92 protein-coding genes and 2 tRNA genes (2 of these 94 cut by a window edge) are annotated in these 115,343 nt (G+C 45.3%); 54 read left to right on the top strand and 40 right to left on the bottom strand.

Annotated features, from left to right (window positions below):
- The 7 genes from AB4133_RS05770 to luxS all read left to right on the top strand — a co-directional run.
- Positions 1-215, top strand: the final stretch of a protein-coding gene (locus AB4133_RS05770) for a sodium ion-translocating decarboxylase subunit beta (protein ID WP_019825842.1). The gene continues 916 nt to the left of window position 1, outside the view; the window shows 215 of its 1,131 coding nt (coding positions 917-1,131); its start codon lies off the left edge, out of view; its stop codon occupies positions 213-215.
- A 172-nt stretch (positions 216-387) separates the two neighbouring features.
- Positions 388-1,341 carry an NADP-dependent oxidoreductase gene (locus tag AB4133_RS05765; RefSeq protein ID WP_102319878.1) on the top strand — a complete coding sequence of 318 codons (954 nt, stop codon included), beginning with the start codon at positions 388-390 and terminating at the stop codon, positions 1,339-1,341.
- A 6-nt stretch (positions 1,342-1,347) separates the two neighbouring features.
- Positions 1,348-1,809: a YqaA family protein gene (locus AB4133_RS05760; RefSeq protein ID WP_017059555.1), complete on the top strand. Its 462-nt coding sequence runs from the start codon at positions 1,348-1,350 to the stop codon at positions 1,807-1,809.
- Positions 1,810-1,818: 9 nt separating this feature from the next.
- Positions 1,819-4,677 (top strand): pitrilysin family protein, encoded by a 2,859-nt coding sequence (locus tag AB4133_RS05755; protein WP_017063228.1) that lies wholly within the window; start codon positions 1,819-1,821, stop codon positions 4,675-4,677.
- Between the two features lie 99 nt (positions 4,678-4,776).
- Positions 4,777-6,345, top strand: a complete 1,569-nt coding sequence (gene gshA / locus AB4133_RS05750) for a glutamate--cysteine ligase (protein WP_372224066.1) — start codon at positions 4,777-4,779, stop codon at positions 6,343-6,345.
- Positions 6,346-6,355: 10 nt separating this feature from the next.
- On the top strand, positions 6,356-7,006 hold the full coding sequence (locus tag AB4133_RS05745) for a hypothetical protein (protein ID WP_017629422.1): 651 nt from the start codon (positions 6,356-6,358) through the stop codon (positions 7,004-7,006).
- A gap of 24 nt (positions 7,007-7,030) precedes the next feature.
- On the top strand, positions 7,031-7,549 hold the full coding sequence (gene luxS / locus AB4133_RS05740) for an S-ribosylhomocysteine lyase (protein WP_017056597.1): 519 nt from the start codon (positions 7,031-7,033) through the stop codon (positions 7,547-7,549).
- A 115-nt stretch (positions 7,550-7,664) separates the two neighbouring features.
- Here the strand turns inward: luxS and AB4133_RS05735 are convergent, their stop codons facing one another.
- Both AB4133_RS05735 and AB4133_RS05730 read right to left on the bottom strand, forming a co-directional pair.
- Entirely contained in the window at positions 7,665-8,936 is a 1,272-nt protein-coding gene (locus tag AB4133_RS05735) for an HlyC/CorC family transporter (RefSeq protein ID WP_017068872.1), read from the bottom strand.
- Positions 8,937-9,063: 127 nt separating this feature from the next.
- A complete protein-coding gene (locus AB4133_RS05730) occupies positions 9,064-9,858 on the bottom strand; it encodes an inner membrane protein YpjD (protein ID WP_019825854.1) in 795 nt (264 codons plus the stop codon).
- A 200-nt stretch (positions 9,859-10,058) separates the two neighbouring features.
- On the opposite strand from AB4133_RS05730, the gene ffh reads away from it, so the two are divergent.
- From ffh to rplS, 5 genes are all read left to right on the top strand, one after another.
- Positions 10,059-11,453: a signal recognition particle protein gene (gene ffh / locus AB4133_RS05725; protein ID WP_010435884.1), complete on the top strand. Its 1,395-nt coding sequence runs from the start codon at positions 10,059-10,061 to the stop codon at positions 11,451-11,453.
- 212 nt (positions 11,454-11,665) lie between these two features.
- Entirely contained in the window at positions 11,666-11,914 is a 249-nt protein-coding gene (rpsP, locus tag AB4133_RS05720) for a 30S ribosomal protein S16 (protein WP_004410028.1), read from the top strand.
- Positions 11,915-11,938: 24 nt separating this feature from the next.
- Positions 11,939-12,493: a ribosome maturation factor RimM gene (gene rimM / locus AB4133_RS05715; protein ID WP_017063236.1), complete on the top strand. Its 555-nt coding sequence runs from the start codon at positions 11,939-11,941 to the stop codon at positions 12,491-12,493.
- A gap of 26 nt (positions 12,494-12,519) precedes the next feature.
- Complete coding sequence (trmD, locus tag AB4133_RS05710) at positions 12,520-13,260, top strand: tRNA (guanosine(37)-N1)-methyltransferase TrmD (protein ID WP_017061056.1); 741 nt, start codon at positions 12,520-12,522, stop codon at positions 13,258-13,260.
- 59 nt (positions 13,261-13,319) lie between these two features.
- Positions 13,320-13,673, top strand: coding sequence for a 50S ribosomal protein L19 (rplS, locus tag AB4133_RS05705; RefSeq protein ID WP_004735514.1), 354 nt, complete (start codon positions 13,320-13,322; stop codon positions 13,671-13,673).
- A gap of 298 nt (positions 13,674-13,971) precedes the next feature.
- Here rplS and yacG read toward each other — a convergent pair whose 3' ends face one another.
- The 8 genes from yacG to nadC form a co-directional block, all read right to left on the bottom strand.
- Complete coding sequence (gene yacG, locus AB4133_RS05700; protein ID WP_010435916.1) at positions 13,972-14,169, bottom strand: DNA gyrase inhibitor YacG; 198 nt, start codon at positions 14,167-14,169, stop codon at positions 13,972-13,974.
- Positions 14,170-14,251: 82 nt separating this feature from the next.
- The gene (gene zapD / locus AB4133_RS05695; protein WP_017063237.1) at positions 14,252-14,992 is read right to left on the bottom strand and encodes a cell division protein ZapD; all 741 of its coding nucleotides are present in this window, start codon (positions 14,990-14,992) and stop codon (positions 14,252-14,254) included.
- 26 nt (positions 14,993-15,018) lie between these two features.
- A complete protein-coding gene (coaE, locus tag AB4133_RS05690; protein WP_372224065.1) occupies positions 15,019-15,633 on the bottom strand; it encodes a dephospho-CoA kinase in 615 nt (204 codons plus the stop codon).
- A gap of 2 nt (positions 15,634-15,635) precedes the next feature.
- Positions 15,636-16,505 (bottom strand): A24 family peptidase, encoded by an 870-nt coding sequence (locus AB4133_RS05685; protein ID WP_372224064.1) that lies wholly within the window; start codon positions 16,503-16,505, stop codon positions 15,636-15,638.
- Positions 16,506-16,572: 67 nt separating this feature from the next.
- Entirely contained in the window at positions 16,573-17,802 is a 1,230-nt protein-coding gene (locus AB4133_RS05680; protein ID WP_017065898.1) for a type II secretion system F family protein, read from the bottom strand.
- Positions 17,803-17,817: 15 nt separating this feature from the next.
- Positions 17,818-19,503 carry a type IV-A pilus assembly ATPase PilB gene (pilB, locus tag AB4133_RS05675; RefSeq protein WP_372224063.1) on the bottom strand — a complete coding sequence of 562 codons (1,686 nt, stop codon included), beginning with the start codon at positions 19,501-19,503 and terminating at the stop codon, positions 17,818-17,820.
- Positions 19,504-19,509: 6 nt separating this feature from the next.
- Positions 19,510-19,965, bottom strand: a complete 456-nt coding sequence (locus tag AB4133_RS05670) for a pilin (RefSeq protein ID WP_017071017.1) — start codon at positions 19,963-19,965, stop codon at positions 19,510-19,512.
- Positions 19,966-20,220: 255 nt separating this feature from the next.
- Complete coding sequence (gene nadC, locus AB4133_RS05665; protein WP_372224062.1) at positions 20,221-21,111, bottom strand: carboxylating nicotinate-nucleotide diphosphorylase; 891 nt, start codon at positions 21,109-21,111, stop codon at positions 20,221-20,223.
- An 83-nt stretch (positions 21,112-21,194) separates the two neighbouring features.
- Here nadC and ampD point away from each other — a divergent pair, with 83 nt between their 5' ends.
- The 5 genes from ampD to lpdA all read left to right on the top strand — a co-directional run bounded on the left by ampD (position 21,195) and on the right by lpdA (position 29,372).
- Entirely contained in the window at positions 21,195-21,794 is a 600-nt protein-coding gene (ampD, locus tag AB4133_RS05660; protein ID WP_372224061.1) for a 1,6-anhydro-N-acetylmuramyl-L-alanine amidase AmpD, read from the top strand.
- Between the two features lie 483 nt (positions 21,795-22,277).
- Positions 22,278-23,039, top strand: a complete 762-nt coding sequence (gene pdhR / locus AB4133_RS05655) for a pyruvate dehydrogenase complex transcriptional repressor PdhR (RefSeq protein WP_136973772.1) — start codon at positions 22,278-22,280, stop codon at positions 23,037-23,039.
- Between the two features lie 62 nt (positions 23,040-23,101).
- Entirely contained in the window at positions 23,102-25,765 is a 2,664-nt protein-coding gene (aceE, locus tag AB4133_RS05650) for a pyruvate dehydrogenase (acetyl-transferring), homodimeric type (RefSeq protein WP_372224060.1), read from the top strand.
- A 26-nt stretch (positions 25,766-25,791) separates the two neighbouring features.
- The gene (gene aceF / locus AB4133_RS05645) at positions 25,792-27,699 is read left to right on the top strand and encodes a pyruvate dehydrogenase complex dihydrolipoyllysine-residue acetyltransferase (RefSeq protein ID WP_372224059.1); all 1,908 of its coding nucleotides are present in this window, start codon (positions 25,792-25,794) and stop codon (positions 27,697-27,699) included.
- Positions 27,700-27,941: 242 nt separating this feature from the next.
- Entirely contained in the window at positions 27,942-29,372 is a 1,431-nt protein-coding gene (gene lpdA / locus AB4133_RS05640; RefSeq protein ID WP_017059440.1) for a dihydrolipoyl dehydrogenase, read from the top strand.
- A gap of 191 nt (positions 29,373-29,563) precedes the next feature.
- Here lpdA and AB4133_RS05635 read toward each other — a convergent pair whose 3' ends face one another.
- Positions 29,564-30,169, bottom strand: a complete 606-nt coding sequence (locus AB4133_RS05635) for a LuxR/HapR/OpaR family quorum-sensing transcriptional regulator (protein ID WP_019824386.1) — start codon at positions 30,167-30,169, stop codon at positions 29,564-29,566.
- 337 nt (positions 30,170-30,506) lie between these two features.
- On the opposite strand from AB4133_RS05635, the gene hpt reads away from it, so the two are divergent.
- On the top strand, positions 30,507-31,037 hold the full coding sequence (hpt, locus tag AB4133_RS05630) for a hypoxanthine phosphoribosyltransferase (RefSeq protein ID WP_017059438.1): 531 nt from the start codon (positions 30,507-30,509) through the stop codon (positions 31,035-31,037).
- Between the two features lie 74 nt (positions 31,038-31,111).
- On the opposite strand, the gene can is transcribed toward hpt, so the two are convergent.
- Positions 31,112-31,780 carry a carbonate dehydratase gene (gene can / locus AB4133_RS05625; protein ID WP_017063246.1) on the bottom strand — a complete coding sequence of 223 codons (669 nt, stop codon included), beginning with the start codon at positions 31,778-31,780 and terminating at the stop codon, positions 31,112-31,114.
- 286 nt (positions 31,781-32,066) lie between these two features.
- Between can and AB4133_RS05620 the strand changes: the two genes are divergently transcribed.
- The 3 genes from AB4133_RS05620 (at position 32,067) to AB4133_RS05610 (ending at position 35,711) form a co-directional block, all read left to right on the top strand.
- Positions 32,067-33,698 carry a SulP family inorganic anion transporter gene (locus AB4133_RS05620; RefSeq protein WP_372224075.1) on the top strand — a complete coding sequence of 544 codons (1,632 nt, stop codon included), beginning with the start codon at positions 32,067-32,069 and terminating at the stop codon, positions 33,696-33,698.
- Positions 33,699-34,021: 323 nt separating this feature from the next.
- Positions 34,022-34,939: an ABC transporter ATP-binding protein gene (locus tag AB4133_RS05615; protein WP_372224058.1), complete on the top strand. Its 918-nt coding sequence runs from the start codon at positions 34,022-34,024 to the stop codon at positions 34,937-34,939.
- 1 nt (position 34,940) lies between these two features.
- Positions 34,941-35,711, top strand: a complete 771-nt coding sequence (locus AB4133_RS05610; RefSeq protein WP_010435987.1) for an ABC transporter permease — start codon at positions 34,941-34,943, stop codon at positions 35,709-35,711.
- 85 nt (positions 35,712-35,796) lie between these two features.
- Here the strand turns inward: AB4133_RS05610 and panC are convergent, their stop codons facing one another.
- The 7 genes from panC to sfsA all read right to left on the bottom strand — a co-directional run bounded on the left by panC (position 35,797) and on the right by sfsA (position 41,935).
- Positions 35,797-36,687: a pantoate--beta-alanine ligase gene (panC, locus tag AB4133_RS05605; protein ID WP_017059434.1), complete on the bottom strand. Its 891-nt coding sequence runs from the start codon at positions 36,685-36,687 to the stop codon at positions 35,797-35,799.
- Positions 36,688-36,695: 8 nt separating this feature from the next.
- Positions 36,696-37,490 carry a 3-methyl-2-oxobutanoate hydroxymethyltransferase gene (gene panB, locus AB4133_RS05600; RefSeq protein WP_017059433.1) on the bottom strand — a complete coding sequence of 265 codons (795 nt, stop codon included), beginning with the start codon at positions 37,488-37,490 and terminating at the stop codon, positions 36,696-36,698.
- A 22-nt stretch (positions 37,491-37,512) separates the two neighbouring features.
- Positions 37,513-37,998 (bottom strand): 2-amino-4-hydroxy-6-hydroxymethyldihydropteridine diphosphokinase, encoded by a 486-nt coding sequence (folK, locus tag AB4133_RS05595; protein ID WP_004735459.1) that lies wholly within the window; start codon positions 37,996-37,998, stop codon positions 37,513-37,515.
- Positions 37,995-39,350 (bottom strand): polynucleotide adenylyltransferase PcnB, encoded by a 1,356-nt coding sequence (gene pcnB, locus AB4133_RS05590; RefSeq protein WP_372224057.1) that lies wholly within the window; start codon positions 39,348-39,350, stop codon positions 37,995-37,997. The genes folK and pcnB overlap by 4 nt, the downstream gene beginning before the upstream one ends.
- Before the next feature lie 183 nt (positions 39,351-39,533).
- Positions 39,534-40,409, bottom strand: coding sequence for a tRNA glutamyl-Q(34) synthetase GluQRS (gene gluQRS / locus AB4133_RS05585; RefSeq protein WP_048612329.1), 876 nt, complete (start codon positions 40,407-40,409; stop codon positions 39,534-39,536).
- Positions 40,410-40,627: 218 nt separating this feature from the next.
- Positions 40,628-41,074: an RNA polymerase-binding protein DksA gene (gene dksA / locus AB4133_RS05580; RefSeq protein WP_017059430.1), complete on the bottom strand. Its 447-nt coding sequence runs from the start codon at positions 41,072-41,074 to the stop codon at positions 40,628-40,630.
- A 135-nt stretch (positions 41,075-41,209) separates the two neighbouring features.
- On the bottom strand, positions 41,210-41,935 hold the full coding sequence (gene sfsA / locus AB4133_RS05575; protein WP_017066814.1) for a DNA/RNA nuclease SfsA: 726 nt from the start codon (positions 41,933-41,935) through the stop codon (positions 41,210-41,212).
- Positions 41,936-41,969: 34 nt separating this feature from the next.
- On the opposite strand from sfsA, the gene hrpB reads away from it, so the two are divergent.
- The 4 genes from hrpB to acnB all read left to right on the top strand — a co-directional run bounded on the left by hrpB (position 41,970) and on the right by acnB (position 52,097).
- Complete coding sequence (gene hrpB, locus AB4133_RS05570; protein WP_102319891.1) at positions 41,970-44,468, top strand: ATP-dependent helicase HrpB; 2,499 nt, start codon at positions 41,970-41,972, stop codon at positions 44,466-44,468.
- Positions 44,465-46,864, top strand: coding sequence for a penicillin-binding protein 1B (gene mrcB / locus AB4133_RS05565; RefSeq protein ID WP_372224056.1), 2,400 nt, complete (start codon positions 44,465-44,467; stop codon positions 46,862-46,864). Before hrpB ends, mrcB begins: the two co-directional genes overlap by 4 nt.
- Positions 46,865-46,902: 38 nt before the next feature.
- Positions 46,903-49,236 (top strand): patatin-like phospholipase family protein, encoded by a 2,334-nt coding sequence (locus tag AB4133_RS05560; RefSeq protein ID WP_372224055.1) that lies wholly within the window; start codon positions 46,903-46,905, stop codon positions 49,234-49,236.
- A gap of 272 nt (positions 49,237-49,508) precedes the next feature.
- Positions 49,509-52,097, top strand: coding sequence for a bifunctional aconitate hydratase 2/2-methylisocitrate dehydratase (gene acnB, locus AB4133_RS05555; RefSeq protein ID WP_017072021.1), 2,589 nt, complete (start codon positions 49,509-49,511; stop codon positions 52,095-52,097).
- Between the two features lie 101 nt (positions 52,098-52,198).
- Here the strand turns inward: acnB and AB4133_RS05550 are convergent, their stop codons facing one another.
- From AB4133_RS05550 to AB4133_RS05540, 3 genes are all read right to left on the bottom strand, one after another.
- Entirely contained in the window at positions 52,199-53,332 is a 1,134-nt protein-coding gene (locus tag AB4133_RS05550; protein WP_102394604.1) for a glycerate kinase, read from the bottom strand.
- A 16-nt stretch (positions 53,333-53,348) separates the two neighbouring features.
- Entirely contained in the window at positions 53,349-54,614 is a 1,266-nt protein-coding gene (locus AB4133_RS05545) for a GntP family permease (RefSeq protein WP_017059423.1), read from the bottom strand.
- 127 nt (positions 54,615-54,741) lie between these two features.
- Complete coding sequence (locus AB4133_RS05540; RefSeq protein WP_017066809.1) at positions 54,742-55,896, bottom strand: sugar diacid recognition domain-containing protein; 1,155 nt, start codon at positions 55,894-55,896, stop codon at positions 54,742-54,744.
- 131 nt (positions 55,897-56,027) lie between these two features.
- Between AB4133_RS05540 and AB4133_RS05535 the strand changes: the two genes are divergently transcribed.
- From AB4133_RS05535 to AB4133_RS05510, 6 genes are all read left to right on the top strand, one after another.
- A complete protein-coding gene (locus AB4133_RS05535) occupies positions 56,028-56,396 on the top strand; it encodes a YacL family protein (RefSeq protein WP_019824378.1) in 369 nt (122 codons plus the stop codon).
- Positions 56,397-56,634: 238 nt separating this feature from the next.
- Positions 56,635-56,973 carry a P-II family nitrogen regulator gene (glnK, locus tag AB4133_RS05530; protein ID WP_004738200.1) on the top strand — a complete coding sequence of 113 codons (339 nt, stop codon included), beginning with the start codon at positions 56,635-56,637 and terminating at the stop codon, positions 56,971-56,973.
- Positions 56,974-57,000: 27 nt separating this feature from the next.
- A complete protein-coding gene (locus tag AB4133_RS05525) occupies positions 57,001-58,230 on the top strand; it encodes an ammonium transporter (RefSeq protein ID WP_017059420.1) in 1,230 nt (409 codons plus the stop codon).
- A 295-nt stretch (positions 58,231-58,525) separates the two neighbouring features.
- The gene (locus AB4133_RS05520) at positions 58,526-59,539 is read left to right on the top strand and encodes a Fe(3+) ABC transporter substrate-binding protein (RefSeq protein WP_372224054.1); all 1,014 of its coding nucleotides are present in this window, start codon (positions 58,526-58,528) and stop codon (positions 59,537-59,539) included.
- A gap of 244 nt (positions 59,540-59,783) precedes the next feature.
- Positions 59,784-61,409: an ABC transporter permease gene (locus tag AB4133_RS05515; protein WP_372224053.1), complete on the top strand. Its 1,626-nt coding sequence runs from the start codon at positions 59,784-59,786 to the stop codon at positions 61,407-61,409.
- Positions 61,409-62,437 carry an ABC transporter ATP-binding protein gene (locus AB4133_RS05510; RefSeq protein WP_017059417.1) on the top strand — a complete coding sequence of 343 codons (1,029 nt, stop codon included), beginning with the start codon at positions 61,409-61,411 and terminating at the stop codon, positions 62,435-62,437. The genes AB4133_RS05515 and AB4133_RS05510 overlap by 1 nt, the downstream gene beginning before the upstream one ends.
- A gap of 150 nt (positions 62,438-62,587) precedes the next feature.
- Here the strand turns inward: AB4133_RS05510 and AB4133_RS05505 are convergent, their stop codons facing one another.
- From AB4133_RS05505 to AB4133_RS05445, 13 genes are all read right to left on the bottom strand, one after another.
- Positions 62,588-64,000, bottom strand: coding sequence for a phosphoglucomutase/phosphomannomutase family protein (locus tag AB4133_RS05505; RefSeq protein WP_102319894.1), 1,413 nt, complete (start codon positions 63,998-64,000; stop codon positions 62,588-62,590).
- Between the two features lie 74 nt (positions 64,001-64,074).
- Positions 64,075-66,480 (bottom strand): GH36-type glycosyl hydrolase domain-containing protein, encoded by a 2,406-nt coding sequence (locus AB4133_RS05500; RefSeq protein WP_017066806.1) that lies wholly within the window; start codon positions 66,478-66,480, stop codon positions 64,075-64,077.
- A 127-nt stretch (positions 66,481-66,607) separates the two neighbouring features.
- Positions 66,608-68,569, bottom strand: coding sequence for a beta-N-acetylhexosaminidase (locus AB4133_RS05495; protein ID WP_372224052.1), 1,962 nt, complete (start codon positions 68,567-68,569; stop codon positions 66,608-66,610).
- A 12-nt stretch (positions 68,570-68,581) separates the two neighbouring features.
- A complete protein-coding gene (locus tag AB4133_RS05490; RefSeq protein WP_102331935.1) occupies positions 68,582-69,466 on the bottom strand; it encodes an N-acetylglucosamine kinase in 885 nt (294 codons plus the stop codon).
- Between the two features lie 2 nt (positions 69,467-69,468).
- Positions 69,469-71,190, bottom strand: coding sequence for a glycoside hydrolase family 9 protein (locus AB4133_RS05485; RefSeq protein ID WP_372224051.1), 1,722 nt, complete (start codon positions 71,188-71,190; stop codon positions 69,469-69,471).
- Between the two features lie 98 nt (positions 71,191-71,288).
- On the bottom strand, positions 71,289-72,284 hold the full coding sequence (locus AB4133_RS05480) for an ABC transporter ATP-binding protein (RefSeq protein WP_017059411.1): 996 nt from the start codon (positions 72,282-72,284) through the stop codon (positions 71,289-71,291).
- Positions 72,285-72,371: 87 nt separating this feature from the next.
- Positions 72,372-73,355: an ABC transporter ATP-binding protein gene (locus AB4133_RS05475; protein ID WP_017063265.1), complete on the bottom strand. Its 984-nt coding sequence runs from the start codon at positions 73,353-73,355 to the stop codon at positions 72,372-72,374.
- Positions 73,356-73,357: 2 nt separating this feature from the next.
- The gene (locus AB4133_RS05470) at positions 73,358-74,383 is read right to left on the bottom strand and encodes an ABC transporter permease (RefSeq protein WP_017056648.1); all 1,026 of its coding nucleotides are present in this window, start codon (positions 74,381-74,383) and stop codon (positions 73,358-73,360) included.
- 2 nt (positions 74,384-74,385) lie between these two features.
- Entirely contained in the window at positions 74,386-75,372 is a 987-nt protein-coding gene (locus AB4133_RS05465; RefSeq protein WP_017059409.1) for an ABC transporter permease, read from the bottom strand.
- 169 nt (positions 75,373-75,541) lie between these two features.
- Positions 75,542-77,224: an ABC transporter substrate-binding protein gene (locus AB4133_RS05460; protein WP_017056650.1), complete on the bottom strand. Its 1,683-nt coding sequence runs from the start codon at positions 77,222-77,224 to the stop codon at positions 75,542-75,544.
- 700 nt (positions 77,225-77,924) lie between these two features.
- Positions 77,925-81,314: a response regulator gene (locus AB4133_RS05455; protein WP_136977818.1), complete on the bottom strand. Its 3,390-nt coding sequence runs from the start codon at positions 81,312-81,314 to the stop codon at positions 77,925-77,927.
- 216 nt (positions 81,315-81,530) lie between these two features.
- Positions 81,531-82,553, bottom strand: coding sequence for a 16S rRNA (guanine(1207)-N(2))-methyltransferase RsmC (gene rsmC, locus AB4133_RS05450; RefSeq protein ID WP_017066801.1), 1,023 nt, complete (start codon positions 82,551-82,553; stop codon positions 81,531-81,533).
- A 110-nt stretch (positions 82,554-82,663) separates the two neighbouring features.
- On the bottom strand, positions 82,664-83,749 hold the full coding sequence (locus AB4133_RS05445; protein WP_017059406.1) for an AI-2E family transporter: 1,086 nt from the start codon (positions 83,747-83,749) through the stop codon (positions 82,664-82,666).
- 76 nt (positions 83,750-83,825) lie between these two features.
- Between AB4133_RS05445 and AB4133_RS05440 the strand changes: the two genes are divergently transcribed.
- Positions 83,826-83,951: a hypothetical protein gene (locus AB4133_RS05440; RefSeq protein ID WP_004734537.1), complete on the top strand. Its 126-nt coding sequence runs from the start codon at positions 83,826-83,828 to the stop codon at positions 83,949-83,951.
- Between the two features lie 140 nt (positions 83,952-84,091).
- Here the strand turns inward: AB4133_RS05440 and hemL are convergent, their stop codons facing one another.
- A complete protein-coding gene (gene hemL / locus AB4133_RS05435; RefSeq protein WP_010436060.1) occupies positions 84,092-85,387 on the bottom strand; it encodes a glutamate-1-semialdehyde 2,1-aminomutase in 1,296 nt (431 codons plus the stop codon).
- Between the two features lie 296 nt (positions 85,388-85,683).
- Between hemL and erpA the strand changes: the two genes are divergently transcribed.
- The 3 genes from erpA to AB4133_RS05420 all read left to right on the top strand — a co-directional run bounded on the left by erpA (position 85,684) and on the right by AB4133_RS05420 (position 90,539).
- Positions 85,684-86,025 (top strand): iron-sulfur cluster insertion protein ErpA, encoded by a 342-nt coding sequence (gene erpA, locus AB4133_RS05430; protein ID WP_004734539.1) that lies wholly within the window; start codon positions 85,684-85,686, stop codon positions 86,023-86,025.
- Between the two features lie 271 nt (positions 86,026-86,296).
- Entirely contained in the window at positions 86,297-87,421 is a 1,125-nt protein-coding gene (locus tag AB4133_RS05425) for an efflux RND transporter periplasmic adaptor subunit (protein ID WP_017059405.1), read from the top strand.
- A gap of 10 nt (positions 87,422-87,431) precedes the next feature.
- Positions 87,432-90,539 (top strand): efflux RND transporter permease subunit, encoded by a 3,108-nt coding sequence (locus AB4133_RS05420; RefSeq protein ID WP_372224050.1) that lies wholly within the window; start codon positions 87,432-87,434, stop codon positions 90,537-90,539.
- Between the two features lie 96 nt (positions 90,540-90,635).
- On the opposite strand, the gene AB4133_RS05415 is transcribed toward AB4133_RS05420, so the two are convergent.
- Positions 90,636-91,925 (bottom strand): peptidoglycan DD-metalloendopeptidase family protein, encoded by a 1,290-nt coding sequence (locus AB4133_RS05415; RefSeq protein WP_017065893.1) that lies wholly within the window; start codon positions 91,923-91,925, stop codon positions 90,636-90,638.
- Positions 91,926-92,054: 129 nt separating this feature from the next.
- On the opposite strand from AB4133_RS05415, the gene tyrS reads away from it, so the two are divergent.
- Together tyrS and AB4133_RS05405 are read left to right on the top strand one after the other, a co-directional pair.
- Positions 92,055-93,242 carry a tyrosine--tRNA ligase gene (tyrS, locus tag AB4133_RS05410; RefSeq protein ID WP_017059402.1) on the top strand — a complete coding sequence of 396 codons (1,188 nt, stop codon included), beginning with the start codon at positions 92,055-92,057 and terminating at the stop codon, positions 93,240-93,242.
- Between the two features lie 407 nt (positions 93,243-93,649).
- Positions 93,650-94,495, top strand: a complete 846-nt coding sequence (locus AB4133_RS05405) for a magnesium transporter (protein WP_017068902.1) — start codon at positions 93,650-93,652, stop codon at positions 94,493-94,495.
- Between the two features lie 125 nt (positions 94,496-94,620).
- Here the strand turns inward: AB4133_RS05405 and dacB are convergent, their stop codons facing one another.
- The gene (gene dacB / locus AB4133_RS05400; RefSeq protein ID WP_372224049.1) at positions 94,621-96,054 is read right to left on the bottom strand and encodes a serine-type D-Ala-D-Ala carboxypeptidase; all 1,434 of its coding nucleotides are present in this window, start codon (positions 96,052-96,054) and stop codon (positions 94,621-94,623) included.
- Between the two features lie 111 nt (positions 96,055-96,165).
- Positions 96,166-97,224 carry a porin gene (locus AB4133_RS05395; protein WP_372224048.1) on the bottom strand — a complete coding sequence of 353 codons (1,059 nt, stop codon included), beginning with the start codon at positions 97,222-97,224 and terminating at the stop codon, positions 96,166-96,168.
- Positions 97,225-97,735: 511 nt separating this feature from the next.
- Between AB4133_RS05395 and greA the strand changes: the two genes are divergently transcribed.
- Positions 97,736-98,209 carry a transcription elongation factor GreA gene (gene greA, locus AB4133_RS05390; RefSeq protein ID WP_017059397.1) on the top strand — a complete coding sequence of 158 codons (474 nt, stop codon included), beginning with the start codon at positions 97,736-97,738 and terminating at the stop codon, positions 98,207-98,209.
- Between the two features lie 125 nt (positions 98,210-98,334).
- Here greA and yhbY read toward each other — a convergent pair whose 3' ends face one another.
- Complete coding sequence (gene yhbY, locus AB4133_RS05385; protein ID WP_004738252.1) at positions 98,335-98,631, bottom strand: ribosome assembly RNA-binding protein YhbY; 297 nt, start codon at positions 98,629-98,631, stop codon at positions 98,335-98,337.
- A 114-nt stretch (positions 98,632-98,745) separates the two neighbouring features.
- Between yhbY and rlmE the strand changes: the two genes are divergently transcribed.
- The 16 genes from rlmE to AB4133_RS05305 all read left to right on the top strand — a co-directional run.
- Positions 98,746-99,375, top strand: a complete 630-nt coding sequence (gene rlmE, locus AB4133_RS05380; RefSeq protein ID WP_017059396.1) for a 23S rRNA (uridine(2552)-2'-O)-methyltransferase RlmE — start codon at positions 98,746-98,748, stop codon at positions 99,373-99,375.
- Between the two features lie 107 nt (positions 99,376-99,482).
- Positions 99,483-101,450: an ATP-dependent zinc metalloprotease FtsH gene (gene ftsH, locus AB4133_RS05375; protein WP_372132660.1), complete on the top strand. Its 1,968-nt coding sequence runs from the start codon at positions 99,483-99,485 to the stop codon at positions 101,448-101,450.
- An 88-nt stretch (positions 101,451-101,538) separates the two neighbouring features.
- Positions 101,539-102,369 (top strand): dihydropteroate synthase, encoded by an 831-nt coding sequence (gene folP, locus AB4133_RS05370; RefSeq protein WP_372224047.1) that lies wholly within the window; start codon positions 101,539-101,541, stop codon positions 102,367-102,369.
- Positions 102,370-102,390: 21 nt separating this feature from the next.
- A complete protein-coding gene (glmM, locus tag AB4133_RS05365) occupies positions 102,391-103,731 on the top strand; it encodes a phosphoglucosamine mutase (RefSeq protein ID WP_017072092.1) in 1,341 nt (446 codons plus the stop codon).
- Positions 103,732-104,025: 294 nt separating this feature from the next.
- Positions 104,026-104,358, top strand: a complete 333-nt coding sequence (secG, locus tag AB4133_RS05360; RefSeq protein WP_017059392.1) for a preprotein translocase subunit SecG — start codon at positions 104,026-104,028, stop codon at positions 104,356-104,358.
- Between the two features lie 16 nt (positions 104,359-104,374).
- Positions 104,375-104,459, top strand: a tRNA-Leu gene (locus AB4133_RS05355).
- Positions 104,460-104,512: 53 nt separating this feature from the next.
- A tRNA-Met gene (locus AB4133_RS05350) sits at positions 104,513-104,589 on the top strand.
- A gap of 234 nt (positions 104,590-104,823) precedes the next feature.
- Positions 104,824-105,279 carry a ribosome maturation factor RimP gene (gene rimP / locus AB4133_RS05345; RefSeq protein WP_004738265.1) on the top strand — a complete coding sequence of 152 codons (456 nt, stop codon included), beginning with the start codon at positions 104,824-104,826 and terminating at the stop codon, positions 105,277-105,279.
- Between the two features lie 35 nt (positions 105,280-105,314).
- A complete protein-coding gene (nusA, locus tag AB4133_RS05340) occupies positions 105,315-106,802 on the top strand; it encodes a transcription termination factor NusA (RefSeq protein WP_017059230.1) in 1,488 nt (495 codons plus the stop codon).
- Between the two features lie 22 nt (positions 106,803-106,824).
- A complete protein-coding gene (gene infB, locus AB4133_RS05335) occupies positions 106,825-109,515 on the top strand; it encodes a translation initiation factor IF-2 (RefSeq protein ID WP_017059231.1) in 2,691 nt (896 codons plus the stop codon).
- 134 nt (positions 109,516-109,649) lie between these two features.
- Positions 109,650-110,063, top strand: a complete 414-nt coding sequence (gene rbfA / locus AB4133_RS05330; RefSeq protein ID WP_017059232.1) for a 30S ribosome-binding factor RbfA — start codon at positions 109,650-109,652, stop codon at positions 110,061-110,063.
- Positions 110,063-111,016 (top strand): tRNA pseudouridine(55) synthase TruB, encoded by a 954-nt coding sequence (gene truB, locus AB4133_RS05325; protein ID WP_017059233.1) that lies wholly within the window; start codon positions 110,063-110,065, stop codon positions 111,014-111,016. The genes rbfA and truB overlap by 1 nt, the downstream gene beginning before the upstream one ends.
- A 213-nt stretch (positions 111,017-111,229) precedes the next feature.
- Entirely contained in the window at positions 111,230-111,499 is a 270-nt protein-coding gene (rpsO, locus tag AB4133_RS05320) for a 30S ribosomal protein S15 (RefSeq protein WP_010436144.1), read from the top strand.
- Between the two features lie 378 nt (positions 111,500-111,877).
- Complete coding sequence (gene pnp, locus AB4133_RS05315; RefSeq protein WP_017059234.1) at positions 111,878-113,998, top strand: polyribonucleotide nucleotidyltransferase; 2,121 nt, start codon at positions 111,878-111,880, stop codon at positions 113,996-113,998.
- Between the two features lie 124 nt (positions 113,999-114,122).
- A complete protein-coding gene (gene nlpI / locus AB4133_RS05310) occupies positions 114,123-115,046 on the top strand; it encodes a lipoprotein NlpI (protein WP_017059235.1) in 924 nt (307 codons plus the stop codon).
- A gap of 153 nt (positions 115,047-115,199) precedes the next feature.
- Positions 115,200-115,343, top strand: the beginning of a protein-coding gene (locus AB4133_RS05305) for a MarR family winged helix-turn-helix transcriptional regulator (RefSeq protein WP_017056675.1). Its footprint extends 264 nt past the window's final position; only the first 144 of its 408 coding nucleotides appear in the window; the start codon lies at positions 115,200-115,202; its stop codon lies beyond the right edge, outside the window.

Here is a 115,343-nt window from a genome sequence, read left to right as displayed (position 1 = left end):
CTAAGGTGTTGAACCGATTCTCGAAAGAGGACATCAACCCACTGATTGGCGCAGCTGGCGTATCAGCGGTTCCAATGGCGGCACGTGTTGTGAACAAGGTTGGTCTTGAGGCAAACCCTCAGAACTTCTTGTTGATGCATGCAATGGGCCCGAACGTAGCCGGTGTACTTGGTAGTGCGGTTGCGGCGGGTATTCTATTAGCTCTCGTGGGCTAGTGGATTTGCTGGGTCATGTATCGTTACGTTAATTGGTCGTCAATTTACGAATGAGCGGTTAACTTAGCCTTATTAAATGGTTTATAGTCAAAGGGATGCTTTCGCATCCCTTTCTTTTTATTAATTAAGGTGCTTGCTCACTAGGGCTTTTATCAATCAAGGAAATGTGGAAATGGAAAATAAACAGATTGCGATTACTCAATTCGGCGGCGTCGAAAACCTAAGTATTCAAACCAGTGCGATCCCTGAGCCTAAGGCTGGAGAAGTGGTGGTTAAAGTTTCCTTTTCAGGCATTAATCCGATTGATGTCAAAACCCGAGCGGGCCTTGGTTGGGCGGCAGCACAAAACAAAGATAACCTACCTTGGGTACCTGGCTACGATATTTCAGGGCAAATTGTCTCGCTAGGCGAACAGGCTGAACGCTTTACTGTTGGTGATAACGTAGCTGGCTTTATTGGTTTTCCACTGCAAGGTGGCGGTTACAGCCAATATGTGTGTGTTCCAGAAGCTGCATTAAGTATGGTTCCTGATTCTGTCACTCTAGAAGCGGCAGCTGCATTACCACTCGCGAGTCAAACAGCGGCACAAGCGCTCAACAAAGCCGAAGTGAAAGAAGGCGACCGCGTGCTTATCTTGGCGGGCGCGGGCGGCGTTGGTCACCTTGCGGTTCAGATTGCAGTGGCAGCAAAAGCAGAGGTTTACACAACCTGCAGCGAAGCCAACCTTGATTACCTTGCGACGCTAGGTGCTCACGCGATTAACTATAAGTTTGCACCAGCATCAGAAAGAGTATCTGATGTCGATGTGTTGATTGACTTGGTCGGCGGCGATACCGCGCTTGATGCATTGAAGTGCCTAAAAGATGACGCGCGAGTCGTGACTGTGCCGACTCTATCTGCAGAACTTATCTGCGAAAAAGCCACACTATTAGGTTTTACTGCATCAGGCATGCTGGTTGAACCAAGCCCTGAGCAAATGGACACTATGCTTTACATGGTCAGTGTCGGATTACTCAAAACAGAAATTCAAGGTATCTACCAATTAGACGAGGCGCAGTCGGCGCACCTGCAGGTTGAAACCGGACACACCAGAGGCAAGGTGCTACTTAAAATGCAAGAAAGTTGATAGGCAGTGTTAGAATTTTTTAACTCCCTTTTTGAAAATATCGCGCTGTGGTTCTCGGACTCGGCGCTGTGGGTACTCTTCATTAGTGGCTTCTTGAGTGCCACGTTACTCCCCGGTGGTTCAGAAGCTAGCCTTGTGGCTGCATTGAGCTTAGATCAGTTTTCAACCTCATCGATCATTCTAGTGGCGACATTAGGCAATACCTTAGGCGGCCTGACTAACTATTGGATTGGTTTGTGGTTGCCTAATCGAACTCAATCTGAAAAGCATGGTCATAAGGCTATGGCTTGGCTGAGTCGCTATGGCTACTGGACACTGTTATTTAGTTGGTTACCGATCATTGGTGACCCTTTGTGTCTCGCTGCGGGTTGGCTAAGAATGAAATTCATCCCTAGCGTTATTTTGATAGCGATTGGCAAAGCCGCTCGCTATAGCTTACTTGCTGCTATCTACTTCGGTTTTTTCTAAGGAGAACCTATGAAAAAGGTTTTACTTGGTACATTTTCTCTTATCGCCATTGCTGGCTGTTCTTACAATGTACCTAGCTCAACGCCCTTCTTTTCCTCGTTACCTGAAGGTGTCACTCTGTTAGAAGAGGTTAAGCCCTCTAAAGATAAAGTAGTGATTCCTTACACCAAGTATCAGCTTGAAAACGGTCTGACAGTTATTCTTTCCCCTGATGATTCCGATCCGTTGGTGCATGTTGATGTAACTTATCACGTCGGTTCAGCACGTGAAGAGATAGGCAAGTCGGGATTTGCTCACTTCTTTGAGCACATGATGTTCCAGGGTTCAGAGAACGTTGGTGACCAACAGCACTTTAAGATCATTACCGAAGCGGGTGGCTCGTTAAACGGCACGACCAACCGTGACCGCACCAACTATTTTGAAACTGTTCCTTCTAACCAACTTGAGAAAATGTTGTGGTTAGAATCAGACCGAATGGGCTTCTTGTTGGATGCTGTTTCTCAGAAGAAATTTGAGGTTCAAAGAGGCACGGTCAAGAACGAGCGAGCGCAGAGCTACGAAAATCGTCCTTACGGCTTGATGTGGGAACGCATGGGCGAAGCGCTTTACCCTGAAGGTCACCCTTACTCTTGGCAACCAATCGGCTATGTTGAAGATCTTGACCGTGTTGACGTGAATGATCTTAAAGCGTTCTTCCTGCGTTGGTACGGCCCAAACAATGCCGTGTTAACGATTGGTGGTGATATCGACGTTGATGACACGCTAGAATGGGTTAACAAGTACTTTGGTTCAATTCCTCAAGGCCCTGAAGTGAAGGCGGCAGAGAAGCAACCTGCTGTTCTAACAGAAGATAAATACATCACCTTAGAAGACAATATTCGTCAGCCGATGGTGCTGGTGGGGTGGCCAACAACGTATCGCGGTGAAGAGACGCAAGCTTCACTGAATGCATTGTCTAACGTGTTAGGTTCAGGTACCAACAGTTACCTATATCAAAACCTCGTAAAAACGCAGAAGGCCGTCAGCGCTGGCTCTTTCCATGATTGTGCTGAGTTGGCGTGTACCATGTACGTGTATGCAATGGGCAACTCAGGTGAAAAAGGCGATTTGACGGTTCTCAATAAAGAGCTGATGGATACCCTGGAGCAATTCTCGAAAGAGGGCGTTGAGCAAGAGCGTTTAGACCAGATCACTGGCATGGCCGAAGCGAATGCTGTTTTTGCATTGCAAAGCGTTAAAGGTAAGGTGTCGCAACTCGCGTCGAACCAAACCTTCTATGGTCAGCCTGATCGCATTGAATCACAACTCGATCAAATCCGAGCGGTGACGCCTGAGAGCGTGAGCAAGGCATACCAAGATTTCATCGAAGGTAAGCACAAGGTTACCTTGAGTGTGGTTCCTAAGAAAAAGCTCGATTTGGCGGTTCGTGAAGCGACCTTTACCACGCCACCACGTACGTTGCCGGAATACAGCAAGGTGACGGAAGATCAACTGGATTTCAGAAAGGCACCGGATACCTTTGATCGCAGTGTGATGCCAGAAGTGAACTTTGGTGTTGAGGCGACCATGCCTGAGTTGTACCGCATGCACTTTGCAAATGGCACTGACTTAATTGGTACCGTGACCAGTGAAACTCCGACAGTACAGCTGCAAATTCAATTGCCTGCAGGCGAACGCTATGTTCGCAAAGGGCAAGAAGGCCTAGCGAACCTAACGGCTTCGATGATGGAAGAAGGCTCAACTAAACGAACCGTTGAAGAGTTACAAGCGACCTTAGATAAACTTGGTAGCAGCGTGAGCATTAGTGCGGGCAGCTACACCACAGATATTTCAGTCTCGACGCTAGAGAAAAACTTGCCTCAAACCTTAGCGATTGTGCAAGAGGTTCTATTCGATCCTAAGTTCGATGAGCAAGATTTTGAGCGCGTTAAGAAACAGATGCTAGAAGGCGTTGTGTATCAGCATCAGCAGCCAAGCTGGATGGCTTCTCAAGCAACCCGTGAAGTGCTGTTTGGTGACACTGTTTTTGCTCGTGCAAGTGATGGTACTAAGGAATCTCTATCGAAATTGACCTTAGACGATGTGAAAAAATTCTATGCGCAACATTACACACCAGAAGGTGCCAATATTGTTGTGGTGGGAGACATCTCGAAGAAAGAGGTAGGGAAACAGCTACAATTCTTTGAAGAGTGGCAAGGCGATGCGGCACCATTAACGCGTCCACAGATCGTTAAAGAGCTTTCTGGTCAGCACCTGTACTTAGTTGATAAACCGGGTGCGCCGCAAAGCATTGTTCGCTTGGTTCGTAAGGGCCTGCCGTTTGATGCGACGGGCGAATTGTATTTGAGCCAGTTAGCTAACTTTAACTTAGCGGGCAACTTCAATAGCCGTATCAACCAGAACCTACGTGAAGACAAAGCCTACACTTACGGTGCAAGCGGTTACTTCGCAAGTACTCGTGAAACTGGCGCAGTGGTATTTAGCGCGCAGGTAAGGGCGAATGCGACGGTTCCATCGATTCAAGAGTTTATTAATGAGCTGAATGAGTTTAGCCAAAGTGGATTAACTGACGAAGAGGTGAAATTTATGCGCCTTGCCGTCGGTCAACAAGATGCACTTAAATACGAAACGCCAAGTCAAAAGGCGGGGTTGTTGAGTAATATTGTTGCATTGAGCCTTGATGAAGATTACCTACAACAGCGTAATCAGATAGTTGAAACGGTTTCAAAAGAGACCTTAAACGAGCTATCTAAGAAATGGTTTGACCCGAATGATTATCAAATAATCGTTGTTGGTGACGCGACTTCGCTTCGCCCGCAATTAGAAAAGTTAGATATTCCAATAGAAGAGCTTGAAATCATTCGTTAGAGTACACATTAAAGGGGGAGGGAAGAGACTCTACTTTTCTCCTCCAACCTAATTTATGATAGTTCTAATCAGAACAATATAAGATAAGTGAACTGAATTTTGACTGATTTTGCTGCGCGACTAAAGCAAGTTGCAACCAACCCTAAGACCTTCTCTCAATTTGGTCGTGGTGTTGAAAGGGAAACATTACGCTACACGGAAGATGGGCACCTTGCTACTGGGCCGCACCCTGAGGCTTTGGGATCTGCGTTGATGAACGAATGGGTAACGACCGATTTCTCTGAGTCGCTACTGGAATTTATCACGCCTGTTTCTAACGACGTTCCGACGCTTTTGAATCAGTTGTCTGATATCCACCACTTCACGCAAACCAAGTTAGACGGCGAAAAACTATGGCCGCTTTCTATGCCTTGTTACGTTGGCAGTGAAGATTACATTCAGCTAGCGCAATACGGCACCTCGAATAACGGTAAGATGAAGACCTTATATCGTGAAGGCCTAAAACGTCGTTACGGTAGCCTGATGCAGATTATCTCTGGTGTTCACTTCAACTTCTCTTTCCCAGAAAGCTTTTGGGATAGCCTGTTTGGAGAGCAAACTGAAGAAGCGCGTTGTGAATCTAAGTCAGATGCTTACTTCGGTTTGATTCGTAACTACTACCGCTTTGGTTGGTTAATCCCATACTTCTTCGGTGCTTCACCTGCGCTATGTTCTTCTTTCATAAAAGGAAGAGAGACAAGCCTGCCTTTTGAAAAGATTGGCGAGACACTGTATCTGCCAAAAGCAACGGCACTGCGCCTGAGCGACCTTGGCTACACCAACAGTGCTCAAAGCGTATTGAAGATTGGTTTCAACAGCCTAGACCAATACCTTGAAGGTTTGAATCAAGCGATTCGTACACCATCTGAAGAATTCGCTGAGATTGGCACTAAGGTTGATGGTGAATACCGTCAATTGAATAGCAACGTACTGCAAATTGAGAATGAGCTTTACGCTCCAATCCGTCCTAAGCGTGTGGCGAAGAGTGGTGAGAAACCATCTGAAGCATTGGCACGCGGTGGTGTTGAGTACATTGAGGTTCGCTCTTTAGATGTAAACCCATTCAGCTCAATTGGTATCAATGAGCAGCAGGTTCGCTTCCTAGACTTATTCCTAACGTGGAGTGTGCTAACGGACTCTGCTGAGATGGATAACTGCGAGCTTGAATGCTGGCGCGATAACTGGAACAAGGTGATCCTACAAGGTCGTCAGGTTGGTCTAGAGCTGCAAATCGGTTGTCATGGTGAGCGATTGTCTCTGCAAGATTGGGCGAAGCGTGTCTTCAAAGATCTGCGCTCTATTGCCGAGATGATGGACGCTGAACAAGGTGGTCGTGCATACCAAGAAACGTGCGATACGCTTGAAGCTTGGATTGATAACCCAGAGCTGACCATTTCTGGCCAGTTACTAGAAGAAACCAAAAAACTGGGTGGCTTAGGTAAAGTGGGTTGCGCGTTAGGTAAAACGTACGCTCAGCAACACAAAGCTCACCAATACAAAGTATATTCAGCTGAGTTGATGGAAGCAGAAGTTCAACGTTCTGTGATTGCTCAGCAACAAAGTGAAGAAGCAAGCACTCAAGATTTTGATAGCTTCTTAGCGGATTATTTTTCGTATTTAAAAGCATAGCGAGACTTTGGTGGAAAGGAAGCAAGCCTTATTAGGTCAGCCTACTCGAGTGAGTAGTAAATGGTTACCTGTAGTGACTGTTGGTGTTGTCTCTAGCCTGTTGGTTGGATGTGCAACGCCACCGCCAAAGCAGCAAGATAATTTGTGTAGCATCTTTCGAGAGCACCCTTCATGGTATGAAGATGCCTTGGATATGCAAGAAGAATGGGGAACGCCGATTAACGTTGCGATGGCTTTTGTGAAACAAGAGAGTAGCTATCGTCATGATGCGCGCCCACCTAAAGATTACATTCTTGGCTTTATACCGTGGGGGCGTGTAAGCAGTGCCTACGGTTATGCACAAGCTCAAGATCCTGCTTGGGAAGACTTCCAAAAGGCGACCAATAACGGTGGTTCAAGAACCAACTTTGATGATGCATTGATGTTCATCGGTTGGTATACCAGCGAGACGCGTCGTCAATTGGGCATCTCACTATGGGACCCATATAACCAATACCTGGCTTATCATGAAGGCCGTGGTGGTTATAAGCGTAAGTCATACAACAGCAAGCCATCGCTAATTAAGGTGGCGCGCAAAGTCGAACAGCAAGCAAAAGATTATGGATGGCAGCTGAAACAGTGCCGCAAAGAACTAGAAGACAATCGAAGCTGGTTTTTCTAAAGCCAGCCGTCATGGAGAAGAGCAATGCCTTTATTAGATAGTTTCACTGTTGATCACACACGCATGAACGCACCTGCCGTTCGTGTTGCTAAAACAATGCAAACCCCAAAAGGGGATACCATCACTGTGTTTGACCTGCGTTTTACTGCGCCAAACAAAGACATCCTATCTGAGAAAGGTATCCATACTCTAGAGCACCTATATGCTGGTTTCATGCGTAATCAATTGAACGGTTCAGATGTAGAGATCATCGATATCTCACCGATGGGCTGTCGCACTGGTTTCTACATGAGCCTGATTGGTACGCCTACAGAACAACAAGTGGCTGACGGTTGGTTGGCAGCGATGCAAGACGTACTGAAAGTTGAGAACCAGAATAAGATCCCTGAGCTGAACGAATACCAATGTGGTACCGCGGCAATGCACTCTTTGGATGAAGCGAAAGAGATCGCGAATGCGATCATCGCTGCAGGCATCTCTGTAAACAAGAATGATGAACTGGCACTGCCAGAGTCTATGCTGCAAGAGCTTAAGATCGACTAGTCATTGATAGCTACCCTAGATAGGGCGAGTTAGATACTAAAAGGCCCGGTTCAATGAACCGGGCCTTTTTCGTCAACGTATTTTAGGGCGAGACAGAGATTCAGTGATAACTCAGTTAGCCGTTCACGATCTGTGGGAACACGCGAACCAGTTTGATGCGGTTCTCTTCAAGCTCAACAATTTCCATTGGGTGGCTGGCAACCTGAACACTCAGGTGACTCTCAGGAATATCTTCAAGATGTTCCAGTATCAAACCATTCAGCGTTCTTGGGCCATCGGTAGGCAGTGCCCACTGTAAGCCTTTGTTGATATCTCGGATATTGGCACTGCCTTCAATCAAGAAGCTGCCATCGCTTTGCGGAGTAATCTCTTCAGATAAGCTTGGGGTGATTGAGGTGGTAAACTCACCTACGATCTCTTCTAGAATATCTTCTAATGTAACCAAACCATTGATGTCGCCATACTCATCAACAATCAAACCGATGCGCTGCTTATTGCGTTGAAACTTAAGCAGTTGAATATTGAGTGGTGTCGCTTCAGGAATAAAGTAGATCTCATCCGCGGCACGCAACAGGGTTTCTTTATTGAATTCGTTCTTTTCAAGCATCAGACGGTAAGCTTCACGCAGCCTAAGCATGCCGACCACTTCATCTATCTGGTCACGGTAGAGAACCACACGACCATGAGGAGAGTGGGTCAGTTGGCGAACAATCGATTTCCAGTCGTCATTGATGTCGATACCAGTTATCTCATTACGCGGCACCATGATGTCGTTCACGGTGACGTGCTCTAAATCCAGAATAGACACCAACATATCTTGGTGACGTTGAGGGATTAAGCTACCGGCTTCATTTACCACGGTTCTAAGCTCTTCTGAACTCAAGTGGTCGGTTGCATCATGGCTGGCTTTGACACCTAAGATACGAATGAAGCCATTGGTAATGAAGTTAACTAAAATCACCAACGGTGACAGTACCTTCATCAGCACCATCAAAAGGATGCTACTGGCGTAAGAGACACGTTCAGGAAATAGAGAAGCGATAGTCTTTGGGGTTACCTCGGCGAATACGAGGATCACGAGAGTCAGGGTACCAGTAGCGATAGCCACACCGATATCCCCGTAGATGCGCATACCAAGAATAGTAGCGATCGCAGATGCAAGAATGTTGACGAGATTGTTGCCGATGAGAATGAGGCCAATCAATCTGTCTGGGCGGTTCAGAAGTTTTTCTACGCGTTTGGCACCTTTATGACCCGTATTGGCCAAGTGCTTTAAACGGTAGCGGTTCAAGGACATCATGCCCGTTTCGGAACCAGAGAAATAACCAGAAATTACAATGAGACACGCGAGTAGCGCAAATAAGATACCCGTTGATATGTCGTCCAAAACTATTCTTTTCCTATTTGTGTATCTTGATTAATTTATGACCGAACATGGTCGAGATGTCAATTGAATGTATTGCACTCAATATTTTAAAGGCAAGGTATGTGAGACCTTGCCTTTATTTTACAGACTAGTTCAGGATGATTTCCTGGACGAAGCGGCTACCGAAGTAGGCTAATGTGAGCATGCTGGCGCCGGCCAGTGCGAACCAAGTAACTTTCTGTCCTCGCCAACCTTTCTGATAGTGACCCCACAGAAGGATGGAGTAGATAACCCAAGCGATAAAAGACAACACTGCCTTGTGTGCTTTTCCTTGAGCAAACATATCTTGCACGAAGATGAGACCCGTTAACAAGGTACCTGTTAATAAGCCATTACCAATCAAAATGATCTTGAAAAGCTGTCTTTCCACCATCATTAAAGGAGGTAGGTTAGGGTTTATCACTAAGGCTTTTTTCTTTTTAAGTTTGTGATCTAGCCACGCAAGTTGCAGGGCGTATAGCGCACCGATAGTTAACGTTGCGTATGAGAATAGAGCCAAAGAGATGTGCACGAGCAGTTTTGGGTCATTCTCTAGATGTTTGATGAAGGTACTTGGAAGAAACGTTGCTGCCATGAGGTTAAGCGCTGCGAAACTATAAACAACAGGCAAGATGAACCACAAGCGGGTTTTGAGCATTGCACCGCTCATTACCACAGATATGATTAAACTGATTAATGAAGCAACGTTCAAGATACTGAGGTTTTGGCCACTGGCATTAAAAATCAAATCGCCAAGCAACCAAGCATGGAAAGCTAGAGCAAGTAATGCGCTGATAAACACCGTTTTTACACGGATTCCTGTTTGGTGCACGAGACCTGGAATGATCGTGGAAATCGCCATTGTATAAAGAAAGGCTGCTGCGATCGCAATAAGACTGTCCATGGTATCCATTTTAATGATTACTAATTGGCGAATTATACCTCGCATCGCTCTTTGGGGCTATGGCGAACCTCATTCAATTCCAAGTGAATAATGTCTCACATCACAAGCACGGATGATTAACGCTCTACAACGGGTATGACTCTAATCCGCGCTAATGTATACTCACAGTAATAGTCGCAGTTTTGAGCGAAGAGAAAACTATGTTTGATAATTTAACGGATCGTCTATCCAAAACGCTGAAGAACATCAGCGGTAAAGGTCGTCTGACCGAAGACAATATTAAAGAGACGCTGCGTGAAGTACGTATGGCGCTACTTGAAGCCGACGTTGCACTGCCCGTTGTCCGCGATTTTGTTAAGCGCGTAAAAGAAGGCGCTGTGGGTGTTGAGGTTTCTAAATCTCTAACGCCTGGTCAAGAATTCATTAAGATCGTTCAAGCTGAACTTGAAGCGGTGATGGGTGAGTCTAACGAGGCTCTTAACCTAGCAGCGCAGCCGCCAGCCGTTATCTTAATGGCGGGTCTACAAGGTGCGGGTAAAACCACATCGGTAGGTAAGCTATCTAAGCTTCTAACTGAGCGTGACAAGAAGAAAGTCTTGGTTGTGTCTGCCGACGTTTACCGTCCAGCGGCAATCAAACAGCTTGAAACGTTAGCAAGCGATGTTGGCGTAGACTTCTTCCCATCTTCAGCTGATCAAAAACCTCTTGATATTGCAAACGCTGCAATCGACCACGCGAAGAAGAAATTCTACGACGTGCTACTTGTCGATACTGCGGGTCGTTTGGCTATCGATGAAGAGATGATGGGCGAGATCAAAGAGCTTCATACTGCAATTAAACCAGTAGAGACACTGTTCGTTGTTGATGCAATGACAGGTCAAGATGCTGCGAACACTGCAAAAGCCTTTGGTGATGCGCTACCACTAACCGGTGTTATCTTGACGAAAGTTGATGGTGATGCGCGTGGTGGTGCTGCTCTGTCTGTTCGTCATATCACAGGCAAGCCGATTAAATTCTTGGGTGTTGGTGAAAAGACTGACGCACTAGAACCGTTCCACCCAGATCGTGTTGCTTCTCGTATCTTAGGTATGGGCGACGTACTGTCTCTTATTGAAGACCTACAGAAAAACGTTGATACCGAGAAAGCAGAGAAACTGGCTAAGAAGTTCAAAGAGAAGAAAGGCTTTGACCTTGAAGACTTCCGTGAACAGCTAGGTCAGATGCAAAACATGGGCGGCATGATGGGCATGATGGATAAGCTTCCAGGCATGTCTCAGCTACCAGATAACGTTAAAGATAAAGTTGATGACAAGATGTTCAAGCAGATGGAAGCGATCATCAACTCTATGACCATGAAAGAGCGTCAACGCCCTGACTTAATCAAAGGCTCACGCAAAAAGCGTATTGCCGCTGGTTCTGGTACACAGGTACAAGATGTAAACCGTATGCTTAAGCAGTTCACCCAAATGCAGAAGATGATGAAGAAGATGCAGAAAGGTGGCATGAAAGGCATGATGCGCAACATGCAAGGCATGATGGGCGGCGGTGGAGGTATGGGCGGAATGGGTGGTGGCTTTAACCCGTTTGGTCGATAATCTACAAATGTAAGCTTTAGCTACGTTACTTTTCATAGTGTTAGCCGTGTCACAGAAAGTGTACGGCAGCTATGTTGGTGAAAAAATAGCTAAAGCCCTTGCATTGCACCGGAATAAGAGTAAAATTCCGGGGCTTTAATTTGGCACGAGACCCCAAGCTATTTACTTATACTTGGGGTTAATTATTTTATTAAGAAAGCAAAGAGGACGACATGGTAACCATTCGTTTGGCACGTCACGGTGCAAAGAAGCGCCCATTTTATCAAATCGTAGTTGCGGATAGCCGTAACGCTGCAACTGGCCGTTTCATCGAGAAAGTAGGTTTCTTTAACCCTACAGCTCAAGGTCAAGAAGAAGGTCTACGTCTAGACCTAGATCGTGTTAACCACTGGGTTGGTCAAGGCGCATCTCTATCTGATCGTGTAGCTAAGCTAGTTAAAGACGCTCAAAAAGCGGCTTAATTCTTTTTTAAAGAGAAATAGCTTATGTCGATGAAGGGTAAAGAAACTATGAGCGAGCAAAACAATAGAATTGTCATGGGTAAACTTGGGTCTACCTATGGTATTCGTGGCTGGCTCAAAGTGTTCTCCTACACAGACAATGCTGAAAGCATATTTGATTACAGCCCTTGGTATTTAAACCTAAAGGGTAAGTGGGTTGAGTACAAAGTTGAGAGCTGGAAACGTCATGGCCAAGGTTATGTATGTAAGCTAGCGGGATTAGATGTTCGTGAAGACGCGCAACTGATGACTAACTTTGAAATTGCTATTGACCCTGCTTCGTTACCTGAATTGTCAGAAGATGAATTCTACTGGCGCGAATTGTTCGGTATGCAAGTTTTTACCACTAAAGGTTACGACCTTGGTGAGGTCACTGACCTATTAGAAACTGGCTCGAACGATGTTCTAGTAATCAAAGCAAATCTTAAAGATGCTTTTGGCCAAAAGGAACGGTTAGTACCGTACCTTGAAGAGCAAGTGATCAAGAAAGTTGATCGCGAAGCTCGCCGGATCGAAGTTGACTGGGATCCTGGATTCTAACTCCAAATTACAGAGCGAGAGAACACATGTGGGTTGGCATTATTAGCCTTTTTCCTGAAATGTTCCGTTCTGTTACTGATTTTGGAGTAACAGGTCAAGCGGTTAAAAAAGGTCTTTTATCTATTGAGACATGGAATCCTCGTGATTTCACTCATGATAAACATCGCACTGTTGATGACAGACCTTACGGTGGTGGTCCTGGCATGTTAATGATGGTTCAGCCTTTGCGCGACGCTATCACAACGGCCAAGCAAGCAGCACCGGGAAAGACGAAAGTTATCTATCTTTCACCTCAAGGTCGTAAACTCGACCAGAAAGGTGTTGAAGAGCTGGCAACAAACGAGAATTTACTTCTTATTTGTGGTCGCTACGAAGGGGTAGATGAGCGCATCATTCAATCTGAAGTTGACGAAGAATGGTCGATTGGAGATTTTGTGATGACGGGTGGCGAACTGCCAGCCATGACGCTGATTGATTCAGTATCTCGGTTTGTTCCGGGTGTACTTGGAGATTTCGCTTCAGCAGAAGAAGATTCTTTTGCAAATGGTTTGCTAGATTGTCCCCATTATACGCGCCCTGAGGTGCTAGACGATAAAGATGTACCATCGGTACTCAAGTCTGGAAACCATAAGGACATTCGTCGCTGGCGATTAAAACAATCGTTGGGCCGAACTTGGCTAAGAAGACCAGAACTCCTGGAAAACCTAGCTCTGACTGACGAACAGGAACAATTACTGGCTGAATTCATTAAAGAGCAACGCTCTTAACGAAAAGCAAGCAGTAACCTATTAAATTTAGTATCAGTTTATTCTAGGAATTTATACAAATGAGCAACATCATCAAGGCTCTTGAAGAAGAGCAACTAAAATCAGACCTTCCTAAATTCGCACCAGGTGACACTGTTGTAGTTCAGGTTAAGGTAAAAGAAGGTGACCGTGAGCGTCTACAGGCTTTCGAAGGCGTTGTAATCGCTATTCGTAACCGTGGTCTACACTCTGCATTCACAGTTCGTAAGATCTCGAACGGTGAAGGCGTAGAGCGTGCGTTCCAAACTCACTCTCCAATGGTTGATAGCATCGAAGTTAAACGCCGTGGTGCAGTACGTCGTGCCAAGTTGTACTACCTACGTGAGCGTTCTGGTAAGTCAGCTCGTATTAAAGAGAAGCTTACTAAGAAGTAATTCTTTTTGCATTCTATCGATAAAAGCGGAGCCATTTGGCTCCGCTTTTTTGTGTCTGTTATTTGGAGTTTCGCAGGTAAGAGATCCCCAATTAGCTCATTCCTCGCTCTGGAGGATGACGGAACAAACCGAAACTCATATTTAACCGTCATTCCCTAGACTGACGAAGGAAGGAGTAGGGAATCTCTACTAACGCCGTGTTATAGGCAATAAAAAAGGATTGACGTTAAACGCCAACCCTTCAAAAGCTACTCGCTACTCGCTACTCGCTACTCGCTACTCGCTACTCGCTACTCGCTTAGTACGGATCTTCCGACCAACCATCGCTATCTGACATATCTGGTGCGCCAGCGATGCTGTTCTCTTCGTCTGCCCATTCACCGAAATCAATCATCTGACATTGCTTGCTGCAAAACGGGCGGTGCGGGCTTTGTTCGCCCCATTCAACGTCAGCATTACATTGAGGGCATTTAACGATGGTGATTTTCTTCGACATAGTGATTCTTAATTTGAAGGTGTAATAATAGTGAGTTTAGGCTCGAGTGAAGACTCAAGCCAAACTAAAAAAAGAAAATTAATTAGGTGCAGATAGCCAATTCAAATTCAATGTCTTGAGTACAGGCTTGCCCTGTTTCAAAGCTCATGAACTTAACAGCAAAGCGGTTCTTGTGACCTGAGATCATCGGGTAGGCACCGTATTGCATTGGAATAGATAGACGAAGGATATTCGCTTCATCGGCATCGCTCTGGAAGAAGCCAGCGCGAGCGATTTGCTCTTTAAAGTGACCAGTCTCTCTGGTGAGCTTCAACCACAGTGTTAGCGCTTCATACAGAGGTTGTAAGCTATCCATCCACGCTTTAGCATCTCTCATTCTCTTATCGAGAGGAAGGTGCAGCCAATAATGCAGTGCCGGTAAATCAAAGCAGCATGAGCCACCTGGAAGATTAAAGCGTTGGCGAATGGCACTCAGGAAGCGGTCTTCCTTAAGTGACTGGCCAAAACGCTCTGCCTGCATCAGATCACGATAGATGTTACCAATGTCATTAAGCAGTGATGTCAGCATCTCTTGATCGACACCTTCAACATCCAACCAACTTTTGTAGGTTACACGTTGCTTCTCAATATCTTTTGCCAGTTCGCTCTTGAGTTGGATCTGTTCGAAGATTTCAATCAGATCAAAGATGGAACGGAAAAAGAGTTGATACTGTTGAGCATCGGAAAATGTAGAAGACAAGTGTAGCTGCCTCAAGAGTGATTCGACTCTTAAGTAGATGCGTGTTTTCTCATTTAGAGGATGTTCAAATTTATGGGTGATCATCGAGCAAACCTTCATTCAACATTGTTCTATTCTGACCCATCTACAGCACTGATTGCCAGATACTTTTGATGTAAATCTGTGATTTGAGGCAAAAGTTCTTGGTTTTTAGTATGGTTTTTAATCACGTCATCTGCAACTGCTAAGCGTTGTTCTCTTGAAGCCTGTGATTTTAAAATTGATGCAACTTGTTCCCTAGAAACATTGTCACGACTCATCGTACGTTCTATTTGAACTTCTGCTGGCACATCAACAATTAATACGCGATCGGCCATGCCTTGCATTTGGTTTTCCACCAATAGCGGTGCAACTAATAAACCATACGGGGATGTGATTTTAGACAGGTCACTGTCAATTTTGTCACGGATCATGGGATGAAGAAGATCATTGAGCCACTGCTTTTCTTTAGGATCTGAGAAGATCAGCTCACGCAGCCTACTTCGGTTGAGTGTTCCATCGTCAAGCAAGATAGACTCACCAAAGTGTTCTGTAATCTGTTTTAAGCCGACACTGCCCAGCTCAACCACTTCACGTGCCACGATATCAGCATCAACAATATCTATATTAAAATGCTCATTGAACAGGTTAGCGACCGTAGTTTTGCCACTGGCGATACCACCGCTTAATCCGATAATGATTGCCATGGTTAAATTCCTAGTACAGAAGTGAAATACCAACCCATGATGTCGTTACCCCACATCAAGCTTACCCAACCCGCAATCGCAAGGTAGGGCCCAAATGGAAAGGCTTTATCTATGCCTTGCTGTTTCAAGCGAAGTTGAATCAAACCAAACACAAGGCCAACAAGCGAAGATAAAAGGATGATCATCGGTAGGTGCTGCCAACCAAGCCATGCGCCAAGCGCAGCCAGGAGTTTGAAGTCACCGTAACCCATGCCTTCTTTGCCTGTCAGTAGTTTGAACAACCAATAAACAGACCACAGAGCCAGGTAGCCAGCCATTGCGCCAACCACAGAATCTTGCAGCGATACTGGGCTGATATTAAACAATGCTAAAGCGATACCGGACCATACTAAAGGCAAGGTGATTTGATCGGGTAACAGCATGGTATCGAGATCGATAAAGGTCGCGGTAATCAGTGCGAAGGTGAAAAAAATCAAAGCAATGGCGTAGTAACTGAAACCAAAGTGGCTAGCAACCATTGTGCAAAGTATTGCGGTAAGCAGTTCGACCAAAGGGTAGCGAGCGCTGATTGGATTCGCACAACTGTGACATTTGCCCTTTAAGAACAACCAGCTCAATACTGGGATATTGTCGATGATTCTTAATTGGGTTTCACATTTCGGGCAGGTAGAACGAGGGATACTGAGATTGAACTTTCCCTCTGGCGCTGGAATTTTATATTGAGAGAAATACTCCGAGCACTCTTGTTGCCACTCTCGTTCCATCATTATCGGTAAACGGTGTATGACTACGTTGAGGAAGCTGCCGATAAGAAGGCTAAAAATGAAAGCTAATACGGGGAATAGCCAAGGATAGTAGTGAAATACTTCCATAGTGTCCTTTACCACTTAATCAAGGTGAGCAGAGGTTGGCTGCTCATGGGTGTTTAGTTGCTTTTAACTATCCTAACACACTCATAAGATTAAAGATCGGTAAGTACATCGCGACAACAAGTCCGCCAACGACAGTGCCTAAAAACACGATGATCAGTGGCTCTAGAATCTTGCCCAAATTGTCGACGGTGTTGTCGACTTCAAACTCGTAAATCGAGGCTACTTTATTGAGCATATCATCAAGGTTTCCTGACTCTTCACCGATCATCACCATCTGTAACACCATTTCAGGGAAGGCGTTGGTATTGCGCATTGCGATATACATTGGCATGCCAGCAGCCGTTTCTCGGTGAACCTCGATGATGGCCGACTCATAATGCAGGTTGCCTGCGGTTTTGGCTGTGGTCTTGAGGCTCATTAAAATCGGAATGCCAGAACTAAAGCTGGTCGATAAGGTTCGGCTGAATTTGGCAATGGAGGCTTTGGCTAATACGCCGCCGAGAACAGGAAAGCGTAATCCTAGCCGACTAACAGACAGTTTGATCGAGTGGGAACGCTGACACAGTTGGTAAATAATCAGGACAACAAGCCCTATGCCTACGGCAGTATAAAAGCTGTAAGCCTGCATCCAATGGGAAAGGTAGAGTACTTGTTGAGTGAACCAAGGCAGGTCGGCGCCAAAGCCGGAAAACATCGACTCAAACTCTGGAATCACCATGGTCAGCATTAAGTAGGAAACGGTAAGGGCGACCGCTACAACCATTGCTGGGTAGATGAGAGCCTTTATAACCTTGGATTTTAGTTGCTCACTCTTTTCACGATAGGTCGCCAAGCGTTCAAATACTTGTGCAAGGTTACCGGAGAGCTCGCCTGTCGCGACCAAATCAGTGTATAGGTCATCAAAGTGACGACTTGCGGTTCGCATCGCTTTTGAGATTGGCGTTCCGGCTTCTACACCTTTGCAGATATGCGATAGAATCGATTTCATTTCAGCTTTGCGGTGATTGTCTGACACCAACTTGATGGCTTGCACGATCGGCACACCAGTCGCCAACATGGTAGCCAGTTGGCGAGTTAAAATAGTGATGTCTTTGGCTTTGACTCTATGAGTTAAACGAGTCACGGCTGAAATACTTTTCTTTTTGATTTTCTTAATCTGAATATGCTGCTCTTTGAGCTTTTCTCGTACTTCCAATTCAGTGAGCGCTAAGGTTTGCCCAGACACTTTCTTGCCTGAGCTGTTAATGCCTTTCCAGTGATAGCTTTTTAGTTGTGATTGTTTGGATTTGCTACTCATTGGTGCTCCATGGGTTTATATGTACAGAACACGTTGCAGCTCTTGATAGCTGGTGGTGCCTTCAAGCAATTTATCTAACCCTGACTCTTGCAGAGTTCTCATGCCTTCTCGACGAGCTAAGTTTTCAATGGTTAACGCGTTAGGTTTGTCTATCAGGCTATTTTTCAGTTGATCGCTAAACGGCATCACTTCATAGATACCCACTCTACCCGAATAACCTTGATTGCACTCATTACACCCTTGAGGGTTCGCTTTGTAGATGGTTTGGCTGTTAGGAATGGAGTGACGCAGGAATATGTCTGGCGAGTCGTCAACTTCTTTGCAATGGTTGCACAATCGTCTTGCCAGTCGTTGGGCGATAATCAAACTTAGTGATGAAGCGAGGTTAAAGGGTTCTATCCCCATATGAGCGAGTCGAGTGACGGTTTCTGCGGCGGAATTCGTGTGCAGTGTCGAAAGCACTAAGTGACCGGTTTGCGATGCTTTGATCGCGATCTCTGCCGTTTCCAAGTCACGGATCTCTCCAACCATCACCACATCAGGGTCTTGTCGTAAAAATGATCGCAGCGCCTCAGCAAATCCAAAGCCGATCTTCGGAGTCACTTGCACCTGATTGATGCCACACAGGTTGATTTCCACTGGGTCTTCAGCTGTTGAGATGTTGCGTTCCGTAGTATTAAGAACGCGAAGGCCAGTATAAAGGGAGACGGTTTTTCCGCTGCCGGTTGGCCCTGTCATTAAGATCATCCCTTGTGGGCGTGTCAGGGCATTGAGGTAGAGTGCTTTTTGATCTTCGCTATAACCTAACTTATCGATATCTAAATTAGCAGCGCTGCTATCAAGCAGTCGCAGTACGATCTTTTCACCCCACAAGGTCGGCAGCGTTGATACACGCATATCAATCGCTAAGTCGTCATTTAGACGCAGTTTAATACGACCGTCTTGAGGCAAGCGGCGTTCAGCGATATCAAGCTTGGCGAGGATCTTTAAGCGAGCTGATAGACGACGACTTAAGTGAGAGGCGGGTTGCTGTATTTCAACAAGGATGCCATCGCAACGCAGGCGTACTCGGTAGCGCTCTTCATAAGGTTCGAAGTGGATATCTGATGCACCTTTGCGTACCGCATCGACCAGTATCTGATTGATAAAGCGGCTGACAGGGGAATCGTCTTGGCTAAGATCTTCAATCGACGCTATCTCATCGTCAGACACTTCAACTAGATTGGCGAGTTCGTCTTGAGTGATCTCTTTGCGTTTAGAGTCTTGTCCAGAAATCGAACGGCCATACAGCTTTCGTATTGCGCCTTCTAATTCAGAGTAGTTGGCGACAACCAATTCAATCTGTAATCCGGTCGCAAATCGAAAGTCATCTTCCGCTTGTAAATCGGTCGGGTCGGCAGAGGCGAGTGTGAGAGTCGAGCTAGAGACTGAAATCGGGATAGCACTATACTTGGTAATCAGTTCTCGAAGTCCTAGTTGGTCACATAAGGTCTCATAGTCAGTATTGGCAAGTTGTACTAACGGTAAGCCGAAGATGGTTTTAATGTTGCTTGCTAAGGAATCGCCACTGAAGAAATCGAGAACGAGTAAAGCTTCAGGTGTCGAAATACCTGAAGCTTGTACATGTTCCGCAACTGCTTGTTCTTGAGTCAGGCTAAGCAAACCAGCCTGACGGAGAACAGTTGGGAGGTTGGTGAGCATTGAATATTATAACTTACAGTTTTTTGGTAATAGTGCGTCCTCGACACCATCTGTTGCATCGCTATCACATTCCCATTCGCCATCCCCTGAGCGGCTTAATACAAAAACTTTATCATGTAAAATGGTACTAACTCCGGAGCTTGCGAATGTAAATACGATGGTGCCAACACCAGCTGATGCGTCAGGATCAAATGTAATCGCTCCAACTGGTATCTTTGATGGGACACCTAGCTCATCAGTTAAGCTATTAGCAGGAAAAGCCCCGTTTTCCGCGGCATAAGCCTCTACATTAGTTTTTATACCTGTCATTGTAGCAAGAGCTGAAGCAACTTCTGCTTTGGCTACATATTTTTGATATTGAGGAATGGCAATCGCAGACAATACGCCAATTACAGCCACAACAATCATCAATTCAATCAGCGTAAAGCCTTTCTGATTTGTTCTTTTACTTTTGTTATTCATTGTTCTATTCCATTGTTTAGTTTGTTTCAGTGCAGGCACTGGTTGATGGAAAGAATAGAAGTCGGAATGGGGAAGTGGAATTGTGTTTAGGTGTGGCCGCGAGTGGTTTTGTATTTATTAGTGTGGTGTTTCATATAGTGCGCAAATTTATGCGATCAACTTAAATAACTGCTTGAAATACTGACAATTAAGGCAATAAAAAAGGCACTGTTATTAACAGTGCCTTCAGCGATAACTTATTTATTATTCAGTAAATTACGCTTTGAATCTCATTGATAGATCCATTGCTTTCAGGTGCTTAGTTAGTGCACCTACCGAGATGTAATCAACACCCGTTTCAGCAAATTCTGCGATGGTGTCTAGTGTCACGTTACCAGAGTTTTCTAGTGCAGCACGACCCGCGTTAATCTTAACTGCTTCACGCATCATGTCCGTAGTGAAGTTGTCTAGCATGATGATGTCTGCGCCAGCGCTGATCGCTTGCTCTAGCTCTTCTAGGCTCTCAGTTTCTACTTCCACTGGCTTACCTGGATTCAACTCTTTTGCAATAGAGATAGCTTTCTCAATACCACCACATGCGATGATGTGGTTTTCTTTAATTAGGTAGGCATCGAAAACACCGATACGGTGGTTGAAACCGCCACCACAAGCGACCGCGTATTTCAGTGCGCTGCGTAGGCCAGGAATTGTTTTGCGAGTATCTAGCAGGCGGCATTCAGTATGTTTGATTTTGTCTGCGTAGATAGCTGTAGTAGTCGCACAACCAGATAGCGTTTGAATGAAGTTCATTGCATTACGCTCGCCCGTTAGTAGCGCGCGTGCTGGGCCAGTTAGGGTGCAAAGCGTTTGGTTTGGTTCAACCTTATCGCCATCTTCTACATTCCACTCGATAGTCACTTCACCGCCCAATTGCTTAAACACTTCATCAGCCCAAGCTTTACCACAGAACACACCGTGCTCACGAGTAATGATGGTTGCGCTGTTGATTGCGTCTGCAGGGATTAGACTTGCCGTAATATCAGCCGCTGGATCTAACGTGCCACCTAGATCTTCTTTGATGGTCTCAGCGACTGCACGAGTGATCTCTAGAGGCAGTTGCTCTTTTAAGTAGTCAAGGCGTTGGTGGCTGTTATGTGTGTTTTTCATCGCAAATCTAATCTTGAAAGGGAGTGGGAATGGAATGATACTCTTGCTTAACTTCAAATTAAAGAGGCTAGCGCGACTGCTCTATGGGCAAGGTCACATCTTATTGTGCTAGCAGAAAAGAAAGTGAGACCAAGATGACGATCAGCTCCAACGGATGGTACGACTGCGCTCGGCATGTTCCTTCTCCGTATTTTGATGCTCGACCGAGTGCCGACGATATCTCTCTGCTGGTGGTTCACAACATTAGCTTGCCTCCGGGTCAATTTGGTGGGCCTTACATAGAACTGTTTTTTACGGGCAAACTCGACCCGAAGGAACACCCGTTTTTTAAGGTGATTCACCAAATGGGCGTGTCGGCGCACTGTTTGATTCGTCGCGATGGGGAAGTGGTGCAGTTCGTTTCTTTCTTAGACCGAGCTTGGCATGCTGGCCAGTCGAGTTTTGCAGGGCGTGAAAGGTGCAATGATTACTCTATTGGTATTGAACTGGAAGGTAGTGACTTTGTAGCTTATAGCGAGCAGCAGTATCAAGCGCTTAGCCAATTAACAGCAACGATCGTATCGACGTTTCCTCAAATCACCAGTGAGCGTATCACTGGCCATCAATATATAGCGCCTTTGCGTAAAACTGACCCTGGCTTGGTGTTTGATTGGCAGAAGTTTAAAAAAAATCTCAAAGCTTAAGCCTCAGTTTTTGACGATGGGCTTACCGCTGGTGGGCGTTGAATAGTCAACGCCTGGCATAATGACTTGTGAATTTTTGTTGTTGCGATGTAAAGAAAGTGGTGGAGAGAAGCGCATCAATAAATTGAGAGTGTGACGAACTTATCAAACACTCATTTATTAAAACTTATGAACAGAATTTCCACCCTAAATGTGCGCTTGGTTCGATTTTTAAACGAGTGACACTAATCTTTCTGAAACAATTCATTTTTATCCTGAAACTTTCTAGCACGAACACTCCCCAAAAGTATTACCCCTGTAAATGGTAAGACCAATTTGGTTGCTGTTTTAAATTTCATTTGTTAAATCATGGTTAATTCACGCTGTATTCTATGATGCAGGTCAATTTTAGGCTGGACAGTGGCGTTTTAATTATGTTAATTTCTGCCCAACTTAAAATTGGTATTACCAATTGTCAGCGAAGAAAAAGAAGAACAACAAACTATGGCTTATCAAAGGATTCGTCAGCCAAAACTCTCCGATGTTATCGAACAAGAGTTAGAAAGGTTGATAGTGGAAGGAACACTGGCTCCAGGGCAGCAGCTGCCGCCTGAGCGCGAACTGGCGAAACAGTTCGATGTGTCTCGTCCTTCGATCCGAGAAGCGATACAACGTTTAGAAGCAAAACGCTTGCTTACTCGCCGTCAAGGTGGAGGTACGTTTGTTAGCGAAAATATCTGGAAAAGCTTTTCAGATCCTTTGCTTAATTTGTTGTCGTCCCATTCTGAAACCCAACTAGACTTGTTGGAATCGCGTCATGCGATGGAAGGGATTTCGGCTTACTTCGCGGCATTGCGTGGAACCGATGAAGACTTTGCTCGTATTCAAGCCTGCCAAGAAAAAATTCACGGCGCGCAAGAAAAGGGTGATATTGAAGCCGAATCTGCAGCGGTGATGGCTTTTCTTATTGCTTTAACAGAGGCAGCGCACAATGTGGTGTTATTGCACATTGTTCGTAGCTTGGCTCCGTTACTCGAACAAAACGTCTTAGAAAATTTAAAGCTGTTGCATCGTCGTAAAGACGTTGTGGAGAAAGTGAGTATACATCGAGCTAACATTGTAGATGCGATCGTTTCAGGGCAGCCAGAACAGGCGCGTGAAATGTCACATTCTCATTTAGCTTACATCGAAGAAACATTGATGGATTTGACCAAAGAAGAATCGCGCCGCGAACGTTCTCTACGTCGAATTCAACAGGGTAAATAGCCGTAATACTTCGGCTTTTTACGTGTTTAGTAGAATCCAACTAACAAAAAGGATAGATCGCCATGTCTGACATGAAGCATGACGTTGATGCTCTGGAAACTCAAGATTGGTTAGAAGCTCTTGAGTCAGTAGTACGTGAAGAAGGTGTAGAACGTGCACAGTTTTTACTAGAACAAGTTCTAGATAAAGCACGTTTAGATGGTGTTGATATGGCTACAGGCATCAACACAAACTACATCAACACAATTCCAGCAGCACAAGAGCCAGCTTACCCTGGTGACGTAACTCTTGAGCGTCGTATTCGTTCGATTATTCGCTGGAACGCAATCATGATCGTATTGCGTGCTTCTAAGAAAGACCTAGACCTTGGTGGTCACATGGCTTCTTACCAGTCAGCAGCAGCGTTCTACGAAGTATGTTTCAACCACTTCTTCCGTGCTCCAAACGAGACAGACGGTGGCGATCTAGTTTACTACCAAGGTCACATCTCTCCAGGTATCTACTCTCGTGCATTCGTTGAAGGTCGTCTAACTGAAGAACAGCTAGATAACTTCCGTCAAGAAGTTGATGGTAAAGGTATCCCTTCTTACCCGCACCCGAAACTGATGCCTGAGTTCTGGCAGTTCCCGACAGTATCTATGGGTCTTGGCCCTATCTCTGCTATCTACCAAGCGCGCTTCCTTAAGTACCTTGACGGCCGTGGCCTGAAAGAAACTTCAGCGCAACGCGTATACGCGTTCCTAGGTGACGGTGAGATGGATGAGCCAGAATCACGTGGTGCTATCTCTTTCGCTGCGCGTGAGAAGCTAGACAACCTATGTTTCCTAATCAACTGTAACCTACAGCGTCTAGACGGCCCTGTAATGGGTAACGGTAGCATCATCCAAGAACTTGAAGGCCTATTCAAAGGTGCAGGTTGGAACGTTGTTAAAGTTATCTGGGGTAGTAACTGGGATTCTCTACTAGCTAAAGACACTACTGGTAAGCTTCTTCAACTAATGAACGAAACTATCGATGGTGACTACCAAACATTCAAATCTAAAGATGGCGCATACGTACGTGAGCACTTCTTTGGTAAGTACCCAGAAACAGCTGCACTAGTTGCAGACATGACTGATGACGAAATCTTCGCTCTTAAGCGTGGTGGTCACGATTCTTCTAAACTGTTTGCTGCATTCAACAATGCTAAAGAGACAAACGGTAAGCCAACTGTAATCCTAGCTAAGACTGTTAAAGGTTACGGCATGGGTGATGCAGCTGAAGGTAAGAACATTGCACACGGTGTTAAGAAAATGGACATGACTCATGTTCAACACCTACGTGATCGCCTAGGCCTAGAAGACATCCTTTCAGATGAGAAGATCGCTGAACTTCCTTACCTGAAATTGGAAGAAGGTACGCCTGAGTACGAATACATGCACGCTCGTCGTAACGCTCTACACGGTTACACACCTGCACGTCTTCCTAAGTTTACTCAAGAGTTCAAGGTTCCTGAGCTAGACGCATTCGCACCTCTACTAGGTGAACAGAAGCGTGATATCTCTACAACTATGGCTTATGTACGTACGCTAAACATCCTTCTTAAAGATAAGAACATTGGTAAGAACATCGTTCCTATCATCTGTGATGAAGCTCGTACATTCGGTATGGAAGGTCTATTCCGTCAGGTTGGTATCTACAACCCACACGGTCAAGAATACACACCTGAAGATAAAGGCATCGTTTCTTACTACAAAGAAGCAACGTCTGGTCAAGTTCTTCAAGAAGGTATCAACGAACTAGGTTCTATGGCTTCATGGGTTGCTGCTGCAACTTCATACAGCACAAACGATCTACCGATGATCCCGTTCTACATCTACTACTCAATGTTCGGTTTCCAACGTATTGGTGACATGGCATGGCTAGCAGGCGACCAACAAGCTCGTGGCTTCCTACTAGGTGCTACTGCAGGTCGTACAACACTGAACGGTGAAGGTCTACAGCACGAAGATGGTCACTCGCACATCCAAGCGAACACTATCCCTAACTGTATCTCTTACGACCCAACGTTCGCTTACGAGCTAGCGGTAATCATGCAAGACGGTATCCGTCGCATGTACGGTCCTGAGCAAGAGAACGTTTACTACTACCTAACAGTAATGAACGAGAACTACGCAATGCCAGCAATGCCAGAAAGCGCTGAAGAAGGCATCCGTAAAGGTATCTACAAGCTTGAATCTCACGCTGGTGCTAAGGGCAAAGTTCAACTAATGAGCTCTGGTACTATCATGAACGAAGCGCGTAAAGCGGCTGAAATTCTAAGCGAAGAGTACGGCGTAGCATCTGACGTATTCTCAGTAACGTCGTTCAACGAACTAACTCGTGACGGCCAAGCGGTAGAGCGTGACAACATGCTTCACCCAGAAGCTGAAGAGAAAGTACCGTACATCACGACTGTTCTTGGTAAAGAACCTGCAATCGCAGTGACTGACTACATGAAGAACTACGCTGAGCAAGTACGTGCGTACATGCCAACTGAGTCTTACAAAGTACTTGGTACAGATGGTTTCGGCCGTTCTGACAGCCGTGCAAACCTACGTCGTCACTTCGAAGTGAACGCTGGCTACATCGTAGTTGCAGCTCTAACTGAACTGGCTAAACGTGGTGACATCGAGAAATCTGTAGTTGTTGAAGCAATTGCTAAATTCGATATCGACACTGAAAAAACTAACCCGCAATACGCATAAGACTGGCATTAAGGTAGGTAAATACAATGACAATCGAAATTAATGTACCAGACATCGGTGCTGACGAGGTTGAAGTAACTGAGATTCTTGTAAACGTTGGCGACAAGGTTGAAGAAGAGCAGTCACTGATCACTGTTGAAGGCGACAAAGCTTCAATGGAAGTTCCTGCGTCTCAAGCGGGTATCGTTAAAGAAATCAAAGTAGCGGAAGGCGATTCTGTTTCTACTGGTTCTCTTATCATGATCTTCGAAGCGGAAGGTGCTGCAGCAGCACCGGCTGCTCCAGCAGTTGAAGCGGCGGCACCAGTTGCAGCTGCTCCTGCAGCGGCGGCTGAGCTTAAAGAAGTTCACGTTCCTGACATCGGCGGTGATGAAGTTGAAGTAACTGAAATCATGGTTGCTATCGGTGACGCAGTAGAAGAAGAACAATCTCTTCTTACTGTTGAAGGTGACAAGGCTTCAATGGAAGTTCCTGCACCATTCGCTGGTATCGTTAAAGAAATCAAGATCGCTTCTGGTGACTCAGTATCGACTGGTTCTCTAGTAATGATTTTCTCTGTAGAAACAGGTGAAGTAGCGGGCTCTGGCGCTCCAGTTGCAGCAGCTCCTGCTCCAGCGGCGGCACCAGTTGCATCAGCTGAAAAAGAAGTAAACGTTCCTGATATCGGTGGTGACGAAGTAGAAGTTACTGAAATCATGGTAGCGGTTGGCGATACAGTAGAAGAAGAGCAATCTCTAATTACTGTTGAAGGCGACAAAGCTTCAATGGAAGTTCCTGCACCATTCGCTGGTACAGTAAAAGAGATTAAGATTGCAGCTGGCGACAAAGTGTCAACTGGCTCTCTAATCATGACTTTCGTCGTGGCCGGCACTCCGGTTGAAGGCGCAGCGCCTGCTCCTGTTGCAGCACCTGCACAAGCAGCAGCTCCAGCGGCGGCACCGGCTCCTAAAGCAGAAGCACCTGCAGCGGCTCCAGCAGCTGGCGACTTCCAAGAGAACGGTGACTACGCGCACGCTTCTCCAGTAGTTCGTCGTCTAGCTCGTGAATTCGGCGTTAACCTTTCTAAGGTTAAAGGTACTGGTCGTAAGAGCCGTATCCTTAAAGAAGACGTTCAGTCTTACGTTAAAGATGCACTTAAGCGTCTTGAGTCTGGTGCAGCTGCATCTGGCAAAGGCGGCGACGGTTCTGCACTTGGTCTACTACCATGGCCAAAAGTTGACTTCAGCAAGTTCGGCGAAACTGAAGTTCAGAAGCTTTCTAAGATTAAGAAGATCTCTGGTGCTAACCTGCACCGTAACTGGGTAATGATCCCTCACGTTACACAATGGGACAACGCAGACATCACTGAGCTAGAAGCATTCCGTAAAGAACAGAACGCAATCGAAGCGAAGAAAGACACTGGCATGAAGATCACTCCACTTGTGTTCATCATGAAAGCTGTTGCTAAAGCGCTAGAAGCATTCCCAGCGTTTAACTCTTCTCTTTCTGAAGATGGCGAAAGCATCATTCTTAAGAAGTACGTAAACGTGGGTATCGCTGTTGATACACCAAACGGTCTAGTTGTTCCTGTCTTCAAAGACGTGAACAAGAAAGGCATTTACGAGCTATCTGAAGAGCTAATGGCTGTTTCTAAGAAAGCACGTTCTGGTAAGCTAACAGCGGCAGACATGCAAGGCGGTTGTTTCACAATCTCTAGCCTTGGTGGTATTGGCGGCACTGCATTTACTCCAATCGTAAATGCTCCAGAAGTAGGTATCCTAGGTGTATCTAAGTCTGAAATTAAGCCAGTTTGGAATGGTAAAGAGTTCCAACCACGTCTACAGCTTCCACTGTCTCTATCATACGACCACCGTGTGATCGATGGTGCTGAAGGTGCACGCTTCATTACTTTCCTAAACAGCGCACTATCTGACATTCGTCGTCTAGTACTGTAATTGAGAAAGTAATTATTAAGGTGACTTTCGGGTCACCTTAATTCTTTATATAAAGACTATTTTTAGACAACAGTTTCCTGCATTTCTCATAATCTGATGGGGAATTGTTGTCTAGCTCACAGGCTAACTTAAAGCTACTTTCACACTGTTAACATCTCTGTAAAATGTTTCCTGTTTGAAAGCCCAATAATTTTAAGAACATCTACTCAGCCTGTTAGGGATAATGACTACAAGAGGTCACAATGAGCAAAGAAATTAAAGCCCAAGTTGTTGTACTTGGTTCAGGTCCTGCTGGTTACTCAGCGGCATTCCGTTGTGCGGATTTAGGTCTAGAAACAGTACTAGTTGAACGTTACAGCACTCTTGGTGGTGTATGTCTAAACGTTGGTTGTATTCCATCAAAAGCACTTCTTCACGTTTCTAAAGTAATCGAAGAAGCTAAAGCGATGGCAGAGCACGGCGTTGTATTCGGCGAGCCACAAACGGACATCAACAAGATCCGTATCTGGAAAGAAAAAGTAGTTGATCAACTAACTGGCGGTCTTGGCGGTATGGCTAAGATGCGTAACGTTACTGTTGTTAACGGTTTCGGTAAGTTCACTGGTCCTAACAGCATTCTTGTTGAAGGCGAAGGCGAAGCAACAACTGTTAACTTCGACAACGCAATCATTGCTGCGGGTTCTCGCCCAATCAAACTTCCTTTCATCCCACATGAAGACCCACGTATTTGGGATTCTACGGATGCACTAGAACTAAACGAAGTACCTGAAAAACTGCTTATCATGGGCGGCGGTATCATCGGTCTTGAGATGGGTACGGTTTACCACTCTCTAGGTTCTAAAGTTGAAGTTGTAGAGATGTTCGATCAAGTTATCCCTGCTGCGGATAAAGACATCGTTAAAGTTTTCACTAAGCGCATTAAGAACAAGTTCAAGCTAATGCTTGAAACTAAAGTGACTGCTGTTGAAGCAAAAGAAGACGGTATCTATGTTTCAATGGAAGGCAAAAAAGCACCAGCTGAAGCTGAACGCTACGATGCTGTTCTTGTTGCTATCGGTCGTGTTCCAAACGGTGCACTTATCGACGCTGAAAAAGCGGGTATCGAAGTTGATGAGCGTGGTTTCATCAATGTTGATAAGCAAATGCGTACTAACGTTCCTCACATCCACGCGATCGGTGACGTTGTTGGTCAACCAATGCTTGCTCACAAAGGTGTGCATGAAGGTCACGTAGCTGCTGAAGTTATCTCTGGTAAGAAGCACTACTTCGACCCTAAAGTAATCCCATCAATTGCGTACACTGAGCCAGAAGTTGCTTGGGTAGGTAAGACTGAGAAAGAAGCGAAAGCGGAAGGCATCAATTACGAAGTTGCTACTTTCCCTTGGGCTGCTTCTGGTCGTGCAATCGCTTCTGACTGTGCAGATGGCGTTACTAAGATGATCTTCGATAAAGATACTCATCGCGTAATCGGTGGTGCTGTTGTTGGTACTAACGGTGGTGAACTTCTTGGCGAAATCGGCCTAGCAATCGAAATGGGTTGTGATGCAGAAGATATCGCACTTACTATCCACGCTCACCCAACTCTACACGAGTCTGTTGGTCTAGCTGCGGAAGTATTCGAAGGTTCAATCACTGACCTTCCAAACAAGAAAGCAGTGAAAAAGAAGAAGTAATCCTTCTTTAGCCACTCGCTAATGTTTTTAAAAGCCGCTGATTCGTCAGCGGTTTTTTTATGTCTGAAGAAAAGAGCAGGAACGTTTCACTCCGAGATGCGAGTACGCTGCGCTTCGGGATGCGAAGAGACATTCCATTCTACAAAAAAGGGTTGGCCCATTAGGCCAACCCTTAAATTATTTACTCGAATCTACTTATAAATGCACAGCATGTTCAAGTAGCTATCCGTTAAGCTTGAAAGCTCTTCTGGCGTTTCTACACGTTTTGCTTGGATGAATAGCGAGTAGCAAATGCCGTGGAATAGATTGGCTAGATGTTTAGGATCGTGATCGTCACAAACTTCGCCACGTTCAATCGCTTTGCTAAACATGTTTTGTACTAACATTTGGTTAGTGCGGTTCGTTGTTACGAATAGCGGCCATACTTCATCACGAGTCGAAGCGCTCCATTCGAACCACACATTTAACCAATGGCTATCTTGAGCCACTAACGTCACCATTTCAGTCGCAATATTATGTAGGTTTTGTTTTGCGTGAATATCCAGATCGATATTGTCTGAAAGGAAGTTAGAGAATTGGCGTACAACGTGATTTAGTACTTCATCAACCAGATCTTCACGGGTAGGGAAGTAGTTAAATACAGTTGCGACAGACACCTGAGCGATGTCTGCAATATCAGCGTGTCCACCACGACCGATACCGCGGCGAGAGAATACCTCAAGAGCGATTTCCATCAATTGAAGTTTTCTTTTTAAAGGTGAAAGCCTAGTTCTAGGTCTCTTAGATATTGAGTCCATTTTATTTTCCTTGCCAACGAAATTTTTATATTAATGATTTTATTATTATTTAAGCCAAGATGAGTGTAATGGTGCATATGCGAATGGTCAATCCTTTCAGCTTGTTTTATAGACAGTTACATCAAACTTGATACATAAAGCGTGATCAGCATTGATGTGAAAGGAGACGAGTATTGGATAAGGCACCAGCGCACATTTCGTTGAGAATCTGACAGTAAATTCGAACCATAAGGTGGTGTGGGTATTTGAGCAGTGCTAGACTTACGCACAAAATTGAGCGACACAACTGACGAAACTGTCAACATTCGTCGCAATCACCAAATAGAATGAGAGCAGTATGAAGCATACAGTTGAAGTCATGATCTCTGAGCAAGAAGTTCAGGATCGAGTGAACGAACTAGGCAAACAGATCACGGAACACTACAATGGTAGTGAAGATCTAGTTTTAGTTGGCTTATTGCGTGGATCTTTTGTCTTTATGGCAGATCTTGCTCGTGCTATCGATTTAACTCACCAAGTTGATTTCATGACCGCGTCTAGCTACGGCAACGGCATGGAAAGCTCACGTGATGTTCGTATTTTGAAAGATCTTGATGATGATATCCAAGGTAAAGACGTTCTACTTGTAGAGGATATTATCGATACAGGTAACACGCTGACTAAAGTAAAAGAGATTCTGAGCCTACGTGGTCCTAAGTCTATCGAAATTTGTACGCTATTAGACAAGCCTTCTCGCCGTGAAGTGACTGTCGATACAAAATGGATTGGTTTTGAGATCCCAGACGAGTTTGTTGTTGGTGTTGGTATCGACTACGCACAAAAATATCGTCACCTACCGTACATCGGTAAGGTAGTACCTCAAGAGTAATCATTACGCTTGTGGTTTAGAAGTCATTAAAAAGCCCGCTTGATGCGGGCTTTTTGTATATATGACGGAATGGGTTAGCTTTGTTGACTAAGAAGAGGCGTCGTTAAGATCTTGTTTAATGCATCTAAGTGACTGTTCTCTAAAGTATCGTTACTTGAGCAACGTACGCCAAGGTCCTGTAGCTTGCCATCGCCAATACCATAAACCACACCATGGATTTCAACGTCTTGGCCACGCTCCCACGCATTTTGCATAATGGTTGAGTTACCTAGGTTATAAACCTGTTCTGCGACGTTAATTTCGCATAACTTGTCACCCCATTGCTCACGAGGAAGCCCCTCGATTTGCTTGCGGTATTTTAGGTAATTGTCACGGATGTGCAGTAACCAGTTGTTGATAAGACCAAGTTTAGGGTTATCAATCGCCGCGTTAACACCGCCACAACCGTAGTGACCACAGACAATAATGTGTTTCACTTTAAGCACATCTACTGCGTACTGAACAACAGATAGACAGTTTAGGTCTGTATGAACCACTTGGTTGGCCACGTTTCGGTGAACAAACAGTTCTCCAGAATATAAGCCAGTCAGGCGCTCGGCTGGAACTCGGCTATCTGAACAACCTATCCATAGAAAACCAGGGCTTTGACCCTCTTCAAGCGTTGTAAAATACTCAGGTCTTTCAGAGCGAATTTCTTCAGACCATTTGGAATTGTTCTCAAAAAGCTGTTTTATTTCTGGCATCTTGCTTCTTACATCCCTCAATTAAGATGCTTAACTATACACAATGTTACAAATTCAATCTCGTAAAAACTGCGTCAAAATTTACTCATCTGACGTGTTCTAGTACGGAAAATCATAAACTTAGCCCACTATCAATAATCCGGTTATAAGACATGAATAATGTGATTGAATTAACACTTTCTGAACACTTGATACATTTGCTAAAGTGATAAGGTTTGTCATTTCATCATCAGGAAGGTGTGTTTTGTTTGGAAGTCGTTTTACGGATATCAATCTCAAAGGGGATATGTTTGGCGGTGTAACTACAGCCATCATCTCGTTACCTTTAGCATTGGCATTTGGTGTTGCTTCTGGCGCGGGAGCTGAAGCTGGCTTGTGGGGCGCCATTATGGTTGGCCTATTTGCAGCATTGTTTGGCGGTTCGAGTAGTTTGATTTCTGAACCTACCGGCCCGATGACGGTGATCATGACTGCCGTAATGACGAGTATGGTTGCTAAATATCCTGAAACGGGTATGGCAATGACCTTTACTGTCGTGATGATGGCCGGTGCATTCCAGATATTACTTGGTACGTTAAAGCTAGGAAAATACGTCACTTTGATGCCATATAGCGTGATCTCCGGATTCATGTCGGGCATTGGCGTTATTCTGATTATCTTGCAGCTGTCTCCATTGTTAGGGCATGCCGCTCCATCCGGTGGTGTAATGGGCACGCTCTCTGCTTTACCTGATACGCTAGCAAACTTAAAAGTGAGTGAGCTATTTCTAGGTGCTCTGACACTCGGTATTCTTTTTGGCTTCCCCGCTAAGTATCGTAAGTATGTGCCTGCTCAACTGGTCGCGTTAGTGGCTGTAACGCTCTTGTCCGTCATGATTTTTGATACCGACTCTATTCGCCGTATTGGTGAAATCCCAGCTGGTTTACCTTCCCTCGTTATCCCTACGATCAGCGCTGAACAGTTTACTACTATGGTTATCGATGCCTTGGTGCTTGGTACATTAGGTTGTATTGATACGCTTTTGACCGCGGTTATCGGAGATTCATTGACTCGTAAAGAGCATGACTCAGACAAAGAGCTTCGTGGCCAAGGCATTGCCAATATGATCTCTGGCCTGTTTGGTGCACTACCTGGCGCGGGTGCCACCATGGGGACTGTAACCAATATTCAGGTGGGAGCGCGTTCTCCGCTTTCAGGTGTTATTCGAGCTTTAGTACTTGCGCTCGTGGTATTGGTTGCAGGTGGTTTAACAGAACCGATTCCTATGGCAGTGCTGGCTGGTATCGCGATGTATGTTGGTTTCAATATCCTAGATTGGAGCTTTATCCAGCGCGCGCACAAGGTTAGCTATGCCGGCATGGGCGTGATGTACGGCGTGATGCTATTGACTGTGTTTGTTGACTTGATTATTGCCGTTGGACTGGGTGTGTTTATCTCGAATATTCTGATTATTGAAAGATTAAGCCGAGAGCAAGCCAGACAAGTTAAGGCGATCAGTGATGGTGATGATGAAGACGATATCCCATTGACTGATAGCGAACGTCAGTTACTCGATAGTGCCAATGGTAAGGTGCTATTCTTCTACCTATCAGGGCCGATGATATTCAGCGTTTCAAAGGCGATTTCACGTCAGCACTCAAGTATCTCTGACTATGAAGCGATGATTCTAGACCTGACAGATGTACCTATGATTGATGTCACTGTTGGCCTAGCGCTAGAGAATGCGATTAAAGATGCATTGGATGCGCAGTGTGAGGTGTATCTGCTGTGTCCTAATGAGAATACTCGTCAACAACTAGAGAAGTTCCACGTGATTGACCTAGTACCTGAATCCAACACTTATCGATTCAGATATGAAGCCCTGACGGCAGCAACAAGCTATGTCGACAGAGATGAGCATCAATTTGAGTCAGTTTAATTTTTCAGTAATAAGCTGATATGAATAAGCCATAGACGCTCACTTCAAGACTGATCATTAATGCCGTTAAGTGAATCACTTAGAGGCATTTTTATATTTATTGAACGTTGATTTAGTCTTCACGTAGCCAAGACGCTTATTTGTTTTCGAAAGAAACTCTCACACGATATTTGTATTCATCGTCAATCAACGATAAACTTGTTCGCAAAATGGCCGAGTAAACAAATCTTGGGTTAGCTTTCAGCTAGTTCGTTTTAAGCATTACTCTCTTCCTCAAGCTCGGCCGTCTACATCTTATCTATAGCAAATGGCAGTCTATCTCTATGTATGCATTAGAAATTGAGCAATTAAGAAAAACTTATTCTGGGGGCTTCGAGGCTCTTAAGGGCGTTAGTTTACAAGTAGAAAAAGGCGACTTTTACGCACTACTTGGTCCCAATGGTGCGGGTAAATCAACCACCATTGGTGTTATCTCTTCACTGGTAAATAAAACGTCAGGCAAGGTTAAAGTGTTCGGCTACGACATTGATACCGATCTGGAATTGGCGAAGCAGAACTTAGGCCTTGTGCCTCAAGAGTTTAACTTTAACCCGTTTGAAACCGTTGAACAGATCGTGCTGCAACAAGCGGGTTATTACGGCGTGCCAAAAGCATTAGCGAAAGAGCGAGCGAAAAAGTACCTATCTCAACTCGATCTGTGGGAAAAGCGTGGCGAACGCGCGCGTAACTTGTCTGGTGGTATGAAGCGTCGTTTGATGATCGCGCGTGCATTGATGCATGAACCTCATTTGTTGATCCTTGATGAACCGACAGCAGGCGTTGATATTGAACTACGTCGTTCAATGTGGGAATTCCTAAAAGAGATCAATGAGAAGCAGGGCATTACCATTATCTTGACCACGCACTACCTAGAAGAAGCAGAAATGCTGTGTCGCAACATTGGTATCATCAATCGCGGTGAGCTGATTGAGAACACAACAATGAAAGCGCTGTTGGGCAAATTGAGTGCTGAGACCTTTATTCTGGATCTGGAAGAGGGCACGACTGAACCTAAGCTTGAAGGCGTGAATAGCCAAGTGATGGTCAATGGCTCGCTAGAAATCGAAATCGACAAGAACCTAGGTTTGAATACCATCTTTGCTCAATTGAGCGAGCAACAGGTTAAAGTCCTCTCTATGCGTAACAAAGCAAACCGTCTAGAAGAGCTATTTGTGAGTATCGTCCGTGAGGGGAGTAAATAATATGTACAGCCTATATTGGACCGCTTTCTGCAGTTTGTTGACCAAAGAGATCAATCGCTTTACTCGTATCTGGGTGCAGACTCTGGTGCCGCCAGCGATTACCATGACGCTTTACTTCATCATCTTCGGTAACCTGATTGGTGCGCGTATTGGTGAAATGAACGGCTTTAGCTACATGGAATACATTGTTCCCGGTCTGATCATGATGTCGGTGATCACCAACTCATATTCCAACGTTGCTTCATCGTTCTTTAGTGCCAAGTTCCAGAAGAACATTGAAGAGCTGCTTGTAGCGCCTGTTCCTAACTACGTGATTATCGCCGGCTTCGTAATGGGTGGTGTGGTTCGTGGCTTGTTAGTGGGTACCATAGTAACCTTCGTGTCGTTGTTCTTTGTCGACTTACAAGTTGACCATTGGGGCGTGATCATTGCGACGGTATTTTTAACGTCGGTAGTATTCGCTTTGGGTGGCTTGATTAACGCGGTATTCGCACGCACGTTTGATGATATCTCTATTATCCCAACCTTTATCTTAACGCCGCTGACGTACCTTGGTGGTGTGTTCTACTCGATCAGTCTATTGCCTGAATTCTGGCAAGGTGTATCGAAGTTGAACCCTATCGTGTACATGGTTAACGCGTTCAGATATGGCTTCTTGGGTGTGTCTGATGTGGGGATCGTGACGTCGTTTGGCGTACTAGGTGTGTTTATCGTGCTGTTGTATGGCATTGCACACTACCTAGTGACAAAGGGTATTGGCTTACGTAGCTAACCTTTGGTTCATCTAAGTAACAGGTAAAGAAAAAGGTCGATATAACATCGACCTTTTTTTGTTTTGCGTTAAGAGCAGAAGCCGACTATTCAGTCGTTTCTTCTTTCACTTCTTCTTTGGTTTCCGTTACCAAATCGAGAACTTGGTTATCGATAAGACGCGTCTTACCTAGGAAAGCCGACATTAGAATCACTGCTTGAGTTGATTCTGAAGTGATCGCTTGCAGAGTTTTAGCATCACAAATGAAGATTTCGTCAGGTTGAAGATCTGCAGCGCGTAGCTGGTCAGTAGCATCTTCAATCACTGATGCGTAATCATCGCGACCACCACGAATAGCGCTGCTGATCCAGCGCATAGTACGCGCTAAAACGGGCGCTCGTTGGCGCTCGTCAATCGTTAGGTTGCTATTGCGAGAGCTCATTGCCAAACCATCCATTTCACGAACGGTCGCAACGCCGACAACTTCAATGTCTAATGCTAAATCAGTGGTCATCTGGCGAATAACAGCAAGTTGCTGAAAGTCTTTCTCGCCGAAGCATGCAAAGTCTGGCTGAACGATATTAAACAGTTTAGTGACAATGGTTGATACACCACGGAAGTGACCTGGACGAGAGGCACCTTCAAGCATGTGAGATATGCCAGGGACCTCAACAAACGTCTGCTTGTCTAATCCATCTGGGTACATCACCTCTGGCGTTGGTGTAAATACTAGCTCAACCCCTTCACCTGTTAGTTTGCTTAAATCTGCTTCTAACGTTCGAGGGTAGTTGTTTAGGTCGTCTGCACGGTCAAACTGCATTGGGTTTACAAAGATGCTTACCACAACGATGTCGGCCAGTTCACGAGCTTTCTTTACCAGAGTCAGGTGGCCTTCATGCAGGTTTCCCATTGTCGGTACAAAAGCAACCGTACGTCCATCACGCTTAAACTGTTTAATCTGCTCACGAAGAGCCGCTATTTCAGCAAAAGTTTGCATACTTACTCCTAAGCGATTGTATGAGCTTCATCAGGGAAGCGCGCGCTCTCTACTTCTTCTTTGTATAGAGCTACTGCCTTACGCATATCACCTGTTTCTGCTAGGAAGTTCTTAGAGAACTTCGGCATGTAGTTCGCAGAAATACCGAACATGTCATGCATAACCAAGATCTGACCATCGGTAACATTACCTGCGCCGATACCGATAACCGGTACGTCACAAGCTTCTGTAATTCGTTTTGCCAATGAAGCTGGCACACATTCAAGTAGAACGATTTGAGCGCCTGCGTTTTGCAGTGCTAACGCGTCAGCAACCATTTTGTCGGCTTGCTCGTCGTCACGACCTTGAATCTTGTAACCACCAAAGATGTTCACAGATTGAGGCGTTAAGCCTAAGTGCGCACATACTGGTACTGCGCGTTCTGTTAGCATTTTCACAGTATCAACCAACCAGCTTCCGCCTTCGATTTTTACCATGTTCGCACCAGCACGCATCAAAGTCGCTGCGCTCTCACAAGCTTGTTCTGGCGTTGCGTAGCTCATGAAAGGCATGTCAGCCATAAGAAGACAGTTCGGGCTACCAGCACGCACTGAGCGAGTATGGTAAGCAATGTCTTCAACAGTTACTGGTAATGTATCGTTATGGCCTTGTAAAACCATACCCAGTGAATCACCGACAAGCAGAACTGGCATTTCTTGGCTTTCGAATAATTGAGCAAAGCTCGCATCATAAGCTGTCGAAGTCGCGAATTTACGGCCTTCACGTTTGCATTTGATCAGGTCGTTAATGGTTACTTTTTTCATTGGTTTTCCTTAATGCGCTTGGCTATTGTTGCCAAACATTGAGCCCGTTCTTATCTACTATTTTCAGTAGTTCTGTCAGCTCAGTCCCATCAGGGAGTTGTAAACTTGGTGCGATTTCAGCAAGCGGGTAGAGTACAAACTCTCGTTCTTTCATTCCATAATGAGGAACGATTAAGCGCTCTGAATCGATCACCTCATTGCCGTATAGCACAATGTCGAGATCCAAGGTTCTTGGTCCCCAACGTTCGTCTTTACGGACGCGCCCTTGCTCTAGTTCGATCTTTTGAGTGCAATCAAGCAGTTCAATTGGCGTTAATTCGGTTTGGATAGCGACTACCGCGTTGATGTAGTCTGGTTGATTTTGCGGTCCCATTGGAGTGCTACTATATAGCTGAGAGGTCGCAATAAACGTTGATCGCGGTAGGCTTTTTAGCGTTTCGATAGCCAAATTTGCTTGGCTAACTGGGTCGGCAAGGTTGCTGCCGACCGCAATGTAAGCAGTTATCATTCTGATTGCTTACTCTTTTTGTTTCGGTAAGTCTTACGGCGACGATGGCCTGACTTTGATGGTGCTGCAACGTCGTTAGCCATTGCTTGACGCATGTTACGACCTGCAGTCTGATAACGCTCCCACCATTTTGCTAACTCTTTGGTTTCGCCACCTTCAATCTCACCACGCATTTCTAGGAAATCGTAGCCTGCACGGAATTTGTTTAATTCCATTAGACGAACAGCGCGTTTACCGTTGCGACGAGGCAGTCGAAGTTGCAGTTGCCAAACTTCGCGAATGGTTGCTGTGTGACGACGAGGAATCGCAATAGACTTTACTTGCTGATCTAGAATGATGTTACTCGCTTCCATGATCGCATCGTAATGCGCCATACCCTGTTCAGCGACAAGTTTGTCTGCCAGCTTGTTCATTGGGTACCAAAGCATCGCTGCGAACATGAATGCTGGGTTTACTCGCTTACCATCTTCGATGCGAAGGTCGGTTGAATCGAGAACCAAATCAAGCATCTGCTCTGTGTGTGAGTCGTAATCTTCGGTGAAGTGCTGCGCTACCGCTGGGAACATCTGTTGGAATAGATTGTACTCGCGCATCAAGTGGTAGGTTTCTAAACCGTGACCTGATTGCAGTAATTTCAGAGACTCTTCGTAAAGGCGCGCTGCTGGGATATCTCTTAGAAGGTGAGCTAACTCTTCGATAGGGTCTGCTGTGTCTTCTTCGATGTCGAAATCCAGTTTAGCGGCGAAGCGCATTGCACGTAGCATACGTACTGGGTCTTCGCGGTAACGCGTTTCTGGATCGCCAATCAGGCGGATCAGTTTATCTTCTAAATCTTCTACACCACCCGCGTAATCGTGGATGCTGTAGTCTGCAATGTTGTAGTACATCGCGTTGATTGTGAAATCACGACGCTCTGCATCTTCATCAACACTGCCGTACACGTTATCGCGAAGTAGCATGCCTTCTTTCGATTGTGCAGAAACGTTCTTCGATGGTTCTTGGTGGTGACCACGGAAAGTTGCCACTTCAATGATGTCGCGACCAAACATGATATGTGCCAAGCGGAAACGGCGACCGATAAGACGACAGTTTCTGAAGAGGTGTTTGATTTGCTCTGGCGTTGCGTTGGTCGCAATATCAAAATCTTTTGGCTGAGAGCCTAATAAGATATCGCGCACACCACCACCGACTAGAAATGCGTCAAAACCCGCACCATTCAGGCGATATAGCACTTTTAGTGCGTTGTCGCTGATCTGCTTGCGTGAAATATTGTGCTCTTGACGAGTATAAATATTCAGAGCTAATTCGTGGAATCCGCGTTGTTCGCTTGGGGTATTGTCGTTTGTATTCATTAGTTTAGAACAAAGTAGGTATCGCCAACTTTGTTTTTCTCTTAGTCCAAAGTGGTAGTGCAGAGTTTAATTGCGGCTAATAATAGCTTAGCGCGAGCCATTTGAGAACATCGTCTGCTTAACCACAGTGGTTGGTTATGGCATTTTTATGTGTCGTTTTTGCTATTTGCCGTGAGTTTCGAGCTAATTACAGTGCTCTTTTTGTAAACTATCAGGTAACTGACTGACGTTCCATTGTTGGCAGCCCCACAATAAAATCTCATCCATTGAAGCCTCATAAAGGGCCGTCGGGATATCAAAACCTAAGAATCGCATCGCGTTGAGTAACGTTGGTTTTGGGTTGTCTAGATCTATCGCGGTGGCATGGTTCTGTTTTGACAGTTTATTCCCCAAGCCATCGGTTGCCAATGGTAAGTGCAAGTAGCTCACTGTTTTTTGCTTGAGCGTCTTATACAAACTGATTTGTCGACCTGTTGGTTCTATCAGGTCTGCGCCTCTTACGACTTCTGTTACTCCTTGGTCGATGTCATCAAGAACAACGGCCAAGTTATAGGCAAACAATCCATCTCTGCGTTTAATAATAAAATCTTCTTCAGCTAGTGCTTTAGGGATTTGAATGGTGCCGTGGCGAACATCATCAAAGGACTCCACTGGAAAGTCCATGCACAAGCGCACCGCCTGTTCGCCTGAATCGATTAAGCCTGCATCTCGACAATGACCATTGTAAAAACCACCCAAAGCCTTTATCTGCTTGCGGGTGCATTGGCAGTAGTAGGCTTGATTGTCAGCGACCCATTGATCGATTTGAGCTTGATACAAGCCATGACGCTGACTTTGATAAACGACTTCACCATCCCAGAATAGATGGTAAGCCTCAAGCGTCTTAAGAATGAGGTCTGCAGCGCCGGCCATTTCTCTTGGCGGGTCGAGGTCTTCCATACGAACTAACCATTTTCCTTGGTTAGATTTCGCTTGAAAGTAGCTACCAAGAGCAGCAACAAGTGAGCCAAAATGAAGAGGACCTGACGGTGATGGTGCAAAGCGCCCGATATAATTCATGAGTGAACAACCTAATCTAAATGGTACCGCAGTAGCCGATTCTTAAGACGTTTGACAAGAGCTTTAATGCCTAGAACTAAGCTTCAATCTATAGAACAAGGTTTGATGTATAGAACTAAGGCTTAAAGCTGCTATTTACTATCAAGCGTGTGAAATACTTCGCTTGGATAACAAACAAAAAAGGGAGCCAAGGCTCCCTTTCTTTACATCTGCAAGAATTAACCTTGCATCTGTTTTTCTTTGATCTCTGCAAGTGTTTTACAGTCAATACAAAGATCAGCAGTTGGACGAGCTTCAAGGCGACGAATGCCAATCTCGATACCGCAAGAATCACAGAAGCCGAAATCGTCTTCTTCGATCTTGTCTAATGTCTTCTCAATTTTTTTGATAAGACGACGCTCACGGTCACGGTTACGTAACTCTAGGCTGAATTCTTCTTCTTGAGAAGCACGGTCAACTGGGTCTGGGAAATTCGCTGCTTCGTCCTGCATGTGGTGCACAGTACGATCAACTTCTTCCCTGAGCTGGTTGCGCCAAGCTGCTAAAATTTTTGTAAAATGTTCCGTTTGCTCAAGTGACATGTACTCTTCACCTGGCTTCTCTTGGTACGGTTCAACACCTGCGATGGCTAGGATGCCTAGCGCTTTTTTCTTAGATTCTGGCATACAGCATCTCCTATTTACACCTAGTCAACTGCAAAGCAGCTAATTTTAAGGCGGGTATCTATAGCAGAAAGAACGAATGGTGGCAAATACTCTTATTCAAACTTGCAATCAATGTGATTAGTTCAGCATCTTTGCTTAGCTATTGATAAATTCAACAGCTTGTTTTAGTTGTATTTGAGTACTGCTGAGCTCTGCTTTATAGCAAAGCACTTCAACTCCAGCGTCTTGTGCTTGTTTTAGTAATAACGAATATTTGGCGTCTATATGGTGTGCCGCAGACACTTTTTCAATACCTGAATGTAAAACAGTGAATAAAAGTACGGCTCTATTTCCAGATTCGACCATTTCTGTGAGTTCACGCAGATGTTTTTGGCCTCTGGTTGTGACCGCATCAGGGAAAAAACCTTGCCCTTTAGTTGACGTTTCTTGCTCGTCGAGCAAAGTGACGCTTTTCACTTCGATATAGCAAGGCGGCTTTTCGTTATCTTCAAGCAGAATATCAATGCGACTATTCTCACTGCCATATTTCACTTCGGTTCGTAACGCGTTATAACCTAAGAGTTCAACTATAGTCCCATTTTCAATTGCTTCCACTGCTAGCTGGTTTGCCCGCGCAGTATTTACACAAATACGATGACCTTTGTCTGTTTCTGAGATCTCCCAGCTGTTTGGGTACTTTCTCTTTGCATTATCGGAGGTTGAGTACCACACCGTATTGCCAGGAGTCGCACATCCTGTCATCGCTCCAGTGTTAGCGCAGTGGATAGTGCGCTCGCTACCGTCTGGAAGTTGGATGTCAGTGAGAAAGCGTTTATAGCGTTTAATAAGAGTCGCTGGCTCTAATGGAGGATTGAAGTGCATATTACTTATTTAGACAGGTAGGTTTTTATGTACAATGTTGCCAACATTACACCACAAGGTTCTCCCATTGCCACAACTGCCCATAGAAGCTGTGATGCCAGATCTGCTCGCTGGCTTAGAAACACACACTCAACTTATTCTAAAGGCCGCTCCCGGTGCGGGTAAGTCAACATTCTTCCCTTTACAGTTAGTTAAGACCAACGCCGTTCAAGGCAAAATCATCATGCTTGAACCGAGGCGTTTGGCTGCAAGGAATATTGCTACTTACTTAGCGAGCCAATTGGGAGAAAAGGTGGGAGAGAGCATTGGCTTTAGAGTTCGTGGTGAATCTAAAAGCAGCAGTGCGACTCGCTTAGAGATTGTTACTGAAGGGATCATGACAAGAATGATCCAAACCGACCCTGAATTAACTGGGGTTGATATGGTGATCTTTGATGAATTTCACGAGCGCAGTATTCACGCCGATACCGCATTGGCGTTTAGCTTAGAGATCCAAGAGGCGTTGCGTGACGATCTGAAAGTGGTAGTGATGTCGGCAACTTTAGATCAACAAGCTCTGCAAACTTTGCTGCCGAATGCCAAATACGTTGAATCACAAGGTCGCACCTTTCCGGTCGATTTCCGTTATCAGCCTCTTAACGCAAATGAATATCTAGCCCCTAAAATGGCTAACGTGATTCGCTCTCTGATGGAGAAAGAGTCAGGCTCACTTCTGGCCTTTTTGCCGGGCGTTTCTGCGATTAAGCAGGTGGAATCTCAACTAGAACAATTCGCCAATGATATCGATGTGTGTCCTCTGTATGGGCAACTCAGCTTTTCTCAACAGCAGAAAGCGATCGCGCCATCAGAGAAAGGGCGTCGAAAGGTGGTGTTAGCGACCAATATTGCTGAGACTTCTTTGACGATTGAAGGTATTCGATTGGTGGTTGATTCTGGGCTTGAACGTGTGGCGAAGTTCGATCTGAAAACCGGTATTACTAAGCTTGAGCAAGTGAAAATCTCGCAATCTTCAGCTGAACAACGAGCGGGCCGTGCGGGACGAATTGAAGAGGGCTTGTGCGTTCGTTTGTACAGCGAAACGCAGCTGATGCAGCAACCAGCTATACCAGAACCTGAAATTCTTCATTCTGATTTGTCTTCGCTGGTGTCTGAATTGACGCAATGGGGCGCTGCGAGTGCTGATGAACTGCAATGGTTAGACGTTCCACCCAAAGCTTCTATCGGGCAAGCCAAGCAACTCTTACAGACTCTTGAATTGTTAGACGATAATGGTCAATTTACGGCATTAGGAAAACAGGTCCAACGTTTAGGTCTAGAGCCTCGTATTGCCAGCATGTTGGTTAAAGCGCAGCAAGGTAGTCCTGCTCTGTTGAATGTCGCGATTGTTGCTGCTGCTTTGCTGGAAGAGCCGGAGCGCAATGTGACGGATATTCAACACTCTTTGCATCGACTTAAGCAAAGAAAACATTCCAAAAATAGCGTTGTGATGCAGCGAGCGAAAAGTCTCGCGAGCAAACTCAATCATCACTTAGATTTGTCACAAGCTGACGAATCATTGCTACCATTAGTGCTTTGTTTTGCCTTCCCAGACCGGATTGCACAAGTGAGAAGCGCGACCAGCAGTGCTTTCCTTTTGGCGAATGGCCACGGTGCTGAGGTTCGTGATGATGATCCACTGGCGAACAATAACTATATCGTAGTGATTGATTTGATGCGCAGCACAGGGCGAGCCAGTCAGATTTTCTTAGCCACCGCGGTTGATATCGCACAGTTAGAAGCTGAATTTCCAAAACTGTTTGTGCGTTCCGATTACGCCGATTGGGATGAGAAACGTGGCCGTTTAGTTGCTGAGCAGCGTGTATCTCTGGGCAAGTTGATTATCAGCACCAAAGCTTTACCTGATCCCGATGCGAATCAGGCGAGCCAAGCGCTGCTCAATTATGTCGCTCGATGTGGGTTGGATCGCTTAAATTGGACAGCTTCGGCTAAGCAGTTGGTTGAGCGTGTACGCTGTGCAGAGCTTTGGATGCCTGAGCATGATTGGCCAGCGATGGACGATGCGAGTTTGATTGAACACCTTGATGAGTGGCTATCTCCCTATCTGAATGGCATTAAGTCGGCAAAAGGACTGTCTAGTGTTTCGATTGAGCAAGCATTGTCGGCTTATCTTGGTTGGCCTTTGAATCAAGAAATCGACCAATGGTTGCCAACGCACTATCTGATGCCAACAGGCAGCAAGAAGGCCATTCGTTATCAATATCAATCTGAACCAGTGATCTCAGTGCGAATGCAGGAAGTCTTTGGCGAACAAGACTCGCCATTGATCGCGCAAGGGCGTAAAAAAGTAGTGCTTGAGCTCCTTTCTCCAGCACAGCGACCACTACAAATTACTCAAGATTTAGCTGGCTTTTGGGCTGGCGCGTACAAAGAAGTACAAAAAGAGATGAAGGGCCGTTACCCAAAACATCCTTGGCCGGATGACCCTGCTAACCATGTAGCAACCACTAAAACCAAACGACAGTTGAATCGATGATGACCAAAATGTTAACGCCAAAAAAGGCACCACCTAAAAAAGCGCCAGCAAAGAAGTCACCAGCGACCAAAGCCAAGCCAAGAAAACCAAGAGCGGCTGCGAAAAAGACCAAACCTAAGGCTAAGAAATCTGGCAAAAGAGGTTGGTTGAAGATCCTATGGGGCATTTCTTGGAAAGCGGGCTTAGCGCTTGCGGCATTGCTGTTGTTCGTCGGTATTTATCTTGATTCTGTGGTCAAACAGCGCTTTGAAGGTCAGCTGTTTGATTTGCCAACCGTGGTTTATGCGCGAGTGCTAGACCTGTCTCCGGGAACTCCGGTGAGTTTGGTTCAGGTTAAGAATGAGCTCGATGTACTTAATTACCGTAAGGTGAACGCGCCTCGTCACCCAGGCGAATACTCTTCTTCTTCGACCAAGATTGAAATGATTCGTCGTCCGTTCGAGTTTGTTGATGGACCGGAAGCGGATCGTCATGTGATGCTGCACTTCAATGGTAACGAATTAACTCGCATTCAGTCGCTGGAGAAGAAAGGCGACATGGGCTACCTGCGTGTTGAACCGAAAATGCTTGGCATGCTTGAGAAAAGTAACGATGAGCAGCGCCTGTTCTTAAAACGCAATCAGTTCCCAGAAGTGATGGTTGATGCCTTACTGGCAACCGAAGACCGAAACTTCTATCAACACGATGGTGTGTCGCCACTGGCCATCGCTCGTGCAATGGTCGTTAACGTCAAAGCTGGGCGAACGGTACAAGGTGGTAGTACGCTGACACAACAGTTGGCAAAAAACCTGTTCTTGTCCAGTGAACGTACATTGTGGCGTAAGGTTCGTGAAGCCTACATTGCACTTATCTTAGACCATCGTTACAGCAAAGACCGTATCCTAGAGGCTTACTTAAATGAGGTTTATCTTGGACAGAATGGTGGGCAAGCGATTCATGGCTTCGGTTTAGCGTCTCGTTTGTATTTTGGTCAACCTATTCAAGAGCTGCGCATCGATCAGCTAGCACTGCTGGTGGGTATGGTGAAAGGACCGTCGTATTACAATCCGGTTCGCTATCCTGAGCGTGCTAAGACTCGACGCGATCTGGTTCTTCGCTTATTGATGCAACAAGACATCTTAACTCCGCGACAATACGAAGAGGCGGCGAGTCGTGATTTGGATATTCAAGACAACCCACGCATTGCTAGCCGTCAGCCCGCTTATTTCCAACAAGTAAACATTGAGCTTAAGAAGTATGTCGGCGATCGATTTGAGGCGAAAAAAGGGATTCGAGTCTTTACCTCTCTGGATCCGGTATCTCAAGACAAGTTAGAGAAGTCGATTGCTCGTAAGGTGCCTGATTTATCGAAAACCGCAGGTAATAAGCTGGAAGCAGCAGCTATTGCCGTGGATAGAAATACCGGTGAAATCCGGGCGATGGTCGGTGGTAAGCGTACTGGCTACGATGGCTTTAACCGTGCCTTGAACGCGAGTCGCCCAATTGGTTCTTTGGTCAAGCCTGCAATTTACTTAACCGCACTAGAGCAGCCTCAGAAGTACACGTTGGCGACAACATTGAAAGACACGCCACTGAGCTTGAAAGGCAGTAAAGGTAGCGTGTGGAGCCCGAGAAACTTCGATCGTAAGTTCCGTGGCGATGTGCCTTTGTATGTGGCGCTTTCTAAGTCTTACAACGTACCTACTGTTCGTTTAGGCATGCAATTAGGCATTGATAGTGTCTCGGATACGATTGGAAAACTGGGGGTCGATAAAAATGAGATTCGCCCAGTGCCGTCGATGTTTTTGGGTTCGTTCTCACTGACTCCGTTCCAAGTTGCGCAGATGTATCAAACCATTACCAATTCTGGGCGTATAGCACCTTTGTCTGCGCTTCGCTCAGTTGTTGATAACGATGGCGAGGTTCTGTATCAGTCGATCCCTCGTGTATCACAAAGCGTTGACCAGCAAGCCGCTTGGCTTACAACCTATGCAATGAAACGTGGCGTGTCGGAAGGCACGGGCCGTTTCCTACAAGGTCAGTTTGCATGGGCAGGGTTAGCTGGTAAAACTGGCACTAGTAATGACAGCCGAGACAGTTGGTTCGTGGGCGTAGATGGCCGTGAAGTGACGACCATCTGGCTAGGACGTGATGATAATAAGCCGACTAAGCTTACTGGTTCGAGTGGTGCGTTACGTGTTTATGCCGATTATCTCAAACAGAGAACACCCGAGCAGTTATTGCTGCCTTGGCCGACAGGAATTGTCACCGCTAACTTTACTCGAACTTCTCAAGGGGCTTTAGAGTTTGATTGTGATGGCGCAGTCAAACTGCCAGTTTGGGATGAGGATGGAAACATTAAAAAGGGTTGTGAAAGTCAACCAAAACAGTGGCTAAAGAAGCTTTTTCAGTGGTAAAGTCGTAACAAGAAAGAATGACAAGGACAGTTAACATAATGATTTCTCGTTGGTTAGTGAGTGGCTTAGGCATTGTCGGTACTGTGATCAGTTTTCAGCTGTTTGCATCCACCGCGACACAGGTTGATCAATCTCAGCAGGCTGAACAAGCTCATAAAAGGCCAACCGTTGCTGTCGTTCTTGCTGGTGGCGGGGCAAAAGGTGCAGCTCACATTGGTGTGCTTAAAGCTCTAGAAGAGATGCAAATCCCGGTTGATTACATTACCGGTACCAGTATGGGCTCATACGTTGGTGGTCTTTATGCGACAGGGATGAGCGCAGACGAGATCGAGAGCTTTATTTATACGGTTGATTGGAATCGCGGTTATCGTGATCGCGTTAACCGTAGTGACCGCCGCGTACGTGACAAAGAATATGAAGACCGCTACCAACTGAACACCGATCTCGGCTTAGGTTGGGGCGAAATCAAAGCAAGGAAAGGGGTGGTGCAAGGCCAGAATATGTTGCGTATTCTGCGTGAGACCACGGGTAATCTATCCTCATTCGATTCTTTCGACCATCTTGCTATCCCATACCGTTCAGTCGCAACTGACATTATCGAACTTGAAGAGGTGGTCATCGATCATGGCCACCTTGTTGATGCCATGATGGCGAGTATGTCAGTTCCCGGCGCGCTTCCCCCTTATGACCTCGATGGTCGAATGCTGGTTGATGGTGGTGTCACCAATAACATGCCCGTCGACGTGGCCAGAGCGATGGGTGCAGACATCGTCATTGCGGTGGATATCAGTACCAACTACAAAGGCAAAGATGATTTCACGAATTTTCTAGCCGCAGCTGACCAACTCTCTAATTATCTTGTTCAACGCAGCACCCAAGAGCAAGCTGAAACTTTAACAGACGATGATGTCTTCCTGCGCCCAGATGTTGGGGAAATGGAGACGACAGAATTTGATAAAATGCCATCGGCTTTCCTCGCGGGCTATGAAGCTGCTAAGCAGCATACTGATGAACTTTCTAAGCTATCGCTCTCAAATGCCGATTATCAGCATTATATCGAGGACAAACAAAAAGCGCGCAGACAGCTAAAACACGGCGATAAGACCGTCGTTGACCGAGTTGTTATCAATAACAATACCCACTATTCCGATAAGCTGATCGAAAACCGTTTAAACCTTGATTCAGGTGAGATTCTGAAGACCAGTGAAATTGAATCTAAAGTACAAGACCTCTATGCGCTAGATAGATTCGAGTTGGTGACTTATGAATTTGACACAGTGAATGGCGAGGAGCAACTGCTAGTCGATGTGAACGAAAAATCTTGGGGGCCAAACTACCTCAATTTTCGATTCTTTCTTGAAGATGATTTCTCTACTACAAGCCAATACTCGCTCGGTGTCTCAGCCAACTTTACTGATATTAATAAGCATGGTGCAGAGCTAAGAACCAACATCGAGATGGGAACGGACAAGCGAATTGAAGCGGAACTTTACTCGCCATTCTTTTCGAGTCAAAAGCTGTTTACTTCGGCATCGGTTGTTTACAGCAAAGAGAACAGAAACCTACCCGCAGATATTGATGATATTGAAGAACCGACACTGGACGTAACGAAAGATTATCTCCCTATGACGTATAGTGAATATGTCGGTGAATTGGCATTAGGCTATCAACCAACCTTGTGGCAGGAGCTGACATTTGGTGTTCGTTATACAGATGGGGATGTTGAGGTTTCTTCGTTACCTTCATTGGGCAGTGGTGGCTACAAGCGTATTGGTGGCTTCATGGGTTACCGACTGGATACTTTGGATAATTTCAGCTTACCGACCAAGGGTTACTTTGTCGATTTAGAGTACCTCGTTTCTCATGATGATTTTGATAATGACAGCTCTCTTGGTGAATCGGATTTAACGTCTGAGAGTGATACGGTTTATGAGTTTTCGGCCAATTTCATGGCAGCAAAGAGTATTGAGAAGCATACTTTAGTCGCAAAGCTGGATTACGGTATTGTAGAGAGCAAAAATTCGATTTTCCCTATTGATCCCAAAGAGCTTGGTGGCTTCTTAAACCTGTCAGGTATTCCAAGGAATAGTATGATTGGTCAGAACTTGGCTTACACCAGCCTTATTTATCGTTATAAGTGGTTTGAAAATGACTTCGGCCTTTTTAAATCACCATTCTACGTGGGCGCATCCATTGAGCATGGTGGTGTTTGGTCGAACAATGATTTGAGTATTGATGAAGCGCCAATGTACACCGCGGGTTCTGTTTTCGCGGGTGTTGATTCTCCAATCGGGCCGATCATTTTAGCTTATGGCCGAACCGAAGATAATTTCGATTCGGTGTATCTGATTGTAGGTACGTCCTACAAATAATCATGCGCAGAGTCGCCATTTAAGTGCGTAATTAGGCAAAAATAGTGGGACTTTCGTCTTAACTTGCTATGTTGGTCAAAATGATAAGATTTTAATTTAACGTTAAATTTGCTATTCTACCGCCCACAGTTTGGCCTCTATGACGCCGCTCATCAATACAAATTGAATGACAAAAATGGCAATGGAGAGCCAAGTTTCCAAGGATGTTCACTTCTTTATTTTACTAACAATTATGAAGGGAAGAAGTGAACCGCAATGAGAGGAAAAAAGTCGTGCTTGAAGCCTACCGTAAACACGTCGAAGAACGTGCTGCCGAAGGAGTTGTTCCAAAACCACTAGATGCTGAGCAGGTAGCTGGCCTAGTTGAACTTCTGAAGAATCCACCTCAAGGTGAAGAAGAAATCATTCTTGACCTACTAGAAAATCGCATTCCACCGGGTGTAGATGAAGCTGCTTACGTAAAAGCTGGCTTCCTTACGGCTATCACTAAAGGTGAAGTAGCTTCGCCACTAGTAAGCAAAGCAAAAGCTGCAGAACTGCTTGGTACCATGCAAGGCGGTTACAACATCGAATCTCTAGTATCTCTACTAGACGATGCTGAGCTTGCTCCAATCGCTGTTAAAGCGCTATCTCATACTCTACTGATGTTCGATGCGTTCTATGACGTAGAAGAGAAAGCGAAAGCTGGCAATGCTGCTGCACAACAAGTACTTCAATCTTGGGCTGATGCTGAATGGTTTACAGCGAAAGATAAAGTAGCAGAAAAAATCACAGTAAAAGTATTTAAAGTCACTGGTGAAACGAACACCGATGACCTATCTCCAGCGCCTGATGCATGGTCACGTCCTGACATCCCAGTACACGCGAAAGCGATGCTGAAGATGGAACGTGATGGCATTACTCCTGATGAACAGGGTAGCGTTGGTCCAATCAAACAAATTGAAGAAATGCAAAAAGATGGCATTCCACTGGCTTACGTTGGTGATGTTGTTGGTACAGGTTCTTCACGTAAATCGGCAACAAACTCAGTACTTTGGTTCATGGGTGAAGATATCCCATTCGTACCAAACAAGCGTACTGGCGGTGTTTGTCTTGGTGGTAAAATTGCACCAATCTTCTACAACACAATGGAAGATTCAGGCGCACTACCCATTGAACTGAACGTACAAGACATGAACATGGGCGATATCATTGATATCTACCCGTACGAAGGTGTTGTTCACAAGAACGGTTCTGTGATTTCAAACTTTGAGCTAAGCAAAGTACTTCTTGATGAAGTGCGTGCTGGTGGCCGTATTCCACTGATCATCGGTCGTGGTCTAACGGGTCGTGCTCGTGACGCTCTAGGTCTAGCTGAAACGGATCTGTTTGCTAAACCAATCGATCCATCTGCATCTGATAAAGGCTACACGCTAGCTCAGAAGATGGTTGGTAAAGCATGTGGCGTTGAAGGTGTGCGTGCTGGTCAGTACTGTGAGCCTAAAATGACGACGGTAGGCTCGCAAGATACTACTGGTCCTATGACGCGTGATGAGCTTAAAGATCTGGCGTGTCTTGGTTTCTCAGCAGACCTAGTAATGCAGTCTTTCTGTCATACATCGGCATACCCTAAGCCGGTTGATGTAAATACTCACCATACGCTACCTGATTTCATCATGAATCGTGCGGGTGTTTCACTGCGTCCGGGTGATGGCGTTATCCACTCATGGCTAAACCGTATGCTTCTTCCTGATACTGTAGGTACAGGTGGTGACTCGCATACTCGTTTCCCTCTAGGTATTTCATTCCCTGCGGGTTCTGGCTTGGTAGCATTTGCTGCAGCAACAGGCGTTATGCCTCTTGATATGCCTGAATCTATCTTGGTTCGCTTTAAAGGTGAAATGCAACCGGGTATCACGCTACGTGACCTAGTACATGCCATTCCTCTTTACGGCATCAAGCAAGGCCTACTAACGGTAGAGAAAGCCGGTAAGATCAACGAATTCTCTGGTCGTGTACTAGAAATTGAAGGTGTTGAGCACTTATCTGTTGAGCAAGCATTTGAGCTTTCTGATGCATCTGCTGAGCGTTCTGCTGCAGGTTGTACCGTTAAGCTTTCTGAAGAGTCTATCTCTGAGTACTTGAACTCGAACATCGTGATGCTGAAGTGGATGATCGCTGAAGGTTACGGTGATGTTCGTACGATTGAGCGTCGTATTACAGCAATGGAAGAGTGGCTAGAGAACCCTGAGTTGCTATCTGCTGATTCAGATGCGGAATACGCGCACGTTATCGAGATTGATCTTGCTGACATCGATCAACCAATCCTATGTGCACCAAACGATCCAGATGATGCTCGTCTTCTTTCGGACGTTCAAGGTACTGAGATTCAAGAAGTGTTCATCGGTTCTTGTATGACCAACATCGGCCACTTCCGTGCCGCTGGTAAGATGCTTGAAGAGTTCAATGGTTCTCTAAACACTCGCCTATGGGTTGCTCCGCCAACGAAGATGGATAAAGACCAACTGACAGAAGAAGGCTACTACGGCATCTTCGGTCGTGCTGGGGTACGTATCGAAACTCCTGGCTGTTCACTATGTATGGGTAACCAAGCTCGTGTTGCTGATGCTTCGACGGTTATGTCGACGTCAACGCGTAACTTCCCGAACCGCTTAGGTAATGGCGCGAACGTTTATCTGGCTTCTGCTGAGCTTTCTGCTGTTGGCGCGATTCTAGGTCGCATCCCAACGAAAGAAGAGTACTTAGAGTACGCTGAGAAGATTAATGCAACGGCTGCTGATACATACCGTTACCTGAACTTCCATAAAATGGGTCAGTACACGGAAAAAGCAGACACGGTTATCTTCCAAGAGCCTGCGTAACGTCTGATTTTGTTGTAAATATAATTAAGGCCGCTGTGAATAGCGGCCTTAATTGCTTTTAGCATACAGCGAAAATTGCTTTTAGCTTACAGAGAGCTCAATTAGTGCTTAATCGTATACATTGCTGCAACATTGCGAGCAGTAAGTTCAATATTTTCAGCCGCTTCAGCCAAAGCTGTCGGCAAGTCTACTGAACGGTTCACTACCGCAAATACCGCGTCGATACCATGCTCATGAACCACACCACAATCACTGGCTAGACAGCCGGCAATACCGATGACAGGCAGTTTATGTTTTTTGGCTGTGCGAGCGACACCAATCGGTGTTTTGCCATGAATGGTTTGGCTATCAATGCGCCCCTCTCCTGTAATCACAAGATCAGCATCTGAGACTATTTCATCTAAATTGACGGCGTCCATTACGATGTTAATACCAGGGCGAAGCTCCGCATTTAACAGGCCAACAAGTGCCGCGCCTAGACCGCCTGCCGCGCCAGCACCAGGGAGATCAATGACATCGACGCCTAACTGGTTTTTCATGATACTGGCATAATGAGCAAGGTTAGCATCTAACAGCTCAACCATTTCTGGTGTTGCGCCTTTTTGCGGACCGAATACCTGTGATGCCCCTTTTGGTCCGCATAATGGATTATCGACATCACAAGCGACCTCTAAGCGTACGTTTTGTAGGCGTGGGTCGAGGTTGGTGAGATCAATGGTTGTCAGTTTTGACAGTTCACCACCACCAAACACCAGCTCGTGACCCTCTGCATCTAGCATACGAATGCCTAGCGCTTGAGCCATTCCTAAGCCACCATCATTGGTCGCACTACCACCAATGCCAATAATAATATGCTCAACACCTTTATCTAATACGGCTTTGATCAACTCACCCGTACCATAGGTAGTGGTTTTTAGTGGATTACGTTGTTCTGGAGAGACTAAATCTAGGCCGGAAGCGGCCGCCATTTCAATAATGGCAGTTTTACCGTCACCGAACATACCGTAGAAGCCTTCGACAATTTCACCTAATGGACCAATCACTGGATGTTGGATGATATAGCCATTGGTCGCATCCACCAGAGATTGTACTGTGCCTTCACCACCATCAGCCATTGGTAATTTTACGTATTCGGCGTTTGGTATTAGCTGTTTAAAGCCATCTTCAATCGCTTGAGCAACGCCCATTGCTGATAGGCTTTCTTTATATGAGTCAGGAGCAATTACAATTTTCATTTTGATACCTTTAAACTTAAACAAACAGACCAAATACACCGAAGATCATTACTGAGACGAAGGCGATAACAAGACCGACCGCTGACTCATAAGGGATGAGTTTTAGACGTTCATGAATACTCATATGTACCGCACCACCCGTGGCATGGAAGAAGCTACCATGTGGCATATGGTCAAGTACTGTCGCACCAGAGTGGATCATTGCTGCGCCTGCGAGAGCTGGAACACCTAGCTCAAGAATGGTGCTGGCAAATACATTCGATGCCACTACTGTTCCGGCAGTTGTCGATGCGGTTGATAGTGCCATCAGTGCGCCAGAAAACGGAGCAAGTAAGTAAGAAGGCAGCCCAGACATCGTCAGCACTTCAATCAGATCAGCTTTTAGTCCTGAGTTAGCAATGATGCCTGCAATGGTTCCTGTGCCCAGTAGCATTACAGCAACCGGTGCCATACGTGACAAGCCTGAAACCGCAAAGCTATTGGCTTGTTTGAAGCGACCCATAGCCAGTGCACCCAGCAATCCACCCAAGGGTAATGCAATTAGAGGATCAACATTGATATCAGCGAGTGGTCGCAGCGCGAGTAGGGCAATAGCCACTAACGGTGCAACGATTGAAGAAGAAAAGCTTGGCAGTGAACTTTGATCCGCTTTGACCACTTCACTTTCCGCTACTTTTGAACCTTTATTGACGAGGCGCTTTGCCAAGAAGTAGGCGAAAAGCAGCCCAAATAGACCCGGAATCACGCCTGCAGCCATCACAGAGGTTAACGGAACATTGAACGCATCAGCCGCCGCAATGGCATTTGGGTTAGGCGACATGACATTACCTGCTTTACCGCCGCCCACCATCGCCAAAAGGATCGCGGTTTTAGAAAGGTCTGCGCGGCGAGCAATAGCCAGTGCAATAGGAGAAACCGTGATAACGGCCACATCAACGAAAACGCCAACAGCGGTTAAAATCATGGTCGCAATGGCAAGAGCAAGTAAGGCGCGAGTTTCGCCTACTTTTTTGATGATGGATTCTGCAATCGAGGTAGCCGCCCCTGATTCAATTAGTACGCCGGCCAACACACCAGCGGCGAGAATTCGCATCACTGAAGTGACGATCCCTTGGGCACCACCTATCATTAACTCAACGGTTTCGGTGAGAGAAACGCCGCCAACCACGCCGCCAACCAAAGCACCGATGATCATGCCGTAGGTGGGTGGCACTTTTTTAAGAATGAGCGCGATAGCAACAATCAATGCTGAAAGTGCGCCAAGAGTTGAAACTTCAATCATGTTCTATTTCCCAGATAACGATGTGTCATTTTCGGCAAATATAAAGATATAGGGTTGGTAAGTCTTTGTCATTCTCTACAAATAAGTGCTCAAATCGGTCCTTTTAAATTGTGCAGTTGCACATTTTTTAGCTCGACCAGTGGAATAGATTTATTGCAATGTAGAGTTGAAATAGATCGTCTATATTGTTGATATTTAATGATGTTATTTGGTTTATCTTGTCTGTTCGATAGCGTAGCGTATTGCGATGGATATGTAGTTCGTTACAGGTGAGAGCTGAATCACAGTTCTGTTTTAAATATGTCTTCAAAGTTTTGATCAGTATCCCTTTACTGTCCTGTTGTTGAAGATGTAGGTAAGACTGCTCCAGTTGCTCACGAATCCATGGATCTTGTAACAGGCTACTCATAATGGCCGGCAGTCGATAGTCTTGATAGAAAAACATGTCTCCGGGGCGGTTACCGACACTGCGCATAGTGAGCTCAGCGGTATCATATGAGCGTGCTAAACCAGAAAGTCCGGTAAAGTAATCCCCAAGCGCAATCTTGATTTGAAACTTAGCTTCTTTCTTTATTCTTTTGAGTAGCAATTTCACGCGCTTGGCTTCTGCATCCTTGGACCAGCTGTTCCCTATCAGGGTTATAGGCTTGAGTACCACCACTTCGTTTTGTGAAACAGACAAGATACCGACTAAATTATCGCGCTCGGGATATTCAAGTAAATGTACTAATTGCTGTAAGTTTTCCAATGAAGGCGCAGTGTCTCCTATCGGTAACACCTTGACGATGGCGGCAATCCGCGGTTGTGCAAGGTCGAGATCCAGACGCTGTGCGATGGATTGCAGTTGCATGTCATTAAGCGTGCTACCTCGGATTAATTGCAATACCAATTCTTCACGATGCCTCTTATTCCATTCTACTTGAGACATAAGTACAGCTTGTTCAACAATAAGCTCAGCGGTCATCTTCACCAGCTCACCAAAATGATGAACTTGCTGCAGTGTCCCAGAAACCCCAATCGCCCCAATGACATTATCCTGAAATAGAATCGGTAAATTAACTCCAGGCTTAACCCCTTTTAGGTGTTCGGCAGTGGCTTCGTCAATATTAACGACTCGTGATTCGGTGATGGCAAGTACCGCTCCTTCATGTTTCTGGTATAAGCGAGTAGGATCACTGGATCCAATAATGCGACCTTTATTATCCATCACATTAATCGAGTGTGGGATGATCTTCATGGTTCGTTCGACAATTTGTTTGGCAATCATTTCGTTCAACTGCATAGAGCCCTCCTCTTCATTGACTGTGTAGGTTGGATCGTAACGATAAATTCGTCAATACGCTCGTTTCTGACAAGACAATGGTATACTCAGAAATAGTATCGCTTGAGTATTAATGCAGTATAGGTTGAGTTATGGAGTTTGAATTTACTAGAAACACTCTAATGGGTGAATACTATGTGAAATGCAGCATGGGCCATGAGATTGTTGGCCGTTGGCTTCAAGAAGAGATCGGTAAAGATAAGCAAAAATTAGATCATGTGATGGCGTTGATTGAGCAATCTCGACAGGACTTGAGCAATGAAGTGACGTTGCTTGGCAAAGAGATTAGCCTTGCGATTAATGAAGACGAAGTAACGATTCAAGAAAACGTGTTAGCGCATGAGCAAGAGATGGAAGAGGGCAGTGAGTTCGACTTCTATAACTGTGAAAGCCAAGCAAGCTGTGGAATCGACGATTTCGAACTGCTCATCGAACGCTGGATGGATTTTTTAGGTTACTAGTCCTAAGACCTATTTGTTAGTCATTCAGAGCTTTGAAGGCTCCGTTGCCCAAAACTGGAGCAATAAGAGCATCGCGCATTAAGATAGTGAAAAGGCTGCACCATGTTGGTGCGGCCTTTTTCGTTATTACGACCTTATTATCTTCATCTTATTTAAAATCAAGCACTTAACTTTTTGGCACGCTACTTGGATTGTAATAAGAGAATTAACGGATTAAGTAAGAATTTAAGGAACGAATATGAAATTAATAAATGCCATTGTTAAGCCATTCAAATTAGACGATGTACGCGAAGCGCTCTCTGATGTGGGTATTGAAGGTATGACTGTTTCTGAAGTGAAAGGCTTTGGTCGTCAGAAGGGACATACTGAATTGTATCGTGGTGCAGAGTACCAAGTGGATTTCCTACCAAAGGTGAAGCTAGAGATTGCTACCCAAGCTGAGAATGTTGACCGAGTTGTTGAAGCGATTAGCCAAGCGGCACACACCGGAAAAATCGGCGACGGCAAAATTTTTGTGTATGACCTAAGCCAAGCCGTACGAATTCGTACTGGTGAAATGGATGCTGAAGCACTTTAAAGAATTACAAGGACTGGAGACTTTAATATGGAACTTACAACAACAGTAACGGAACTACGTTACGCACTAGACACTTTTTTCTTCCTCATTTCAGGTGCGTTGGTAATGTGGATGGCAGCAGGCTTCGCGATGTTAGAAGCTGGCCTAGTTCGTTCAAAGAACACCACAGAAATTTTAACTAAGAACATCTGTTTGTACGCAATTGCTTGTACTGCTTTCTTAGTGGTTGGTTACAACATCATGTATGTCGACAACGGTGAAGGCGGTTGGTTGCCATCATTTGGTACTCTAATTGGTACACAAGGTGAAGGCGCAGACCACTCTCTAGAATCAGACTTCTTCTTCCAGGTAGTATTCGTTGCAACAGCAATGTCTGTAGTATCTGGTGCGGTTGCTGAGCGTATGAAGCTTTGGTCATTCCTAATCTTCTCTGTAGTACTAACAGCGTTCATTTACCCTGTTGAAGGTTATTGGACTTGGGGAGGTGGTTTCCTATCAGAAGCGGGTTTCAGTGACTTCGCAGGTTCAGGTATCGTACACATGGCTGGTGCAGCAGCAGCGTTAGCTGGTGTTCTACTACTCGGTGCTCGTAAAGGTAAATACGGTAAGAACGGTGAAATCTACCCGATTCCTGGTTCAAACATGCCACTTGCAACGCTAGGTACATTTATCCTTTGGTTCGGTTGGTTCGGTTTCAACGGCGGTTCTCAACTGATGGTTTCGGATTTTGAGAACGCAACAGCAGTAGGTCAAATCTTCCTTAACACCAACGCAGCAGCAGCAGCAGGCGCAATTGCAGCACTACTAGTATGTAAAACAACTTGGGGTAAAGCAGACCTAACAATGATTCTTAACGGCGCGTTAGCTGGCCTAGTAGCAATCACTGCAGACCCTCTATCACCATCACCTCTATTTGCTGTAGCGATTGGTTCGGTATCTGGTGCATTGGTTGTATTCAGCATCATCGCTCTAGACAAAGCTAAGATTGATGATCCAGTAGGTGCTATCTCTGTACACGGTGTATGTGGTTTCTTCGGTCTAATGGCTGTGCCACTAAGCAACGCTGATGCAACGTTTGGTGCTCAGCTAATGGGTGCAGCAGTCATCTTTGCATGGGTATTCGGTGCTAGCCTAGCAGTATGGGCGGTGCTTAAAGCAACAATCGGTATCCGAGTAACGGAAGATGAAGAACTTGAAGGTATGGACATGCACGATTGTGGTGTCGGCGCTTACCCTGAGTTTGTATCAGTAAAATAATCAACAGTCGTCGCCTAATCTGAATGGGTTAGGTTGGACAAAGAAAGCCCCGCAACTCTTGTTGCGGGGCTTTGTTGTATTTACGGTTGCACAATATATAAACACGAACGTTGAAGTTAGGCTCATTGTTTAAGAGGAACGACAAGACACAAAGTTGAAATGGTTTGTTACAAAAGTGAGAGTTTGAATGGTCTGAGTAGACGGATTTTTTGTTGGTCGTCATTGTAATTATGTTAATGATGAATATAATAACGCAACTGATAGACATTATCATTTCGATATAAAGGATTTTACAATGAAGAAACTGCTAACACTTTCAGCTCTAGCGTGTGGTGTAATTGCCCCGACAGCAATGGCTGCGGAAGAAGTAAACGTATACTCTTACCGTCAACCTTTCCTAGTTGAACCAATGTTCAAGGAATTCACAAAAGAGACTGGCATTAAAGTAAACGTTAAGTTTGCTAAAAAAGGTTTAGCAGAAAAGTTAGCTCAAGAAGGCGAATACAGCCCTGCAGACGTAGTGTTAACTGTAGACATCAGTCGTCTATCTGAGCTAACTAAACAAGGTTTAGTTCAGTCTGTTGAAAGCGAAGTTCTTGAAAAGAATATTCCTGCTCAATACCAAGATACAAACAATGAGTGGTTCGCTCTAACAACACGTACACGTAGCGTTTACTCTTCTCGTGACCGTGTTGGTCGTCTAGGTGAGGAGTTTACTTACGAAGATCTAACTAAGCCTGAATTTAAAGGTAAGATCTGTACGCGTAGCGGTAAGCACCCATACAATGTTTCTCTAGTATCTTCGATGATCGCTCACAAAGGTGAAGCTGAAACGAAAGAGTGGCTAGAAGGCGTAAAAGCTAACCTAGCACGCAAGCCTCAAGGTAACGATCGTGCACAAGTTAAAGCGATTAAAGAAGGCCTATGTGATGTTGCTCTTGGTAACAGCTACTACCTAGGCAAGATGGTTAACGATAAAGAGCAAAAAGCTTGGGCTGACGCTGTTTACATTAACTTCCCTAACCAAGAGACAACGGGTACTCACGTGAATATCTCTGGTATGGCAATGGCTAAATACTCTCCAAACGAAGAGAATGCCGTTAAGCTAATGGAATTCCTATCGGGTAACACAGCACAAAGCATGTATGCAGAAGTGAACTATGAATACCCAGTGAAAGCTGATGTTAAACCTTCTGAGCTTGTTGCTTCATGGGGTGAATTCAAAGCGGATACTATTTCTCTAGACGAAATTGCAAACCACCACGCGGCTGCAATCAAGCTATTAGACGAAGTTAAGTTCGATCTTTAATTTATTACTGTAGGCTTCGGCCCAAGTAAAATGACAACCTCAAGTCGCCATTTTCGGTCACTTGGGGTTGTTTGTTTTGGAAAATCACTTTTTGATACAAAGCTCGCCGTCGATCCCTTGAGTTATTAGCATCTCACCTTGAAGTCATTACAGTATATGGGTATAAATAACCCCACCATTAAAAGGACATGAGATGTATTTGCAAATGCATTTGTGTTTCATTAAGCCTCTTTGTAGTTAGGCGATGAAAGAAAAGAATTATTTATGGAACACCAGTAGCGGCATTATTGCTGTATTACTGGTTTTACCGATCTTAGCGATTTTTACGACGGCTGTTGGAGAAACAGATGAGCTATTTTCTCATCTGATGTCCACAGTAATGCCCACCTATGCTTACAATACGGTGGTTTTAGTCATGGGAACCTTATTCCTGTCTTTGGTTTTTGGTATTCCGTCTGCTTGGATTATGGCAATGTGCCGTGTTCCGGGAGAGCGGGTTTTGCAATGGGCGCTAGTACTGCCATTAGCAATGCCAGGCTATATTGTTGGGTATATATTCACCGATTGGTTCGACTTTGCTGGGCCTGTTCAAGTTCTACTGCGAGATCTTACTGGGTGGGGACCCGGTGAGTATTGGTTCCCGGATATTAGAACCTTATCTGGTGCTATTATTGTTCTGTCTCTCGTTCTCTATCCTTATGTTTATTTGCTGTGCCGCGCGGCATTTATGGAGCAAAACGTCTCCTTATTACAATCTGCTCGTTTGCTAAAATGCTCGCCTTGGGAAAGCTTCCGTCGTATCTCCTTACCACTTGTTCGTCCATCAATGGCGGTAGGTCTATCGCTTGTTGCGATGGAAACTATCGGTGATTTTGGTACCGTGAGTTACTTTGCAGTCAACACTTTAACGACAGCGGTTTACGATACCTGGTTAGGTTATTCAAGTTTAACGGCTGCTGCGAAAATATCGGCAATTATGCTAGTTATCGTGATCCTACTGTTGAGTTCAGAGCGCTACAGTCGTCGTAAACAGAAACTGTTCCAGAATCAATTCAGCAGTCGTGAAGACTTTCGTTACGACCTTTCTGGTTGGAAAAAATGGCTGGCACTATTCTGGTGCTGGGGATTAGTTTGCGTTGCGTTCTTATTCCCTCTTGGCCAGCTCATTATTTACGCCTACAAATATTTTGCTCAAAGCTGGACCCCTGAATTCAGAGAATATGCCATCAACAGCCTTTACGTTTCGGTAGCTGCTGCGATTATTGGCGTGATTATCGCGATGATTGTTAACTTTAATCAACGCGTTAGTCCGAGTAAGAAAAATCAGGCTTATATGCGTCTCGCTTCGATGGGCTATGCCGTTCCAGGCACCGTGTTAGCGATTGGGGTGATGGTACCTGTTTTGTTCATGGATCACTTGGTCAATGACATTGCGAAAGTGATGGAGTGGGGGCGACCTGGTTTGATCTTCTCTGGCTCCATGTTCGCGCTAATTTTTGCCATGGTCGTACGTTTCTCTGCAGTGGCAATTGGCAGTATTGAAAGCAGCTTGAGTAAAGTATCCCCTTCATTGGATATGGCCTCAAAAACCATGGGTTGCAATACCAATCAGATGTTACGCCGTGTTCATTTACCTTTGATTAAACGTGGCGCATTGATCGCTGGCTTACTGGTGTTTATCGAATCAATGAAAGAGTTGAATGCGGCCTTGCTGCTGCGTCCTTTCAACTTCGAAACATTGGCGACTTATGTTTATAACTATGCCTCAGATGAGCACCTAGAATTGGCGGCGATGCCTGCTGTATTATTGGTGTTGGTGGGTTTAATTCCTCTAATCATCGTAAACCGTTCCTTGGAGCAGAAAAACTAATGAGTTGTGCATTATCAATTAAAGATCTGACTTGTAAGTATGAGTCGCAAACCATTTTGGAAGCGCTCTCGTTAGAAGTTGAGCATGGTGAAATTGTTTGTCTTCTTGGTGCGAGTGGCTGCGGTAAAACGACCTTACTGAAGGCGATTGCGGGCTTACTTCCATTGAGTAGCGGTGTGATGAGTTTGAACTGTCAAACCATTGATGATGGCGAGAATTGGTTGCCACCAGAGCAGCGTAACATTGGTATGATTTTCCAAGATTACGCCCTGTTTCCGCACCTGACGGTAAACCAGAATGTCGGCTTTGGCTTGAAAGACCTTTCTGAGCAGCAAAAGAAAGACAAAGTTCAAGAGATGCTGGAGTTGGTTCACTTAGATGAGTACGGTGACCGCTACCCACACCAACTTTCAGGTGGTCAACAACAGCGTGTCGCTATTGCTCGTTCTTTGGCGTACAAGCCAGACTTGCTACTGTTAGATGAACCATTCTCAAACATCGATACTCAGGTTCGTCATGAGCTGATTTCTCAGATTCGCAAGATTTTTAAGAAGCAGGGTGTTACAGCTATCTTCGTAACTCACAGCCGTGAAGAAGCGTTCGCATTTGCAGATAAAATGGCAGTAATGAACCATGGTGTGATTGAGCAGTATGGTTCGGCATCTGAGTTGTATTTCCATCCTTCAAGTAAGTTTGTTGCAGACTTTTTGGGTGGCGGTAGCTACCTCAATGCACAGCGTATTTCGGAGCATGAATTTGAAACCAGTTTGGGTATGGTTGAAGCCAAACCGCAAACGGAGATTGAGTTCGGCAATACATGTGAGCTTCTGCTAAGGCCCCAGCATATCCAAGCAAGTTACGAGCAAGATAGTGCTATTTCGGTGCTAGAACAGCAATTTATGGGTGATCACTGTCGTTATGTAATCGAAGCGCATGGTCAGAAGTTATTAGCAACCTCGTCAGAAGCACTTGAAGTGGGTATGCCGGTCAACGTAAAAGTCGATACCAAAGGCGTATTGGCTTTTTAAAGAGATATAACGCGATACTAATCGTTACAAGAATCGCGATAAAAAAGCCCAGCACTTTAATCAAAGTACTGGGCAAGAGTTCTTCACTTATAGGCTTTAACAAGGCAGTGATTTGTTAAGTCCCATACAAAACTGCTGCACTCTATAAGCCTATAGAGAGAGGAAGTCTTTCACTTTTTGAAGAACACGTTCTGCAGTGTCTTTATCTTCCATTTCTGCGAAGATTCGCAGTAACGGCTCTGTTCCTGAGAAGCGAGCAATCACCCAACCGCCATTCTTGAAGTACACCTTGGCACCATCTTCATAGCTGACTCTTTCAATTTCGTATTCAAATTCAGGCAGTTGCTTCTCGACGTAGATCTTAGTGTAGAGCGCTTCTTTCTCTGAAGGTTTAAACTTATAATCGCCTTCTGCGGTGTAGGCATAGCCATATTTAGAGTAAATCTCATCAAGTAATTCAGACAGCTTCTTGCCTGTCACACTGATCATCTCAACCAGTAAGCTTGAAGCAAATACGCCATCCTTACCTTTGATATGACCACGAATGGTTAAACCCCCCGAACTTTCGCCGCCAATCAGAGAGTCATCGGCCTCCATTTGTGAGCTGATGTGCTTAAAGCCTACAGGAACCTCAAAACTCTTCTCACCATGATCCGCCGCGACTTTATCCAGTAGATGTGTGGTTGCGATGTTACGAACGACAGAGCCCTTCCAACCTTTGTATTCCAGCAAGTAGTAGTAAAGTAGGAGTAGTACTTCGTTAGGGTGAATGAAGTGACCTTTCTCATCGATGATTCCCAAACGGTCAGCATCGCCATCAGTACCAATACCAATGTCATAGCCTTCTGCTGCAACTAAGTGCTTCAAGCGATACAGCGTTGCAGCATTTGGCGACGGCATTAAGCCACCAAAATCTGGGTTTTTGCCATCGTTGATGACGTCGACATCACAGCGACCGTTAATCAGCACGGTTTGCAGAGCGTTTTTCGCCACACCAAACATTGGGTCGATCAGCACGCGTAGATTCGCTTTCTTAATCGATTCAATATCGATGGCATTAATGATGGAATCAACAAAGGCGTTCATCGGGTTGATGATTTCGATCTCTTTGTCATTCAACGCTTGCTCGAAATCGACACGAATAATATCTTCGTTGGTCAGTGTTGCGATTTGCTGTTCGATCTTCTCTGTGATGATCTCATCAGCATCACGGCCACCTTCAATGAATACCTTGATGCCATTGTAATCGGCTGGGTTGTGAGAGGCGGTAATACACGCCGAGTAGGTGCATCCCATCTCTTTTGCTTGGAACATCACGATAGGTGTTGGAACAAACTTATCGATGAAGCTTACTTTGATGTTGTTCGCCGCAAGTACTTCTGCAAACCAACATGCGGCTTTATCGGAAAGGAAACGACGGTCATAGCCGATCACAAACCCATTCTTGGCTGCATCTTCGTTGTTGATGATGTTAGCGAGTGCTTGCGCTACCAAACGGACGTTTTCTCTAGTGAACTCCTCACCAATGAAAGCGCGCCAGCCACCTGTACCAAATTTAATCATTAGAAAATCCTTTTAGTCTCATTGTCTCAAGCCTGTAAAGAATTGAGACAAGAGCTGTTCGTTAAATTGCGTGACTAGCCTAGAACAACGACAACATCGTTCACGCTGCCTTCTGCTTGTACTGGGATAGCGCCTTCAACTGATTCACCATTGATAGTGATAGAGGCAACGCCTTTGCTTACTGCATTCGGGTTTTGCACTGTGATGTTGTAAGTTGCGCCACGCCATTGACGAGTAACCTCGAATTCTGGCCAATCAGTCGGGATACAAGGATCAACCGTTAATCCTTCGAAGCCAGTACGAACACCTAGAATGAAGTTGGTTACCGCAAAGTAAGCCCAACCAGAGGTGCCTGTTAACCATGGGTGGTTTGCACGGCCGTGGTCTTGGTGGTCTTTACCCATGATGAACTGCACGTACGAGTATGGTTCTGCGTAGCGTGTTTCAATCATGTCATTTTGGTTGTATGGGTTTAGTGCGTCGTAGAATTTCATCGCACGGTCACCACGGCCTAGCTTCGCTTCTGCCACCCAGGCCCATGGGTTAGGGTGAGAGAAGATTGCGCCGTTCTCTTTTACGCCTTGGTAAACGCGAGTTACGAAGCCGATATCATCGTTTGGTGTTGCAAATGATGGAGAGTTTAGGTGTAGGCCGTATTCAGAGAATAGGTTCTCATCGACTGCGTCCATCGCTTTCTCACCGCGTTCTTGAGATACCGCACCAGATAGAACCGCGAGCGTGTTTGACTCAAGGTGCACACGACCTTCAGCTTGTTGTGCTGTACCGATCTTGTCGCCATTTTTAGTCAGACCACGGATGTACCAGCCGCCTTCGTCATCCCAAAGGTGCGTTTCACACGCTTCGCGAACGTTAGCTGCCATTTCAGTGTATTTCGCAACATCAGCATCGTTATTACGGAACTTAGCAAGATCTAGGAATTCTTGTAGCGCCCAGAAGTGTAGGAATGAAACCATTGAAGATTCACCACCACCTAGGTTCAAACAGTCATTCCAGTCAGCTCGAAGACCTTTACAGATACCCGTTTGACCCACGTATTCAGCAGAGAAGTTCAGTGCCGCTTTCATGTGTTCATAAACTGTCGCCTCGCCACCGTCTGCGTATGGAATCACTTCATCGAAGAAGTCGTGCTCACCGGTTTCCATTACGTATTTGATAATGGTCGGAACGATCCATAGGTGGTCATCAGAACATGTGTCTTCAATGCCGTGGATCTTGTCGTCATCTGACGGTGTTGGAACAACTGTTGGTGATTTTGATGGCTCAACGTCGGCTTTCTCTGGATCGAACCAGTCAGGATCGAACAAGTGTAGACCGTAGCCCGCTTTCACTTGGCCGCGAAGCAGGTCGATAATACGTTTCTTGGTCATTTGTGGGTTGGCATGGGGTACTGAAATAGCATCTTGAGCCGTATCACGGTAACCAAGACCAGTACGACCGCCAACTTCGATGAATGATGCAAAGCGTGACCAAACCACACAGGTTTCCGCTTGGTATAGCGTCCACGTGTTGATCATTGTGTCTAAGCCTTCGTTTGGCGACTTAACTTGGAATTTGTTGCAACGCTCGTCCCAGTGATCTTTGATGCCTTGGAAAGCGGCGTCTACGTTTGCTGTGTCTTGGTACTTCTCACGTAGGCGTTCACCGTTGCCTTTACCGATACCGAGTACATACGCAAAGCGAACTTCTTCACCGGGTTGAATCGTAAATTGCTTGTGCAGAGAACCACAATGGTTGTAACAAGTTTGAGCGCTGTTAGAACACTTACCGTTTTCAACCGCAATTGGATTTGCTTCATCACGGTACATACCAAGGAAGTTGTCACGTTGGCCATCGTAGCTGTCTGGTGAGAAAGTTGAAGCTAGGTAGTAGAAGCCTTCAAAGTCGTTAGTGTTGTAGTACAGGTCGTATTCCAGAACACCTTCTTGGTAAGACGTGCCCGCAGAGTACAAAGACATCTGATGGTTTTGATTGTCTGATTGAATATGGCTGAAAGAGAACTCAACAAACGAGAAAGTGCTGATAGTACGTGGCTTGTCAGTGTTGTTCTTTAATACAACGTCCCAAACTTCTGCATCTTCACCCTTAGGTACGAATAGCGTCTTGGTTGCGGTAATGCCGCTGTATTCACATTTGAATTTTGAGTATGACAGGCCGTGACGAACTTCGTAGTTCGCTTCATCTAGGCTCTTTGCCACTGGTTGCCAAGAGATAGACCAGTAATCACCTGTCTCATCATCACGCAGGTAAACATAGTGTCCTGGGCGGTCAAAGGTGCCGTTTGGACGGAACTTAGTAACACGGTTGTATTCCGGAGAATTGTAGAACGAGTAACCGCCCGCATTGTGCGAAATCACGGTACAAAACTTTTCAGTACCTAGGTAGTTTGTCCAAGGTGCTGGTACATCAGGGCGAGTGATGACGTATTCGCGATTGTCGTTATCGAAATAGCCGTATTTCATTGTCATTTCCTTTTTAACAAACTGCATCTATGCAGCTAATTTTTAAATAGTGATGCTGAGTCGTATCTAACTGAGCACCTTAATTTGAGTCAGCAACCACTCGATATGAGTGTCGCTTTGGTTTGTTTTATTGAGCTTTCCAAGGGTTGCGATAATCAACATTGAGTTTGTCGAGTAATAGCAGATGCCCCTTTAGGCGAGATAGGTAATCTAGCCAGTTTCGGTTGTTTTTATGTGTCCAACATCCTTCAGCTAAAGCGCTAATTCTTGGGAATACCATGTAATCCATACGCTTTTGGTTGGTGACGATCTCACACCATAGAGCACACTGAATTCCGCGGATCCGCTTACGAATTGGGTCGGTGTCGGATATCTCAGCAAGTGCTTCGTAGGTATAAGCTTGTTCTAATGGGATAACGGCAGCCCAATCTACGCCCGGTTCTTCCGGTGCATAATCTTGGGTCATGTCGAGATAGGTAAACTGTGCAGGTTGCAACACCACATCAAAGCCTTGGCGAGCGCAATTGACAGCCGCTTCTTCACTGAGCCATGAGTAGATGATGGTCTCTTTACTCACTTTGTCGCCGTGCTGTGCTTCTTCCCAGCCGACCATGCGTTTGCCGAGTTGCTTAAGCTTGTTTTCGGCATAGCGGAATAGGTGACCTTGTAGGTCTTTGCTGTCTTGGTACTGGTGTTCTTTCATCAACGCTTGAGCAGCAGGGCTGTTGCTCCACACTCCCGGTGGCACTTCGTCTGCACCCATGTGAATTAATTCGCTCGGGAACAGCTCTGCGACTTCTTCAATAACTGCATCTAGAAATTGGTAAGTGCCTGGTAAACCTGGGTTTAGGACGTTGTCGTTGTAGTGCTGAATGCTTTTGTATTGAGTAGTGTCAGCTTGCTCTACCAACATGTCAGGCAGTGATTTGATTGCGGCACGGCAGTGTCCCGGAATATCGATCTCTGGGATCACCGTGATGCTGCGTTGCTCTGCATATTCAATGACTTCACGAATTTGTTGTTGCGTGTAGAAGCCGCCGTAGTTTTCCGCAATGTGGGTATATTGCGGCTCTAGTGCATGATCAGGGCCACGCCAAGCGCCAATTTCTGTTAGCTGTGGCAGGCTCTTTATCTCAATTCTCCAGCCTTCATCATCGGTGAGATGCCAGTGAAAAACGTTGAATTTGTAGTGCGCCAATTGGTTGATTAAACGCTTCACTTGATCCACTGAGTGGAAGTGACGAGCGCAATCCAACATCATGCCGCGGTACTTAAAGCGCGGTTGGTCGGCTATCTTACAACATGGTAGAGAGAAGTTCTCTGCGTCCAGTTGTTGAACTAGTTGAATCAAGCTTGCCACAGCGTGTGTAAAGCCCGACTGGCTGCCTGATTCAGCAATAATCTGTTGTGCAGTGATGGTCAGTTTGTATTCGGCTTCATCTAACGTCGGGTTGCTGCGAAATAGAATGTTGCCGCTTTCGTCTTTTGAAAGTTCAGCTGAAAGCGCGGTCGAAAGAGACAGCTCAAAGGTCGAGAGCAACTCTTGCTGGAACCAAGAGACTGCCTTATCAGCAAGATGAGATTGAACCTCAATTCTGCAGTCGTTATTTAGCGCGAAGTTACTTAGCGCGAAACTACCTTGCTGAAATTCGATCTGATTAGGCTGAGGAATCAATGCAATCTCAGCAGCGTTAACTTCAGGTATTTGATTGCGTTCACGGTATGGCGAAGCCAGTACTATGGGTGATATCGCGACAGGCAGTACCGATGTTTCTCCATCATTATGTGACTGGATAAAGGCATCGTTAAGGCCATCAGAATAGAAGCGGAATGGTGCGCTTTGAATACTGAATTCAAGGTAGTAATGGTTGTTGGCCTGTAACACTGACGAACTTGGTGTGAATGAGCAAAAGCTGCCAACTTGAGTCAGCTCTCCTTGCGATAAACTCTCTGGAAGGATGAAACGATCAAATGCAAAGTGCAGAGACCAATCTTTTACGTCGAGGTCACTTAAGTTATGTACCGTAAGGCCAAATCGGCAGTTATTTTTTTGTTCAGAAAGAACAGCTAAGTCGATGCGATAATTCATATAACTTCCCTGCTAAGCCTGTTGATACAAGTTGTGTTGTGGTTTTCCGGCAAACATCAATGCGCCTTCAATAGCGTCGAATTGAGGTTTAACGATCCATTGTTGTACTGGTGGTGATAGCCAGTTGAGAATACGCTCAGCGATACTTCCCATTAAGCACACCTTGTCAGCGCCTTTTCGATGCAGTGCTAAGACAAACATTTCGATATCAGCCGCGGTCTGCTTGAGCATATCGATAGCCAGTTCGTCACCTTCGTTAGCGAGTTGAAAAATAACTGGTGAGAATTGACCGTAATCCTTTGGAATAGCACCTTTTGACCATTCGACAATGGCATCCACATCATTATTAAAGTGATTCATCACATGTAGAGTCAGCGGGGTTTTGTTGCGAATACCGTCTTCTGCAAGCAAGACTTGTTGAATCAAACGTAAGCCCATGACTGCGCCGCCGCCTTGATCTGAAATCGGAAATTCACGACCGCCAACCACATGTTGCTCACCGTCTTTTAGGAAGATACCGCAAGAACCCGTACCACCGATCATGATTGCGCCGTCTTGGCCATTGTGAGCACCAATGCAAGCGCCATAAGCGTCGGTATTTAGTGTCATGCTTGCGAAAGGGTGTGGTTGAGCCATGAAGTCGAACCATGCTGATTTTTGCTCAGCGCCAGCCAGCGCTAGGCCAACATGCATATTTGAAAAATGGTCTGAGTTGAGTTGCCCTTGTTGTGCCGCTTTTGTGATGGCATCAATAATTGAGCTCATCGCAACATCAACACCCAAAAGGATGTTGCCACTGCCACTTTTCGCTTCACCAATCAGTTTGCCTTGAGCGTCACGAATACGAGCACGACAAGAAGTACCACCACCATCAATACCGACGTAGTAAAGAGTCATGATTATTGCTCCTTACGCTGAGCTAAGAAGTTGAACTGTGCAGCGGTTGCTAATAAGAACCACGCACCATGAGGGATCCATTGCTCACCCCAGCGCCAGTTTTGAAGCATGTCATCTTTTTGTGCTGGTGGATTGAACGCAATGTCTTGTTCATCTTCAAAACCAGCTGTGATGCCATTACAGATACCGCCTTTCGCATTGAAGAACCCAAGCTGAGGTAGGTAGTCTGGGTTGTTATGGCCATGACCATCGAGCATGCACATGTGGTATGGGTTGAGGCCCAAGATCCAATCAAGGCTATTTTGTGAAAGCTGGATTAAGCGCTCTTGAAGTTCGCTATCTTTAATGTGCGGTTGAACTAGGTAAGCCATGGTTGCGAGTGAGCCAAGGCGTGCGTTCTCGCCTTGCCACCAGTAACCGGTTTCGTTCTGTTGAGCGACGAAGAAGGCATCACGTTTATCACCATCGACAGATTTAACGTATTGTCTTGGATAGCCAAATGGGTTGGTGACTTTGTCGGTGATGTTGATTTCGAACTGACAAGCTTGTTCAACAACTGTGCGCGCCTGTTCTTTTAATTCAGCATCGGTTTCGTTGTCGATGTATTCACATAGTGCAATCACAGGAAGACCGGCTTCAGCTGCGTGAAAGTATGGACGAGAGCCATCAGAGTTTGCCGACCAGAAGTGCTCAAATGAATCATCGGATTGCTGACGAGAGATTAAACGAGTCGCCCAAGTTCTTGCTTCTGATAGGTATTGCTGGTCTTGTGTTACGCGATACAGCTCATTGGCTGCGAGTAGGGCGCAATACTCATCGATGATGTTCTCTTCACCATCGTTTAGATACTGGAGGTTGTACTCTTTTAGATGCCAGTAACCCTTAACCGCCATTTCAAGGTATGTGTGGCTCGAGTAGCTGCCAGAGATTTCAAGCTCAGAAGCTGCGGCTAATGCTGCGATAGCAACACCTGCACCTTGTCGGTAGCCCGCTTGTAAGTCCGTTGATTTATGACCTTCTTGAGTCGCATAAGCGCAGATATCGCGTTGGTTGATATCTTTGCTCCATTTGTCGAATACCGTCATATAGAAGTATCCGTCAGCGTCTTGCATACGCACTAAGAAGTCGGCACCGAACAGAGCCTCTTCCGTTAGACGAGTCATGGAGAATTTCGGGAAGTCTGGGTTATGGCTAGTCAAGCGTACGCTTTTTAGCATGTTCCAAACGACCATCGGAATTTGTTGTGGGTTTAGGTAGTTACCATAAGACAGGTGGCTAAAATATTTACTGACATCACCTGATGCGTCATACCATCCACCGTGGACATCGACGTATCGGTCGGTACCTAGAATTTGTGCTTGTCGATCTTTTTTGTCGAAATTACCGCCACAGCGTTGTGACTTAAAGTAATGAAGCACATCAGAAAACGTGTGGTTCATTAATAGGTTGCTACCAATCTCAAATACTTCTGAACGCAGGTTGTCAAAACGTAGGTAGTAGCGACCAGATTCAGTGACTGAACTGAAATCAATAGTGAAGAATTGCCCTTGATGCCAATTTGCTACGCGGCCTTGTTTAACCACATCAAAATTTCCGACAGTCATATGGTTGTCAGCACAGACGAGTAGAGCCGTAGTGCTTGATAGGCGAGCTTTCTTAGTTTGTAGGATAGCTTGCTTCGGGCCTGTGGACTCATAGCCAATATGGTTGGTCAATAACAGCATCAATATTCTCCGACAGTCCTAGTTTCTATTGGCTAGGTACTTGAATGTTTTGGATATAAATAGTTAGGGTCCGAAGACCCTAACTTGGGTTTTATTGCTTAGCTTTCGTGTAGGTAACAGCGCACAAAGTGGTTATCAGCGAGCTGCGTAACCCCTGGTAGCTGCTCTTTGCACTTATCCATTGCGTGAGTACATCTGCCTGCAAATGGGCAGCCTGCTGATACTGGTGTCCACAGAGGAATCTCACCTTTGTTGCCTGCAAGTTGCTCGTGGATCGACTTCTTAGGATCTGGAACGGCCGAAACAAGCAATTGGGTGTATGGGTGCTGAGGGTTAGCAATCACGTCATCGGTATCGCCCCATTCCACCATGTGTCCCACGTACATCACCGAAAGGTCTTCAGCGATGTAACGAGCGGTTGCGATATCGTGAGTGATGTAAAGCAGAGACATTTGCTTCTCGAACTTCATCTCTTCCATCAGGTTCAAAACACCGGCACGAATCGATACATCAAGCATTGAAGTTGGCTCATCGGCTAGTACAACTTCGGCACCTACCGCGATGTTGCGGGCTAGGTTGACACGTTGACGTTGGCCGCCAGACAGTTGGTGAGGGTACTTCTTCGCCGTCTCTTTTGGTGGGATCAGGCCCACTTGCTCTAAAAGATCGTAAACACGCTCTTCTAGCTCTTTCTTGTTGCCCGGAGATACTTTCTTGTGGATCAACAGTGGTCGAGCAATGTGGTGGAAGATATTGTGCGTTGGGTTCAATGAACCAAACGGGTCTTGCCATACCATCTGCACGCCTTCACGGTAGTGCATAAGATCTTTTCTGCTTGAGATCTCTTGGATATCACGACCTTTGTATTCGATCGTGCCGCCTGAAGGTGCGTACATTTTTGCGATCATTTTTGCGGTTGTTGATTTGCCTGAACCAGACTCACCAACCACTGCTAGGCCACGGCTTTTGTACATCTTGAATGACACGTCGTTAATCGCACGCATCATTGGGGTTTGAATGGTGGTACTGCTTATTGGGAAGTCTTTTACGACATTCTTGCCTTCTACCAATAATTGACCGAAATCTTTGCTCATAATTGTCTCCAGAATCCTTATTCGCTTTGCTTGTTTTTAGGCGGTCGAGCCGCCTTGTTCGTTATTCACGCTGAGTCAGCGTGCAAGCTATAGCTTCCTTTGTACTATTGGGTCACCGTACAGGTGGCAGTTAGACAAATGTCCCGGGTCGATAGAACGCAGCTTGGTTGGCACCTTGGTACACTTTTCATGTACACGGTCACAACGAGCTTGGAAACGACACCCTTCAGGGATCTCTAACAGGTTCAGAGGGTTACCCGGAATACCTGCTAACTTTGTCTTTGGCCCTGTCAGTGGAGGGAAAGAACTTCCCAACCCTTTGGTGTAAGGGTGGTAAGGGTTTTCTAGAATATCTTGAGAGTTAGCTACTTCGATTAGCTCACCTGAGTACATGATGCCGATGCGGTCAGAGAACTCGACCATCAATGACAAGTCATGGGTGATGAACAGAATCGAGAAGCCAAACTCTTCTTTCAGTGCATAGATCTTTTGTAGGATTTCGCGTTGCACAACCACATCAAGTGCGGTTGTCGGCTCATCCATAATGATCAGCTTTGGATTCAGTGCTAACGCGATAGCAATAACCAAGCGCTGACGCATGCCGCCAGAGAATTGGTGAGGATAGTCACTCAATCGGCTCGGGTGAATATCGACGATTTCAAGTAGACCTTCAGCACGCTGCTTAGCTTGCTCGCGAGTCATGTTGGTGTGACGCATGATTACGTCACAGAACTGCTCTTCCATCGGTAGTACTGGGTTGAGTGCGTTCATCGCGCTCTGGAATACCATCGACATCTCACTCCAACGGAACGACTGCATACGGTCATCACTGTATTCAAGGATGTTCTCACCGTTGAAGATAACCTCACCACCACTGATGTAAGCGGGCGGCTTATGAAGACGCATAAGAGAGAAAGCGACCGTTGATTTACCACAGCCAGATTCACCAGCTAGGCCGAAGACTTCACCTGGAGCGATGTCGAAACTTACGTTGTTACACGCACGAACATCGCCAGACTCTGTGATGTAATCCACGCATAAGTTGCGGATAGAAATTAGTGGTTCAGACATGATTATTTATCTCCGCTCCAAAGTGCATTTTGTGGTGGTAGTTCTGGTTCACGTTCTTCTTTGTCTTGTGCTGCTAGTTTCTTCCAACGCTTCATGCCTTTGTGAGAACGCAGTTGCGGGTTAGCAATTTCATCGACCGCGAAGTTAAGTAGAGCAAGGCCAGTTACAAGTAGTGTCAGTGCGATACAAGGAGCCAGCAGTTCCCACCAAGCGCCAATCAGCATTGATGAAGAGGTTTGAACGTTGTAAAGCATGATGCCCCAGCTGATTGTGTTCGGGTCACCAAGACCTAGGAACGAGATGGTTGCTTCCATCATGATTGCGTACATCACCGAACCGATGAAGCTTGCGCCAACGATAGAGATAAGGTTTGGCAGAATCTCTACGAAGATGATGCGGAATGAAGATTCACCCAAAACTTCAGCGGCTTTTACAAACTCTTTTTCACGCAGTGCTAAGGTCTGGGAGCGAACAACACGGGCGCCCCAAGCCCAGGACATAAAGCCGATAACCAAGGTTATGGTGAGTGGCCCTGCCTCACCGATAAAGGCTGCTACTACGAACAGTAATGGGTATTGAGGGATTACCAGCATGATGTTCATTGCGGCTGTTAGAACGTCATCGACACGGCCACCGAAGTAACCTGCAGAAACACCAATAACAGTTGCGAGTAAACATACGGTTAGACCCGCACCAAAACCTACAGCAAGAGATACGCGTGCGCCGTATACCACTTGAGACCAAACGTCACGACCCATACGAGTTGTACCTAGTACGTGGTCTGCTTTTTTAGACATGATCAATGTACGACGGTCGTCTGCTAGATTTTGAGCAACCCAGCCATCAGGGTTAGTTTGTGCAGACTTCACCACGAAACCAGGATATTCGTGTGGGTTACCTGTACGCTTGTCTGGTACATGTTTGGTGATTAATGGAGCTGCAATCGCGCCAAGAATAAAAATACTTAGGATGATGACGCCTGTTAGGGCCATCGGGTTACGCCAAATGAGTTTTAGAAAGTCTTTCATGATTATTTACCACCCTTACGAAGACGAGGGTCAAGAACAACGTAAAGCATGTCTGCAACTAGGTTAAAGAACAGCATGAATAGCGTCATGATAAGCAGCTGACCTTGCAGTACTTGGTAGTCACGAGCGTTAATTGCGTTGAAAAGTACGCTGCCAAGACCCGGGTAGTTAAAGATGATTTCGATAATTAACTGACCACCGATTGCCATACCTAGGGACATTGAAAGGGCTGTCACACTAGGTAGCATCGCGTTACGAGCTGCGTAGTTGAATACCACTCGGTTTTCGCTCAGGCCTTTGCCTTTCGCCATGGTGATGTAGTCTTCGGCTAATAGGTTGATCATGTTGTTACGCATGTTTACTAGGAAGCCACCAATTTGAACAACAGAAGCACAGAACAGTGGTAAGAAGGCGTGGTAAGCGACATCTTTAATGAATGCCCAGCTTGTCCAATCAGGTATAGTACCAGCGGTGTAGGCATACCCTGTTGGGAACCACTTCAAGCCAATTGCAAAGGTAAATAGTGCAATCATCGCGATAACAACTTGAGGAACGGCTTGTAGAATCAGCATCCCTGGCGTTACGAAGGCATCGTACTTACTGCCGCGTTTCCACGCTGCGAAAATACCTAGGATTGAACCAATCGAGAAAGAAAGAATAACTGCGGTGCCGGCTAAGAAAAGCGACCAACCGAATGCTCCACCCAACAGTGTGTTTACAGAAAGTGGGTAGAATTGAATTGATGTACCAAGTTCCCAGCTAAGAATGTTCTTCATGTACGCCACGTATTGAACTAAGTAGCCACCATCAACGAAGCCTAATAGTTCTTTCATTGCAGCAATACGCTCTGGAGTAACTTGTACAGAAGCGTTCGCAAACATCATGGTAACTGGGTCACCAGGCATTGCTCTTGGAATAATAAAGTTTAACGTCGCAGCAACTAATAGCGCGACAAAATAAAATGACAAACGTCTTAAAAAATAACCCATAACTCACACCTTACTCACCCAGATTGTTTCCCTGTTTCTGGATTCAGGTCGCTCCTAGCGAAATTTGGAACGAAAAACCCCCTGACGACTAGCGCCATACTTTCAATTGAGAGTGTGGGGATTTTTATAAGCGGCGTAAGAGGTTACGCCGCAAGGATTGAACGATTACTTATTTAACTGGTTTTAGGTCCAGTACATGAAGTAGACGCTCTGGAATACCAGCCCAAATGTTTGGACGGCCTTTTGGATTTTCTTCGTTCCACCAACCAGTGAAGCGAGTTGTGTTGTATTGGTACATGTAAGCACCAGACATCACAGGGATTGTCACTTGGTCTGCAGCGATGATTTGCTGGATACCGTGTGCAATGTCTAGCTGCTCGTTCTTATCAGCTGTTTTGTAGAAGCTGTTTAGAAGACCATCTAGCTTGTCGTTTTTGTAGAAGTGCATTGCGAAACGAGGCATACCATCACCAGATTGTAGTGATGAGTTGTAAGCACTGTTCCAGTACGTGTATGGATCCGCACCGTGGAAGTAGTTTGTGTATGCTACGTCGTATGTACCTTCAAGCATTGCTTGGTTGTAAACAGAGAAGTCAGGTGTACGAGCTTTTGCTTTAATACCGATTTCGTTTAGCTGTTCTACCGCTAGTTGAACTGTGTTGTTGAAGTCAGTCCAGCCGTTTGGCGATTGAATCATTAGTTCGAAAGACTTGCCTGATGGAGTGTCAACAAAACCATCTTTGTTTACATCTTTGAAGCCAGCGTCAGCAAGAAGCTTCTTCGCGCCTTCAGCGTTGTAAGTGTTGAAGCCTTTGTACTTGTCATGAGTTTTTTCATCAGACCAAGCTTCAAACGCGTAGCCAAGACCCGATGCGAAATCGTTTACAGTACCGCCCCCGTAGAATGCGATGTCGATGATAGTTTGACGGTCAAGAGCCATAGAGAAAGCACGACGGAAGTCAACGTTGCTCAATGCTTCATGCTTCGCAGCATCAGGGTGCTTGAAGTTAACGATGAATGCCTGTGTACCTGCTGGCGGGTACCAGTAGTGGTGTTTAGGGCTAGCTGCTGCGTATGTACGATCGATATCTGGAACGAAAGAAGACGTCCAGTCCATTTCACTGTTTACAACTTTACCTAGGAATTGGTCGTTGTTCGCAATTTGTGGAACACGTAGACAGTCAACATCTAGGTTGTCTGCATCCCAGTAGTTCGGGTTTGCACACTGGATGTATAGCTGCGCTGTAAACGTATCGATTTCTGTAAATGGACCAGAACCTACCGGGTTCTCATTGGTAAACGTTGATGGATCTTTAACGTCTTTCCAGATGTGCTTAGGTACTACAGGTACTTTAGCAATCTCGTAAGGTACGTTTGAGTTTGCTTCTGTTAGTGTGAACTTAACTTGGTTGTCGTTCAGTTTTTCTACAGAAGTTACCCAAGAGTTGATACCAGATTGGTCAAGCTCTGGCTTCTCTTTTACAAGGTTGAAAGAAAAAACAACATCATCAGCAGAGAAAGTTTCTCCGTCAGACCATTTAACACCCTTACGAATGTCGAAAACAACGCTCATCAGATCATCTGACATCTTGAAGTTTTCAGCTAGACGGAACACTGGAGTGTTACCGTGCATTTCGTTAAATACTACTAGCGGCTCATACATGAAGTCAGTTGTAGTATGTAGGTTAGTAGCACCAAGGTACGGGTTAAAGTTACGTACGAATGTAGTGTACTCTTTCGGGTGAACGGTCAGTTCACTGCGTTCTGCAGCGGTTGCTACTGATGCAAAACCTGTTGTAGCAGTTGCAATAATTGCTGTTGCTATTGCTGTTTTTTTTATATTGGCAAGCATAGCTGTTCCTTACTATTTGCTTTCATTTCACTAATGGATTGAATGTTATCTGTCGCTAAATTGTTTAGTAGATACACACTCTGGTTAAAGGCCTACCTCTTCTTCGTTGCTCCAGATTCATCGTTGATTCTGAGAAGTGGTAAGAGTGGCCTGTAGGCCTTTGGCAGGAGTAAGAAAACACCTTATCGATGAATTAATCAAACTCGTTTCCCGTCAAAAACGTTAAAAACACACAACCCCACGTCATTAACGTCAAAATAGGTTGCTTTGGTGGTTTTTCGTACGCAATTGTTAAAGTGATGTGACTCGCATTTGGTTTTGAGGTTCTTGCAGGTTGTAAGTGGCCACTAACTTTAAAGGCTTTTTATTATAATGCCTTACCCTACGTTGGTATAATTGTAGATCTCGGTCACTTGCCAGTTTTACGTTAAATTTCCCTAGAAAATTAAATCTGCCGTTCTGTTGTGACTCGCTTCTCAAACTGCAACAAAGAGTCAGATATGATTGAGAATAGAACGAAAAGTACTGACGGTTACGAGCCCACACTGTACGTAATTGGCGTGAATTCCTCCTTGTTTAAGGGCGTAAAAAAAGTGCGTTGCAAGCGATGGGATTCTACTTTTTGTGATTATTAGGCGTACAAAAAAGCCCACGCTAGGTGGGCTCCATTATTCAAAGTATCGTGATGTTGGTTCAGGGATTAACTGGTCAGTAGTTTCTGAAGTTTATCTCTTAGCATCTCAATATGGGTTCTTTCTGGCGTCTGTTCTTTACAGTGTTCCAGTATGAATTCGATTGAGCTCAGTACCGTTCGCCAGCGAGGGGTTTTCGGTAGGGTTTCTACGCGTAGGTATTTGTCTAGCGTTCGAGTTTGCAGCGTACTGCGGTCTAAGTAGACGCGCCACAAGCCACTCTTCTCGGCGAAAGCGAACTTGGTTTCACCAGTCACCGATTCCCAGTAGATGATGGCATTAGTCATCGCATCGACCAGTACCTCGCGCATTAACTCTTGCTTGTTTTTACCTTCACCGGTTGCCTTGTCAGCAAGACGAGTAAATTCTCCGCCAAGCTCCTTCAACTGTTGCAACTTATCTTTGTCGCCTTCAAAGGCATAACTAGAGAGAGCTTCAACCGCCGTTTCAAGGTTATTGATTCGGTTTGAGTTAACACCACCACCTACATTGAAGATATACATGGTGTCGAGCCCTGAGCCTTCAGGCAGCTTAAGGATGTCACTTGGTATGCGCTGACGTGTATCGTCTATATAGATATCAATATCACCGCAGTAGTGGGCTTGTTCTACCTTAAGGTATTTAGGCGCAATGATCTCGTCGACCATTGAGCGTTTAAGTTGTTCTTGTCCGCGTCTGAATAGCTTCGCCGCAGCTTCGTTAGCAAAGCGAATACGTTGGTCGTCACGAATACAGATGATGGCTTCAGGTGCCGATTCTAGTTGCTCTAATAAGCGGCCTTGAGTTTCTAACAAGTTAGCCTCAACCATCGCTCTATGTTTGAGCTCGAGTTGCAGTTGGTCGTTTTCAAGGCGTCTCTGTTCAGCTTTGCTTGCTGATAGATGTGCTGTAATTCGAGCCGCTAGTTCTTGTTTGTTGAACGGTTTAGACAAGTAGTCATTGGCGCCAGCTTCGAAACCTCGAACACGGTCTTCTGCTTGGTTGAGTGCCGTTAGCATGATGATTGGCAACTGAGCATGATCGTATTGCTTACGCAGTGCTTCACAAACCTGATAGCCGCTCATTCCTGGCATCATGATGTCGAGTAGAAGCAGCTCTGGCTTCTCTTTCTCAATCAGTTCAATGGTTTCAGGGCCATCACATGCAGTACGTACTCGATAACCTTCTAACTTCAAGAAGCTGTCTAATACTCGCAGGTTAACCGGCTCATCATCGGCGATAACCAATAACGGGCCATCTGGGTTTTCACTGATAACACTATTTTCTTGTTGGCTGTTATCAATTAAATCAGGCGCTTGGAAGTGCGAGTAGTGACCTGATTCGTTGTAACTGTCTAACTCATCTTGAGTAGCTAGGGGCAGGGTAAAGCTAAACGTAGTGCCGAGCATTGGTTGGCTACTAACGTACAGTGAACCGCCCATTAGCTCGATCAACTGACGACTGATCGATAATCCAAGCCCTGCACCTTGGCGGTAGTTACTCGCATCTTGGCCTGCTTGAATCAATGGCTCAAAGATGTGCTCAAGGTACTCGGCCGGTATACCTTGGCCAGTATCGACAACTTGTACACGAATGTTGTCATCGATAACGCTGGCAGAGATAACAATTTTACCTTCTGAGGTGTACTTGATGGCATTGCCGACCAAGTTATACATCACTTGCTCAAGTCGTTGAGGATCCGATGAAACCAGACCTAAATCACTTGGGACTTGGTTAATAATACGGATTGGCTTATTGCCCAATAGGTGATGAGACAACTCTAGGACCAAGCTGGTGGCTGCCGACAAATCAACGGCTGATTTCTTAATATCTAAGCTGCCATAGCGCATCTTGTGATAATCAAGCAGATCATCAACCAAGGTCGCCAATCTCTGACCGCTATTGATGATGATATCTAACTGATACTTCTGGTTTGCTGGAATAGGGCCGTTCGCTCCAGATATCAACGCTTCAGCGATACCCACCATGCCATGCAGTGGTGTTCTCAATTCATGTGAAGTAGTCGCTAAGAACTCATCTTTGAGTTTATTGGCCAGTTGTAACTCTTCGTTTTGCTTTTGAATGGTCTTAAGGTTGTCCTCAAGCTCATCGTTTTGGCTTTTGATGAGCTGCATTTTTTCACGAATAGATCGCTGCATTCTTTCGAAGCTCACCGCGAGTCGGCCTATCTCATCTTTGCGCTCGGTATTGATCATGGTTTCATCGAGATCACCCGCCGATACTTTTTCGGCAGCCCACGTCAGTTTAAGCAGTGGGGATGTGATGAAGTTAGACAGATAGTGCGATGCAACGACTACCAGAATGATCGCCGTTAGCATCACGATCACGAAGATCTTTTCTAACTGATGAATACGGGCAAACGCCTCTTTCTCTGGCAGCTCTACGACAAGAGCCCATGTTGCGTATTTCAGCTCAATTGGCGTATATGCCGCGATGATCGCTTGATCTAGGGTGTTGTCGAAGGTGCCAACCGCTGTTTCGCCAGCCAATGCTTTATCGACAACATCTAGGCTCAAGTTGATAGATTCTTGTGAATGAGCAAGGCTACGCGGCAGGTGATCATCACCTACAAGCAGCGTTTGAATATTCGAACTCTTGTTGAGATCCGCAATCAACTTAGTAATGCCGTTGATTGGTAGCCTAAACATCGCGTAACTGTGTAGGTAGCCTTGTTGAACGATAGGTGCGCCTAGCCATGCGGTCTGTTTGCCATTCTCGTCTTTAAAGTCAGAAACGATAACCGGCGTGTAATCTTCGTTAGATTTGCGTCGGTCGGTTACGTCTTTGGCTAGTCGTTGAAAGGTAATACCTAGGTTGGAATCCTTGTATTTGCCAGTCAGCAAGTTGGTGCCGTAATCGTCATTTTTAAAGACGGAATAAGCGACGTTACCGTTGATATCAACTAAGAGAATATCGTCAAAATCAGAGCGTTTAAGCAGTTCTAGGTAAGCATTATGGTAGCGCTTGTGGAGCAGGCGATAACGCTCGCTGCCAATAAAGCTGCTGGATTCAGGGAGGATCGACGTTTTGATTTGATCGCCAGACCCCTGAATGTAGCGCTGCTGCGCATTACTGCGTGCCTCGTCAATATCTAACCCCAATCGTTGAAATGCATTGATCAAACCATAAAATCGCCCGCCACTGGCATTGGCCAATTCTGAGCGAACAAAGCCCATCACTTGGGATTCTTGAGCTTGTAGGTAATCGACAATTTGCTGCTGCTTAGTATCACGAACCGAAACAAGGTGTGAGGTGCTTTGTTCCTGGAGATCCTGACTGTGCGATTGGAGGAAAAATATCGCGATAAGTGTCACAGGGGTAATACTGAGGACAAGAAATGCCAGCATTAGGGTATTTTGAAGGCGCTTAAACTTCTGCTTACGATAGAATCTAAACATAAATTGGGTACTACTTTCCTTTGATGTACTGCTAAAAGGGGCGAAAACAAGTACAGAGAATAGAATTAACGGGTTCCAATTTAACGAAATTAACGAGTTTTTTTACTTTGACAAGTAAGTGGTATTTAAAGCGTGTGCAAAAGCTCATTTTTATAGAGTTTTGACAAAAATATGAACAGACAGCGCAGATAATGACCCTGCGCTGTGCTAGAGAGGTTATTTGTTTGCGTGATAGATCGCGAATTTAGTGGTCTTATTTAGAGTCGCGCATTTTCCAAATGCTTGTTCAATAATTGGAATGTATTTTAAGAAACTATTCGCAACAATAATCATCTCACCAGAACGCTTCAAATGCTTAGGAGCCTGAGAAAGTAAGGTCTCAGTCGCGCTGTAGCTAGTGTCTAAACCTGAATGGAATGGTGGGTTACTGATGATGAACTGATAGTCTTCTGCAGTATCAGAATAGACATCGGATGCGAAGACTTTACCCGTTAAACCATTCGCTTCTAGCGTTGCTTGGCTTGATGCCACGGCAAATGCACTGATGTCGCACATTTCTAGCTCGATATCTGGGTTACGAGATGCCATCACCGCGCCCAATACGCCTGCACCACAGCCAAAATCCAGTACCTTGCCTTTTAGTTTTGGCAGAGTATCCAACAGAAGTTGGCTACCGACATCGAATTGACCGTGACTGAAGACGCCAGGAAGGCTTTTTACCGTAAGTGATTGCTCACCAATGTTAACCGTGTAGGTCTTAAACCAGTCTTGCAGGTTGAACGCTTGTGGTTGCTCGAAGCATTGACCCCAGTAGAAAGAGCAACGACGCGCTGAATCGTATTTAACAACTTTGCCGTAAGGAGCAAACATCTTCTCGATGCTTTTCACGCCTGAACGGTTTTCACCAACCACGACGATCTCGGTATCTTTGCCTAGCTTGGCAAATAGCATCGCCAACAAAAATTCCGCTTCCGCTTTGGCTTTTGGCCAGTACAACATCACTAAGTCGGCTTTAGTCTCTTCGGTAAACTCCGCACCATAAAAACGTTGGATGGTGTTGTAGCCTTCTAATTGACGGTAGTAGCTGTAATTAGAAGTAAACACAGAGACAGATTCACAATGCTTCGCTAACTCAACAGGGAACAAGTCTTCTGCCTCACCGGCAACTAAAACATGTTTGCCTTCAAAGTAGGCGAGTTGGCGTTGAGCAATCTGGCTTGGTGCAATATAAGCTGACATAGGACACTCTGTTGAATCGTTAGCAAAAAATGAGGGCGGATTTTCGCATAATCCGCCCAAAGCTTGAAGTGTTTAATACGGGTTCGCCAATCAAGTTGACGTCAAGTTCGTTAACTCTTGTCTTGCTGGTTTAAAAAGTCCTTAAACTCTTCATCGTAGATGTTGAATAGGACAATGGTAATCGCAAAAATCAATGGTCCGTAGATAAGACCAATTAGGCCAAACAGTTGAATACCACCCAATAGTGAGAAGAAGATCATCAGGGTATTCATGCCTGCACTGCCTTGCATTAGCAGCGGACGCAGAAGGTTATCAATTGAACCAACAATCGCTACACAGTAAACCGTTAGGAAAATCGCCCACGTGGTATCACCAGTTAGGAACAAGTAGGTTGCTGCTGGAATCCAGATTAATGCGGTACCCACAACTGGGATGAAAGAGGCAAAGCCCATCATAGTACCCCAGAATAGACCTGGGAAACCGGCAATCCACATACCTAAACCGCCGGCAAAACCTTGCGCGATTGCGGTTAAGAATGAGCCCATTACTGCTGATTTAGATACTTGCTCTATCTCTGTTAGAAGTTTGTCTTCTTGGCTACGAGACAGCGGCAGAATATGACGAACCACACTGATGATTTTGTCGTGATCTCTTAATAAGAAGAACAAAACGAACAGCATCAAGAAGAAATCCATCAAGAAATTGGTCGCGTCACCTAAGATTTTGGCACTGATACCAACTAGCTTAGAACCAAAGCTTGTCGCAAACTCACCGACTTTTTGTGCGATGGCTTGGGGCTCAATATTGTCGAAAGGCAGGTAGTTATTCACAAATGACAGCGCTTTGACCACTAACGGATGAGCAAACAGAGTCTGAATGCCACCGTGGGTCACCCATTGGTAAGTATTCTGAGAGAACAGAGAACCTTGCTGAACAATTGCTGCGAATACTGCCAATAAAGGGATAACAATAATGAAGGTCAGTATGATACAAGACAGCAGAGAGACGATGTTTTCTTTATTCGGGAGCTTTTTTTCAAGCCACTCATGGATTGGGAACATCAATAGTGAAATGATAAAGGCCATCACGATAGAGTTAACGTATGGCTCGATAAGCAAGTAACAAGCATAAGCCGCCGCGAGTAGGGCAATGATGATCACCCAGTGGCTGGAATTGATTTTGAGTTTTTCTGACACGGTAATGGTCTCTATATTTGCGTTCTGAGTTTATAATGGCTGCAAAACAGAGAGTTAGCAATGAGGAGTTTTGATAATGGGATGCTGTAATAAAGATAAGAAATGCCAAGACGAAGAACAGCAAACAAAAAAAGAGATCCCTTGGTTCAGAATGTTCCTTGGTACCTTGATGTTGTTGGTTTTCCTTTTCTGGGAACGTTAATGCTTTTGGTTCAGCTTTAGCCTTAGTCGACGGCTAAATAAGCTGTCATATTTGTGGCTGGTGAGCGCGATATATAAAAAAGGGCTGCATTTAATGCAGCCCTAAATTCAATCGGTTAGCGACTTATAAAGTGCTTTCGATTATTTGCTTTCAGCAGCAATGATCGCAAGAGAGCGGTCAGCAGCTTCTAGTGTTGCATCAAGTTCTTTTGAACCATGAGCAAGAGAAGTAAAGCTTGCTTCGAATGCTGAAGGTGCAAGGTAAACACCGTGATCTAACATTAGGTGGAAGAAGCGCTTGAAGCGTTCTACATCACACTTAGTTACATCTTCGTAGCACGTCACAGTTTCTTGGTCAGTGAAGAAGAAACCAAACATACCGCCAACTTGATGAACTAGCATCGGGATGCCGTGCTTGTCAGCAAGTTGCTTGAAGCCTTTTGCCAACTGCTTAGTTTTTGAAGCTAGACGCTTTTCGTTGCCTTCTTCTCGTAGAAGGTTCAAACATGCGTAGCCAGCAGCCATTGCAACAGGGTTACCTGAAAGCGTACCCGCTTGGTAAACAGGGCCAGTTGGTGCGATGTATTGCATCACGTCTTTACGACCACCGAAAGCACCGACAGGCATGCCGCCGCCAATCACTTTACCAAGACACGTTAGGTCTGGCTTGATGTTGTAGTAAGCCTGAGCACAACCTTCAGCAACGCGGAAACCTGTCATTACTTCATCAAAGATTAGCAATGCACCTTCTTGATCACAGATTTCACGTAGACCTTCGTGGAAGCCTTCTACAGGAGGGATACAGTTCATGTTACCCGCTACTGGCTCAACGATGATACAAGCGATCTCGCCTTTGTTTGCTGCGAAGATTTCACGTACTGAATCTAGATTGTTGAAGGTTGCTGTTAGCGTTAGTTTCGCAAAATCAGCCGGTACGCCTGGAGAGCTTGGTTGACCTAAAGTCAGTGCGCCAGAACCAGCTTTTACAAGTAGGCTGTCTGCGTGGCCGTGGTAGCAGCCTTCAAACTTAAGAATTTTGTCACGACCAGTGAAGCCACGAGCTAGACGAATCGCGCTCATTGTTGCTTCTGTACCTGAGCTCACCATACGTAGCTGTTCCATTGATGGAACCATCTCAGATACCAGTTCAGCCATTTTGATTTCAGTTTCGGTTGGAGCACCGAAGCTAAGGCCGCGTTGAGCTGCTGCAATAACTGCGTCACGAATAACCGCGTGGTTGTGACCAAGGATCATTGGACCCCAAGAGCCAACGTAATCGATATACGCTTTACCATCAGCATCAAAAATAAGTGGGCCATCAGCGCGTTCAACGAAGATTGGAGAACCACCTACGCCATTGAATGCACGAACTGGAGAGTTTACGCCACCAGGAATGGTTTGCTGTGCTTTTTCGTACAGCTCTGCTGATTTGGTCATTGATATATCCTCTTTTGACTGTCGGACCAATTGGCACGCATTGTACCTATCCCTAATCCAACTAGGAATGCTTTCGCCCAGATAATCACCCGAATCTGGTTGTTTTGTGTGGTTACACGTTTTAATTGTTAGATATTGGCGAGTTTACAGCAGTAAAAGGACCGATCCTGTGGTGAATACTTGAACGTTTCAGTCAGGTATTAGATAATCACCGGAATATAAGAAAATACTCAACAACTATGGTCTCGAATTAGATTTGTATCATGTTGTTTTTGACACAGGTAAGAGAGGTTGTCGTGAGCGAAGTAAATATCCCATTGTCTTTTTCTGATGCAGCAGCTACCCGCGTACAAACGCTAATTGCTGAAGAAGAAAACCCAGAACTAAAACTGCGTGTATACATTACAGGTGGTGGTTGTAGCGGTTTCCAATACGGCTTCACATTTGATGAAAAAGTAAATGATGGCGACACTACAATTGTAAACAGCGGTGTAACGCTGGTTGTTGATCCAATGAGCCTACAATACCTAATGGGCGGCATGGTTGATTACACTGAAGGCCTAGAAGGCGCACGCTTCTTTGTGAACAACCCGAACGCTACAACAACATGTGGTTGTGGCGCATCATTCAGCGTATAGCATGAGTTGAAAATAGCTTGAGCTCAAAGCTGTATTAGATACATTTCAAACGCCGAACTTATGTTCGGCGTTTTTGTTTTTACTTAGTAACTTATTACTTTTCAAAGCATTCCTCTCATTTTTAGTACACGGCATATTTTTTAAACTGTCGATAGCGTCCAACTTCGTTGAGGATTGGTCTGTTAAGGTTACCTTTGTGCATAAGGAAGTTGCACATCACGCTATTAAGCCAACTAGCGCGCCTGAATGACATCGGACAAAAGGATTTGTTATGCCCACTCTATTTTCTAACTCACCACTTTTTCAGAAATTGAAGCAGCCGTGGCTGGTTTCTCTGACTCTAGTCGTGTTGTTGTCGATCTGGCTTGGTTTAGGCGTAGGGCAAGCAGAAGAGTCACCTGAAAAAAAGGCAACAGAAATTCCGCTGGCTAAGGTTTCCTTTCAAACCTTCACCTCATCACCGACCTTTAAAACGATTGATCTCTATGGAAGAACGGCGCCCGATAGGCATGCTCGTCTAGGTGCAGAAGTCGCGGGTAAGATTGTCAGATTGAATGTTGTTAAGGGGGGGATGGTTAAAGCAGGACAAGCCATTGCCCAGATAGATAAGGGTGATTTAGAGATTCAACTAGAGCGAGCATCTGCGTTATATCGCTTGAAGCAGAAAGAGTTCAAAGCGGCGCAGTCACTGAAGAAAAGAGGACTGCAAGGTGAAATCGCCTACACCACAGCTGAGGCTTCATTAACAGAAGCAAAAGCCATGATGCGCAATGCGGAATTGGCTTTAAAGAATACTGTGATTACTTCGCCTTTTTCGGGTGTGGTTCAAGATTTGATGGTGGAGCTCGGTGATTTCGTTAGTGTTGGCGATCCTGTTGCTGGCGTGATTGACCTCGATCCTTTGGTTATTGAGGCGGATGTCAGTGAGCGTCATATCCAACATTTGCTAGTCAATCAATCTGCTTTGGTTCGTTTGTTAGGGCGAGAAGAAGCGGAAGGCCGTTTACGCTATGTTTCTCGTATCTCTTCTGTTGCTACTAATACCTTCCCAATCGAGATAGAAATCGATAACTCTAAAGGCCTATTACCAGCAGGTGTCAGTGCCGAAGTTAAACTCAACCTAGAAACAAGAGATGCAATAAAGATAACACCGGCGATGCTAGCATTGGATGAGGCGGGTAACCTAGGGGTCAAAACCTTGGTTTCAGTCGATGACTCACCAACGGTGAAGTTTGTAGGCATTCAGCTAGTAAAGGCCGAACAAGATGGAGTGTGGCTCACGGGGCTAGGTCAACGCGTCGATATCATCACAGTAGGCCAAGGGTTTGTGCGTGATGGTGATTCGGTGATTGCTGTTGAGCAAGTCGCTGAACTCTCTAACGTAACCGCAGAGTAGGAGATAACCGATGTATTCAATTATTGATGCAGCCTTGTCTCGTGCTCGAACAATGCTCTCCCTTTTAGCGTTAATCCTTGTAGCCGGTGTCGTCACCTATATCACGATACCTAAGGAATCGAGCCCAGACATTACCATCCCAATTATCTATGTTTCGGTCGGGCACCAAGGGATCTCGCCAACGGATGCAGAACGTTTATTGGTTCGACCTATTGAGCAAGAGCTGAGGTCGATTGAAGGCGTAAAAGAGATGACAGCAACCGCAGCAGAAGGGCATGCCTCTGTTGTGTTGGAGTTTAATGTTGGCGTCGATCTCACCAAAGCAATGGCCGATGTGCGTGACGCGGTTGATCTGGCTAAACCAAAACTACCAGAAGACAGTGACGAACCGACCGTAAATGAGGTGACGCTGGCTTCTGAGCAACCTGTTTTGTCTGTTGTGCTATTCGGTACCGTTCCTGAGCGCACCATAGTGCAAATTGCCCGAGAGCTTGGAGACAAATTAGAAAGCTATCGCCAAATCCTTGAAGTCGATATTGCGGGCGATCGCGCTGACATCGTCGAGATCATTGTCGATCCGTTATTGATGGAGAGCTACAGCTTAGATCAAGCGGATATCTATAATCTGATCGCTCTGAACAATCGAGTGGTGGCCGCAGGTTTTGTTGATACTGGCTACGGACGTTTTTCTGTCAAAGTCCCTTCGGTATTTAACTCCTTAAAAGACGTGCTTGAGTTGCCTATTAAAGTGGATGGCAAGCAGGTGGTCACTTTTGGCGATGTCGCTACGGTTCGTCGAGCGTTTCGAGATCCTGAAAGTTTTGCTCGTTTAGATGGCAAATCTGCGGTGGTGTTGGATATCAAGAAGCGTGCAGGTGAGAACATCATCGAAACCGTTGAGCTAGTCAAAGCGGTAATGGCTGGTGCTCAGCAGCAAGCGGAATGGCCAAATAACCTGTTGGTCAAATACACCTGGGATGAATCTAAAGATGTGAAGATCATGCTTAATGATCTGCAAAACAATATCTTATCCGCCATTATTCTGGTGGTGATCGTTATCATCGCGATTCTTGGTGTGCGTACCGCTTTGTTAGTGGGTATTTCCATTCCAGGCTCATTCCTAACCGGGTTATTGGTTCTTTCGGTGTTTGGCTTAACCGTCAACATCGTAGTGCTGTTCTCTCTGATTATGGCGGTGGGGATGCTAGTAGACGGTGCGATTGTGGTGACCGAATTTGCAGACAGGCGAATGCAAGAGGGTGAAGGGTGCAAAGCCGCTTACCGAGATGCAGCGAAACGGATGGCGTGGCCGATAACCGCATCGACTGCCACAACCTTAGCCGCATTTGCTCCGTTACTGTTTTGGCCTGATGTGACGGGCGAATTTATGAAGTTCTTACCACTAACTCTGATCGCGACTTTAACTGCATCATTGATCATGGCGTTGTTGTTTGTGCCCGTGCTGGGCGGTTTGATTGGCAAACCTCAATACGTATCGTCTAAAAGCCAAGCTCGAATGGTCGCACTGCATAATGGTGACTTTTCACAGGCTACTGGTTTAACCAAGGCTTACTACCACACGCTTTCTTTAGCGATTAAACACCCCTTTAAGATTTTGTTCAGTGCGATACTGCTCGCGGTTGCAGTTGGTTTTACTTATTCAAAAGCGGGTCTAGGTGCAGAGTTCTTCCCAGAAGTTGATCCGCCATTCTTTAATGTCAAAGTTCGCTCGCATGGGGATCTGTCTATCCAAGAAAAGGATGACATCATGCGTGATATTGAACTGATGATGCTCAATCATGATGAGTTCGATACCGTTTACACGCGTACTGGTGGTGACGACCAGATTGGTTTGATCTCAATTACGCCTGTTGACTGGCAATATCGACGCAGCGTTAAGGCGATTATTGATGAGTTGAAGGTACAAACCGATCAATACGCTGGTGTTGAGATTGAATATAAGTTCCCTGATGCTGGGCCTCCGGTTGAAAATGACTTAGTGATTGAGCTGTCGGCAAGAACTCCAGAGCAGCTCAATCAGGCTGCAAAAATTGTGAGAGGTTGGGCTGATGGAAATAAAGCACTGACCAATATCAGCGATACTGCGAGTAAAGATGGCATCGATTGGAAGGTGGATATTCGCCGCGACGATGCTGCGCGCTTTGCAGCTGATGCGACCTTAGTGGGTAATACCGTTCAATTCGTGACTAATGGTCTCAAGATTGGTGATTATCTGCCCGATGACTCTTCAGAAGAGGTCGATATCTTGGTGCGCTACCCTAATGATAAGCGTGATATCGGGCGCTTCGACCAGCTTAGGGTGAAAACGCCAGCAGGTTTAGTACCTATTACTAATTTCGCTCAGATCGTTCCCGACCATAAGCAAGACACCATTAAACGCCTTGATGGCAAGCGTGTGGTGAACATCATGGCGGATATGGAAGAAGGGTATAACCTTGCTCTCGAACTACCAAAGATCGAACAAGCATTGAGTGAGCTAGGGCTGCCGAGTAGCGTGGAATTTCGCATCCGTGGTCAAAACGAAGAACAAGAAAACTCGTCAGCCTTTTTACAAAGTGCTTTCTTGGTTGCTTTGGCGGTAATGGCTTTGATTCTGATTACTCAGTTCAATAGCTTCTATCAAGCGTTTTTGATTCTGAGTGCTGTATTGTTTTCGACCGTTGGCGTGTTCGTTGGCTTACTGATCTTCCAACGCCCGTTTGGCATCGTGATGTCTGGTATTGGGGTGATTGCACTGGCAGGAATAGTCGTGAATAACAACATCGTGCTGATCGATACCTATAACCAGCTAATCAAAAGAGGCTTGGATAAGCGAGATGCGATTCTAAGAACCGGTGTTCAACGTTTAAGACCAGTAATGCTGACTACAGTCACCACCATTTTAGGTTTGATGCCGATGGTGTTAGAGATGAACATCGACTTGATTAATCAAAAGATAGAATTCGGTGCGCCGAGCACGCAATGGTGGTCGCAACTAGCTACGGCAATTGCGGGAGGTTTGGCCTTTGCAACGGTACTAACCTTGGTGCTGACGCCTTGTTTGCTGATGTTAGGGCGAGATAAGAAGCCCGATGTGCTCCCAAGCAACGACGGTTAAAGATAAGTCCTAGTTCGACGGAAATAAAAAGAGCGCCTTGGTGGGCGCTCTTTTCGTTGGTTTAGATGGCTATTAATCTAATTGGTCGCTAGTAACCTAATTAGTTGCTAGTAACTGGCCGTATCGCTCTAGGTTACTCAATCGAATTTCTGAGTTGGCAATAAAGGTTGCTTTTGCTTTACCAGTTAACGATTTGGATTGAGGCAATTTCACGGTACGCGCATTTTTATGTACGCCATTAACCAAGAATTCATAATGTAAGTGCGGGCCAGTCACACGGCCTGTACCGCCCAAAGTACCAATGGTTTGGCCTTGTTTTACGCGCTGACCGGTTTTCACCATACGTCGCTTCATGTGCAGGTACTTGGTGATGTAGGTGTTGCTGTGGCGGATGAACACGTAGTTACCATTGAATTGGTTGTAACCTGACTTCTGAACAATACCGTCACCGGCTGCCCAGATAGGCGTGCCAACAGGGGCTGCGTAGTCAGTACCGCGGTGAGCTCGAATCTTACCGGTTACTGGGTGTCTCCTGGTAGGGTTAAAGTTCGATGTTACGCGACGAAAATCAATTGGTGAGCGCAAGAACGCCTTCTTCATCGCACGACCATTTTCATCGAAGTAGTTGCCGCTTTTATCATCCAATACCGCGGTAAATGAATCGCCTTGGTTTTTGAATACGGCTGCCATGATCTTACCGCGACCAACTACTTCACCTTCAACCACTTTCTCTTGGTATAAGATTTTGAAGCTGTCGTTCTTACGAATATCTAACGCAAAGTCGATATCCCAACCGAAGATGCCGGCCAGTTCCATAATTTGGTTTGCGGTTAAACCTGCGCTGACGCCAGCGTTCCAGAAGTTAGAGGTGATGTTGGCTTCGGCATAATTGTATTGGTATACCACTTCTTTTTTGTCGAAACTTGAGGAGAAAGAATCGCCAGATTTAGTGATCTTGAAGCTTTCAAACGCACTAAGTTGTCGTTTTAACTGAATAAGGTCGTTGTTTTCATCAAAGCCGAACTGCAAGACATCACCAGGTCTTAGGTTAGACAGCTGCTTCTTAATATCATTATTGGTATTGAGTAGCGTGATCAGCAGACGGTATGAGAGGCCAATACGTTCAAATAAAACAGAGGTGCTTTCGCCAGAGCGAACGGTGTATTTCTCCCAATTGAGCACTGCCGTCGGTGGAGCGTCACTTGAGCTAATAAGTGCAGAGGCATTGATAGTCAGTGGGTAATGTTTTCCCACAACTAAAGCGCCCGAATCGTCACGCAAACTGTTGACGTCGGGGAGTAAGAAAATCGCGACGAAAATTATGGCACTAAAAAATGCGATAAAAGCCCGGTGCAAAATAGGAAGGCGTGCAAAAATAGACAACATGTTCCGGTTCGTTCTGTAAATATTATGAAAATCGACGACGGAATAGTGTAACTGGTTTCAAAATACATCGCTATTCAAGTAAGATGTCTAATTAATGTATTTTTGCCAAATCTGTGGGAGTGAACAAGAATGGCGAGTATTGAAGCTGCACTAGCCGAGATCAAACGTGGCGTAGAAGAACTGATTCCAGAAGACGAACTGATTGCAAAACTAAAAGAAGGTCGTCCTTTACGCATTAAGCTGGGTGCCGATCCAACAGCTCCAGATATCCACCTAGGCCATACGGTTATCTTTAACAAGCTTCGTGCTTTCCAAGAGCTTGGTCATGAAGTGACATTCCTTATCGGTGATTTCACTGCAATGGTTGGTGACCCATCAGGTAAAAACTCAACACGTCCACCGCTAAGCCGCGAAGACGTATTGAAGAATGCTGAAACTTACAAAGAGCAAGTATTCAAGATTCTAGATCCTGCGAAGACGCAAATTCGTTTCAACTCTGAATGGCTATCTGAGCTTGGCGCTGAAGGCATGATTCGTCTTGCTTCTAACCAAACTGTTGCTCGTATGCTTGAGCGTGATGACTTCAAAAAGCGTTACGCTGGTGGTCAACCGATCGCAATCCACGAATTCATGTACCCACTTCTACAAGGTCACGACTCTGTTGCACTAGAGAGCGACGTTGAGCTTGGCGGTACTGACCAGAAGTTTAACCTTCTAATGGGTCGTGAACTGCAAAAAGCAGCAGGTCAAAAACCACAAGCGGTACTAATGATGCCACTACTTGTTGGTCTAGACGGTGTTAAGAAGATGTCTAAGTCTGCGCATAACTACATCGGTATTAGCGAAGCACCAAGCGAGATGTTTGGTAAGATCATGTCTATCTCTGACGATCTAATGTGGAGCTACTACGAGCTGCTGTCTTTCCGTCCTCTTGAAGAAGTTGCGGAACTGAAAGCTGGCGTTGATGCAGGTAAGAACCCGCGTGACGTTAAAGTACTGCTAGCGAAAGAGATCATTGCTCGTTTCCACAGTGAAGCAGATGCTGAAGCCGCCGAGCAAGAGTTCGTTAACCGTTTTGCTAAGAACCAAGTTCCTGATGAAATGCCAGAATTCGAATTCGAAGCAGGCCTGCCAATTGCGAACGTTCTAAAAGAAGCAGGTCTTGTAAACTCGACTTCTGATGCGATGCGTATGATCAAGCAAGGCGCGGCTAAGCTTGAAGGCGAGAAGATTGAAGACAGCAAATTCGTACCTGAAGCAGGTACTGCAGTTTACCAAGTAGGTAAGCGTAAATTTGCTCGTATTACTATCAAGTAATATTAAATCTCAATGATTTAACGAAAAGGCATCTACGGATGCCTTTTTTATTGACCCCTATTTATTGACAGGAATTTGACGAAGTTTTTGAACGGCTATTGCTACACTATGCGCGCTGTCATATTGACAGTAATTCTGGAGATTTTTATGAACAATACCGACCATCCTCCTAGTTTGAATGGAGAAGAATAACCCGTCTCGGTATTGATCTATTGTCCTGCCGTTCGGGTAGGGTATCTTTGTTTTTCCCCCTCATTCTTTTCCACACACTAGATTCTAACAAGTAGACACACCAGTAGCTTTCAGCTCTTGGTGCGCATAAATCCATAAATCCATAAATCTATAAATCTATAAACTTATGCTATTTGTTTTGATGGTCGTTACCTTTGCCAATCGGGAGATTCGCCATGACGGTAATGAACAACACTTTTTTATCTATTGAAGCTCTGTACTCAGAGCAAGACATCCAAGCTGTATCGAATGCATTTCAACAGTACGGACGTGAACAACAAATTAATCTTTTGAACCGAATGCCACTCGAAGATGCGGTGTTAGTGCTGGGACAATGCTCTTTGAGTACGATTCAGACTTTACTTAGTGAGTTAGAAGAGCAGGGCTTTGAGAAGCGCTCTCGACATCTAGCTCACCAACTAGGGCTGATTTACTCAGAGGTGGAGCCTCAACAGGGCTACCTTTCTACTGGCGTCATGAGCCACGTAAGGCAGCGTATCGGTTGGATTATTGCGCTAGCACTATTGGGAATTGTCTCAGGGCTTATAATTGCTCAGTATGAAGACATTCTCAGTCAGTTGGTTCTTTTGGCTATCTACATGCCGGTAATTGCTGCTGCTGGTGGTAATACCGGAACACAAGCCGCGACTTTGGTTATCAGAGCCTTAGCCACAGGTGAGTTAAAAAAACGCCAATGGGCTAATGTTCTGTGGAAAGAGTTTAGAGTTGCTATTTGTCTAGCTCTAGCGATTGCTGTAGTGATGATTGGACGTATTCTGCTATTTAGCGAAAACCAATCGACAGGTGGCTATGACATCAACATGATTGCGTTAGCGATTGCGGTAGCGCTGTTTATTCAGGTGACCATATCAACCGTGCTCGGCGGCGGGTTACCGATAGTTGCTAGGCTATTTAAGCTTGATCCAGCGGTGTTAGTGAGCCCAGTGCTTGCTTCCATAGTTGATATCTCAGGAATGTGGATCTACTTCACTGTGGTTAACTCATTCCTCGGTATCGCTTAGCTCCTATAAAAATAGGCACCTATAAAAATAGCTAAATACATCTGAGAAGCAAAAATGGCGCTGAAGATTTAAGGTCTTCAGCGCCATTTTTATTGTTTGAGTAGAAGTTTACACAGAGCTAAGCATTACTTAGATTTGCTTTGTGTTTGACTGAACTCGACCACATCTTTGTAGAAAGCACGCTCAAACTGGGTGATAGGTGCTTCCACTGGTTTGTCTGGATCTTGTTCTTCAGGGAAGTAATCACGGACAAATTGTACAAACAGAGAGTTTGGTTTTCCCGCTTTATCTAATCCGTATCCCGCCATGTTGTAACTGCCGTATAGAGAACCACTCTTGGCGATAATGTTGCCTTGAATCGGTGCTTTTCTCATGCTCTGACGGTATTTGAGCGTTCCATCAGTGCCAGATGTAGGCATAGCCTCAATCAGGCTGAGCTGTTGATCGTTTTCCCAGATATAACGAAGCACTTGAGCCATGGTCTGTGACCTCATTCGGTTATTTCTGGATAGCCCTGAGCCATCGACGAGCTGCGCTTTACTGAGGTCAATATTAGCCTTGGTCAGCAGTATCTGTTTTATTGCTTCAGTGCCGTTATTGAAGCTGCCCGGTTGAACATAAAATGTTGCTCCTAGCGTTTTAGTTAGATTATCTGCGATAAGGTTATCTGACTTCTTGAGCATGATATCGAGCAGTTCAGGAAGCTTTTCTGAGTTGTGACTAGCGACTAACGTGGTTTTGTCTGCTTGCGCTTTTTTACCAATAATCACATCACCTTTTACTTCTATTTTCAGTTCTTTGAGAAGCGATGTAACGACTTGATAGGTGTAAAGTTCTGGATTTTGAATCGCGAACTTGAGTGGCAGTGGCTTCTTACGCTCTACTAAGCAACCAGAGAGCTTGTAAGCGTTGTCTGGAGTGGTAATGAGCTCTAAGTCGCATTGTGTCGCCTTCTGCCCTGATCGAGTTACCGTGGCTGCGGTGGTTGTCACGTCTATCGGATAGTGAGCGGGAATATAGACACGAGTGCTGCCGTTATCTTTTGTATAAATAGAGGCTTGTGCGCAGTTGCTGTCTAAGGTCATCGCACTCGAAGGCGCGCTGTAACAAACCCCTAGAATGTCCCAAGGCCAACCCACCGCTCGCTGATAGCCCGTAAAAGTCGAGTTATCTAGGTATAAGTTGCCCTTGATGTTTCTGGATTGAGATTTTGCGTATTGAGCCAAAAGGCTTTTAAGCTGTTCTCGTTGTAGCGTTGGGTCGCCACTAAATGAAATGATAGAGTCATTACCAGAACGAACAATGCTGGTCGTGTAGTGAAAGTCATCCCCTAACTCCAACTTAGCCGCCAAAGCTGTCACCAGCTTCAAAGTACTGGCGGGTGGATAGAAGCCATCACTATTGGAATTCAGTTTGTTTGAATCGCCTTTCAGGGATTCCAAAATTACACTGGTGCTACTGCCATCAGGCAGTTTATCTAGAGGGGGGTAAGCGAAAGCGTTAACTGAGAAAGCGCTAATGGAAAAACTACATACAAGTAGTGTGGGTAGAAGGCGCATAGAAGATTTCTTGGATGGCTGATGTTTTTAGTATACAGATATAAAAAACGCCCGCTAGATAGCGGGCGTTTTGATTCTCAATTAACTAATTAATCAATTAGATAATCAGAATTAGAAGTCGTAACGTAGACCTAGAGCGATTTCGTCTTCAGCTTGAGCAGAAGTTGCTTTGCCGTTAGAAGCTAGGTTTGTTGTACCGATCGTATCATTTTCAGAGATTAGGTTGAAATTGTACGAGATGTAAGTACGGAAGTTAGGCTTGAAGTAGTAAGTTGCATCGATTGCAACGTTATCTGCAGAAGTTTCACCGTCAGTTTCTGCATTGTTGTACGTTAGCGTGAATGCAGTTTTATCTAGTGTGTACGCAGTTGCGAATTCGTAACCTGTGTAGTCTACAGAATCGTTCTTGATTACACCTGTAGTCTGTTTTTCGCCATCAGTGAATACACCAGCGAAGTAGAAATCGCTCATGCGGTAAGATGCAGAAAGCATGTATTCGTTAGATTGATCTTGGTCTGCGTAACCAGCACCTAGCTTAACGCCAGAATCGCCGATTGCGTAGATAGCAGATAGAGAGTAGCCATCTTTACCGTTGTCGCTGAACTCATCGTTAGCGTCAACATCACGGTCAGCGAAGCGGTAGCTTGCTTTTAAGCCTAGGTCTTGGAATTGACCTTTGTAAGAAAGCATGTTGTCTGAACGGTCAGCTACTGCGATTTTGTCTGCCGCTGAGTTACCGTGGTAAGACATGATATCGGTAAAGTCAGTGATAACGCCTAGCGCACCGTCGTTTTTACCGTATGTAACTTCACCGAATGTACCGCCAATACCAGCGTATGTGTAACGGTTTGTGATGCTGTCGCTGTTGCTGTCTGTAGCACCACCGTTTTCAGCAGTTGTGAATTCGCCTTCGTAGAAACCAACGCCGTATAGGCCGTCTTGGATTTCAACTTTACCTAGGAAGTTTAGACGCACACGAGAGTTGTCTTGAGCTTTGCCATCTTTTAGAGATAGACGAGCTTCAGCACGACCACCGATTTCTAGAGAAGTGCCGTTTGAGCTGTATACAGAAGTACCGGCAATATCACCAGCTTGTTTACCGTCGGCTGCCACTGCGTTAGTAGCAAGAGCTGCAGCAGATACAGCAAGCGCGATCATAGTCTTGTTCATGTTATTATTTCCTAATTACTGTCCATAGAAGTTTTATTAAGGATTTGAACCCTTTTGTGTATTGCCTGTATTAATCAGGCTTCATAATCATGATTAGAACAGAAGTCTGAAAATGCCAGTGCAATCCATGGGTTACTTTTTACCTCTAAAGTTCCATGGTCAGTTAGTAAAATGATATAAAACTAAAAAATGAACACTGTTTTATTATATCTTTTTTGTTTAAGTGGTTGTTTTTGAGTGTATTTTATAAAAGCGTGATCTGTGTTTATTTTGTTTGTTTTTTGTTTTTTTAGGTATTTAGCTCTCCACTTATTGATGGGGAGGTTATTATTCATTTTTGTGATGTCTGTAATTTAGACCTAGATAAAGCTTTTATAACGCAAAGTGGAATAAAGGTGATTTAGCCATAAAGTTTGTTTACACTAAGCCAAATCGTTTTGTTTCTATCACCCAATAAATACGTTGGGTGTATTTATGTTGGCCAAAGAAAGCTTTGGCATAGAGGTAAAAAATGGAAAAGGTTCCAATGACAGTACGTGGCGCTCAGCAGCTACGTGACGAATTAGATCGCCTACTTAAGCTACGCCCTGTTATCTCAGCAGCTATTGGTGAAGCACGTGAACTAGGTGACCTGAAAGAGAATGCTGAATACCACGCCGCTCGTGAAGAGCAGGGTATTTGTGAAGCTCAGATCCGTGATATTGAATATAAGCTATCACTGGCTCAGATCATCGATGTAACGCAAATGGATAATACGGGCAAGATTATCTTTGGTACGACAGTGACACTGATTGATGTGGATACCGATGATGAGTTCCGCTACCAAATCGTTTCAGAAGACGAAGCAGACATCAAAACGGGTCGCATTTCTGTGAAATCGCCAATTGCTCGCGGTCTTATCGGTAAAATGGAAGGCGACGAAGTCATGATCTCTACCCCTGGTGGTGACAAAGACTTCGAAATCGACAAAGTAGAATATATCTAATTGAATTTTCTTTGTTTCTGATAAGTAAAAAGGTCGCTAAATGCGACCTTTTTCGTTTCTCACGCTACACTAAAAGATAAGCGCTGTGGCTTCCTATTAGTGAAGTTAGCTTATATCAAACTCGCTTATTTACGTGGAATCTCGATTTTACGTGCTTCTGACTGGCGGAACAGTACTAGAACTTTACCGATAGTCTGTACTTTCTCAGCTTTAGTTTCACGTACAATTGCATCGATAATCAGTTGCTTAGTCTCACGGTCTTCTGATGCAACTTTAATCTTGATCAGTTCGTGGTGGTCTAGAGCTAATTCGATTTCCGCTAGAACAGCTTCAGTAAGTCCATTTGCGCCCATTAGCACAACAGGTTTTAAACTGTGAGCTAGGCCCTTTAGATGCTGCTTTTGTTTGGTACTTAGGTTCATTACGCGGCCAATTTTCTTTACTATTAGGGTTGAAAAAACCTATTTTAACGCCATCTAAAGCTGAAGACTATAATTTATTCAGCAATTAGTACTTTCCTCCAATTTAGGTATCCAATGAGCAAACAGAAACACTCGGCCAGTTCAGGCCGTTGGTTGAAGGAACACTTCGACGACAAGTACGCAAATGAAGCAAGAAAGAAAGGCTATCGTTCACGTGCTTATTTCAAAATGGAAGAGATTCAAACGAAAGATAAATTGCTGTCTCCTGGGATGACCATTGTGGATTTGGGTGCAGCACCTGGCGGTTGGTCTCAATATGCTGCTAAGATTGTTGGAGACAACGGACAAATCATTGCGTGTGACTTGTTACCAATGGATCCGATTGCTGGTGTTAGCTTTTTACAAGGCGATTTCCGCGAAGAAGCTGTGCTAGATGCCTTGTTGGAACGTATACAACCAAACATGGTTGATGTCGTGATGTCAGATATGGCACCTAATATAGCAGGCAACAATTCTGTGGATCAGCCAAGAGCTATGTATTTAGTTGAATTAGCTTTGGATATGTGTCGACAAGTTCTAGCTACCAATGGTAGTTTTGTTGTAAAAGTATTCCAAGGCGAAGGGTTTGACCAATACGTTAAGGACGTCCGCGAGATGTTTAAAACAGTAAAAGTTAGAAAACCCGACTCTTCTCGAGCTCGATCTCGTGAAGTGTTTATCGTAGCCACTGGTTACAAAGGTTAACGATTCTCTTCCAAGAGTGAGAGTTAACAACATGGCTACAGGTTACAAACTGTAGTACCCTACCTTTAATTACAATTAGTTATCGAGAGGCTTACACCTTGAGTGACATGGCAAAAAATTTAATTCTGTGGCTTGTTATCGCGGTAGTGTTGATGTCGGTATTCCAGAGCTTCGGCCCTGGGGAAAGTAACGGCAGAGCAGTAGATTACACCACGTTTGTACAGGAAGTTGGCCAAGGCCAGATTCAAGACGCACAGTTCAATAACAGCGAAATCACTTTCACACGTCGTGGTGGTGGTTCTAAGTATGTAACTTACATGCCTGTTTATGATCAAAAGCTACTTGATGACTTAATTAATCAAAACGTAAAAGTTCAGGGTACACCACCTGAAGAGCAGAGCCTGCTTGGCACTATCTTCATCTCATGGTTCCCAATGATCTTACTGATTGGTGTATGGATTTTCTTCATGCGTCAAATGCAAGGCGGCGGCGGCGGTAAAGGCGCGATGTCTTTCGGTAAGAGTAAAGCTCGAATGATGAGCGAAGAACAAATCAAAACGATGTTTGCGGATGTTGCTGGTTGTGACGAAGCAAAAGAAGACGTGAAAGAGCTTGTGGACTACCTTCGTGACCCAAGCCGCTTCCAAAAGCTAGGTGGTAAGATCCCGACAGGTATCCTGTTGGTTGGTCCTCCTGGTACGGGTAAAACACTGCTTGCAAAAGCGATTGCCGGTGAAGCGAAAGTACCGTTCTTTACTATCTCTGGTTCTGACTTCGTTGAAATGTTTGTTGGTGTTGGTGCATCTCGTGTGCGTGACATGTTCGAACAAGCGAAGAAAGCGGCACCTTGTATCATCTTTATCGATGAAATTGATGCTGTAGGTCGTCAACGTGGCGCTGGTGTTGGTGGTGGTCACGATGAACGTGAACAAACACTGAACCAAATGTTGGTTGAGATGGATGGTTTCGAAGGTAACGAAGGTATTATCGTTATCGCTGCGACTAACCGTCCAGACGTACTAGACCCTGCATTACTTCGTCCTGGTCGTTTTGACCGTCAAGTTGTGGTTGGTCTGCCTGATGTACGTGGTCGTGAACAGATTCTTAAAGTACACATGCGTAAAGTGCCACTATCAGGTGATGTTGAACCATCGCTGATCGCTCGTGGTACTCCAGGCTTCTCTGGTGCAGATCTTGCGAACCTTGTGAACGAAGCGGCGCTATTTGCTGCTCGTGGTAACAAGCGCAATGTATCTATGGTTGAGTTTGAACTTGCGAAAGACAAAATTATGATGGGTGCAGAGCGCCGTTCAATGGTTATGTCTGAAGAAGTGAAAGAGTCAACGGCTTACCACGAAGCGGGTCACGCAATTGTTGGTCGTTTGGTACCTGAACACGATCCAGTGTACAAGGTGTCAATCATTCCACGTGGTCGTGCGCTTGGTGTAACTATGTACCTACCTGAGCAAGACCGCGTAAGCATGTCTCGCCAACATCTAGAATCAATGATCTCTAGTTTGTACGGTGGTCGTCTTGCTGAAGAACTTATCTACGGTAAAGACAAAGTTTCGACTGGTGCGTCTAACGATATCGAACGTGCAACTGATATTGCTCGCAAGATGGTTACGCAGTGGGGCTTCTCTGAAAAACTGGGTCCTCTTCTATATGCTGAAGAAGAAGGTGAAGTTTTCTTAGGTCGTGGTATGAGCCAAGCGAAACATGTTTCTGACGATACGACTAAGCTGATCGATGAAGAAATTCGTATTCTTATCGACCGTAACTACGATAGAGCTAAGAAGATTCTTGAAGATAACATGGATATCATGCATTCGATGAAAGACGCTCTAATGAAGTTCGAAACGATCGATGCAGGTCAAATTGATGACTTGATGGAGCGTAAGCAAGAGATTCGTGATCCAGCTGGTTGGGGTGATCAGGTAAAAGCTGAACCTACAAAGGAAGAAGCAAAACCTGAAGCTAAGGCAGAAGAAGCTAAAGCGGAACCAAAAGCTGAAGAGTCGAAAGTTGAAGAAGCTAAATCTGAAGCAGATGATGCTCAAAACAAAGATTCTTAATTGCTAAGCTTTAAATTAAAACCCTGAGTACGCTCAGGGTTTTTCTGTTTCTAGCCCTAGATGTTTTTACCTTTAAGACCCACCTTCCATGATATTAAAAGCACACAATAAAACGCTCGTTTTAGACCGCCCACATGTGATGGGTATCCTCAATGTTACGCCTGACTCTTTCTCTGATGGCGGAAAATTCAATTCATTAGATAGTGCTCTACTGCAAGCAGAGCGAATGATTCAAGCTGGTGTTAGCATTATTGACATTGGTGGTGAATCAACTCGCCCGGGAGCACCTGATGTACCTTTAGAAGAAGAGCTCGCTCGCGTTATTCCTGCCATTAAAGCAATTCGCGCTAAGTTTGATGTGTGGATCTCCATTGATACCAGTAAAGCTGAAGTGATGCGCCAAGCCGTTGAAGCGGGGGCTGATTTGATCAATGATGTGCGCGCACTACAAGAGCCCGGAGCTCTGGAAGCGGCCGCCGATGCTAATGTGCCAGTTTGCCTGATGCACATGAAAGGTCAGCCAAGAACCATGCAAGCTAACCCTAATTACGATGATGTCCTAATGGATGTTGAAGCGTTCTTAAAAGAAAGGGTGGAGGCTTGTGAGGCTGTTGGTATATCAAAAGATCAGCTGATTCTGGATCCTGGTTTTGGTTTTGGTAAAACCATTGAGCATAATTACCACCTATTAGCGCACCTTGAAAAGTTTCACAGGCTTGGGTTGCCAGTCTTAGCGGGGATGTCGAGAAAGTCGATGATCTTTAAGCTACTAGACAAAGCTCCAGCAGATTGCATGGTTGCTAGCGTCACTTGCGCTACCATCGCTGCAATCAAAGGCGCACAAATTATTCGCGTTCATGATGTTGAAGATACATTGGAAGCGATGAAGATAATCGAAGTGATGAATAACAATCACTAATCATAATTAAGGAAAATCAATATGTCTGATAAGAGACGTTACTTCGGCACAGATGGTGTACGTGGCAAAGTAGGCCAGTACCCGATTACACCTGATTTTGTTCTGAAGCTTGGCTGGGCTGCGGGTCGTGTTCTTGCGAAGCAAGGCACAAAGAAAGTCATCATTGGTAAAGATACTCGTATCTCTGGTTACATGCTTGAGTCAGCGCTAGAAGCTGGCCTTGCTGCTGCTGGTCTTCAGGCTACGTTTACTGGCCCAATGCCAACACCTGCTGTGGCTTACCTAACTCAAACCTTCCGCGCTGAAGCAGGGATCGTTATCTCTGCATCACACAACCCATACTACGATAACGGTATCAAGTTCTTCTCTTCTGAGGGAACAAAACTGCCGGACGATATCGAGTTGGCAATTGAAGCTGAATTGGATAAAGACATCGAATGTGTTGATTCATTTGAGCTTGGTAAAGCAGTACGTTTGAACGATGCGGCTGGCCGTTACATCGAGTTCTGTAAGAGCACATTCCCAAATCAGATGACGCTTGCAGGAATGAAAATTGTTGTCGATTGTGCACATGGTGCGACTTACCACATAGCTCCTGCCGTATTTAAAGAGCTGGGTGCTGAAGTTATTGCGATTGGTGTTGAGCCAAACGGTACTAATATCAACCACGAAGTCGGTGCGACAGATGTACGTGCTCTGCAAGCAAAAGTGGTTGAAGAAAAAGCGGCATTAGGCCTTGGCTTTGATGGTGATGGTGACCGTATCATCATGGTTGACGAGCTAGGTAACAAAGTTGATGGCGATCAAATCGCTTACATCATTGCTCGTGATGCACTGCGTCGCGGTGAGTTGAAAGGTGGCGTTGTTGGTACACTAATGACCAACCTTGGTATGGAAAATGGCCTTAAGCAGTTAGGTATTCCGTTTGTTCGTGCTGCTGTTGGTGACCGTTACGTAATGGAACAGCTTCTTGCTAAAGGCTGGAAGATCGGCGCTGAAAATTCGGGGCATGTTATCCTACTAGATAAAGTGACGACGGGTGATGCTATCGTTGCTGCTCTGCAAGTGTTGGCTTCAGTTGTTGATAGTGAAATGACGCTGAATGAGCTGTCTCAGGGCATGACGTTATACCCTCAAGTTCTAGAAAACGTTCGTTTCAGCGGAGATTCAAACCCATTGGAAGCTGAAGCGGTAAAAGCAGCGGTTGTTGAAGTAGAAGCTGAGCTTGGCGAGAAAGGTCGTGTGCTATTACGCAAGTCTGGTACCGAGCCACTACTGCGTGTCATGGTTGAAGGCGAAGATGCAGAGCTTGTTCAAGCATCAGCGCTTAAGATTGCAGATGCAGTAAAAGCAAACTGCTAATTTAACCTTTTACTTAGCTGGCGCAGCGAATAGCGCCTGTGATTAGAAGTGGTTGACTTATATCACGGTCAAAAGATATAACGGTCAAAAGAGACGTAAATGAGTTTTGTGTCGCTTTTGACCTTTTTTTGACCATTCACTTGGTAAAGGCTTATTTTTTAGCAAATTCTCCTTGTCAGCCATCGTCGCATTCGCTAGTATTGCTCGGCCTTCAGTTAGGAGGTCGCTAGCCTTGTTCTTAAAAATAGTTTTTTGAACGGCGCTGGCTCAACAATTAGGAACATAGGTGGAAAAATGTTTACAGTTCTACTTGTGATTTACCTGTTGGCAGCGCTTGGTGTAATTGGCCTAGTGTTGATTCAACAAGGTAAAGGCGCAGATATGGGAGCCTCTTTCGGTGCTGGCGCTTCAAACACTGTGTTTGGTGCTGGTGGCTCAGGAAATTTCCTTACCCGAATGACTGCAATTTTTGCAACTACATTTTTTATCCTTAGCTTAGTGCTTGGTAATATGTCTACACATAAAACTGAGTCACAATGGATTGACCCGACCCAAGGTCAGGTGATTCAACAAGCTGATGATGCAGTGAGTGAAGTTCCGGCGCAAGGCGACGAAATTCCACAATAATCTGTAAAGATTTGATGCCGAGATGGTGAAATTGGTAGACACGCTAGCATGAGGTGCTAGTGCCTTAGGGTGTGAGGGTTCGAGTCCCTCTCTCGGCACCATGTTTACAAACTTGTAAAACATCTTGTTGGGCGTATAATGCTCGCAAGTCGGACGCGGGATGGAGCAGTTTGGTAGCTCGTCGGGCTCATAACCCGAAGGTCGTCGGTTCAAATCCGGCTCCCGCAACCAATTTCAATGCTATTATATAGCTTGTATTGGTAGCAAGTTTGCACAGTGTGAACCTCACTGTGAGTTAGGTGCGATATCGAATGTGATGGCACTTAACATATAAGGGTCCAGCAACAAAAACCCCGGCTTATACGGGGTTTTTTGTTATCTAAGCATTTGTAAATGTATTTAGATAATGTTTGCTTGGAATTTAAATTGGGCTTTGAGCCCTTTTTTTGTTTCTGGAGTGGTTAAATGACTGGTTTAGAAAGACAACTTACTGAAATGCTTGACGCTCCAGTAGCAGCATCAGGTTATGAGTTAGTTGGATTAGAATTTATTCGTGCTGGTGAGCACTCAACGCTACGTATTTACATCGATTCACCAAACGGTATCAATGTAGATGATTGCGCTGAAGTTAGCCACCAAGTAAGTGCCGTAATGGACGTTGAAGATCCAATTTCAGTGGCTTATAACCTTGAAGTGTCTTCACCAGGTTTAGAGAGACCACTGTTCAAAGCAGAGCATTACCAACAATTTATTGGTCACGAGGTAAGCATCGTTTTGAAAATGGCTGTCGGCAACCGTCGTAAATGGAAAGGTGATATCCAATCTATCGAAGGCGAGACAGTGAAAGTATTGGTTGAAGGACAAGAAGAAGAATTCGTCCTGAGCAATATTGCGAAAGCTAACCTGATCCCTAAATTTTAGTTCTCCTAGAGAGAAGAGCTTAAGAGGCTAGATTAATGAACAAAGAAATTTTGGCGGTAGTAGAAGCTGTTTCAAATGAGAAAGCAGTTCCTCGTGAGCGTATTTTTGAAGCGCTTGAAATCGCGCTTGCAACGGCAACAAAAAAGAAAAGCGAACTAGAAATTGAAGTTCGTGTTGAAATTGACCGTAAAACGGGTGATTTCGAAACTTTCCGTCGTTGGGAAGCTGTTGAGGAAGTTGAATTCCCAACAAAAGAAATCTCTATTGAAGCTGCAAAGTACGATGACCCAGAGATCGAACTTGGCGGTTTCATTGAAGATGATATCGAATCAGTAACGTTTGACCGTATTACGACTCAAACGGCTAAGCAAGTTATCGTACAGAAAGTACGTGAAGCTGAACGCGCTCAAATCGTTGAGCAGTTCATCGATAACGAAGGCGAGCTAGTAACTGGCGCAGTTAAGAAAGTTAACCGTGACACTATTATTCTAGACCTAGGTAACAACGCTGAAGCGGTAATCCTTCGTGATGACCAACTTCCTCGTGAAAACTTCCGTCCAGGTGACCGTGTTCGTGGTCTTCTTTACGCAGTTAAACCAGAAGCTCGTGGTTTCCAGCTTTTCGTTACTCGTTCGAAGCCAGAAATGCTAGCTGAACTATTCCGTGTTGAAGTGCCTGAGATTGGTGAAGAGCTAATTGAACTTAAAGGTGCTGCACGTGACGCTGGTTCTCGTGCTAAAATCGCTGTGAAAACAAACGACAAACGTATTGACCCAGTTGGTGCGTGTGTTGGTATGCGTGGCGCACGTGTACAAGCTGTTTCTAACGATCTTGGTGGTGAACGTATCGATATCGTTCTTTGGGATGATAACCCGGCTCAATTCGTAATCAACGCAATGGCTCCTGCTGATGTTGCTTCAATCATCGTTGATGAAGACGCACACTCTATGGATATCGCTGTTGAAGCGGATAACCTAGCACAAGCGATTGGCCGTAGCGGTCAAAACGTACGTCTAGCGTCTCAACTTACTGGTTGGGAACTGAACGTAATGACTGTTGCTGATCTTGAGAAGAAGCACCAAGAAGAAGCAGTTGCCTCTATTGAAAACTTCATGAAGCACCTAGACATTGAAGAAGACTTTGCTCAAATGCTTGTTGAAGAAGGCTTCTCTACGCTTGAAGAAGTAGCATACGTTCCTGTGAACGAGCTTCTTGAAGTAGACGGTCTAGACGAAGGTATCGTTGAAGAACTACGTAACCGCGCAAAAGACGCACTGACTACTCTAGCGCTAGCGAAAGAAGAAACTTTCGACGGTGTTGAGCCTGCTGAAGACTTACTTGCACTTGAAGGTCTTGAGCGTGAAATGGCTTACAAGCTAGCAGCAAAAGGCGTTGCGACACTGGAAGACCTAGCTGACCAAGGCGTTGATGAACTAGAAGGCATCGAAGACCTAACTGCAGAGCGTGCAGGCGAGCTAATTATGGCTGCGCGTAACATCTGTTGGTTCGGCGACGAAGAATAATTCAGCAAGGAGAGAAAGCGGTATGACACAATTAACAGTTAAAGCACTGAGTGAAGAGATTGGTACGCCAGTTGACCGCTTAATTGAACAACTTGCTGATGCAGGCATGAAGAAAGCAGGGTCGGATCAAGTGACTGATTCAGAGAAGCAAACATTGCTAACGCACCTTAAAAAGGAGCACGGCGATACTTCAGGCGAAACAGAACCGACTCGTTTAACTCTTCAACGCAAGACCCGCAGCACGCTAAGTGTTGCCGCTGGAGGCGGTAAGAGTAAGGATGTTCAAGTAGAGGTACGTAAAAAGCGTACTTACGTGAAGCGCAGCACTATTGAAGATGAAGCGAAACGTGAAGCTGAGGAAGTAGCTAATCGTGAAGCGGAAGAGAAAGCACAACGCGATGCTGAAGAGCAAGCGAAACGTGATGCTGCAGAGAAAGCACAGCGCGAAGCCGAAGAAAAAGTAACACGTGAAGCGGATGCAAAACGTGAAGCTGAAGAGAAGGCTCAACGCGCACAAGCTGAAAAGGCTAAAAAAGACATGAATTCAAAAAATGCAGACGCTAACGCACAAGCGAAAAAAGAAGCGGATGAACTTAAAGCTCGTCAAGAGCTAGAAGCAACTCGTAAAGCAGAAGCTGAAGCAGCTAAGCTTGTTGAAGAAGCTCGTAAGTTAGCAGAAGAGAACCAAGAACGTTGGTCTGAAGAAGAGAAGAAGAAGAAAGAGCAAGAGAAATCTGCGGATTACCATGTGACTACTTCTACTTACGCTCGTGAAGCTGAAGATGCGGCAGATAAGAAAGATGAGAAAGCACCTCGTCGTCGCAAGAAGAAAGCAGCTCCTGCTAACCAACCTGCAAACAACCGTGGTGGTCGTAACCAACGTGGTCGTGGCGGTAAAGGTAAGCTTGCTAAACCAACTTCAATGCAGCAAGGCTTCGATAAGTCAGCAACTGTTGCTAAATCTGACGTTGCTATCGGCGAAACTATCGTTGTTTCTGAACTGGCTAGCAAAATGTCAGTTAAAGCAACTGAAGTTATCAAAGTAATGATGAAGATGGGCGCTATGGCGACTATCAACCAAGTGATCGACCAAGAAACAGCACAACTTGTTGCTGAAGAAATGGGTCACAAGGTAATCCTACGTAAAGAAAACGAACTTGAAGAAGCAGTACTAGCTGACCGTGATAGCGATGCTATCGCTGAAGGTCGTGCTCCTGTTGTTACTATCATGGGTCACGTTGACCACGGTAAAACTTCAACACTTGACTACATTCGTAAAGCACACGTTGCTTCTGGGGAAGCTGGCGGTATCACGCAGCACATTGGTGCTTACCACGTAGATACTGACAACGGCATGATCACTTTCCTTGATACTCCTGGACACGCGGCGTTTACCGCTATGCGTGCTCGTGGTGCTCAAGCGACAGATATCGTTGTACTTGTAGTTGCAGCAGACGATGGCGTAATGCCACAAACAATCGAAGCAATCCAGCACGCGAAAGCGGCAGGCGTTCCTCTGATTGTTGCTGTGAACAAGATCGATAAAGAGGGTGCAAACCCAGACAACGTTAAGAATGAGCTAGCTCAATACGACGTTATCCCTGAAGAATGGGGTGGTGAGAACATCTTCGTTCACATCTCTGCAAAACAGGGTACAAACATCGATGGTCTTCTAGAAGCAATCCTTCTTCAGTCTGAAGTTCTTGAACTTACAGCGGTTAAAGAAGGCATGGCGTCTGGTGTTGTTGTTGAATCTCGTCTTGATAAAGGTCGTGGTCCAGTTGCAACAGTACTAGTACAGTCTGGTACTCTAAACAAAGGCGATATCGTTCTTTGTGGTCAAGAGTACGGCCGTGTTCGTGCAATGCGTGATGAAAACGGTAAAGACATCGAAACTGCAGGTCCATCTATTCCTGTAGAAATTCTAGGTCTTTCTGGTGTTCCTTCGTCAGGCGATGAAGCGACTGTTGTACGTGATGAGCGTAAAGCACGTGAAGTTGCGAACTACCGTCAAGGTAAATTCCGTGATGTTAAACTAGCTCGCCAACAAAAAGCGAAACTAGAGAACATGTTCGCGAACATGACGGCTGGCGAAGTTGCTGAGCTTAACGTGGTACTTAAAGCTGACGTTCAAGGTTCTGTAGAAGCGATTGCTGACTCTCTACTGAAACTGTCAACTGACGAAGTGAAAGTGAACATCGTAGGTTCTGGTGTTGGTGGTATTACTGAAACTGATGCAACGCTTGCTGCAGCTTCTAACGCTATCATCCTTGGTTTCAACGTTCGTGCTGACGCAACTGCGCGTAACACGGTTCAGAACGAAAACCTAGATCTACGTTACTACTCAATTATTTACCAACTAATTGATGAAGTTAAACAGGCGATGGGCGGTATGCTTGCTCCTGAATTCCGTCAAGAGATCATTGGTCTTGCACAAGTTCGTGACGTATTTAAGTCGCCTAAACTTGGTGCAATCGCTGGTTGTATCGTGACTGAAGGTACGATTAAGCGTAGCAACCCAATCCGTGTACTTCGTGAAAACGTTGTTATCTACGAAGGTGAACTAGAGTCACTTCGTCGCTTTAAAGATGACGTACAAGAAGTTAAGAACGGTTACGAGTGTGGTGTCGGCGTTAAGAACTACAACGACGTTCGCGTTGGTGACCAGATCGAAGTATTCGAAATCGTTGAGGTTAAACGTACTCTAGACTAATCAGTCTGTACGACTCGACATATTGACTAAGGTTACTAACATTACTAGTAAAGGTAATAAGTAATCGGTTGTTGAATACACCATGGGGGGCTGGTAATTACCAAGCCCCCCATCTTTCTAAGTGAGAAAAGAAAATGTCAAAAGAATTTAGCCGCACACAACGTGTGTCTCAGCAGCTTCAAAAAGAGCTTGCTCTTATCCTACAACGTGAAGTTCGTGACTCACGTATTGGTATGGTAACTATCTCAGACGTAGAAGTGTCTCGTGACCTTGCTTACGCAAAAGTGTTCGTGACTTTCCTGTGTGTTGGTGAGCAAACACCGGAATCATGCCTTAAAGCTCTTAAAGAGCATGAAGTGCCAGTTCGTATGGCTCTTGGTAAGCGTATTCGCCACCGTCTAACGCCTGAAGTTCGTTTTACTTACGACAACACACTAGTAGAAGGCATGCGTATGTCTAACCTAGTAAGTGAAGTTCTGAACGATGATAAGCGTAAGCAAGAAGAAGCTGGCCGCACTGACGAAGCTCAGTCTAAGGGCGAAGAGTAATGGCTCGCCGTCGTAAAGGTCGCCCTATCAACGGGGTAATTCTATTAGATAAGCCGACTGGCATTTCGTCTAATGATGCACTGCAAAAAGTAAAGCGTATTTACTTTGCAGAGAAGGCAGGGCACACCGGTGCTCTGGATCCTCTTGCGACTGGCATGCTGCCAATTTGTCTTGGTGAAGCAACGAAGTTCTCTCAGTTTCTTCTAGATTCTGATAAGCGCTACGTTGTTATCGCTAAGCTTGGTGAGCGTACCAATACCTCTGACTCTGATGGTGAAGTGGTAGAGACACGTGATGTTAACGTGACTCAAGAACAGCTTGAACGTTGCATTGCGAGCTTCAAGGGTGAAACCGATCAGATACCATCAATGTTTTCGGCATTGAAGTATCAAGGTAAGCCTTTGTACGAATACGCACGTGCAGGTATCGAGGTTCCTCGTGAGTCTCGTAAGATCACTGTGTACTCTATTGAACTGCTTCGCTTTGAAGGTGATGAAGTTGAAATGGAAGTGCATTGTTCGAAAGGCACATACATCCGCACAATTACCGACGACCTTGGTGAAATGCTAGGTTGTGGTGCTCACGTGACCATGCTTCGTCGTACAGGTGTCGCAAAGTACCCATACGAGCGTATGGTGACTTTGGAGCAGTTAAACGAGATCCTAGAGCAAGCACAGGCGCAAGAAATTGCACCGAAAGAGCTGCTTGATCCACTGCTGATGCCAATGGACACTGCCGTTGAAGACTTACCAGAAGTAAACCTGAACGCGGAACTGACTGACCTAGTTCAGCACGGTATGCCAGTTCAGGTTGCTGGTGCGCCAACTGAAGGCACGGTTCGTATGACAAGTGGCGAAGAGAAGCTGTTTGTCGGCGTAGCTCAGATTGCTGAAGATGGCCGAGTTGCACCGAAGCGTTTGGTTGTTTTCAGAGATGAAGAGCCACAAGCGTAGCGCTTACATCGGATCTTAGCGCTGAGTCGTGAAAAGCGAGCAAATAAGATAGAAAGCGAACGCCTAATTTAGGTGGTTCGCTTTTTTCGTTTTTAATGGGTTCGATTGTTATTGCACCAACTGACAAACTTCCCTATAATCCTTGGCTCGCGTAGCGGCTGAATCAGAGATTGGCTGCTACAAATATAAACTTACTCTTATCAGGAGAGAATTATGTCTCTGAATGCAGAAACTAAAGCAGCAATCGTTGCAGAATACGCACAATCTGAAGGCGACACAGGTTCACCAGAAGTACAAGTAGCACTACTTACTGCTTCTATCAACCACCTACAAGGTCACTTCAAAGCGCACAAACACGATCACCACAGCCGTCGTGGTCTACTACGTATGGTTTCTAGCCGTCGTAAGCTTCTTGATTACTTGAAAGGCAAAAACCTTGCTCGTTACCAAGACCTAATCAAGCGTCTAGGCCTACGTCGCTAATAGCGATGTCTGCAAAGACAGTTTGAAGAAAAGGAGCATTTATGCTCCTTTTTTTGTGCCTGTAAGAAAATGCTAGGCTGGATGCTCAGAATATCATCTGGCTTTTTCTGATAGGAAATATATCTCCTAATAAAAATAGTTTATACTACGCCCGCCTATAGCGTTTTCAGCGTTTGGCAATCAACCTCTCAAGAGATTACAGTCACAGATGTCGGCCAATAGGTCGCGACTATTCAAAGGCGGATTTGGTCTTAATTCGGCGTATGAACACATACAAAGAGTCACCATCCTAAGTCCCTTTTCACTAGTCGCGATTGGTAATGTCTTGAGTCATTATTCACTTAATCTAAAGTCTGACTTTAGAGCTAAGGATATACAATGTTTGAAAAACCAGTTGTAAAATCGTTCCAGTACGGTAACCACACCGTTACTCTAGAAACGGGCGTAATTGCACGTCAAGCTACTGCTGCTGTAATGGCGACTATGGACGATACATCAGTATTCGTTTCTGTTGTTGCTAAGAAGGAAGCAGTTGCAGGTCAAGACTTCTTCCCACTAACAGTAAACTACCAAGAGCGTACATACGCTGCGGGTAAAATCCCTGGTGGTTTCTTCAAGCGTGAAGGTCGTCCATCTGAAGGCGAAACACTAACAGCTCGTCTGATTGACCGTCCAATTCGTCCACTTTTCCCAAGTGCGTTTAAAAACGAAGTTCAAGTTATCGCTACGGTTGTTTCTATCAACCCTGACGTAAACCCAGACATGATCACTATGATCGCAACATCTGCTGCGCTTGCTATCTCTGGTGCTCCATTCAATGGTCCTATCGGTGCTGCACGTGTTGGTCACATCGACGGCGAACTTGTTCTTAACCCATCAAATACTGAGCTTGAAAACTCTAAACTAGACCTAGTTGTGTCTGGTACAGAAGGCGCAGTACTTATGGTTGAATCTGAAGCAGATAACCTATCTGAAGAAGAAATGCTTTCAGCTGTTGTTTACGGTCACGACCAACAACAAGTTGTAATCAAAGCAATCAACGAGTTTGCTGCTGAAGTTGCAACTCCATCTTGGAACTGGGAAGCACCAGCAGTTAACACTGAGCTTAAAGCTCAAGTTGCTGAACTTGCTGAAACTCGTCTATCTGACGCGTACCAGATCACTGAGAAAATGGCTCGTTACGAGCAAGTTGGCGTAATCAAGAACGACGTTGTTGAAGCTCTAATTGCACAAGACGAAAACCTAGATGAGCGCGAAATCCGCGGCATGCTTGGTTCTCTAGAGAAAAACGTAGTACGTAGCCGCATCATCGCTGGCAACCCACGTATCGATGGCCGTGAAAAAGACATGGTTCGTGCGCTAGACGTACGTACTGGTGTTCTTCCACGTACACACGGTTCTTCTCTATTCACTCGTGGTGAAACTCAAGCACTTGTTACTGCAACGCTTGGCACACAACGTGATGCTCAAATCATCGACAGCCTGATGGGTGAGAAGAAAGACAACTTCCTTCTACACTACAACTTCCCTCCATACTGTGTAGGTGAAACTGGTTTCGTTGGTTCTCCTAAGCGTCGTGAAATTGGTCACGGTAAGCTTGCTAAACGTGGTATCCAAGCAGTAATGCCTTCTGTTGAAGAATTCCCATACACAGTTCGTGTTGTATCGGAAATCACAGAATCTAACGGTTCTTCTTCAATGGCTTCTGTATGTGGTACATCTCTAGCTCTTATGGATGCTGGTGTTCCAATCAAAGCTTCTGTTGCGGGTATCGCAATGGGTCTTGTTAAAGAAGGCGACGATTTCGTTGTTCTTTCTGACATCCTTGGCGACGAAGATCACCTAGGTGACATGGACTTTAAAGTAGCAGGTACTAACGCTGGTATCACTGCACTTCAAATGGACATCAAGATCGAAGGTATCACTAAAGAGATCATGCAAATTGCACTTAACCAAGCGCAAGGTGCACGTAAGCACATCCTTTCTGTAATGGATGAAGCTATCTCTGGTGCTCGTGAAGATATCTCTGAATTCGCTCCACGTATCCACACAATGAAAATCAGCTCTGATAAGATCAAAGATGTTATCGGTAAAGGCGGCGCAGTTATCCGTGCTCTTTGTGAAGAAACTGGTACTACAATCGAAATCGAAGACGATGGCACAATCAAGATTGCTGCTACTGAAGGCGCAGCTGCTAAAGAAGCTATCCGTCGTATCGAAGAGATCACAGCTGAAGTTGAAGTTGGCCGCATTTACCAAGGTAAAGTTGCTCGTCTAGCTGACTTCGGTGCATTCGTTACTATCCTTCCAGGTAAAGATGGTCTAGTACACATCTCTCAAATCGCTGACAAGCGCGTTGAGAAAGTGTCTGACTACCTAACTGAAGGTCAAGAAGTTCCTGTTAAGGTTCTTGAAATTGACCGTCAAGGCCGTGTACGTCTAAGCATGAAAGAAGCAGTTGAAACGCCAGCTGAAGGCGAAGCACCTGCTGCTGAGTAATTCTCAGTGTGTCGATGGTGATATCGCTTTTTAGTGATTTCTAACCTATCGTCAACAAAGCATGTTATAAAGGGGAGCATATCGCTCCCCTTTTTTATTGCGGTCATAACAGGAGTAATTATTTGTGAAATGGTTTCAAACCGCGAGTATGTGTTTACTGCTTGTACTAACAGGTTGTGCGACAACATCAGATAACACCTCAAGTTGGGTTTATCCACCGATGGCTGTGCCACTGCAACCAAGCGTTCAGCAAGAAGTTCAAATTGCACGTCTTAGTCAGTTATTACAGCGCCCAGATTTGAACGATGAAGTTCGAGCTAAGATGCTGTTTGAACGTGGTAACTACTACGACAGTGTTGGCCTGCGTGATCTCGCGCGTCTCGACTTCAACCAATCTCTTTCATTGAACCCTGCTCAACCTGATATCTTCAATCTTTTGGGTGTTTACTTTACGCAGGTAGGGGAGTTTGATGCGGCTTATGAATCTTTTGATTCTACGTTAGAGCTTGATCCTGCAAACTCTTACGCAGAAAGGAACCGCTCTATCGCGCTTTACTATGGCGAGCGTTACGACTTAGCCAATGAAGAGATGATGAAGCACTATGCCGACGATCCTAGCGATCCGTTTCGCGCTCTGTGGTTGTACATCATTCAGCATGAGCTGACGCCAGAGCAGGCTAAGCTTGATTTGCAAAAACGTTACGAGAGCCGTGATGAGCAGTGGGGTTGGGTATTAGTCGCGATTATGCTTGATGACATTACTGAAGAGCAGGCTTTCAAGGCGATCTTAACCGGTACTCGTGACAACACGTTACTTGCGCAGCGTCTAACAGAGACGTACTTCTACCTTGCTAAGCGTTACCATATGAATGGTGATTACGCGAATGCTATCTCTTTGTACAAGTTAGCGGTTTCTTTTAACGTGTATGAATACGTAGAACACCGTTACTCTTTCTTAGAGTTAAGCCGTATCTTCACCACGCTTAAAGCTGAGCACTTAGCACAAGTTAAGTTAGCTGAGGCCGAAGAAGAAGCTAACGCTAAGTAAGCAACACATTTTGATTCCGAAAAGCCGCTGCCTGTCAGCGGTTTTTTTATGCTCCTTTTTTATGATCTTCATCTCGTTTTGATTGCTTTTTATTTAAACAACACTAAAATAGTTAGTCTTGCTAACTAAATGCCATTCTTTGATTAGGTGAGTATGCTGAACCAGAATTTAGAAAAGATTGAGCGCTTCGCCTCTAAGATATGGCGCACTCAGGTAAATGAAGATCCTATTTGCCAATTGAGCTTCAATGAATATGACTATTTGAAGGTCATTCAAGCCTCTCCTGAACCGATCCGA

Origin of the sequence: Vibrio sp. 10N.286.52.F8 (genome assembly GCF_041468745.1) — a bacterium.
In the GTDB taxonomy this organism is placed as follows: Bacteria; Pseudomonadota; Gammaproteobacteria; order Enterobacterales; family Vibrionaceae; genus Vibrio; species Vibrio crassostreae_C.
Note: the sequence above shows the minus strand (reverse complement) of the source record. Positions and strands in the feature narration are given on the sequence as shown.

What these genes read in the sequence shown, in the direction of transcription:
- AB4133_RS05765 (WP_102319878.1), top strand. Translation starts at nt 388, where the DNA reads ATGGAAAATAAACAGATTGCGATTACTCAATTCGGCGGCGTCGAAAAC.
- AB4133_RS05755 (WP_017063228.1), top strand. Translation starts at nt 1,819, where the DNA reads ATGAAAAAGGTTTTACTTGGTACATTTTCTCTTATCGCCATTGCTGGC.
- luxS (WP_017056597.1), top strand. Translation starts at nt 7,031, where the DNA reads ATGCCTTTATTAGATAGTTTCACTGTTGATCACACACGCATGAACGCA.
- AB4133_RS05730 (WP_019825854.1), bottom strand. Translation starts at nt 9,858, where the DNA reads ATGGACAGTCTTATTGCGATCGCAGCAGCCTTTCTTTATACAATGGCG.
- ffh (WP_010435884.1), top strand. Translation starts at nt 10,059, where the DNA reads ATGTTTGATAATTTAACGGATCGTCTATCCAAAACGCTGAAGAACATC.
- rpsP (WP_004410028.1), top strand. Translation starts at nt 11,666, where the DNA reads ATGGTAACCATTCGTTTGGCACGTCACGGTGCAAAGAAGCGCCCATTT.
- rimM (WP_017063236.1), top strand. Translation starts at nt 11,939, where the DNA reads ATGTCGATGAAGGGTAAAGAAACTATGAGCGAGCAAAACAATAGAATT.
- trmD (WP_017061056.1), top strand. Translation starts at nt 12,520, where the DNA reads ATGTGGGTTGGCATTATTAGCCTTTTTCCTGAAATGTTCCGTTCTGTT.
- rplS (WP_004735514.1), top strand. Translation starts at nt 13,320, where the DNA reads ATGAGCAACATCATCAAGGCTCTTGAAGAAGAGCAACTAAAATCAGAC.
- yacG (WP_010435916.1), bottom strand. Translation starts at nt 14,169, where the DNA reads ATGTCGAAGAAAATCACCATCGTTAAATGCCCTCAATGTAATGCTGAC.
- zapD (WP_017063237.1), bottom strand. Translation starts at nt 14,992, where the DNA reads ATGATCACCCATAAATTTGAACATCCTCTAAATGAGAAAACACGCATC.
- coaE (WP_372224065.1), bottom strand. Translation starts at nt 15,633, where the DNA reads ATGGCAATCATTATCGGATTAAGCGGTGGTATCGCCAGTGGCAAAACT.
- AB4133_RS05685 (WP_372224064.1), bottom strand. Translation starts at nt 16,505, where the DNA reads ATGGAAGTATTTCACTACTATCCTTGGCTATTCCCCGTATTAGCTTTC.
- AB4133_RS05680 (WP_017065898.1), bottom strand. Translation starts at nt 17,802, where the DNA reads ATGAGTAGCAAATCCAAACAATCACAACTAAAAAGCTATCACTGGAAA.
- pilB (WP_372224063.1), bottom strand. Translation starts at nt 19,503, where the DNA reads ATGCTCACCAACCTCCCAACTGTTCTCCGTCAGGCTGGTTTGCTTAGC.
- AB4133_RS05670 (WP_017071017.1), bottom strand. Translation starts at nt 19,965, where the DNA reads ATGAATAACAAAAGTAAAAGAACAAATCAGAAAGGCTTTACGCTGATT.
- nadC (WP_372224062.1), bottom strand. Translation starts at nt 21,111, where the DNA reads ATGAAAAACACACATAACAGCCACCAACGCCTTGACTACTTAAAAGAG.
- ampD (WP_372224061.1), top strand. Translation starts at nt 21,195, where the DNA reads ATGGGCAAGGTCACATCTTATTGTGCTAGCAGAAAAGAAAGTGAGACC.
- pdhR (WP_136973772.1), top strand. Translation starts at nt 22,278, where the DNA reads ATGGCTTATCAAAGGATTCGTCAGCCAAAACTCTCCGATGTTATCGAA.
- aceE (WP_372224060.1), top strand. Translation starts at nt 23,102, where the DNA reads ATGTCTGACATGAAGCATGACGTTGATGCTCTGGAAACTCAAGATTGG.
- aceF (WP_372224059.1), top strand. Translation starts at nt 25,792, where the DNA reads ATGACAATCGAAATTAATGTACCAGACATCGGTGCTGACGAGGTTGAA.
- lpdA (WP_017059440.1), top strand. Translation starts at nt 27,942, where the DNA reads ATGAGCAAAGAAATTAAAGCCCAAGTTGTTGTACTTGGTTCAGGTCCT.
- AB4133_RS05635 (WP_019824386.1), bottom strand. Translation starts at nt 30,169, where the DNA reads ATGGACTCAATATCTAAGAGACCTAGAACTAGGCTTTCACCTTTAAAA.
- hpt (WP_017059438.1), top strand. Translation starts at nt 30,507, where the DNA reads ATGAAGCATACAGTTGAAGTCATGATCTCTGAGCAAGAAGTTCAGGAT.
- can (WP_017063246.1), bottom strand. Translation starts at nt 31,780, where the DNA reads ATGCCAGAAATAAAACAGCTTTTTGAGAACAATTCCAAATGGTCTGAA.
- AB4133_RS05620 (WP_372224075.1), top strand. Translation starts at nt 32,067, where the DNA reads ATGTTTGGCGGTGTAACTACAGCCATCATCTCGTTACCTTTAGCATTG.
- AB4133_RS05615 (WP_372224058.1), top strand. Translation starts at nt 34,022, where the DNA reads ATGTATGCATTAGAAATTGAGCAATTAAGAAAAACTTATTCTGGGGGC.
- AB4133_RS05610 (WP_010435987.1), top strand. Translation starts at nt 34,941, where the DNA reads ATGTACAGCCTATATTGGACCGCTTTCTGCAGTTTGTTGACCAAAGAG.
- panC (WP_017059434.1), bottom strand. Translation starts at nt 36,687, where the DNA reads ATGCAAACTTTTGCTGAAATAGCGGCTCTTCGTGAGCAGATTAAACAG.
- panB (WP_017059433.1), bottom strand. Translation starts at nt 37,490, where the DNA reads ATGAAAAAAGTAACCATTAACGACCTGATCAAATGCAAACGTGAAGGC.
- folK (WP_004735459.1), bottom strand. Translation starts at nt 37,998, where the DNA reads ATGATAACTGCTTACATTGCGGTCGGCAGCAACCTTGCCGACCCAGTT.
- pcnB (WP_372224057.1), bottom strand. Translation starts at nt 39,350, where the DNA reads ATGAATACAAACGACAATACCCCAAGCGAACAACGCGGATTCCACGAA.
- gluQRS (WP_048612329.1), bottom strand. Translation starts at nt 40,409, where the DNA reads ATGAATTATATCGGGCGCTTTGCACCATCACCGTCAGGTCCTCTTCAT.
- dksA (WP_017059430.1), bottom strand. Translation starts at nt 41,074, where the DNA reads ATGCCAGAATCTAAGAAAAAAGCGCTAGGCATCCTAGCCATCGCAGGT.
- sfsA (WP_017066814.1), bottom strand. Translation starts at nt 41,935, where the DNA reads ATGCACTTCAATCCTCCATTAGAGCCAGCGACTCTTATTAAACGCTAT.
- hrpB (WP_102319891.1), top strand. Translation starts at nt 41,970, where the DNA reads ATGTTGCCAACATTACACCACAAGGTTCTCCCATTGCCACAACTGCCC.
- mrcB (WP_372224056.1), top strand. Translation starts at nt 44,465, where the DNA reads ATGATGACCAAAATGTTAACGCCAAAAAAGGCACCACCTAAAAAAGCG.
- AB4133_RS05560 (WP_372224055.1), top strand. Translation starts at nt 46,903, where the DNA reads ATGATTTCTCGTTGGTTAGTGAGTGGCTTAGGCATTGTCGGTACTGTG.
- AB4133_RS05550 (WP_102394604.1), bottom strand. Translation starts at nt 53,332, where the DNA reads ATGAAAATTGTAATTGCTCCTGACTCATATAAAGAAAGCCTATCAGCA.
- AB4133_RS05545 (WP_017059423.1), bottom strand. Translation starts at nt 54,614, where the DNA reads ATGATTGAAGTTTCAACTCTTGGCGCACTTTCAGCATTGATTGTTGCT.
- AB4133_RS05540 (WP_017066809.1), bottom strand. Translation starts at nt 55,896, where the DNA reads ATGCAGTTGAACGAAATGATTGCCAAACAAATTGTCGAACGAACCATG.
- AB4133_RS05535 (WP_019824378.1), top strand. Translation starts at nt 56,028, where the DNA reads ATGGAGTTTGAATTTACTAGAAACACTCTAATGGGTGAATACTATGTG.
- glnK (WP_004738200.1), top strand. Translation starts at nt 56,635, where the DNA reads ATGAAATTAATAAATGCCATTGTTAAGCCATTCAAATTAGACGATGTA.
- AB4133_RS05525 (WP_017059420.1), top strand. Translation starts at nt 57,001, where the DNA reads ATGGAACTTACAACAACAGTAACGGAACTACGTTACGCACTAGACACT.
- AB4133_RS05520 (WP_372224054.1), top strand. Translation starts at nt 58,526, where the DNA reads ATGAAGAAACTGCTAACACTTTCAGCTCTAGCGTGTGGTGTAATTGCC.
- AB4133_RS05515 (WP_372224053.1), top strand. Translation starts at nt 59,784, where the DNA reads ATGAAAGAAAAGAATTATTTATGGAACACCAGTAGCGGCATTATTGCT.
- AB4133_RS05510 (WP_017059417.1), top strand. Translation starts at nt 61,409, where the DNA reads ATGAGTTGTGCATTATCAATTAAAGATCTGACTTGTAAGTATGAGTCG.
- AB4133_RS05505 (WP_102319894.1), bottom strand. Translation starts at nt 64,000, where the DNA reads ATGATTAAATTTGGTACAGGTGGCTGGCGCGCTTTCATTGGTGAGGAG.
- AB4133_RS05500 (WP_017066806.1), bottom strand. Translation starts at nt 66,480, where the DNA reads ATGAAATACGGCTATTTCGATAACGACAATCGCGAATACGTCATCACT.
- AB4133_RS05495 (WP_372224052.1), bottom strand. Translation starts at nt 68,569, where the DNA reads ATGAATTATCGCATCGACTTAGCTGTTCTTTCTGAACAAAAAAATAAC.
- AB4133_RS05490 (WP_102331935.1), bottom strand. Translation starts at nt 69,466, where the DNA reads ATGACTCTTTACTACGTCGGTATTGATGGTGGTGGTACTTCTTGTCGT.
- AB4133_RS05485 (WP_372224051.1), bottom strand. Translation starts at nt 71,190, where the DNA reads ATGCTGTTATTGACCAACCATATTGGCTATGAGTCCACAGGCCCGAAG.
- AB4133_RS05480 (WP_017059411.1), bottom strand. Translation starts at nt 72,284, where the DNA reads ATGAGCAAAGATTTCGGTCAATTATTGGTAGAAGGCAAGAATGTCGTA.
- AB4133_RS05475 (WP_017063265.1), bottom strand. Translation starts at nt 73,355, where the DNA reads ATGTCTGAACCACTAATTTCTATCCGCAACTTATGCGTGGATTACATC.
- AB4133_RS05470 (WP_017056648.1), bottom strand. Translation starts at nt 74,383, where the DNA reads ATGAAAGACTTTCTAAAACTCATTTGGCGTAACCCGATGGCCCTAACA.
- AB4133_RS05465 (WP_017059409.1), bottom strand. Translation starts at nt 75,372, where the DNA reads ATGGGTTATTTTTTAAGACGTTTGTCATTTTATTTTGTCGCGCTATTA.
- AB4133_RS05460 (WP_017056650.1), bottom strand. Translation starts at nt 77,224, where the DNA reads ATGCTTGCCAATATAAAAAAAACAGCAATAGCAACAGCAATTATTGCA.
- AB4133_RS05455 (WP_136977818.1), bottom strand. Translation starts at nt 81,314, where the DNA reads ATGTTTAGATTCTATCGTAAGCAGAAGTTTAAGCGCCTTCAAAATACC.
- rsmC (WP_017066801.1), bottom strand. Translation starts at nt 82,553, where the DNA reads ATGTCAGCTTATATTGCACCAAGCCAGATTGCTCAACGCCAACTCGCC.
- AB4133_RS05440 (WP_004734537.1), top strand. Translation starts at nt 83,826, where the DNA reads ATGGGATGCTGTAATAAAGATAAGAAATGCCAAGACGAAGAACAGCAA.
- hemL (WP_010436060.1), bottom strand. Translation starts at nt 85,387, where the DNA reads ATGACCAAATCAGCAGAGCTGTACGAAAAAGCACAGCAAACCATTCCT.
- AB4133_RS05425 (WP_017059405.1), top strand. Translation starts at nt 86,297, where the DNA reads ATGCCCACTCTATTTTCTAACTCACCACTTTTTCAGAAATTGAAGCAG.
- AB4133_RS05420 (WP_372224050.1), top strand. Translation starts at nt 87,432, where the DNA reads ATGTATTCAATTATTGATGCAGCCTTGTCTCGTGCTCGAACAATGCTC.
- AB4133_RS05415 (WP_017065893.1), bottom strand. Translation starts at nt 91,925, where the DNA reads ATGTTGTCTATTTTTGCACGCCTTCCTATTTTGCACCGGGCTTTTATC.
- tyrS (WP_017059402.1), top strand. Translation starts at nt 92,055, where the DNA reads ATGGCGAGTATTGAAGCTGCACTAGCCGAGATCAAACGTGGCGTAGAA.
- AB4133_RS05405 (WP_017068902.1), top strand. Translation starts at nt 93,650, where the DNA reads ATGACGGTAATGAACAACACTTTTTTATCTATTGAAGCTCTGTACTCA.
- dacB (WP_372224049.1), bottom strand. Translation starts at nt 96,054, where the DNA reads ATGCGCCTTCTACCCACACTACTTGTATGTAGTTTTTCCATTAGCGCT.
- AB4133_RS05395 (WP_372224048.1), bottom strand. Translation starts at nt 97,224, where the DNA reads ATGAACAAGACTATGATCGCGCTTGCTGTATCTGCTGCAGCTCTTGCT.
- greA (WP_017059397.1), top strand. Translation starts at nt 97,736, where the DNA reads ATGGAAAAGGTTCCAATGACAGTACGTGGCGCTCAGCAGCTACGTGAC.
- yhbY (WP_004738252.1), bottom strand. Translation starts at nt 98,631, where the DNA reads ATGAACCTAAGTACCAAACAAAAGCAGCATCTAAAGGGCCTAGCTCAC.
- rlmE (WP_017059396.1), top strand. Translation starts at nt 98,746, where the DNA reads ATGAGCAAACAGAAACACTCGGCCAGTTCAGGCCGTTGGTTGAAGGAA.
- ftsH (WP_372132660.1), top strand. Translation starts at nt 99,483, where the DNA reads ATGGCAAAAAATTTAATTCTGTGGCTTGTTATCGCGGTAGTGTTGATG.
- folP (WP_372224047.1), top strand. Translation starts at nt 101,539, where the DNA reads ATGATATTAAAAGCACACAATAAAACGCTCGTTTTAGACCGCCCACAT.
- glmM (WP_017072092.1), top strand. Translation starts at nt 102,391, where the DNA reads ATGTCTGATAAGAGACGTTACTTCGGCACAGATGGTGTACGTGGCAAA.
- secG (WP_017059392.1), top strand. Translation starts at nt 104,026, where the DNA reads ATGTTTACAGTTCTACTTGTGATTTACCTGTTGGCAGCGCTTGGTGTA.
- rimP (WP_004738265.1), top strand. Translation starts at nt 104,824, where the DNA reads ATGACTGGTTTAGAAAGACAACTTACTGAAATGCTTGACGCTCCAGTA.
- nusA (WP_017059230.1), top strand. Translation starts at nt 105,315, where the DNA reads ATGAACAAAGAAATTTTGGCGGTAGTAGAAGCTGTTTCAAATGAGAAA.
- infB (WP_017059231.1), top strand. Translation starts at nt 106,825, where the DNA reads ATGACACAATTAACAGTTAAAGCACTGAGTGAAGAGATTGGTACGCCA.
- rbfA (WP_017059232.1), top strand. Translation starts at nt 109,650, where the DNA reads ATGTCAAAAGAATTTAGCCGCACACAACGTGTGTCTCAGCAGCTTCAA.
- truB (WP_017059233.1), top strand. Translation starts at nt 110,063, where the DNA reads ATGGCTCGCCGTCGTAAAGGTCGCCCTATCAACGGGGTAATTCTATTA.
- rpsO (WP_010436144.1), top strand. Translation starts at nt 111,230, where the DNA reads ATGTCTCTGAATGCAGAAACTAAAGCAGCAATCGTTGCAGAATACGCA.
- pnp (WP_017059234.1), top strand. Translation starts at nt 111,878, where the DNA reads ATGTTTGAAAAACCAGTTGTAAAATCGTTCCAGTACGGTAACCACACC.